Below are 115,343 nucleotides of genomic sequence, written 5' to 3'. Positions count from 1 at the left end.
CTAGGAAAGGTCGGCTGACCCAATGTATAGCACATATCTGGAGCCCAGCACTCTACCTTGCTAAGCTACGGGCCCACGGTTTAATTTAGAACTGGAAAGAAAATAAATTTAATGTATAAAAAAGGCATTAGAATTAACTTGATGTAGCTTTTCCTCTTATTTCGTTTACTCTCTTTATAACTTCATCCAATATTTCTTTAGCCTCGCCTGGCTCAATTATTGCAACAGAAGCAGCAGCTACTTGAAGACCAGCAGCTTCACCAAGTGCTTTCTTGGAGGAGACGTAAACATAAGGAACTTTCTTCTCATCACACAACGCTGGTAAATGTGCTACTATCTCCTCCGGCTGAACATCCTCAGCAATTGCAACTAATTTAGCTTGACCTCTTTCTACAGCTTTTGTAACCTCGTTAGTTCCCTTCTTTATTTTCCCCGAATCTTTAGCCTTTCTTATTAAATCTAGAACCTTATCTGCTAAATCTTGAGGTACTTCAAATTTTACATAAACTGGTTTAGACATAGCGTTCATCCTCCTCTCTTATCTTCGTCCCGCATTTGACTAAGAGTTAACTCAGCTAAAAAGTTTACTCATGCGAAAAAACCGCGTCGATTTCTTCATTATCTATCTTATCAATTCTTACAAACCCAAACCTCATAAATTGTACTATTTCGCCTTCTTTCAATTCTCGTACTATTTTTTCTCCATAACCCTCAATTTTCTCTAGCTTGTCTCCTTCAGCTTTCAGTACTTTTACTTTGACCTTATCATCATATTTAACCCAATGGATTATTCTTGCGTTAACCCTTCTAGCCTCAGATATTTCCTTACTGTGAAATATTAGTTTTTGACCTTCTATTTTAACGTTACATAACTCTAACAATCTTACTACATCTCCACCTCTTACATCGTTCTTCTCCAGTAAGATTTTATCACCAGGATTTACGATTATTTCTCTATACAAATCCTTTGATGGTATTAAGGGAATCTTTGCTGTGATCGTATATGGTAATTCGATGATAAACTCTTCCCAATCATGAACAAACATTAACCTTTTAGCTATTGGATCTAACTTTTTCCTATTTATAGCTGCAATATTATCAAAGCTTATGGTAGCATCATTCATTTTAATTCCTACATCTAAAATAATTTCTTTAACAGTTTCTGGTAATATTCCTCTCCTTCTGAGAGCTGCTAACGTAGGTAGTCTAGGATCGTCTATAGTAGAACCTTTCTCTATAATTCCTCTGATTTTAGACTTACTCATCATAAAACCTTCTAATTTTAATCTGCCGAATTGTAGAACTTTAGGTAATTCCCAACCAAAGTAATTATAAATCCATTTTTGTTTTTCAGTGTTTGTCATATGTTCTTTAGCTCTCAAAACATGAGTAATTCCAAGCTCATGATCATCTATGGCACTAGCAAAATTGTAAGTAGGCCATACAATATATTTACTTCCAACTCTAGGGTGAGGATTCTTCTCAGTATTAATTATCCTAAGCATGACCCAATCTATTTGAGAAGGATCCTCGCTACTTAGATCAGTTTTTATCCTTACTACCGCTTCACCTTCCCTAAACTTACCGCTTAACATACTATCAAACAATTCCAAATTCTTCTCTATGGGGGAGTTACGATGTAAACATTCCGGTTCTTTAATCTTACCTTTACTATCTCTAAATTTTTTAAAATCCTCATTCCTGCAAGTATCAACGTATGCATAACCTTTACTAAGTAAATGCCTAGCATAATTATAGTATATTTCTAATCTATCTGAAGCGTATATTTCCGCGTCCCACTTTATACCTAACCATCTTAAGTCTTCCTTAATCCACTCATAAGCCTCCTTTATAGGTTTTTTAACTTTGGGGTCAGTGTCATCAAACCTTAGAATAAACTTGCCATTTCTCGCATATTCATAAGATAATATGGCAGCCCTAGCATTCCCTAGATGTAAAGGACCATCTGGATTCGGAGCGAAACGTGTTACGATTTCTCCTTTACTATCCACTTTAAGGGTTTTCTTAGCCTGCTCAGTTTTTCTTTCCACTAATAATTCAGGGAACTTCTGACTTATCTCCTTCTTCTGATCTTCAAATGTCATAGAATTTACTTTCTCAACAATCTGCTTAACTAATTCAAGTATATTCTTATTTCCTCTTAGATCTGGTCTCTCTGCAAAAATCTTCCCTACTACTGCTTTTGCATCAGCTTTACCGTTGTATCTATATGCGTTCTGTAATGCGTATTTATAAATTAAGTTATATACTTCCTCCTCACTCATCTTAATCTAACCCCCTCAAGTAGTTTTGTTATAAACTCCTTTACACCTTTCCCACTTTTATCGTGTGTGATGTAATCCGCGATTTTTTTCAACTCTTCATCTGCATTGCCTACTGCTATCTTAAGTCCAACTTCATTAAATAATTCTATATCCGTAGAAGAATCACCTATAGCAGCAACCTCTTTCCTATCAACGTTATGAAATTCTATTAATTTTTTTACACCAATTCCCTTCCCTGCCGGTTCGAAAGCTATATGTACAGCGTATCCACTGCTTTTAATATATAATCCCCTATCCTTTGCCCATTTAACCATTTCCTCAGTGAGTTTAGGTGGAGTAAAGCCGAAATCGCAATATCTAAATTCATTCTGCCAAGTGTCTTTAACACCAAAAGTTATTTTAAATTGTTGTATAATATCTGCCTCTAATTTCCTACAAAGTATATGTTTTTCTCCTTTGAAGAAAACGATACAACCGTTTTCGGCCACTAGACCTCCATTTAAGCCTAAGTAGGTATAAAGTCCTCTAAGTACAGGATAAGAATTTCCGCTAACTAGACCTACTTTTATTCCTGTTTTCTGAAGTTCCCGTATAGATTCTATAGCATGTATGTCCAAATTGGTTACATTTCTATCTTCTGTAAGAGTACCGTCTAAATCTAATAATAAGAGTCTTATCATGCTAAAACCTCTCTAGCTCTCTTAACGTATTCGTAGTCAATATAGACCCTTCTTATAGTTAAAATTTCCGGTACATTAGAAATCAATGTTGATTCAAAATCCTTAATGCTCTTTTCTCTATTTTCATCTAAAATCTTTATTTTAGCTTTATCTATTATTCTAATCTTCTCCTCTAATGGGTAAATAGAATCTGGTGGTATTTGAGATTTTTCTAATAAAATTCTAATATCTTCTAGTTTATTATCTCTTTCCTCATGACCATATACTATTTTTTCGTAAACCACCTTAGGACCTTTTCTATCCAAGAAACTTTTTATCTTTAGCCTTAAGTGTTCAGGTGAGTTCGTAGAATAAAGATAGTCATAAAGTACACTAAAGGCCCAATTATCATCCCAATATGCTATACTACCACTATTAACTAATTCTTTTATAACTTTTGGATCTAATATAGAATAATCACAACATTCCGATATTAACCTAAGTATCTCTCTTAATAACAACTCATATCCTATTATAGTTTTGTGATAGTAAACGGCTTGATACATGTGCAATCTAGAAATATAAAAATTCTCTAGGCTGTAAATTCCTTTATTTTGAATAACGATTTCACCATTACTCCCATAAAAGATTGTATCTAACAGTCTATAAAGATCGATATTACCTAGTTGGACCCCTGTATGCCTAGAGTCTCTGACTAAGTAATCCATTCTATCGACGTCAGCATCACTATCAATTATCGAGGAAATTATAGATCTTCCATCTAAAATATCCAAAATTTTCTCTTTATCTATTGATTCTTCATCGAAAATCTCTTGAAAATTGGGTGACTTGAGAATTATCATTCTACGTAAATCCCTAGTGGATATACCATGCCTAATGTATAATGGCTCTAAACTATGTGTAAAGGGAAATTGCCCTATATCATGTAGTAAAGAGGCTAATTTCAAATATTTTAATTCCTCTGATGTTATTACACCCATTTGGACGAACTTCTCACCTATAATACTCGATAAATGAAAAGTACCTAATGAATGACTAAATCTAGTATGCATAGCATCAGGGTATACTAAGTAGGCTAAACTGGTTTGCTTTATTCTCCTTAGCCTTTGAAATTCTGGTAGATCTACTATTTTAACTTCCTTATCGCTTAAGTTAATATAGCCATAAATTTCATCATAAATTTTCTTCATGGACTTCAACTAGGCAATAAATATGGAAAAAGAAGAATATAAAGTCCATCCCAGCTTAGGAGGGCTGCGGACCCTCTCGGTGTCCACTGCCCTCCTAACGTGGGCGGCTTAACTTCCGGGTTCGAAACGAGTCCGGGTGTTTCCCGCCCACTATGGCCGGGTGGACATAATAAAATGGCAGATTATCGTATAAAAAGTTAACCCTCTTTTTCTGACGTAGGTACTACGGCATATATTCCAGCTATATACAAGGTTCCTCCATCTTTGGGACAAGTCCCTACTACTTTAAGTACGTAATCTCCCTCTTGAAATGTCCTCTCCACTTCGTAATCATTATTTGCACATTTTATCACAGTATATACACTAACGTTTTGTTGCTGCTGTTGAGTTGAAGACATTATTGTGCCACCCCTACAGTATTTCCAACGCCTACTACAACTACTATATCTCCGGCCTTAGTTCTTTCTAGAATAATCTTCTTTACTAATTCTAAAGCTTTTGAGGCAGATTGATATATTTCTTTTCTCATTTCTGTTATAGCTTCTTCCATACTCATCTTAACAATTACAGCATCTATCGGTATATTATACTTTACAGCAACCCTTTCTATACTTATCTTTTCTGGACCAGGATCTCCCATAGCTACTCCCGTACCTTCAGCAATCGAGCCGGTTTTTTCGCCCTCAAGCTTTAACGCTGCATCAATAGTTATTATTCTAGATACTTTCCCCTTATACTCCTCAATAACGTTGCTTACGGCCTCACCAGGTCTACCTACAGTAGCCATTGGACCCTCAGCTTTTACTACAATTATTTTTCTTCCTTCAAAATCTAATTCGCCTGCAATAGTGTCTCTACTTGGATTCCATTTCTTATCAGCCTTCATGAATAAATAGGAAGCTACTAGAGGACCTAAGGAGTCTCCTACAGGTATTCCTCTCACAAAAGTATTAACAGCTTTGGAATAAGCTTCAGATATCTTAACAAGTTGAGGGACTATAAATTGTAACTGATATAATAATATAACACTATTCAATTTCTTTGCCATTATTAAGTAATGCCTTATAACCTTATAGATAAGATTTAGAGAATTAACAACTTCCGCTGCTACCTCAATTTTACTTCTATTTACCGCATCTATATTAGGCACAGCTAAAGTTATTAAATCTCTAATTTTATCCTCTCCAGTCCTTAATAATAGTCTCATTCTACCTATTATATCGGTAGGTTCTACACTCACAGGGTCAATGATGAACATTTCGGAAATCCTATCTATTAAAGGCTTAGGATCTTGTACTCCTCTCTCTTTAAGCAATTGTTCCATCTTAGCTTTGGAATCGTTTAAATACTTTTCAATCATTCCTAGCTGCGCCTCAATACCTCTAGATAACATGGAAACTGTTAATCTTGTATTAACGCCCGGCAAGTATAGAAGGAACAGCAAGACAAAGAAGATTACAGTGTATAATATGTAATATAAGGAGTTAATCTGATTTGCACTCGTTTGGGCAATAGCAATTAAACTCATATTCTCCGATAACCTTATATGATCAGAATTAATTAAACTTTTTTTAAGCAGATTTTGTTGTGACCATAATAGAATTGTCTTTAACAATAACCGTATGCTCAAATTGGGAAACTATGCCCTTTTTTACCTCGATTAATATAGGATAAGCTCTCAAATTACCTTTTTTTACTAACGCTCTCATAATATTTCTTAGTTCATCAATATTCGAAGTAAACTCCTTAAGCCATCGCTCAGAAAATGGCAAGTAATTGAAATGATTATAAATATAGTTTAATAAATCTTTCTCCTTATCAGAAAGGTTCTTAATACTGTAATTTCTTAATGAGTATATCGTTATATCTTTTCCTTCAATAACTTCTCCTCCACCATCTGTTGCAAAGGGTTCTATGGCATAAACTGAATTAGATTGAATTACGCCTAGACCTCTTTCATAAATGTTAGGAATAAATACTCCAGCATGCAACTCATATCTCCTAATTAAGTGACCGCCTAGGTTTCTAATAGGCTTATACCCTTGAGATTTAATGTTTCTTTCAATTATCTTACCTATCTCACCTATACTTTCTCCAACTCTTAAGTTAGCTATAGCAGCCTCTAACGCTATTCTAGAAGCATCTAAAAGACGCTGAAACTTATTGTCCAAACTTACTGTCACTGCAGTATCACTTATATATCCATCAATATGAGCACCTAAATCTAATTTAACTACTCCACCTTCAGGTATTCTTTTTTCGTCATTTATAGTAGGGCTATAATGAGCTGCTTCAAAGTTTATGGATAAATTACAAGGAAATGCCGGAAACGCTTTATTTTCTATAATAATATTTTCAACTTCCTCACAAATATCTATTACTTTTGTATTGGGTTTAATATCTTTTGAGGCTTCATCTCTAGCCTTAGCTGCGATTCTTCCAGCTAATAGCAATTTTTCAACTTCATCTTCATTCATGAATGTAATCTAGTGATATGTAAGCTTTAATTTTTTCCTACTAAAATGTTGTATATGGCTCAACTAAGATGGTTAGGTCACGCGGCAACATTACTGCAAATAGGTGGAAAAAATATTATAATAGATCCGTTCATTAAAGATAATCCCTCGTGTCCTTTTAAGTTAGACTACTTCAAAAACAACTTAGACATAATAATAGTAACACATGACCACTATGACCATCTAGGGGATGCAGTACAACTGATCAAAGAAAATCCTAAAGCACTGTTATTTGCAACTTATGATCTGGAAGCATATCTAGCAGAAACCTATAAGATCCCATGGGATAACGTTATCCCTGCTAACGTAGGAGGATTAATAAAAGTAGACAACGTTAATTTAGCGTTAACTAAAGCTGTACATTCTAGTACTCACAGTGATCCTACTGGGGCCATAGTATCTGCTGATGGAATCACAATATATCATGCAGGTGATACTGGTTTATTTGAGGATATGAAAATAATAGGAGAAGTCTTCAAGCCAGATTATGTTTTATTACCAATAGGTGGAAGATTTACAATGGATCCTTATCAAGCATCTATAGCTGTCGAATACTTAAAGCCCAAGAAAGGAGCTATTCCAATTCATTTCAACACATGGGATTTAATAAAGGTTGATGAAAACGAGTTTGTGAAACTGGTGAGGAGTAAGGGATATAATCCGATATTACTGAAGCCTGGACAGTCAATCGAGTTGTGATTTAAATGTTAAGTGAAAATGAATTAAAGATACTTGAGTTTTTAAAAAGTGTTAAAAAATCTAATTCTGATGAGATAGCTAAACGAACAGGTCTGGAAACAAATTCTGTTCTTAGCCTATTAGAACTTCTAGCTAGCAAGGGTTATGTTAGGATAGAGAGAATTAACGTAGAGCAATATGAATTGACAGAAGAAGGAAAGAAAAGAAAAGAAGAGGGATTACCAGAGGATATACTCATAAATATTTTGAAAGGTAAGGAGAAAAGTCTAGATGAGATAAAAGAACTATTGCGGGACGATTATAACATAGCAATCAGTTGGGCTAGGAGAAAGGGACTCATTAAGATAGAACAAGGTAAAGTAATACCTAAATTTAATGAATATAGATCTAAGGAATTCGAAGCTTTAATTAGCTTAGAAAATGCCGATAAGGAGACATTAGCGTTGTTGGAAAGGAGGGGGCTAATTATAAGAAAGCAAAGAGCCATACTACAAGTTGAACTAATTAGAGAGCCCCAAGCGAATGATATAGGAATTACTTATCTCACACATGAATTATTAGTAACAGGTGATTGGACGAAATATAAGTTTAGGAAATACAATGTTAGAGCTTTTCCTCCATTTTATCCATTAGCTAAAAAACATTACTTCAAGGAATTTCTTGAAAAAGTAAAGGATGTAATGATTAGTTTAGGATTTAAGGAGGTTAACACAAATTATATAGAAATGGAATTTTATAATTTTGATCTTCTATTTCAGCCACAAGATCATCCCGCTAGAGAAATACATGATAGTTTTTCCGTTGAAGGCAAAGGTAAATTAACTGATAAAGAACTATTAGAAAACGTCAAGAGAATTCATGAACAGTCATGGAATTATACGTGGAGCCAAGAAATATCATTAAGATTAATGCTAAGAAGCCAAGCTACTGCAACTACTGCAAGGGTGCTCGCATCAAGGCCCAAGGCTCCTCTTAAATCCTTCACAATAGGTAAAGTATTCAGACCAGACTCAATAGATGCTACACATCTAATAGAATTTCATCAATTGGATGGTCTAATTATTGATGATAATTTTACTTTTAGAGATCTATTGGGGGTGCTAAAAGAAATCTTTTACAGATTAAATATAAAAGAAGTAAAGTTTAAGCCAGCTTATTTCCCCTTTACAGAACCAAGTGTAGAAGTTTATGGATATTTAGGAAAATTAGGTTGGGTAGAAATGTGTGGAGCTGGGCTATTAAGACCGGAAATTCTTGAAGCCGTAAACATTAAAAGTAGAGCCGGAGCTTGGGGAATGGGATTAGAAAGAATAGCCATGCATTTCTTAAATATAAATGATATTAGATTACTTTATTCGAATAATATTGAATATATAAGAGAAATGAAAGAAAGTGAGTAGTATGGTAACAATAGTACTAAATAAGTATAAATTACTAAACCCATTAAAGATATCTGAAAGTGAATTAGAAGAGTTATTATTTAATTTGAAATCAGAAATGAAACCATTAGACGAAAACAGTGTTGAAATAGAAATAAATGCGGATAGATTGGATTTATTGCATTCCGCTGGGATTATAAGAGCAATTAAAGGTCTATTAAATATAGAAGTTGGAGAATCCAAATATAAGGTAGTTAAGACAGATTATAAATTGATTGTTAATGATGTGAAATCTAGACCTTATGCACTAGGTGCTATAGTCTATGGTTTAGAAAATCTTGATTTACAAGAATTAATTCAGTTCCAAGAGAAATTACATTCGACTATTGGCAGGAAAAGAAAGAAGGTTGCGATAGGTATACATAATCTAGATAAAATTGATAGCAAAGAAATATTGTATAAATACGTAAGCTTAAATCACAAATTTGTGCCCCTAAATTACTCTGAAGAGATGAGCGTAAAAGACGTAATCATAAAAACTGAGCAGGGTAAACTCTATGGAGAAATATCAATTTTAGACGAAAGATCTCCCGCTATAATTCAAAATGATGGTCAAATATTAAGTTTACCACCTATAATAAATAGCGAGAAAACTAAACTTACTGAAAAGACTAAAAACTTATTCATTGACGTAACTGGAACATCGTTTGATGCTGTTGCTCAAACGTTAGACCTTATCGTAACTAACTTAGCTGAAGCCGGTGGAACTATAGGAATAGTTGAAACTAAGATAGGCGAAAATGTCATATCCTCGCCATTATTAATTCATAATCTGGTTCAAACAAACAAGGATTACATCAGTAATATATTGGGCTTTAATACCGAGATCTGTCCTCAAATTATGAGGATGAGAATGAATTGTGAAGATGATGGTAAGGTTATTAAGGTACTCACACCACCATACAGAATTGACGTAAAGAAGGAGATCGATCTAGTTGAGGATGTTGCAATGGGAATTGGCTATAACAATCTTGGAATACCCAAATATTCTGCAACGAGTTATGGAGAATATGATGAATTGAGCCTATTAGAGAGAAAAATTAGGGATTTAAGTATTGGTGCTAATTTCACAGAAGTGTTTAATTTTGTACTAATTAAGGATAGTAAATTATTAGAGAACGACTATGTTAAAATAGTTAATCCTATCTCAGTTGAGTACAATGCTATCAGAAACTCGCTATTGCCAGTCTTGTTAGATTTCCTCTCGAGGAATCAACACGCTAGATTCCCTGTGAGAGTCTTTGAAATAGGAGATGTTGTAATTAGGTCTAACGATACGGACGTTGGTTACACTAATGATAAGAGAATAGGATATGCAATAATGGATAGCAGAGTAAGTTTTGAAGAACTGCAATCTCCATTACATTACATACTAAAGACGTTGGGTATAGAGCCTATTTATGAAGAGGTTACTGATAATATATTTATGGAAGGAAGAGTAGCACAAATAAAACATATGAATAAAGTAATTGGAATATTAGGTGAAGTTAATCCCTTAGTATTAAATAAATTTAAGATAGAATACCCCGTAGTTCTAGGCGAAGTGTATCTTAGGAGATTAAAATACTGATTATTTTGATTTTTATTCATATAGAGTTTTTAATATATACCATTTTATTGTAAGTAAGAATTTATTCATAGAGTTGAGCTCAGAATCTTACAAGGTTTATTAAATATTTGAGTCATTATACTTCATACCCTTATAAAATATATAATACATTACTTGTTTATCTCCTATCTTAGTATAAATATATTAAAGAATTAAAAGAATAATAATGATCTTATTATCAAAAAGTAAGGAAAAATGGTATAATATAAAAATATTTAATAATAAAATTAATTATGTTTTTACTATAGTTATTGCTTTCATAAAAAGATTTATAGATTTATACCTTACTAGCTTTAGCTCAATAAGAATTAAAGTAATTAAAAATTATAATATATTCAACATCAACTACAGTATAATTGTAATCATGTTTCCTAAATCTATTCAGTTTTCTTGATAAGTACTAAAGGAAATACCTAGAGGTGATAAATCTTATTGTGTAGGTAAAAAATAAATAAAAATTAAAGGAAATATAATTAGATCTTGTATGCCTTTTAAATACGTGAATGGTAATATAGGACTTTTTTTCAATATGGCAGGTAGTGGAAAACCGATAGTATTAATTCATCATCTAGCTGGAAGTTATAAGAGTTGGAAATTTGTTTCGCCTAAATTAGCTGAGGAAAACCTAATATTAGTCTATGATCTCAGAGGTCATGGTAGATCTTCAATACCTTTTGGACCATACTATATAGAAGATCACTCTCAAGATTTACGGTCACTAATTTTACAATTGAGATTGGAAAGTCCAATTTTAGTAGGACATTCTATTGGATCTTTAGTTGCAATAGACTACGCTTTAAAGTATAATACAGAGAAACTTATTCTGATTGGAGCTTTATATAAATCGCCATCAGCACAAGCATATGAAAAGTATTTAAGGGTAGCACAAAATTTTGGCATGAGGGCACTAGCTGAATATAGAAGAATTTATAAAGAATTTTCAGAAAAATTAATAAATAATTATACAGCTTGGAATTCATTATTAGAAGTATATGAAGAAACCAATGTCTTAGGATATAAATACGCTGTGGAAGGACTTCTAATGGCAAAAGACTACTCTGAAGATCTTAAAAAGATAAGCAGTAAAACGCTATTAATTTATGGAAACAATGATGGATTGATTTCGAATTTGTCAGTATTTAAGAATAATATGAAAGATATTGAAACAAAAATCATAGATGATTGTGGACATTTTCCAAATTTTGAGGATCCAGAGACACTAGTGAAGTTCATAAAGAACTTTTTATGATGCCATTCAAACTTCTTACTATATTTTCTAGTTCAGCCTTTACGCCCTTGACTTTATTTTTAACCTCTTCCTCATTAGTTCCACTAGTGGCTATCTGTATTTCTAGAATCGGATTTGTTAATTCATAACTCTTGGGGTGTGTCTTAATGTAAACATCATATTTCTTGACTAACGTCTTTATGTAAGGGGCAATAGCTGATTCCATAACACCTTGAGTATATAAATACTCTTCGTAGTATCTTAAATTAGGTCTATTTCTCAAATATCTCGTTACAAAATTTTCTAATACGTTTTCCATTTCTCTAGGAACACCTGGAGTAGCTAGTATATCAATATTCTGATAATAAATGTATATTCCTGGGGCAATGCCCTCATAGTTTTCAACAGGATATGCCCCATTGGGTAAAAATGCCATTTTTTTCCTTTCTTCAGTTAAAGGTATATTCATCTTGTTATATTTATTAACTATCATTTCAAACGCAGAATTATTTAGTTCTAGTTCAACTCCTAATGCTTTGGCTAAACCTTCTGCAGTTCTATCATCCCATGTTGGACCTAACCCACCAGAGGAAATAATAACTTTCGGTCTACGGTTAATAGCATCCTTAAAGGCATTAGCAATCTCATTTATCTCGTCCATGACTACAGTAATTCTTCTCACTGTAAAACCTAATGAAGTGAGTCTTCTTCCTATGTGCGAAGCATTAGTATTTACGGTTTTTCCGCTTAATATCTCGTTTCCGATAGTTATTATTTCAGCAAACCAGTAATCCATAAACATATTAACTATTAACTCGAAAATAAAACTTGACCCCTTATGCTCGAAAAGTTCTTTTCGAAAGAAACTAGTTATTTGAGAACTTCTGAAATACGAGATCTATTAAAGCTTACTGAGGGTAGAGATGTAATTAGCTTAGCAGGAGGTTTGCCAGATCCTCAAACTTTTCCAGTAGAGGAGATTAAAAAGATAGTAAACGATATTTTAACTAACTATTATGATAGAGCACTTCAATATAGTACTACAGCGGGAATTTTCGAATTTAGAAAAGAACTGGTAAATCTATCGAGACTAAGAGGAATATCTAACATTAGTGAAAAAAATATATTCGTTACCGTTGGAAGCCAAGAAGCACTATTTATGCTCTTTAACATTCTAGTAGATCCCGGAGATGAAGTTATAGTAGAGGCACCTACATATTTAGCTGCACTAAATGTAATGAGAACAAGAAGACCTAATTTTAACTCAATTAATGTAAACGATAATGGACCAGATCTAGACGAGCTAGAAAAAAAGGTGAGAGAAAAAGTAAGCGATGGTAAGAAGATTAAATTAATTTATGTGATTCCCACAGCACAGAATCCCGCTGGAACTACCATGAACTTGGACAATAGGAAAAGACTCTTGGAAATTGCAAGTAAGTATGACTTCTTAGTAGTGGAAGATGATGCTTATGGTTTTCTTGTATTTGAGGGAGATAGTCCACCGGCTATAAAGGCGTTGGATAAGGAAGGAAGAGTAATATATACTGGGACATTTAGCAAAATCTTAACACCGGGACTTAGGTTAGGATGGGTAGTAGCTCATGAAGATGTAATTAGAGAACTAGAACTATATAAGCAAAACATCGATTTACATACTCCGTCATTGTCACAATTTATTGCAATGGAAGCGATAAGAAGGGGAGTGATACAGAATAATTTACCTAAAATAAGAAGAATATACAAGGAAAAGAGGAACGTAATGTTAGAGGCTATTCAAGAATACTTCCCCAAAGACGCTAGATGGAGTAAGCCGATTGGCGGAATGTTTGTATTTGCTTGGCTGCCAGAGAAAATTGATACTACGAAAATGTTAGAAAAAGCTTTACAAAAAGGTGTTGCATATGTGCCTGGTTCAAGCTTCTATGCGGATTATAGTGGTAAGAACACTATGAGACTTAATTTCAGCTATCCAAGTAAAGAACAGCTAGTAGAGGGAATAAAGAGGTTAGGTGAAACGATAAAACAAGAACTCAATGTTTAAAAAGTTTTTCAGTATTTATAATTACACCAGCTTTTGGTACTGGAAGGGAAGTTTCTATATTATCTGAGAAACTTATTAGCTCTTCAAAGAGTTTATTTGAAATTTTTGTTTTTATAAAATCTAGCACTCCATCCATTTCCTTTGGCTGTATATAATGAACCTTATGAGAAGAAATTATAGGCCATGTATTTAATATCCTAGGCATTACTATTTTTGTGTTAGATTTAGAAAAAACGTCTATAAAAGCTCTAATCCATGACCTATATGTAGCTATTATAACGTTGTCCCAATCATTCGATAATTCCTTAACCTCCTCTACTCCTATTAACTTAGGATTTATTCCATCTTCTCTATAAATACTTACTTTACTTACATAATTTTTCAGATATAGAGCGGAAATTGTTCCATAAAGTCCTCCCCCTACGATCAATGTACTTCCACTGGTTATTATAGCAGGTAATTGAAGAGCGAAGCTAACATAAGGATATAATAAAAATTTTTCATTAAATTCTGATTGCGGAATTACAACTATACTATCAAATGGAACATTCGCTTTTTCGCATAACACTCCATCTATCTCTGTGCCAATTCCTCCGTATGTTTGAGAATAAGGTAATACTAGGACAAGTTTTCCCTCTAGCGATTTATCAATATCCAAACCTACATTCGTTATTCTTCCTAGCCCTATTGAGCCCAAGATTCTCCCCGGCTCTACCCACAATAATCCTACGTATATAGCGTTCTCTATCCCATCAATTAATACTCTGAACGGGGTGAGGGCTACGAAGTCTTTATTTAATTCTCTTTCTGATAATTCAGCCTTGGTAATACCTAGATTAAATATTATTCCCTTCACGTTAAGGACATATACCTATACCTTATTAAAGTTTACAATCTTAAAGTAAATAATCGTGGTTAGATATATTCATGATTTAGGTAAAGAGTCTAGACTTAGTATCATTTACATTTTACTCCAAAACAGAAGCAAGAAGGAGCTTGCTGATGAGTTAGAAGTATCACCCGCATTAATAACCAAATACTTAAAGGGAATTACTCATCCGAGCGATGAGATCATTAAGAAATGTATCGAAATTTCAAATGAAGAAGAATATAAACAAATAATAGATATAATAATTTCAGACTTATCAAGTGCAGTTGAAGAATTAATAAATGATATAGATGCTGAATATATCTTACAAAACGAGTCATTAAAAAAGCTGTATAATTATCTTAACAAAATATATAATCAAGAATATTCAACTTCTTCTACCTTCGTATAAAGGACATACTATGCATATATCTGGGAACTTGCCTACTATTACTTTTTTATTACCATCTTGAGTCGTGCTTATAGCGTCTAATGGAATTCCAAGTTTTTCCGGATCGCTTATGTTCCAAGCTTCACAAACAAAATTAATTGAGTGCTTGCATGTCTTAGATTTCCATACTCCTTGAGATTTCGCAAGATTTATCCAACTAGTTAACTTAACTATTGTTGATAGAACTTCACCTATTTTCTTGTGCTCTTCTTCGTTATCCAACTTATATTTCTTGAACTCTTCAACAATCCCTTTTATTTCTTCCTCTAGATCTGATGTGGAGAGTACAACTATATTTGGCTTTAAGTTTTCCTCTATAGAAGTACTCATGATAAAGTACTTAATCTAGTATGTCTTAAAAAGAAATTGACACATAAACTTAAGAGGTAAGCAAGGATGGTAAAGGAAATATACAAGGAAAGGGTTAAGGTACTTACTGAAATATGGGGGCTAATCACGGCCAGCTGGGATTCTATCACTAGAGATGATCTAGTAGAAATACTGAAAAACGCATACATAAAGAGAAATATAAAGCCTTTCAGGGGATTTAACGCTAATAACTTATATGAAAAGGAATTAGTTAGCTTATACGTTATAGGAAAGCATGGTTTAGGTCTTTTTGATGAAAATAAGAATATTTTCGACAAATTGTTAGATAAGGAAGAGAAGTATGAGTATATATCTAATCTAATCCTAGATGGAAAGGTAAGAGAAGCATTTGATCTTGCTGAAAGCAGTAAGGATAATTTAGCTAAAGCTTTAAGGATGACATTTACTGAAGTAATATTCTCCTTTGAACCGGATGAAAAATTATACAGATCACTTAGAAACTTGAACGCATCTGATAATGATCAGATCAAGCACACTGCTAAAAGCTTTTCCAGATTTTACACTGCTTTTAAGCTAGCTGAGGGAATAGCCGAAGGGAGCATACGGGATAAGTTAACTTATATAGCAATGAAAAAATCGATAGCAATATCTATTGGGATAGATTATCCACTGCCTAAGCTTAGTTATGTTGATCTAATAGCGAAAGAGGTATTTAACCTAAATAAAAAAATCTTAACAAGAGTCCTAGGTTCTAAGTTATAAAAGCATAGATATTTTTAACTACTAATTTTAAATTATAATTTAGAGTATGCAGAATCTTTCACCCACCCAAAGGGAAATATTACTTGCACTTACAGATTTATATAATAAGCATAAAAGGATGATAAAAAGCAAGGAAGTAGCTGACGTTATAAATAAGGATGAAGGTACAGTAAGGAACATAATCTTAAGTTTAAAAGTGCTAGGTCTAATTGAATCTAAACCAGGTCCTAATGGTGGTTACATACCTACTTTAAAAGCTTACGAAATTATAAACAATCCAACAATAACCCCTATTCTCGACAAGTTAAGTCTATATAAAGGTATGATAGAAACAGATATCAAGATAGAGAATATAGAAATTATAGACATAACTAATCCTTCCGCTAATCGTGTTCTTCTTAAAGTAGAGGGTGACTTAAGAAAATTAAAAGTAGGAGACCCAGTCAGACTAGGACCAACGCCATATAGTAGATTAGTTATAGAAGGACTAATATTACATCTAGATGAAGCTAGTAAGGAGGTGGTTGTAGACGTGAAAAGAATGATAAGTATCCCTAAAGAAAAAGTTAGAAACTTGATATCAAAGAAACTGATTGCCCTAAAACCAGAGACTAGCCTCAGAGAAGCATCAATGATATTTTACAAAGAATCTATAAGAGGAGCTCCAGTAATAGATCATGATGAAAAAGTAATTGGGATCTTAACTACTGCTGATATTATAAAAGCTTTCTTTGAAGGAAACTATGATGCTAAAGTAACTGACTACATGAAGACAAATGTAATAACTATTAAAGAAAATGATGATATTTTGGAAGCTATAAGGAAAATGATAATATATAATGTAGGAAGACTATTAGTTATTGACTCTGACAGCAAGGCAATAGGAATTGTTACTAGAACTGACATTTTAAGATCTATTGCTGGTCTTGAAGGTCTATGGGTAACTTGAGAGAAAGATGCGGAATCATATGCAACGATAAGTTCTATGAAATTGAAAACTCTAGTAACTCGACGATGGAATTTACTTGTAATGCTGAAGCATTGTATAGGATACTAATTAAATGTGGAGGAGACGTTAAAGCAATAGTTCATACACATATGTTAGATTGTTTCCCTAGCTCTAGAGACTTAATTTCCATGGAAATATGGAACGTGACTTGGATAATTGTTTCAAATAGTTGTATAAAAGCATTTAGAAAATTAAACGGAAGTATAAGCGAGGTCGATATTAACTCCCTTTTGCCTCAAGAAGTCTATGACCTTATCGTGAAGCTTCTTCATTAATTCTCTCTTATCTTCAGCTAGAACTACATCTGAATGTCCCTTAATTATAATACTATGGGAAAACGGACTTGGAATAGTAGTAGGACCAAATATAACCAGCCTTATTTCACTACCTTCTATTTTCTTCAGTATCTCTTTAGCTCTAATTACGTCCATATGATCTTCTAATATTTCCCTTATTGTCTCTTTGAGAACTGGGAAGTCTGGAAACTCCTTTATAGAATTTAAAAGTATTTCTGAGTTAAGTTCTCTTCTCTCTAAATTGGTTTCTCTTCCCTTGTATCTTCTTAATATCATAAACGATCTCTCCGCACAATGTCTAAACCTCCTTTTTAACATTTCAGTCCTCATAATCGCTTTGCTCAATATATCATAAATATTTGATGATTTAACCTTATCGAATAGTCTCAAAACATTATAGCTATCCAAATTAGAAACCTTACTAACACTTAGAGAGAAACCATTATCTGTAACTGATATCTTCACATCTATATTTAGATCCTCACTTAAAGCATAAGCTAAAGCTCTAGATAAAGCATCGAGTGCTCTTCTGCCAAAAAGTGCATGAAATATATAGTTTCTAATGCCTTCCTCATCGTCATAAATTTCGATCATTATTAATTTATCTGATGGTATTATTCCATTTGTAAATAAATATTGTTCCAATATATAATTGTAAATTGTTGATGAAGCAGATTTCGAAATACTATACTCTTTTGAAATCCACTCTATTATTTCTTCTTTATTATTTCCTTTACTCAACATCTCTGCAACAGTTCTTCTAAACTTTCCAATTTCAAGGGCTGATTCGTAGGATAATGGCAACATCTCTGAAAACCAACTGGGCACTGTAGGTCTCTGCCCAGCTGCATCTTTTACTACTACCTTAGAACCTTTACTACTTAGGAACTCATAAGTTCTACCGCCTAATACAAAAATATCCCCGGGAGATAGGATCTCTACAAATTCTTCTTCCAAATTACCTACATATTTACCATAATCTGTAATAACCTCAATCATAGCTTCGTCTGGTATGGTACCACTATTCATAAAGAATATCATTCTACTACCTCTTTTAGGATAAATTAGTTTATCCTCTTTTAGTCTAATTTTAGAATAAACATTTTTTAATTCCAGCCCAAATAGCTCACCATTAAGGTATCTAATCACAGACTCATATTCTTCATTTGTGAGATCTTGAAAATTGTAGGAATTCCTTAAGATATTATATAATTCTTCTTTCTCAATATTCGAAATCAAGCTGGAGGCTACTATTAATTGTGAAAGGACATCTAATGGTTTTTTAGGTATATTAATATTATCAATCTTTCTATCAACCGCTAGTTTAGTTAACACAGTACACTCTACTAGATCATCCCTATCTACAACCACTATCCTACCTTTACTAATATTTCTAATGTGGTGCCCAGCCCTTCCTATCCTTTGTAAAAGCCTACTAACACTCTTAGGGCTACTTAGCAAAATTACTAGATCGATATAACCTATGTCTATACCTAATTCTAAACTTGTAGAAGAGACAACTACTTTCAAGAGCCCTCTCTTCAACTTATCCTCTACCTCAAGTCTAACATTTCTACTTAAACTACTGTGATGCGCTTCAATCTGATTAACATCTAGAACACCTTCTTTTTCGGCTATTTTCCTAAGCTTAAAAGAGACTCTTTCAGCAGCATGTCTCGTATTAGTGAAAATTAAAGTAGTTCTGTGTTTTTTAATTTCGTTTATTAAAGTTTTATATATACCTTCTTCAACTTCCTGCTCAGAAGAGTGTATAAGGTCTCTAACTGGTGTTATAACCTTAATATCGACCGGCTTTACGAATCTAGCATCTATTATTCTGCATTCTCTGTTTTTACCAACTAGATATTGTGCAACCTCTTCTAATGGAGAGACTGTTGCACTTAAACCTACTCTTATAAACTCTTTTTTGGTTATTAACGTTCTAAATAGTTCCAACATACCAGATAGATATGCTCCTCGCTTGTTATTAGCTAATTCATGTATTTCATCTACTATAACCCATTTAACGTCTGCCAGCTTTTGGCTAAATTTAGGAGATGTAATCGAAATGGCAAAAGATTCCGGAGTAGTAATTAATATATGAGGAGGTACACGTAGCATTTTCTGTTTTTCATAGGATGTTGTATCACTTGTTCTTATTCCGATTCTTATATTAGGCAAATTAGGATATAGTTGTTTTAACTCATTTAACGGTTCCAATAAGTTTCTCTGCATATCGTTATTAAGAGCTCTAAGCGGAGAAATGTAAATTGCATAAACCTTATCTTCTAGCATGTTATTCTCAGCCATCTCAAAGAGAGAATCAAGAATTCCAAGGAATGCAGCTAACGTTTTTCCGCTTCCGGTAGGACTAGATACCAAAACATTAAAGCCACTCTTTATTAGAGGAATTGACGCTCTTTGTGGGGGAGTAAACGTACCATATTTGTTCTTGAACCACTCAGCTACATAGGGTCTTAGCAATTTATATATTTCTTCATCAGCATAAAAATAGGTCGTACTCAACTTGTTATGAAATTCATTCGGACCTTTAAAAACACTTCTTTCATAATCCCTTTACAAATGCTATGAACGTATATAGATATCCTATAGAATAATAAAGTAACCAAATAGAGTTTATTATATCTCCTCTCATGAAGTATATTATGGAGGAAAATATAAATATGATTCCGAAGAATAAAATAGGTAATCCTATCTTATTATTCCTAACTCGTGTACCTTTAGGCGTAACCACGTATGTCCTGGACTTGCTAAATGCTTTAATAGTACTTACCAATAAATACGGAGATATTCCTACAGTATAAGCAGATAGTCTTCCTAATGCTTGAAGGCTTTTTACGATACTGATTCCCATTTTAACCGACGCTTTAATAAATATGTAAGCATAAGCTACTAAGGCTGAAACCCATATTGCTAAGATAGGCAAACTAAGATTTATGTTGAAATTCGTAAAAGAAGCGATAGCCAGTGCTAAACCACCAATGAATGTTAGTATTATTGGAATATATTGCGATAGATAAATTATTATTTCTATTTTTTGATATAGTTTAGCCTTGCTATTTATGATATGATAAAACCTATTTACTAGAACCTCCATAGTGCCCATAGCCCATCGTGTCTGTTGAATATAAAATGAGATTAAATTATCGGGGACTTCTACAAAAACCGGAGAGGATGAAGAACATATTTTACATCCTAATTTAATTAACCTAGCTCCTAGCTCGTAATCGTCTTGAATCATTCTATAATCCCATCCTCCTACGTCTTCTAGAATTTTTCTCTTATAAATTGTACCGCATCCAATAGGCATAACTTTTAAGCCAAGTCTATCCCTTCCTCTGAGGATAGATTTACTAGTTATAACCGTAGAAACCATTAAAGCTCTAGCTAAAGAAGAATTCTTATTCTCTGAATAACCGTGCCATTCCATCGTTATTGCGTCACAGCCAAACTTTAACATCTGATAATAGGCTTTTATTAATGAGTCCTCGCTTATCCTAGCATCAACATCTAATGTTAAAATTAGGTCGCCAGTACTTTTTCTAAATCCATATAAAAGGGCACCACTCTTATAACCAAGTCTTTCTTCCCTTCTATACAGTTTGACTTCTAGCCCTTTCGGCACGTACAACTTTGAAACTAACTCTTCAAAATATTGCTCATTATCATCGGATACAATAATAATTTCTAGTTTATTCTTATCCCAGTTCGCCTTATACAAATTGTCTATAAGACCTTGTATTATATCAATCTTCTCACCTTTCGTAGGTACTATTATTGATAATTTAGGTAGGGAGACAGAACTATTTGTATCACTATTACTAATTATATCTCCTAGATCTGGATAGCTTCTTCCAAAAATATATAGGATAATCTGATTTAATATCACTAAAAACGGTATTATAAGTACTACTACGTTAATGATAATATCAAATATCATCTATAGATAGATGAAACTGGGGTATAATAAATGCATACGTATGTCTTGATGTCTTAGGAGGAAATCTTAATCCTTTATTAGCAATATTAATTATCTCTTCTTTCTCTAATGGAGGTGGTATTAAATCACCAGATATTCCCTTTTCTGTTCTTATTCCCAAATTAAAAATGAACCTCTCTATTGATTCTAATTTCCAATACAATTTATAAGTAGAGTTATCACACACTCTGATATTATCAAATTTTGCGCAGACCTTCCCTTCAGATGCTAATGAAGAAATTATGCTTTTAGCTAATGACGGGTTTGAGAACCTTCTATACCAAATATCTACATTAATGCCGGGAGAATTATATTTCACATATATTACAGGTATTCTTCTTAATGAAATTAATAGAGACGCTTTATGCCTATGATGTCCATCTAATATTACATAAGTATTCTCATCTACGATGATTGGTTTGATCACTCTGAATTTTCGTATGCTAAGTGTTATGTTCATCACTTTCTCGACGAGAACATCCTCATGTGGTACTAGATTTTTCGGATTTTCTGGCTCTATTCGAGTAGTATTCACAGCATTCCTTAATTACGCATATCTGACATAAAGGTTTTTTCGCCTTACAAACTGTTCTACCATGAGCTATTAACAAATGATGAAGCTTTAAAAAATCATAATTGGAGAAGTAATTCATTAAGGCCTGTGATATTTCTCTATATTTTGAACTGATAGAGACTAGACCTAGCCTTTTAGTTACTCTAGAAATATGAGTATCTACAGGAAAAACTCTTTCTCCTTTACAAGTCAACAAGACAACATCTGCAGTTTTTTCCCCTATACCATTGAAGCTTAATAGAACTTCTCTAGCGTTAGGCGAAGCTAAAATGATATTGATATCTCCTTTATATTGATTTAATAATATGCTAGAGATCTCCTTTATCCTTTTAGCTTTGCTCTTGTATAAACCTGAAACCTTTATTGATTCTTCTATCGAATTCAATGGAGATTCAGCTAAATTAATTACATTAACACCTATGTTCGTTTCTAGATTCATGTAGGCTTTTAGAGCAGACTTATCAGTGGAGTTTTGTGAAAGTATAGTCGAGACAAGCACTTTGAAACAATCCTTATATTTAAGCCATACATAATACGCTATATATTCTTCCGGCTTAATTGTATATTCTCGTTCCAATTTATAATATACAAAATCGGCTTTACAAGTCATATTTATACACTAAACACTCAATGATAATAATGATATATTCTTTGATAAAACTGTCTTTAGCATACATTACTATCAAACACTTTTTATCAATACGAAGTTGTACCAATTTTAAAAATAAAAAACTTATTAGTGTATTATATCTGGTAGTAGTAATAATTATCATTAATTTGCAAAATAATAGTCGAATTAGGCTCTACATAAAAAGATGATCCCAATATTGAAGAAAACCGTACAATTTCTCCTGGATAAACAGTATATTTAACGTTATATGTTCTATTCATAATAGTTATACCAGTAATAATAGCTGGAACGTTGCCATAGTTATAAATCAATATTCCGCTAGAAGTGTAGTTCAATGGAATTACTGAAATTTTAGTCTGTATTTCATTAACTAGATTGCCATAATTCACATTTATACTTGATTTATTTATGTTATATACGTTATAAAAATACAAATATAACGGCAAAAGAAGTGATAAAGTAATAACAATGACTATAATTGTAGAAAAAATAGATGAAATAGCTTTCATTTCCAATCTACCTTGCTAAGCAATAGAGGCCAATACGTTCTGAACTATACTGTATGGTTTACCATTAGGTAAATGCCCGCTAATAACCACAGTATAATATTGACCTGCTATTATTTGTCCATCAATTAGGGTTACGTTTTGTATAGATTGACCAGGTTGCAAAAGTGTCGGGGCGAATGATGGAGAAAACTTAGTAGAGCCGTTTATAATACTTATACTTTCAATATATATTTGAGTATTTCCTACATTAGTTATATAATATTGTAAGTAAGCTTCATTATTGCTAGGATTTACTAGTATATTTAGCTGTGCTTGAAGATTTGCATTTTGTGTCAAAGAGCTAAACATCCCACTAGCATATGCATAAAGTAGACTTCCTAAAACTAGAGTTATCGCTAACACTATTACAGTTCCTAGGATAGAGGAAAGAGCTTTTTTAGTCTTAGTCCTCCTATACATTATACTGCACCTAACACTATAATTTTATATTAATTATAGTCAGTAAAGTGAAAGTATTGTCGAAGTAATCCCGATCTATAAAAAATTCATGAATAGACCACCTAAAAATATTATTATAGATAAAGATATTGCCAAGAGAAGAAATAATGGGAAATTAAATATAGTAAACCTAGATAATTTAGCATATATTATACCTAATACTATACTATATATCGCAACTATTGGATCAAGATTACCCACACTCTTTATTTTAGATAAAACGTCAAAAGCAAAATAGAGTAAAAATGGTGTAGCTATGGATAATGAATTAAACAGTTGAAGATTTCGTAATATCTTCTCTCTTAACGTTATATAATTACCTATAAGAATTGAAATCTCCTTAAAGATAAAACTATCAGCATATCCTTTCTTTTCTAAATTATCTAAGAATTCTAGCACGGCATTCAAAACCCAGCTGTTAGTGTTAAGGCGAGTTAAGGGCAGATCTCTTTTTACTAATTCCTTTACCTTCCCAATAAATTTAGTCGTTTTAGTGTCTAAGTTCTTCTCATTTAATTTAAGCAGAGAATTTCTTACACCATAGCCTAATTTGACATAATCCGCAATATCAGATAAAATATTCGGCATAGTATGAAGTATATCATCGCTACTTTTTATACGATTATACACGAAAAATGTAAATATAGTAAATAATGCATAAACTATAATAATATCATAAAGTAGATTTATACGTAAGAGTAGAAGACCTATCGCTAACGGAAGACACAAAAGTATAAGCTTCTCCTTGGTTGTTAAAGCCACGTTATATCCCACATTGGGTTGTGACAAAGTTATCATCAAATAAATACCCGGTGAAAAGAATAATGGTATTAACAACATAAATAAATTAATTGATGATGATATAAATTGAAATGCTAGTAATACCATGGGAGTAACCAAATATAACATAAATAATATTTCAACAATGTCGTTAGCTCTATTAACATAACTTTCAAGGGAGGATTTTAGATTATCTAAACTCTCCTCAATAAGATCCCTAATCCTTTCCTGCAATGATATTCCTATGTTTTCACCAGCTAAGTATGTGGAGTAAACTTTTCCTAAGGAATCGTTCTTATGAACCCTAGCCCTACTCTCGATAGCTAAAATGGACGACTTGCCTAAGACCTCTACTTCTTTGACTAATAGTGCTGCCTCCTTTTTAAGTCCTTTAAAGACCACTGAGTTACTTATTTCTTCAAAAGTCTTATACAAGCTTTTTCCTAAGAAGCTGTTTATATATGCAAATAATAGAAACACTATCAGCTCGTCTTCTATGGCCTTTTTTTGCTCATTCTTCTTTACTTCGGTAATGATTATTGGATACAGATAAATAAATATATTTATAAAATTGATCAAAATAAAATAAATACTAATTTTCATAGAAATTAAAATGGAAATTATAGTGATAAGTGGAATTAAGAATAGAAGCTTTCTATAATTTTTACTAGTCTTGTTGATATCATCACCATAATATAAAATATTCTGATTAATTTTATTATAATATAGATATATTATAGATAATTTATCAAAAATTTTACTTATATTATTTATTTTCAATTTCATTCTCGTCACCTATATAGAATTTTCTCAAATAAGAATTTAATTCTTCTAAATCAAAAACCTCTTCATTTACTAAATTATTAATGAATTGAGCTCTACGGCTTATCTCATTAATTATCTCTTTCGAGTGTATCTCATAAACTTTAGAAATATACTTTAACTTGTATGATCTTTTAAACAGCTCTTCTGCATTCATAGGAATAAATGAATTATTTATATAAGACCACTTAAAAATTTTCAAGAATTTCAATTTGTTATTATTATATTCTAACTCATAAACTGCCTTAACTATCCTCCTTATGTTATTATTTTCATCTCTTATTGAACCAAGAACTATTATATTCCACAAATTCTGAATAAAAAGTTTAGTTATGTCCTTATTAAGAAGGCTAGTCAGCCTAGTTAAGGTTTCTTGAGGACTTCCTGCATGGAAAGTAGCTAGTGAGCCATGGCCGGAAGCTGAAGCATGGACTAGAGCTTCAATTTCTTTACCTCTTACTTCACCTATAACTAGATAATCCGGTCTATATCTTAGTGAAAGCTTAGCCAAATCCATTAATGATACTTCAAATTGTGAAAATAGTGACTGTCTAGCAAAAAGTCTTATCCAGTTATCATGAAACAGATTGATTTCTGGTGTATCTTCAATAGTAATTATCTTATAAAAAGGGTTAACCATACTTAATATTGCGTTTAATAGCGTAGTTTTTCCAGATCCGGTAGATCCTGTTATTAGAATAAAAGGCTTATAGTCCAGTAAAAACCATATATATGATAATAGAAGTGGACTCATAGAATTATTTTTAACTAGTGAAATAGGACTTATAGGCTTCAACGGGAATTTTCTTATGTCTATCGTTGAGCCTGGCAAGGATATTTCCCTAGAAACGGTCACAGCAACCCTATGTCCTTCTGGTAAAGAGAATTCTAAATATGGCCTAGCAATATTGACTGAACGATCTGCTTTACTTGCTAACTTCTCTATTATCCTAATGACTTCGTCTTCAGTTTTAAAAACAATGTTTGTATAAAGCCTTGGGAACCGTGTTACCTCTCTATGAACTATAGTTATAGGATATGAGAAACCCTTACACTCAATTTCCTCGACGTAAGGGTCTGACATGGGAACCAGGAGATCCTCATAAGTTATCTTTTTTCTTATAAAGTACATTATCCTTTCTATTACGTTTTGATCATCTACCCCCTTTTCTTTGAAGAATTTTAGTAATATATCTTCTGCGCTAGAGACTGTTGGAAATGAATAAATGTAATCTATTACCTCTTGTAATAATCTAATCTCATTTTCATTTAGACTTGGCTCAATTACTTTATAATACCCAATACCGTTCTCCTCATATATAATTACCTTCGCGTTTAGGACTGAGTACTCTTGAAGAATTTTCATCAGATATATGTTATAATAAAAGTTAGACTCACTGAATGCCGAAAGTACGCAAAATTTCCTTTAAGTGATTAGAGATTCTATAACCTAAGATTAAAGAAGTATGTAAGGAGTTGAAATAGTATTCTTTTTCCCATGTAAAACCCCAATAGTAGGCTCTAATCTTTATACAATTATAGGTAGGTTCTATTGGAAACGATATCTTACTAACCCCTTCAGATACTCCCCTATAAGAATGTACTCCATATATTATTTCAAACGGGACGCCCTTTTTAATTTGAGCATGAATTAGTAGTGAATGTTTATTATAATTCAATGTTATTTCCTCAATAGGATTCTCTATACCGAATATTAAATACTCTCTGCTATAATTATTTTTTTGAACCTTATGTATTTTATAACCCTTTTCAACTGCTATTTTGCTACCATCGAGATCAATAACATTCCCCTCTTTTTCCACTATTACACCTTTATAATCAGCTGGATGCACGTATATCTCTTCCCATTCGAAAAACTGATTTCGTTTCAACAATACTCGCTTATATAGGCTATTATCAATAATTCTTACTTCTTCTACAAGTTTATTATGGTCATTATCGCTTATGACTACTATTGGTAACAAAAATTCAAAAGAGTCGATTAATTTGCGCCAAACATAGACATTTATCTTTATCGGTAATTTATCCATACTTTGATATAAATTCAATGGGATTTCAACCTTTTTCTCTCCTACCTTTTCATCCTCTAACTTAATATTATATACTACGTCTGCTACGTTTATGGAGATATTAGCTTCAACCTTAGTTGGAATTGCAAACCTTATAACACCGACTAATATTGCATTTTTATCTGGATACTTAATTAATTTGCCACCTTTGGTAGCCAAAAAAATTTTCCCATCTACAAACTCTATATGTGGTTCATCAGAAGAATAGTTAAGTATGAGGGAAGTAGAAAAGAACAAATTTCCTAGATGTAGATTTAGATTTCCTTTCCTAAATTCATATGGCTCAATATAAATTAGTTTTGAACTGCCCTCTTCATCTTTGATGTTAATTATCTGACCGTTTTCAATATGGATATCCTGCCAATATCCATTATCTATATTGATAGTTACCGGGGATTGGAAGGAGTTATGTGAGTTTATGACCCTAAATGGTTTATAATTTTCTAATAATAGGCTTGATGCAATTACTCCATTCTTTGACATCATATAAATTTTTTTATTATCAACAGTAAAACTGCTTACATTGGAGAATTCAATTAACTTACTAAAACTATTATCATATATAGCTAATTTACCGTTGCTATCCAATAGACCTATGTAGCTTTTGCTTAACGCGATAAAAAACTCTGATTCCACATAATAATTTAGTTCTCTCCAACCATAATTATAATAATACTTCAGTTTATCTCCACAAATAATTAACAAGCCACCTTGAAATTCCCCAATTAGATGGACCTCATCAACACAAATACCTAAGGTACCCTTCCTAGCTGATTTTATGATCCCTTTTTCTTCCCAAAAAATATCCCCATAAATTTCATTATATCCCAGATACTTCCCTGTGATATTTAATTTATTTATATTACTAAATTTATCTATTATGACAGTTAAATTATCTCTTACTATAGAAATATAGTTTTTTGATAAATAGAGTTTTCTCCCATTTTCTATTTCAATTCTATTACCCTTGTAATATATTTCCACTTTATCTTTATTTAGAAATATCTTTCTAGCATTATAAAAAATATATTTTTCATATTCATTGCCATTAAATATATATTTCCCATTTTTGAAATAGATTGGATAGATCTTATTATCAAAGAAAACATAATCTATTACATTATTGGAACTCTCATCTATGACTACATTCTCATTTCCCTTGTATAATGAAATTGCTTTGTTACCTCTTTTTATTATCCATTCATCATCGGACTGATTTATTTGATTATTTTCAATATTAATTGTCGGCTGTTTAATGGCATCACATAGCAGTTCTGGATTTCCCTTCGAATCATAATCGAAGTTACAGTTAACATCTCCGGGTAAATCTATTTTTTGAATTAAGGTAAATTTAGGTAATTTCATTCCTTAGTTATGCTATAAAATCTAGTCAGAGGTTTTTGAAACAAATAGTGATTATCCCACAATGAAAAATATAGTGCCATTTTGATGGTACAAAATAATTTATAAAATTTGTAAATATAGTCTAGTCATGAGTATTTAAAAATTAGGAAAATCCCATGCGTAAATAGGTTAGTTAAGATTTTTATATCCTTATAACGACACAATATACAAAATAATGAATTTGAATATTAACTATAAATAAAAAACGTTTAAATTCGTCTCATTACCCATTCCGTTTACATTCAGCATTATAAAAAGATATTGTGATTCCATATAATATACAAACTCAGGCTATGGTTGCATTATTATTTAGACGAATCCCTTCAAAAAAGAAAACTTAAGCGGTAAAAGGGACTAGAGGATATTGAATATGATTGGCATTTTCACAAGAAGGTTAAGAGTATATTAGAAGACTTAGCTAGGAAGATTGGTAAGTTAATTTTATGGTATAGCCAAATCACTTAACGTTTAAACAATCTCCTTAGAGGATTTGTACAACATGATAAGGAAGTTTTAAGAGATTATTTTTAGTGATAAATTGTACTTAACACAGTATCATCATGTGTAGTATTCGACTGAATAGAAGGATAAGAAACATAGGTTGAGAGTTGTCTATGTAGATCATAATTATTCTCATATCCATTGCTCTAAATGTGGCAAAGATATGGAAGAAATCTCTTTTAGGTATTATCGCTATCCTAGTTGTGGCTATGAGAATGAACTATAGCCATATAAGCATAACGACTATTCTATTCAAGTAAAGAATAATAATATTATTCAAACTTTAAATGAAGAATGGAAAATATTGAGGGTAAGTATATAGAGAATAGTTTTTAGCTAACTTTGTTCTAGTAGATAAGAAAAAATAAGAAAAAGGAGAGATATTGCTCATACTAAAATAGCTAAGAGTATTATTCAGACCTTTAATTGCATTATATCGTTTAATCTTGGGTAATAATGATATCACTTTTAATCGGGTAGTATTGAAGATTATTTTCAAATACATTATATTTGATAGGGATAAATATCCCTTATGAATGGCATGTATTATTTAGTATTGATAACGGTTATGATCATATTTGCTTCCATTGTAATAGTTAAGATTCAGAGCCAGATTATTGAGAGCTTTCTATTAGCTTTATCATTACCATTTCTCTTAGAGATGGTAAAAATATTGAAGATCTCCAGAAAAATTCATAAAATATAAGGTTTTATGTTCTTTTTACATAATCCTCTATTTTCGCAAATTTGAAAGAAGCATTCTATAGCCTTTCTGCCCTTTAGTCCTAGTTCCTTACTATATGACAAAATCTCCTTATTATTCTCTTGAATTGAAGCGGATTCCCTTATGATTGCCTTGATTTTTAAAAGCTCACCTTCTGAGAGTCTTGTCGATCCTATTAGGCTTATTACAATTGGTAAATCCCCACACTCTTGTCTCCATAATTCACCTAGAGAAATGTTATAACCATCATAATCTATCATCGCGTCAGCACCTTGACAATCTTCCCCCTTAACTACTTCAATATGATGTTTAAAATTTGTCAATGCCTTAAATAGATAGTACTCAGTTGAGTTTGAACCCTTCACACATATTTTGTTAATAATGTCTCTATGCAATTTTATCCCTAATTTTTCAATAACAAAGGCACCATTACTTATTAATTTTATTCCTTGGATGAAATTAAGCAAAGGAAGTGGAATAAACGCTAGGTCGAATTCATTCAATCTAAACTTTAGCTCATCTTCTTTTACATTTATAATATTTAGTATCAAATTTTTACTTAAGGATTTGTTAATAATTGGCTTTAAGGACGATAGTTCTCTCTTATCGATGTATGCTAAACTTAGATCCACGTGTTATACATTTGATTTAAGCAGATATTTTAGTTTATCTTATAAAAGGGGATAATTAATAGATCAGTGATGGAAAGAGTAATAATTGTTGGCTCCGGTTATGCTGGACTAAACGCGTTTTATGAAACTAAAGGAAATATGGACAAATTACTAATATCTGATAGTGACCATTTCATTTATTATACTTTATTTTTAAAGAATATGTTGTTCAATAAGAATATTAATTATAAGACGAGAGTGAAGATTAATCTTCTTGATAGAGTGAAGGAAATAGATACAGAAAGAATAGCAGTTAAAACTAATAATAATGAAGAGTATCAAGGCGATTATCTCGTATTAGCATTAGGATGTAATAGAAGTGAGCAGATAAGTTTTATCCAAAAGATTACTCATGAACAAAGGATAATACTTGGAGTTGAAGATCCTTTTGATGAATATCTTGCTATTCAATTAGCGTTTTACTTGAAAAAACTAGATAAAGAAATATATTACTCTGGTTCCTATCTCAGTTGGTTAGGTGACAATGTTTCAAGTAACTTAGAGAATTTAATGGAAAAGTACGGGATTAAGAGTAAGGAAAAGGCTGAACATATATTACCGACGTGTAAACCGAATCAAGTATTAGGCGAGTTTTTACAAGTTAAAAGTAATTTAGAATACAAAAGCCGCGTATTTGCAATAGGAGACATGATAAAAGGCTATCCCAAACTTGGAGAATTAGCAATGAGACAAGGTATCTACGTTGGAAAATACTTGTCTGGCAAAATTAGGAATTCTTTCAATCCAATATTTATAAATATTATAGATACTGGAATGGGTGAAGCAATTCATATAAGGTCAAATAAGCCGTGGAACGGAAGCCTGGTAAGTGTAAAACTTTCTAGATTGAGAGCATTTATGAAAGGATTCCTTGAAAAATATTATATTTTAAGAAAAGGTAAGATGGGATTCTTGTATTACATTTAGGATATCCAGGGACCTCGGGGGGAGATCAAGGGGCTCCTCTCATTTTCCTAAGGTCCCTGGATACCTCTACATTTTCTATACTTTAAGGGGATTTTAATTTTTTGCTAAAACGGAATCCCTAAAATTACATCTAAATCGACGCCTAGCCCTAGCACTACTGAGGAATATATGTTATATATGAAAGCTTTTCCAAAATCTCCTTTCCTAGCAGCTAAATAATATGCATAAGCCATTATCAAGCCATGAATTAAGGTTGCTATAATAGCCATTATTCCTAATCCATAATATATATCACCTAGAAAATCTAAAATTACTGAAAATAATTGATTTAGCCCTATAAATAACAATGCTCTATTACCTAATAATACGGCAAAACTATGTAAACCCATCTGTTTATCAAAGTTTGCATCTGGTATATGATTATATAAATCGAAACCAACTGCCCATAATATTGTTGCGACTACGAAAAACCAAGGTATTCTTAAAACTATAGAGACAATGTTATGATAGTAAATACCCAATACCGCAACAGCCCCACTAAAAACTGCTAAACCTTGAATAGACGCTAAATGATAGTTAGCGAATGCTGTATATCTCTTCATATAAGGATATGAGAGTACTATTAATGCTACAAATGGAGAAAATATCAATGCCCATATATTTATGAAATATGTTACTAAAAAGAAAAATATTATTGATAAAATTATTAACAATTTAGCTTCCCAAACTTTTATTGCACCAGTGACCAAAGGCCTATTCTTAGTCCTTGGATTTTTTGAATCTATATCCAAATCTGCTAAATTGTCGTTGGTCATACCTGCAGTTCTTAGGAAGAATAATGCCAAGAACATGAGCACCAAAAGAGATATTGACGGGACTTTCTTAATAGCTACGAAAGCTCCTAAGTATGCCATGGGCAAGCTAAATAAAACTTGTTCAATTCTTAAAAATCTCATAAATACATAAAATCTGCTCTTTGAGTTTTTATTTAAACCGCCAGGATCCCAGCTCACATATTAAACATACTATTTGATATTTTTAATTTCTTCTTCAGTTGTAAGTAGTAATCTAGTCCATCTATCAAAGCCATAATCGATGCTTCAACAACACTCTTAGATACGCCTTCAGTTCTCCAATTGTTTTTACCATCAGAAAATTCAATAGTAACTCTAACTACACTCTCAGTATTCTTTACCTCCCCCGGTAATATAACCCTATAGTCGATTAACTTTACTTCACTTATTTCCGGATAAACTTTCTGTAGAGCCATCCTTAGTGCTTTATCTATTGCATTAACTGGACCTACACCTTCAGCAACTTCTAATTGAGAGTTAACCTTAACTATACCTATTGAGAGACCATTACTCTCATTTATTACCTTCCAATAATCTAACTGAATAAATTTCTCATACATTCCTAGTTCTTTTAGTGCGATGAGAGTAGCTGATGCTGGCCCTACATCGAAACTATAACCTTTAGCCTCTAACTGTTTTATGGTATTTAGTGCCTTCTTTAACCTTTCATCTCTCTTATCTATCTCGATACCTAACTTTTGTAAATAATATAATAGATTAGCAGTACCTGATAGTTCTGATACTACAAACTTTCTCTCGTTACCTAATAATGATGGGTCTACGTGTTCATATGCTCTCGGAACTTTCATTACAGCATCCACATGAACGCCTGCCTTATGGGCGAATGCATTATCTCCAACATAGGGCTGATATGGGTTAGGGGTTAGGCCTAATATTTCGTAAATAATTCTAGAGGCGTATCTTAATTTCTTTAAACTTTCATATCCTTTCAGCACATTTAAATTCATTTTAAGCAATAACGTAGGAATTATCTGTACTAGATCAGCGTTACCGGTTCTTTCACCGATACCATTAATAGTACCTTGAACATGTCTCGCCCCTGCTTTTACAGCCATTATAGAGTTTGCCACAGCACATCCTATGTCATTATGTGCATGTATTCCTAGCTTAGTTTTGATTAGTTCCTTGACTTTTTTAGTTACCTCATATATCGCATATGGAGGAGTACCACCATTCGTATCAGCTAAAGCTATAACATCAGCGCCAGCTTCTTCCGCGGTCTTGATTACTTTTACTGCATACTCCGAATCTTCTAGAAAGCCTTGATAAAAGTGTTCAGCATCAAATATTACTTTAAGTCCATGAGACTTAAGATAACTTATACTATCATAAACTATTTCCAAGTTTTCGTCTTTTGTAGCCTTAAGAATTTCAGTAACATGTAGAGACCACGACTTTCCAAACAATACTGCCACGTCAACATCAGCTTTTATGATACTATTAAGGCTCACATCTTCATTTACCTTAATATCCTTTCTTCTTGTACTACCGAAAGCTGCTATCTTGGATTTAGTTAAGGAATATTTTTTAATCTCTTTAAAGAATTCCTCATCTTTAGGGTTAGATCCTGGCCATCCCCCTTCTATATAGTCTACACCCAACTCATCCAAGACTAATGCTATCTTGATTTTATCATTAAGAGTAAAGGATATATTTGCTCCCTGCGAACCATCTCTTAATGTAGTATCTAGTACCTCAACAGATTTCTTGAACACCGGACATAGGTGAAAAAAAGTGGTAAGGATTAAAAGTTTTAATGGAAATAAAGATAAATCATATTTCATTTTTAGTGTGATACTCTTAATAATCTTTTTAATAGTACTAGGATTGTTTTTAGAAATTCCAAACTACTATCCAGGTTATAAATACGTTAGTAACGTATATTTGAAAAACTTGAAAAGTGACGTAATTCCGGCTAACACTGGAATTAATGTTATAAACATTACAATAAATCAATATAATAATACTTTAATAGCATTTGTCAAAAATTCATCTAATATGAATATCACGATAGTGAGTAGTGATGGTAGAATAATCTCAAATCAAGAAGAGTATATAGGAGTAAAGTTAAATCCAGGATTTTATAAAGTTTTTCTAGTAAACTCAAATAATATGTCACAGTATACTAAATTTGACTATGGAATTTTCAATTATAACTTTATATCTTCATTTTACTCTGGAATAAATTTGTTAAGAGAAGTTTACGAAATAATCATGGCTATAACTCTTATTTTGGCTATATATTCAGCGATAAAAGGTTTCTTTAGAAGATAGGGCATAATTCTTACTTTTGCCAATTTAATTAAATAAGGAAAATTAAATAAATAATATTAATAATAAAAATATTAAATTAAATAAATCTTATATAATGCTATCATATATATATAGAAAAATCAAAGTTTAATGGCAATATCCAAGTTATTCAACATCTCAGAATATTCCGACTCAATCCATATCTTATAACTGCACTGCAAAATCTTAGATAACGTAAAATGGAATTTAGGTTGTTGATAGTATAACTGACTTAAGCCACTTTATGGAATCTGTCACAAAACTAGGTCCCATATGAGCCAAATAATCGCCAACAGTAAAATATATAGGCTTTTTTAATAGGCTAGATAATCCCCTACTTCTTATACTATCGTAAAACCTTGCCTTCTCGTACTCAGATAACTTTTTAGGTTCATATATTATTATGTCGGGATCTCTTTCCAATATTTCCTCTTCCTTGGGTGTGAAATAAGCCTCTGAATTATCATCAAATATATTCTTACCGCCCAATAAACTAATAGCGTCACTTATATGTGTAGGGAACCCAATAGTAATAGGTCCGCCTAAATCAAATTCTACGTAGATTTTAGGTTTCTTAAGAGAGCTATAGACAATGTTTGAAAGCATAGTGTTAAGTAAACTTATATACAGTTTCCTCGATCCTTCGTACTCCCCTAATACGTTGCCTATTTGAAGAACATTAGATAAGATACTTGATACACTAGTAGGTAAGGGTATAGGATATACGTTATATCCTAAATCTAGTAACTTCTTAGTTAATATCTTTTGAGCACCATTTGTGGAGAAAATTATATCAGGCTTAAGAGATTCTAAAAGTTCTAGATTGACATGAGTATAACTTCCTATCTTTATTTTCTTTTTTGCTTCAGCTGGCCTATAGCTAAAAGCATCAGTAGCTACTATTTTATCTCCATACCCGAGCAAAAATATCGTCTCAGTCGACGCAGGATCAATACTAACAATTCTGTTTATAGGCTTAGGGATAATAATATAGTCGTCTAGAAGAGGATTATATACCTTCATTTGCATACGACTAATATTCACATCTTAACTATTATACATATATATTTTCATCTTATCCCTAAACATGTAAGTACACCAAAAGCTCTCCTAGTTTCCTTTAATATTACTCTAACATCAATTTGTCTCAATAAATCTTGACAAGATGTTTCGATATTCTCTTGCAGATATATTATATTAGACAAGTAGTATCTGGATAAATCTTTTATGTTATCATCATATTTTGATGGAACTACTATATATAGTCTATTCTATTACTCATCAAATATAATGACTTAAGAGTCATCTTAACAGAGTACACTAGCACCTCAAAAGGGATAGATGGAATATACTTTATACCTACATAAATTTTAAATGGTTTTAGAATTAACTTCTGAGAATCATTTAAATTATTATTAGATATTATAACATCTGCCTCTTCCTTAGTTTTCACAGCTGTATAGCCGTCATAAAGAACATATTTTAAGCTTGATATTTCAGAATATATATTAATAACACCATTTTTTATTAGTTTGTGGTTAATATAATTTAATAGCTTATTATATTTTTTTATAATATTAAATCCATTTAACCAACTAAATTCTTGTATACTATACAAGCCTCTTATAGAAGTTGAGGACGTTAAGGTCAGATTTGCCCCCAAAGAATCCGCTACTATACCTCCTATAAAAGATCCTCCGCTTAATTCTCTTGAAATTGGGATCACGTTATTGCCATCCTCCGTTACATTTATTATAATAATGTCCTTATATTTTGTGTAATACTTATTTAAAGTTCTATAAATGGAACCAACTGAAATTATTACATCCGGCTCTTTTTCTACAATAAAATATCCTAGTTCATTAAATAGTTCTTTAAGTTGTCTAACTAATTCTTTGTTTGACCCCTCCACTAATATTCTTGATACATACAAAGCAATATACTATTTCAAATATGTCTTTTATAGTTTTATTTAAATAGGAAAGCCTACAGTTATTGATAGAAAATAGCCTAAAAGAACAAATGGAATTACGGGTATTCCCCAGGCTACCCATATATAATCGTCCTCTGAAACCTTACCCTCTTCTACTAATTTTCTATATTTATCTCTCCAGTACTTATCGTCTTCCTCTATGGAGAAATAATCCCTTATTGTAACTTCACCTTTTTCGTTTATAGTAGTTAATGGAAATAAAAATTTGGAATTAATAAAATCTCTTACCTTTATTCTTCTAGCAGATAGTGCGAAGATTATCCTCTTTAAAAACGGTAAGTTTCTAGTAAATTTGTATTGCTTAATAAAATTGAAAACGCTAGCTAAGAGGATAAGAACTGAAGCGTAAAGCACTATCAGCAGAGGTTCTAATCCTATTACTGAAAGAGGAGATCTTACTAAAGGAAAAACTGTTGAATTTGATAAACCTAGGATGACATTAAGGAAAACATCAGCCCCACCTATTAAGGAAAATCTATATAGTAAGTAGAAAAGTACATTTACAATAGCGAAAGAGTATAGATATAATGGAAGAAATAAATAATGATAATCAAATACGATAAACACACAAAGCGGAACATAATATAACCATATTTTTGGATCTACTTCCCTATACTTTAAATCTAGAATTGATGTATGAATTAGCATTATCAAAGTTAGGGAAACTTGTATATAATAATAGATTCCTATCACGGCAGGACGTCCCTCTCATACGAACCCGACTTCGGGGCAGTCAAGGGACTAGATACCCCTTCATTATTTCATTATCCACGCTAATACTTAAATTCTTCGCTAAACCTTATATTGCTTACAGTCCAAGAACACTGTAGGCCTTTTAATGATTATATAAATCTATTAAAAAATATCAAAAACAAATAAATAATTATAGCATTAGGTATGAGAATTGGAATCGTATATTTCATAAATTCGATAAAATTAAAACCTTTTCCACCTCTGCTTTCTGATGCTTCAGAAATTATTACATTGCTAGCCGCACCCAAAAGTGTAAAATTACCAGCTATAGTGCTTCCTGCAGCTAGTGCTATCCAATCAATTACCGAATTTGCACCATGTGAAACCATTAGCGGTATATATATTGCTACAAGAGGCACGTTACTTAAAACTTGACTTAACACTATGCTAACTATCATTATATTCCCTATATTAGTAGGTGATGGAAGAATATTATAAAGGTAATTTATTACTCCAGACTTTACTATTCCTTCAGTAAACATAAATAAACCTATAAAAAATAATATAGTTGACCAATCCATTCGTCTTACTATTTCTCGCCTTTTGGCTGAGATTAAAATTAAGATTGATGATGTCAATAAAGAACCTAAGATGATGTCAATTTTAAATAAGCTTAGTGTAAAAAATAGAATAACAGTAATACCAAGTAATGATAAGGAGAGGTATCCTAGCTTTTTATCAAAATTTATATCACTATCTTTTATAATCGTTATATTTATTCCATTATCTTTTAGGAAATTTTTGAAAAGACGATTAAGTATTAAATAAGCGATAAAAATGCTAATAATAGTAGGGATTAGTAGGAATTTGGCAAATGTTGTGAAGGGATTTTTAATTCCAGATTCTAATGCAATCAATAGATTTTGAGGATTCCCGGTTGGCATTATGACACTTCCGATCGTCACTCCTACTGCTAATGCGTATAAAAAAGGTATTTCATTAATTCCTGTCATGTTACTTACTTCTAAGATTACTGGAGTCCAGCTTGCCGATATTCCATCATTCGTTACCAGATTTGACAATATGCCAGAGTATAGTAAAATATAGAAAAGGATTTTATTTGGTTCCTTATATCTTTCAATAATTTTATATGCTAAAAATTTTAAAAAACCAGAAACCTCTAATGCAGATGCAAAAGTAAACAGTGTTATTAAAAATAATATTACGTCCATATTTATTGCTTCTAATGCTTCGATTGGAGTTATAACGTTAAATACTATCATTAATATACCTCCAAAAAACATGGACGCCCACGGCGGAATTTTCGTAATTCCTCTTGCTATTATAAGCCCATATGTGACTATCATTATAATTAATGCAAAAACTTGTGATAGCAAGTTCAACACCCTACCTTAATACATTAGAATACAAGCTAATTTATGACTTCTTCATCCCACAAAAAGTGAAGAAAAATTAATTAACCAACTCTCACTACTACTTTTCAGCTGGGCCCGTAGCTCAGCCAGGTAGAGCGGCGGGCTTTTAACCGCGAGGGTTGCGGAAAGCAACCCGTAGGTCCCGGGTTCGAATCCCGGCGGGCCCGCGCAATTTTGTTAAATTGATCTTTTAATCAAATCATATCTAAAGTAGGGCAAATAAAATACTGTAACGAAAATTATTAGCTGATGTTTATAAACTACACATGTATTGAATACTTACCATTTTTAGAGTTTTATAAATATTAATAAGCATTGTTTTAGAAATATCTTTGTAATTATTCCTTATATTAGCCAGTGATTTTCATTGACATAACAAGATCATCATGGATTGAAGAGAGAAGCAGAGAAACGCTAAGGTGAGCCTATCTATACGGTATTATCTACCAAAGTTTGAGTTATACAGCAATTTGACGGTGTTTATTCATCATAATGATAAAGAGGACAGATTGAAATTGATTACAGACTTTTCGACTTTCATCAAATTAAAAAATAGAAATGGGTCTTAGGAGGTACCCATAACACCACATGGGCCCGCGGGGATTTGAACCCCGGATCTCTACCGTGTGAGGGTAGCGTCCTAACCAGGCTAGACGACGGGCCCTTATTAAACATAAGTCGGATTACATTTTTAACTTTAATGCATAATGTTAAGTGACTTAGTAAGCTCTGTAGTTTTATCTAACAATTCGTGTTAAAGAATTTTTGTATTACCACAAATTATAAGAACAAATTGAGATAGTTTTAGTAATACAAGTATACAAGAATTGTAATTTCTCACAATTTGAGGATATTAGAGAAAGATAAAGAATCAGCATCATATTGTGGACTTTTATTATTATTAATCTACATTATCCAACTCATGAACTAGTTTATGATAAAGATTTTGTTCTCAATAGATTTATAATTTTAATATTTTATGTAAAATTAAAAATTAGAAATGACGTAGATATAAAATTGAGACTTATTCTCACTAATTTATACTGGCATATCTGGTACCTTTACTACTACTGCATATCCACTTTTCTCTGATGCCATATCCGGATCAATTTCCACTATTTCTAACCGTTCTTCAGTGTTTGCTAAGTTAAGGATTTTCACTTTTAAGCCTTTATATAAAATACTAGCTTCTTGAAGCGCTACTTTAGCTTCATCAAGATCATTAGTAAAAAAGTACACTCCTGCTTCTTGTAAAGCTGTTAACGTACCTAGATAAGATTTCATACGTGAGTAATACTAATTCTAAAGGATTTTATATTATTCTGAGCCCTAAGTCATATTTTAGAGATCATAAAATGAACGTCAAAGTGATATTTGGTCCAAATGGCGATATGGGAGTTTTAAAGACAATATATGATTTTCAAAAAATGTATAAGTTTAGCGTTGATATGGAGTTTGATATACTATATGGTTCGTATTATCCACTTATACAAATAGAGGATAAGTATATACAGCTTGAGGGATACTCGGATGAGCAAATACAAGACATCTTGAAAAATATATTTAATAATAAGAACGTTATTGAAGGTAAAGATAATCAAGTAGAACTTTTTCAATTCTATCACAGGGATACTCCTCCAAATGCCGGACTGTCAGAAGTTTTAATTTGAGCATTTGATACTTTTCATATATAAAAATGAGGATAGTAATAGGAAGTGGTCTAACGGGTTTATTAATCAGTGAAAGGATTAAACCAGATGTTATACTTGAAGAACAACCAATAATTGGGGGAACTCATTCTTTTGAAGATGTATTTGGAGTTAAAATTCATTTAGTTCCACCATTAGTTGATGAGACTATTAGTCTGAATAATTTTAATTTAATGTTTAAAGAATACGATTTAGATATATACTACAGAAAATATGAACATTATAAGGATAAAATCTGTGAGAAATGTAATGAATTACCACATTGGATTATGATGTTTGAGAAAACTAGAAAAATATATCTTATAGAAAATTTATGGGAAATATTTGAGAATATTTCAAAGAAATTTAAGATAATTAAGGAGTATCCCATAAGGATAAATAATTCAAAAGTTATAACTAATAAAGGCAATACACTAAAATATGATATATTATATAATACAACATCATTAAGGAGATTGCTAAAAGCATTGAATCATAACATAACTTCTCTAAGATTTATATCTGCGTTAGTTATTTTAGCTGTCACTCCTAGGAAATCTAGCGATAGTAAATGGAACATATATTTATCGGGAGATTACGCTGATTCGTTCTCGATGATAATCAAGTTTAATGACATTATAAATAACTATGATGCATACTATATTTATTCGTTTTTTGATGAAAACAAGATCAAGCAGATAGATATTGAGAGGGTATTATTAGATGTAAAGAGGAGGCAAATAATACATCCTAATGATATAGTGATAATTAGATCTAAATTAATTTCAGAAGCTATATTACTCGGCGAATTCCCTGATAATATAGAAAATAATATTATAAATTGTGGAAGATTAGGGGAATGGAAAAATTATAGCATTATTGAAACGATAAAGAGAATTCAGAGCTGCTGAATTCCTCTGTTAATTTACCCGCAATTTCGGTAGCTTGACTAATATTTAATCCACTTAACCTTAATGTAAAGTAAGATCCTAAAAGAAAATCTCCATTTCCTACATTATTATTACCTATTTTACTAGGTTTGAAGGTATGGCTTTCTCCAGTGTTAGTATAAACTACAAAACCATTATAACCATCTGAAATGATTACCTCCTTAAAACCAGTTTTGAATAGAGAATCTAACGTCAATTTGCTTGAGGTAAACTCCTCATAATTTAGATGTATTATCATATAATTTTTATTATAAGGTATTTTTACATCACTCTCGTACTTGATATATTCGTTCTCTATACAATTCCTTATTAGACCTTGTATATCTAGTGCAACAGGTAAACTCGTATTTAGATTATTTAGATCGACTTCCTTACAAACCGGATTTACTATCACACCGTCTGCATTAATATTACCAAGATTACTTATTTGCACTTTAGGCTTCCTTAATAATACTAAACTTTTGTTACTATTTGGCATAAGCAGGATTCTAAATTTTATTGTGTAATCATCTATAAGAAAATATTTTTCAAAATCAGATATAAAATTCAATTGCTTCAAATCCAAATCCTTACCTATTAAACCGTACAAGCTAGGAACTCCACCGGCTCTTAACACACCTAACGAAGAATATATAAGTGACCCACCTGGTTTATTATTACCATTAATCTCGTCTATTGTGAGACCTCCAACTATAAGCACTTTAATTTTACTCTTCCTCACTTTCCTCCTCACCAACTGATATTTTACCTTCCTCTTCTTCCTCTTCTAAGACTCTTTTCTTCTTTAGCCAGAAAGCCTCCTTGTGAGAAATAATATGCCGTTTTAAATCATCTAAATTAAAAAAGTACGTGCTATAGTCTTGTAACCCTCCCTTTAAACAAGACGGAGAGCATAGAGGACAAGCATAAAGTTTGGTAATCTCATCAAAACACACGTCAATCTTCTTGCTATTGACTTCTATGTCTAATTTTTTCCATTTAGGCAACCATCTTGACGACATTATTATAATGTTATATATTGTTATAAAATATATATTATTGGGCCTCGTGAGTAATAGGACTTATATATAATGCTTTACTTAGGAGAAATCGCACGAGCGTATAATAAGTTACTTTATCCTTCGATTATATAATACCATTGTTAATTATTTATACAAGTTTAATAGTATCATATATTTTCCGAATGGTGATAAGATTTGTATCAACATATCTCTCATCAGATAGAAATGTTTAAATAATCTTAAGAAAGAAGATTATCTTGGCGGTATAATATTGTCATCATCACTTGATGACTATCCTCTTTCTCTTAAAACCATGTACGATATTGCAGAATTTATTATTAGGGCTACTAGAGCCATAAGGGCAGAGCAAGTCAATAAAATGATATCTGAGCTTGAAAATTTCTATAAAAATAATCGCGCAGGTAAAGTTTTAGTGATGGGAGCTGGGCGAAGCGGATTAGTTGGTAGAGCATTTGCAATGAGGCTTCTACACTTAGGATATAATTCTTATGTATTAGGTGAGACAATTGTACCAGCTATAGGTAAAAACGATATAGTTATCGCGATTTCTGGTTCAGGGAGAACTAAATTAATATTAACGGCTGCCGAAGCTGCTAAGGAAGCTGGAGCAAAGCTAATCGCAATAACAAGTTATAACGATAGTCCACTTTCTAAGATAGCTGATATAGTAGTTGAGGTCCCTGGAAGAACTAAATACTCTCAAAACGAAGATTATTTTGCGAGACAAATTTTAGGGATAACAGAGCCACTTGCTCCTTTGGGCACACTTTTTGAAGATACTGTTCAAATATTTCTTGATGGGGTAGTAGCGGAATTAATGATAAGGTTGAAGAAAACAGAGGAAGATTTGAGAGTAGTTCACGCTAATATCGAATTATAGATAAATTACACATTTTTACTAATACTTTTTAAGGTAAAAGTTAGTCTTTTATTTTTATTATTTTCTGTCACCTCACTCTAATTAATAGTTTTACAACATCTCATGAGACTTGACGTTACAAAATTGTCTATATTATTAGTAATAATATTTCTAGTAGGTCTTATTATCATCTACAGAGCCTTATATTTAATCGTGGTTTTACTAATGATATTACTAATAATACAATTTCATGATAGAATTTTCTACGTTTTCAAAGGTTATGTCTCTCAAACTTCTTCATATTATGTGATAGATAATGGAGTTTTTTATGACGATAAAAAGGCTAATGCTGTACTCATAATAGATGATATTTTAACTAACTATAGAGACTATAATGATGTATACCTTAAGTCACAAATAGTATCTTTTTACAAAATATTAGATATAGCTAAAGATGTAACTATTTTATTGAGAAAGGAGCATATAGACAAAAATAACTATTTAGAAAGCTTGTCTCAAAGAGCTCAATCGTTGAGAATAGTGATAGAGAATGACCCTTCAAATGAAAAAGCTAAAAGAAAATTGGAACTAATACAGAATATAATCTCTAGAGTAGAAAAAGAGGAAATCCCGTTTAAATATGAATTATATGTTATAATCAACGCCAAAAATAAATCGGAAGCATTAGCACTTGCCAATACTATCAAACAAGGTTTAGAAGGTCTAGGTATAAAAAGTAGATTTGCCAGCATAAATGAGATAAAGGGACTCACGAAGAATTTTTTCGACAAAAAGATCCTATCTACTAAAGTAGCTTTACCTTTACAATTACCATATATCACTCCTTTCTCTATAGAGAAACAGCCTAAACACGTTTTGATGAATCATGGAGTTCTATTGGGAAAGGATTTGGATAATAATAGTTTAATTTTATGGAATTTAACAGAGAGTGAAAATACTCATATTTTAGTTACTGGGCCAACTGGCTCAGGTAAAACTGAGTTCTTAATACGCCTTTCCACTCTTTTAAACATAATTTATGATAGAACAATAATACTATTTGATATTAAAGGCGATATTAAGTATAGGCTTTTAAAATATAGAGTACCAATTAATATTATAAATCCTTTGATGTATAAATTGGGATTATTATATGAAGGTGTAATTCCTATTACAGCAAGATTATTACAAATAGAGAGAATTTTGTACAATTCGTTCAGATTAACTAAATTACAATCATCCGTAATTTATACATATCTGAATAGATTATTAGAAAACAGACTATTAAGATATAGATTAAGATGGAAAGATTTGGAAAAGTATTTTAATGAAATAGATGACATTCAATTAAGATATTATATTAGTAAAATTGTAAACATTCTTTCAGCTCTCGATGATCTAGATCTTATACCACTAGTTAATAGCATTAACGAGAAGGAGATTAATGTAGTTGATTTAACAACCATAAAAAACGAAGAAATTAGAAGGCTCATAATTTATACTTTCTTATATGAAATATATAATAAAATTTCGTTAGATAACGTATTTGATATACCTAAGGTGTTTATTGTACTTGATGAAGCATGGACTATACTTAAGGCAGAGAACGAAGATTACCCAATAGTAGCAGATCTGATAAAGAGAGGAAGAGGTCATGGCATATCAATAATTATGGCGACCCAAAACATAGAGGATTTAGGAGAGTTAGCTAATATTTATTTAGACAACGTAGGTCTAGCATTATTCATGAATAATGGAGATAGAAAATTCTGGGAAGAAGTTAAAAGGTTCACCTCGATAGATGATGAGCTAATAGGAAATAGATTAATGTACTTGAATAAAGGTGAAGCTTTGATAAGGTTCTTAGGAGATCCTAGACCAATTTTAATGAAACTTGATTTATTATAATTGAGAAGCCCTTTCTAGAATAGTTTGGACGCCAGTTTTTATTTTATTATAGACTATTTCACTTGTAACATTTTTTATAACTATTTCTTTTATATCATTTTTATCCATTTCAATTGTATAATCAATCTTACTTAAATCTTTCTCGGATTCAAGTATTTTACTTAAAGCAGATAGATAGGATTTGTTAAGTGTAATTCTAGTCTTTATAACAAATTTTGCCATTGGAGGGGTATAGTATACTTCTGCTATCACCTCACCTCTTTTATTCTTAATATATTCAATACTACCTTTATTACCTTTGATAGATGTAACATAGCCAGACTCTAATATACTTAACAAGTACTCATAGAATTCAAGCTCTTTTCGTAGAGCAGATATTTTACTTTCTAAAAATTTCTTTAGCTCATCAATGTTTACACTCATCACAAATATCTATATGCATTAAACTATTTATAACCTAAACTATTAATCATAAAGTAATGAAAGACAAAGTTAGAGTTGCAGTAGTAGGCGGTTCAGGATATACGGGAGGAGAGTTACTAAGAATACTAGTAACTCATCCGAAAACTGAAATAAGTTTAGTGACTTCTAGGGAATATGCCGGTAAACCAATATCATTAGTTCACCCAAACCTAAGAGGTTTAATCTCAAAAAATTTCTCTAACTTCGATATAGATCAAATTTCTCAGAAAGCAGATGTAGTATTTCTAGCCCTACCCCATGGAGTATCTATGAATTATGTACCGAAACTCTTAGAATTAGGGCTAACTGTTGTGGACTTAAGTGCCGACTTTAGGCTGAAGGATCCTCAAGCTTATAAAATGTGGTATGGAATCGAACATCCTTATCCAGATCTGTTAGATAAAGCTGTATATGGCTTACCTGAATTACATTACGAGGAACTAAAGAACACCAAGCTAATCGCTTCTCCGGGTTGTAATGCTACTGCTACGATATTAGCATTAGCACCTATAGTAGCCTCTAAATTAACTGAAAGTAAAAGGTTTATAAGCGATGTAAAAGTAAGTAGCAGTGAGGGTGGAGCTAAGCCCTCTGAAGGAAGTCATCATCCTGAGAGACAGAATGCAATAAGACCTTATGAAGCAGAAGGACACAGACACTCAGCTGAAGCAGAACAAGAGCTATCTAGGTTGGCTAAAGACAGTATTATGATTAGTATTGTTCCTCACGCTGTTAGTAGTGTTAGAGGTGCTTTGGCTTCTGCTCACAGTTGGCTCTCTAGTGATATTAGTGATCTTGAAATATGGAAAAAAGTAGCCGAGTTCTATAGAGGGAAGAAATTCATAAGAGTAGTTAAAGGAAACATACACCCTTATCCTGACCCTAAATATGTAATTGGCAGTAACTTTGCTGACGTGGGATTTGCAGTGGAAAAAAGAGTATTAAGACTGACTATGTTTTCAGCAATTGATAACCTAATGAAAGGAGCTGCAGGACAAGCTGTACAAGCATTTAATATTAATATGGGATTTGAAGAGGATGAAGGTTTAAAAATAGCACCCTTGAGGCCTGGTTAAGATGATTGTAATAAAGATAGGTGGTAGAGTAGTTAAAAATTCCCTAGACAAAGTAGTAGATGATATTGTAAACATTAAGGAGAAGCTTATACTAATACACGGAGGGGGAGACATAGTAACAGAATACTCTAAGAAAATGGGGATAGAACCAACATTTGTAACTTCTCCAGAGGGTATCAAGAGTAGGTATACGAGTAGGGAAGAACTTGATATTTATGTTATGACAATGAGCCTTATAAATAAACAGATAGTATCGAAATTGTTAAGCTTAGGAAAGAACACTATAGGTATATCTGGTGTTGATGGTGGACTACTAATTGCTGAAAGAAAAAAGAAAATAGTTATAATTGATGAGAGGGGCAAAAAACGATTAATTGATGGTGGCTATACAGGTAAAGTTAAGGAGATTAGAGGAGATGTTATAAATAATTTACTTATGTTATTTGATGCAATAATATTGTCACCTTTTGCTTTAGATATTGAGGAAAAGTTACCTCTAAATATTGATGCTGATCAAGCTGCTTTTGCTATAAGTAAAGCCGTTAAACCTGAGACTCTCGTAATGCTATCAGATGTAGAAGGTGTATTAGTTGATAATAAGGTGATCAATAAATTAACGGCAGAGGAGGCTAGAGAACTAGCATCTAAGATAGGACCTGGCATGAATAGAAAACTCTTAATGAGTGCTGAAGCAATTGAAAATGGAATTGGAAAAGTAATAATAGCTTCAGGAATGAAAGATAATCCTATTAGTAATGCTTTACAACTAAAAGGGACGGTGATTACAAATGCCTAGCCCTAGTATAGATGATAGCGATTTAAAGATATTAGAAATCTTAAAGAAGAATGCTAGAACGCCATATACATTAATAGCAAAGGAGCTGAAAGTTAGTGAAGCAGCAGTTAGGAAAAGAATTGAAAAATTAGTAAGGCAGGGGATTATAAAAAGATTTACCATTGAGTACGAATTGGAAAATGAAATAAGGGCAGTGGTTATGGTTCAGTCTACCCCACAAATTCCTACTTCTGAAATATCTAAGAAAATAGCCAAAATACCTGGAGTAGAAGTAGTATACGAAACTACTGGAGACTATGACATCTTAGTAATAGTTAGAGGAACTAACATCACATCTATCAATAGAACAATAGATGAGATTAGAAGTATCCAAGGTGTAGTAGGAACTAATAGTACTATAATTCTTAGAACATGGTTCTAAAAACGTACCATTTATTACTAAAAAGTTTTTCAACACAAAACCATATACTCTCTAACTGATCTTGATATGGTAATCCTAAAATGTCCAGTATGTGGTGGAGATGTAAGTGTAGAAGATGATGCGTTACCTGGAGAGCTTGTAGAGCATGAGTGTGGCGCTCAATTAGAAATAATCAAGCAAAATAATAGATTAAATCTTAGATTAGCGGAAGAAGTTGGCGAGGACTGGGGAGAGTGAGAATAGGATTATTGTATGATATTTTGCGATGGGAGGAAAAAAACTTAGTCGAGGAGAGTAAAAAGTTAGGTTTTAAGCTATATCCATTGTATACTAAGGATACAGTGTTTTTTTCTAATGAGCTAAAATTAAATGAAGATATAGATATTTTTTTGCAAAGAAACGTCTCTCATAATAGAGCCCTCGTAACTTCTTTTATAATAGAGCAGATGGGCTACCATGTGATTAATGATTATAATAATCTTATTTTATGTGAAAATAAAATATTTACAACCTATTTATTATCAAAACATAATATTAACGTTCCTAAAACTTATGTAGCGTTTAATAGAATATCTGCGTTAGAATATGCTAAGAAACTTGGATTTCCAGTTGTTGTAAAACCAGTTGAAGGAAGTTGGGGAAGGATGGTAGCTAAGGCTGATAATGCTGATACTTTATATAGTTATTTAGAATATCAAGAATTTACAAACCAAAAGTATAAAGATATATTTTATGTACAAGAATTCATAAATAAACCTAATAGAGATATTAGAGTTTTTGTAATAGGAGACGAAGTTCCTGTCGGAATATATAGAGTAAATGAGGGGAACTGGAGAACTAACACTGCTCTAGGTGCTAAAGCACTTCCTCTCAAAATAGATGAAGAGATTAGGGAAATTGCATTAAAAGTACAAAAAATAGTAGGAGGATTTTTCCTAGGGATCGACGTATTTGAAGATAAGGAAAGAGGATACATTGTCGATGAAGTGAATGGGGTTCCGGAGTATAAAAATACTGTAAGAGTAAATAACTTTAATTTGTCAGAATTTTTATTAAAGAAAATTGCTGAATGGGTGAAAAGGTGAATGAAGCTTCTCAAGTTTTATCAAGATAGAGGTCTAAAAATAGTTAAAGGAGAAGGTCAATATGTATGGGATATTAATGGAACAAAATATTTAGATATGCATGCAGGACATGGTGTAGCTTTTCTTGGACATAGAAACAAGACCGTCATAGAATATTTAACCAAGCAGCTTAATCAAATAGTAACATTATCACCAGCATTTGATACTCCGATAAGAGAGGAAATGATAAAAGAACTTGATCGTGTAAAGCCAGATAATCTAGATAACGCATTTTTACTAAATAGCGGATCTGAAGCAGTAGAGTTAGCTTTAAAAATAGTGAGAAAGGTGACAAAAAGAAAGAAAATAATTGCGTTTAAAAACTCTTTTCACGGAAGAACAGTAGGAGCACTATCCGTTACTTGGAATAAGAAGTATAGAGAACCTTTTGAACCTCTCTTAACGCCAGTCGAATTCTTGGAATATAACAATTTAGACTTATTAAAACAAATAAATGAAGAGGTAGCTGGGGTTATCGTAGAGCCAATACAAGGAGAGGGAGGAGTAATACCAGCTAAACAAGAGTTTATGAAAAGTTTACGTGAAATAACACAAAAGACCGGTTCACTACTTATAATTGATGAAGTGCAAACAGGTTTTGGGAGAACCGGTAAAATATGGGCATATCAACACTTTGGCATCCAACCGGATATTTTAACGGCAGGAAAGGCAATAGGTGGAGGATTTCCAGTGAGTGTTGTATTTTTACCAGAATGGATAAGTGAAGCACTAGAAGAAGGCGACCATGGTTCGACTTATGGTGGAAATCCATTGGCAGCAGCTGCTGTTACAGCATCTTGTAAAGTGCTCGTAAACGAAAACGTGCCATATCAAGCAGAAGAAAAAGGTAGATTATTCATGAAATTACTCGAAGAAAAATTACGTGACTTTAAATCAGTTAGAGAAATAAGAGGGTTAGGATTAATGATCGGAATTGATCTCAGATTTAATCCCTCTCAAGCAATAAAGGTAATCCAAGACGAAAAGGTCTTATCCTTAAAGGCAGGAATTTCTACTATAAGATTTTTACCACCTTATTTAATAACACAAGCAGATATGGAGTGGGCTTCAGATGCTGCAAGAAAAGGAATTAGTGAAACAGAAAGCAAAAGAGTTACTTCTTGATATTTTATCTATTTACACGCCCTCTAAAAATGAAAGGACTTCAACAGCATTTTTTGAGAAGATTTCAAATCAACTTAATTTAAAACTAAAAATACTACCTAAATCAAATTCTTTTATACTTGGCGAAGGAGATGTACTATTAGCCTCTCATGTTGATACAGTACCTGGCTTCATACCTCCTAAGGAAGAAGGTGAGACAATCTATGGAAGAGGAGCAGTTGATGCGAAGGGACCACTAGTAGGGATGATTTTAGCTGCATGGTTACTTAATGAAAGAGGAATAAAAGTTACAGTAGCTGCACTCACGGATGAAGAAAGCACTAGCATAGGTGCCAGAGAGTTAGTTTCCCTTAGCTCGAACTATAGACATTGTATAGTAGGGGAACCAACAAATACTACTGACATAGTAATAGAGTATAGAGGATCCATTCAACTTGATATTCAATGCTATGGTAACTCAGAACACTCATCTTCAGCAAGAAATAATTTAATAGTAGATATTTCTAAAAAAATATTAGAAATATACAAACCACCCGAAAAATTCGATAAAGTTTCAATTGTCCCAACAGTTATAAATGCAGGTGATACATTTAACGTGACCCCCTCTAAAGTGTATCTACACTTAGATATTAGATATGCTATTAATGATAATAGAGATAGAATACTTGACGAAGTTCAGAATATTTTTAAGGAGTGTGAAATTAAAGTAATCGATGAAACACCACCAGTAAAAGTAAGCACAAATAACGATGTAGTAAAATCTTTAATGAGAGCTTTATTAAAACAACAACTTAAGCCTAGATTAGTTAGAAAGGCAGGAACTAGTGACATGAACATTTTAAATAAGATCTGCTATAATATAGCAGGATATGGACCTGGCAATTCTTCTTTAGAACATACAGATCAAGAAAAAATCAGTTTGGATGAAATATATATAGGTGTAAAGACGTATATGCTAGCAATAGAAGAGTTATGGCAAAAGAGAAGCTAAAAAGATTAGTCTTAAGGCCGATATATAAAATTTATGAAATGACATTATGGAGAGAAATAAAAGATGGGCCCCTACCTAAGCATGTGGGGATCATACCAGACGGAAACAGAAGATGGGCTAGATTAAATAATCTTTCTCTTGGCGATGCATACTTTTATGGATATAGGAAATTGAAAGAAGTTTTAATTTGGTTACTTAATCTAGGGATTCAAAACATAACTGTATTCGCGCTTTCAACTGAAAACTGTGAGAAGAGAAGCACTGAGGAACTGTCTATAGTATTAAGTTATATAAGGAGAGGACTAGAGGAGTTATTAAGTGATCCTATAATCGATAGATATGAAATAAGAGTTAATGCTATAGGTAAGCTTGATAAACTACCACTGGAGTTGCAGCAATACATTCATAAAATAATAGAGAAAACCTCTAGGTATTATAAAAGGAAATTAACTTTGGCAATATGTTATGGTGGACGACAAGAAATTATAGATGCAGTAACAAAAATTATTAAAGACTACAAAGATGGAAAAATAAAGAAAGAAGATGTAAATGAAGAGTTATTTAGAAAGTATTTTTATGATAGTGAACTAGGAGACATTGATCTGGTTATTAGAACTTCAGGGGAAGTTAGAATAAGTAATTTCTTATTGTGGCATATAGCATACTCAGAACTCTTCTTCTGCGAAGCTTATTGGCCAGAGTTTAGAAAAATAGATTTATGGAGAGCCATTAGATCATATCAAAAAAGAAAACGTAACTTTGGGGCTTAAGTTTTTATTCTTGTGATCTAGATTTTAAACTCGGCGTTAATTATGGGATTTTATCAAGGCCCAGACAATAGAAAAATATCTGGCGGGTTAAAGGGAAAAAATAGAGATAAGAGAAAATATGAAATTGGCAGCCCTCCTACATTTACTACCATCTCATCTGAAGATACGAGAGTTAAAGAAAGAATATTAGGTGGTAATTTTAAAGTGAGGTTAAAGTATGCAAGCTTTGCCAACCTAATAGATCCTGCTAATAATACTGCTAAGAAAGTTAAGATATTAGAAGTGATTGAAACTCCTGCCAATAAGGAGCTGGCTAGAAGAGGAATTATTATAAGAGGGGCTAAGATAAGAACTGAAGCAGGCATTGCAATAGTTAAGTCTAGACCAGGTCAAGATGGAGTTATTAATGCAGTGTTGGTTAGAGATGAGTCTAAGGGATCTTAAAGATGAAAACAGAATAGTTATTTGGCCTTCATATTTCTTATCAAACAGCAGATCTAAAGGTAGAAGAGTTAGAAAAATCCAGTATAAAATTACCATAGAAGATATTTTAACTGAATCAAAAAATCTGGGATTAGACCCAATAATAATAAAAGATAAAAAGTATCCTAGGGACAAGAAGGTAAATCTTATAATTTCAGTAAAGAAAATAAAAAGTAAGAATTATACAATTAAGTTAATTTTTAATAATATCGTAGCTAAGGTAGAGAAAAATAGGAATAACTGATTGGAAAGTTACAACTTTCACGTCCTTTACTTTAATAAATAATTATGCTAATAATCATCTGTGATCTAACTTTGTATGTTATTCTCGGAGGAGCAGGATACATAGGAGGACATTTAACAGACCATCTAATAAAAAAAGGTTCAGAAGTCGTAGTAATAGATGACTTTTCCCTAGGAAATTATATAAATAGAGATGCTAAAACTATGAAATATGATCTTAGGATACCTATAACGAATGAATTTAACGAAATAGAAAAGGGTGCAATTTTTTATCATCTTGCTGCACACCCTGATGTCAAGTCGTCAATGACAAATATTTTAGAACATTTTGAGAGAGATGTAAGAGTTACGTTGAATGTTATGGAACTGGCTAGGAAAAAAGATGCGCTAAAAGTAATCTTTACTTCTTCGTCTACAGTATATGGAGAGTCAAATATAATACCAACTCCAGAAACAGCAGAATTAAAACCCATCTCAAACTATGGTTTATTTAAATTACTGTGCGAAAATATAGTGGATTATTATGCTAGGCAATATGGTATTAAAAGTATTATAACTAGATTAGCTAATATAATAGGTGGCAGAGTTACGCATGGAGTAATTATTGATTTCGTAAATAAGTTAAAGAGTAACCCTAACGTATTGAAAATCTTAGGGAATGGAAAGCAAAGAAAAAGTTACCTTTACATAGATGATCTAATTGAAGCATTCTTCGTACTAGAAACTAGGGATAATAATACTTTTAATGTATATAATGTGGGAAATGAAGATTGGATTACTGTGGACGAAATAGCAAATATTGTTATGAGTGAGATGAACGTCAATCCTAAAATTATATATGAGGACGCAGGAGAAGGTAGAGGATGGCCCGGTGATGTGAGGTTTATGCTATTAGATATAACTAAGATAAAAAAGTTGGGTTGGAAACCAAAACTTACCTCTAAAGATGCAGTAAGAAAAGCGGTTAAAGATGTTTTAAATAAAAATTAAATACAAGAAAATATCCAATTTTTCAGCGTAACTCTGATTCTTCACATCTCAGAATTGCCGAGTATCATCATTTAAAAATTATTAAGTCACACAAACTAATTAGTATTATGCAGTTTAAAGTTATCGCAGATTATTTTGACAAATTGGAAAAAATTTCCTCAAGATTGCAATTAACGGCCTTACTCTCTGATCTGTTAAGCAAGGCTGACAAGGAAAACGTAGACAAAGTAATTTATATTATCCAAGGAAAATTATGGCCAGACTTCTTGGGTTATCCAGAATTAGGTATTGGAGAGAAATTCCTTATTAAGGCAATCAGTATAGCTACTAATGTTAAAGAGAGTGAAGTAGAAGGTTTAAACAAAAAGTTAGGAGATCTTGGAGAAGTAGCTAGAATGTTAAAGAGTAAACAACAATCCTCTTCAATTTTAAGTTTTCTGAATACTGGTAAAACTGATGAAGGATTGAGTCTAGAAGAAACTTACTCTACGCTAAGTAAGATAGCATTAACAACTGGCGAAGGCAGTAGAGATTTAAAAATTAGGTTACTGGCTGGATTGCTAAAAAAGGCAGATCCACTAGAAGCTAAATTCTTAGTAAGATTCGTTGAAGGCAGACTAAGAGTTGGAATAGGTGATGCAACAATTATAGATGCTTTAGCTATTGCATTTGGAGGTGGGCAAAATAATTCAGAAATAATAGAAAGAGCATATAACGTTAGAGCTGACCTAGGTAACATTGCAAAAATTCTAATGGAAAACGGCATTGAAGCATTAAAAACTGTCAAGCCTGAGGCAGGAATTCCTATTAGACCAATGTTAGCAGAAAGGCTCTCAGATCCAGAGGAAATATTGAAAAAAGTTGGTGGTTTAGCCTTAGTTGACTATAAATATGATGGGGAAAGAGCTCAAATACACAAGGATGGGAATAAAATCTATATCTTTTCCAGAAGATTAGAAAACATAACCTCACAGTACCCAGATGTCGTAGATTACATTAGTGAGTTTATAGATGGAGACAAGTTCATAATTGAGGGTGAGATTGTAGCTATAGATCCAGAGAGTGGAGAAATTAGACCATTTCAAGAGCTAATGCATAGAAAGAGAAAATCTGATATTCATGAAGCTATTAAGAGTTACCCGGTTAACGTGTTTTTATTTGACCTAATGCTATATAACGACGAAGATTATACTAATAGACCTTTGCAAGATCGAAGGAAAATTTTAGAAGCTATTGTAAAAAATAATGATAAAGTAAAAATAGCTAACCATATCATGACGGATAATGTAAATGTATTGAAACAATTCTTTTATCAAGCAATATCTGATGGAACAGAAGGGGTGATGGTTAAATCCTTAAGTAAAGATTCGATTTATCAAGCTGGAGCTAGAGGATGGCTATGGATAAAGTTAAAGCGTGACTACCAGAGTGAAATGGCTGACACGGTAGATTTAGTAGTAATAGGAGGTTTCTACGGAAAAGGCAAAAGAGGTGGAAAATTAAGTTCATTATTGATGGCAGCTTACAATCCATCCACTGATACTTTTGATTCAGTATGCAAGGTAGCTAGTGGATTCTCTGATGAACAACTAGATGATTTACAAAAGAAATTGAATGAGATAAAGAGGCAAACCAAACATCCTAGAGTAAATTCTAAAATGGAGCCTGACGTGTGGGTAGAGCCATTATATGTAGCGGAAATAATAGGTGCCGAGATAACACTCTCTCCCTTACATTCATGTTGCCAAGATATGATAGCTAAAGATTCTGGATTATCAATCAGATTTCCTAGATTCATAAGATGGAGAGAAGATAAAGGTCCAGAGGATGCTACTACAACTGAAGAGATCTTAGAGATGTATAAGAGACAGTTAAAGAAAAAGGTAGATACTAGCCAGTCAGAAGAAAACGCTAATATTTAATAATGAATAATAGTCTGAATGTGTATATTCGAGATCTTGTAAAGATTCTTCCCAATGGAGCCATACTGGTCGGAAATAATTTTACGATAGATGGGCATCACGATAGACCATTCAGAGTAGCTACACATTTTCACGCAGATCACATAAAAGATCTTGAGAAAAGTATAAGAATTTGTCAAGGGATTATTGCGACTTCAGTAACTCTTGAAATTTTGAATTTAGATTATTCGATACCACCAAGAAAAACCTTTGGAGTAAACTATGATATTAAACTCAACATTGAGGATGAAAATATAACATTAAAAAGAGCTGAACACGTTATAGGATCCGCTCAAGTGTTAATAGAGCTAAAAAATGGTCTTCAAATAGGATATACCGGCGATTTTAAGAACCCAGGTAAAGGGACGCCAATACTGAATCCAGACATATTAATAATTGAGGCTACGTACGGAAGACCTGAATTCAAAAGGCCCTTTAAGGAAGACATAGAAATACTATTTGCTGATTATATAAGGGATGCTTTAATGCATGGTCCAGTTGAGATATTTGGTTATCATGGAAAAATACAAGAGATAATGATAAAATTGAGAGAGTTAGGTATTGACGCTCCTTTTATAACTAATGGAAAGATATATAAGATCACAAATATAGTTAAAAAATACGGGTTTAAAATTACAGATGTATTTGAAGAGAATAATCGTGAAACTAAAGAAATATTACGAGACAATTGGTATATAAAGTTCTCTCACTTTAATGAGTTTAAGAGACGAAGAAAAACCCATTTTAACTTTCTATTAAGTGGATGGGAATTTAATACCTTAATTAAAAAAATAGATGAAAAGTCATTTTTGGTACCTTACAGCGATCACGCTGATTTTGATGATTTACTATATTATGTGGAAAATACTTCTGCCAAATACATAATTACAGATGGAGGCAGAAAAGGACATTCTAAAGAATTAGCCGACTATATTTCTAAAAATTTAGGTAAAATTGCTATAGATATGCCGTAAAAATAAGGGACTTTAAAGTTAAATTACTAGATTCTCGTTTATCAATCTATGTAAATTGAACCTTTCTGGGGAGAAAATATCCAAATATTTATTTTTAACATTATCAGCTAAAAACTCAGCCATAATTTTTCCGGAGAAAGGAGCAAACATCATACCGTGTCCACTATACCCAGCATCTATGTAAAGTCCCTCGGGCCAATGATTTGAGAAACCCATAATATGAGAACTATCTGGCGTCATCTCATAATATCCAGACCATCCTCTAAGTATTCCAATTCCTTCTATTCCGTAAACGATCTCCTTCAATGATCTAAGATATTTTATTGTATTTTTAAGCGAAACTGTAAATTCATGAAAGCCATATTCACGCTTATCTTCTAATCCACCAATTATTTCCCCTTTCAAAGTCTGAGAGAAGTATATCTGATTTTCAGGATCTATTACTAGAGGCTCTATCAAGTATCTTAAGGGTTCTGTTATATATATTTCTTTTAGCTCAGGATATATAGGTAAACTAATACCTACAGTTGAAAGTAGCTCGCTTGACCAAGCGCCTGCAGTAATTATTACGTTATCGACATGAATCTCCTTTCCATTACTAAGCCTAACTCCCTTTACCTTTCCGTTATTTATTTGTATTAAGCTTATCTTATCATAAATAAAATTAACACTATTCTTAATACTATAATAATAGCTATATAGGATATAATCATGATGAAATGAACCATCTTGAGGAGCTAAGTAGCATATTCCGTCAAATTTTATAAATCTGTATTTTTCACATTCTATGAATTTACCTCCAATATGGTAGCCTTTCCATATAGCATCTAATTTCTTAAATTGTTCATATAAACTCTCATTCTTTATTAGCCATAAATAGCCAGTTCTAACTAATAATGGATTATATACTAATTCTTTAGAATGTCTCTTTAGATAATTTATTGCATCTATAGCATATTCAACGTTCTCCTTGCTGTAAAAATGATACCTATATCTACTAGCGTTCCTACTACTTGAACCGTAGCCTATACGTTTCCATTCTACGATATAAATGTCATTTTTATTAAATCCTTTCTTTACTAAATGGTATGCTAGACTTAAACCATGAGAACCTGCTCCTACTATTAAGAACGTCATATTATATCACCAATCTATACAACGGGGATCTAAAAGTTATCAGATTTTCAGACTTAGTAATACTACCCACTATATAAGTACAAATTTTGCCTTGACATTCTCCTGTACCTAAACCGGTGACCCTTTTTATTTCCTCTACACTATTAAATCCATCTTTTATCTTCCTATTTACTTGATCATATGTTACATCTTCACATTCACAAACATATCCGCTATCTCCGTATAAGTATGGAGACGAATTAACAATAAAGCTATTATCATAATAATTGAAGATATAGTTATATGTTTTCATATTATCTATAAATTCGTCTAGATACTTTGAATTCACACTAGCTTTCCCGCTTAGAAAGGAGGTATATTCATCGGATATTCCCCTCATTCCTCCAATAATGTAAACATTTTCATTTGCTTTACCCTCAATTGAGTGATTAGGCATATAGATATGCAAATATTTATCAAAACTGTATGACAGACCGATATTATAAGCATGGTCAACTTTAGGCTGCTTAATCACTGCATAAACTAGAGCATCAGAATAAAACTGTTTTTCATCAGTAAAAATCTGTAATCCATCACTTGTTCTATGTACTCTTAAGGTTTTTGTTTTTAGAATTTCTATACCAATACTCTCAATTAACTCTCTATAATACTTGGATAGAAATAATATACCATTATTTATTAATATTTTTTTAGAGTCATTAACACTCAATAATACTCTTACCGCATCATCACTATTGCCAACTACTTCTATTCTATTAATCTTCTCTCTTAAACGGAAGTACAAGTTCTTAGATATTACCCCCGGCGTGTCATTACCAGAGAAGATCGGAGGAATATATCTACCACCAGTAGCTAAGAAAACTCTGTTTGAATTAACTATAAGTATCCTGCCATTTGTCCTAAAAGCTATTCCTTCGTCAAACTTGCCCAGAAGAATTCCTTCAATTATTTTATCTTTATTATCCTTAATAATACTATTTAATATTTTAATGAAATCTTCTCTATTTGTTTGGGGTAATGGCATATTCTCGTTTCTTAAGTTACCCAGTACCTCTGCAGTTATCATTAACACTCTTTCCTTACCTGATAATTCGGATAGCGCTCCTAAGGCTGACGTTCCACCACCAATTATTAACGAATCAACACGAATTTCCTCAACTTTAGAGACCTCATTTTCATTAAGAATAAATTTAGTTGGTAAATTAATTATATGTTTTGAGTAAATTTTTACTAATTCCGGAAACATCCTTAGCAGTTTACTATGAATTACATCATTATTTATGGGTAACGAAGGAATTCTTGAACTGTCTTGGGTATACTCGAGCGATTTACACAAGTTGATCCTTTGTCCTTCATTTGATATAATTTCAGTATATGGAAGTCCAGGTTCACAATCCTTTATACTTCTTATTCTTCTATGTCTTTTACTTAAAACCAATGGCAAATTCAATGTATAATACCCTCTATCTTTATACTTTACTAGGTATGATTAAAACTATTTTTGAAAACCTCGTTTAAAATTCTGCCGTCAGCTTTAATATTAATTCCAAAGATTTTTAAAATTGTTGGCATAACATCGATTATTTTTGCATTAGTTAATTTACCTTTTCTAAATAACTTACCATAAAATATGACTATACCTTCCATATCTTCGTCCTTATAATATCCATGATCTGCCGTAATAGTAAAATATGGTATTACATCTTCCAATATTTCTTCCTTCTCTATAGCTGTAGATATTGAGTAACGCGGGTTAACCCCAGCTATTATTATATCTCCTTCTCTATCCCCAGCCGGAGATTCATTAGAATATATTACAGTTAGGATTTTCTCTCTTGTTATTTGATCTTCTAATCTCTCTAGATTGTAAGTTATATATTTAACCAATTTACTAAATTCGTTTTTATTTACTATTCCATATTTTTCTCTATTTCTAAGATTTATCCTTACAATTCCGCCTCCTCCATAATAAGCCTTTGTCCTTTTCCAATCTATTTTATCGCCATTAACCTTCAAAACATTAAGTTTTTCAAGCACCTTATTTAAGTACACTCTCTTCTTTACTTTTCTGATACCATGATCAGAGCATATAATAATGTTATCAGCCACTGATATATGAGCAGTAATAAAATTACTTGCTAACTTATACACTTCGAAAATATGATCCAATGATCTAGAATCGTCCACACCATATAAAAGATGCTGAATGTTATCTACTATAGGTAAATAAGTTATAGCGAAATCCCAATCATATTTACCAAGTAAATAAAGAGAATAATTGTAAAAGAATTCATAAGCGAACCTCAATGTTTCAAAGTACTCCTTAAATGTAATGACTTTAGACTTTAACGAGAGATAATCTCCATCCAAAAGCATACCATACTGTGAAACTACATTATTCCAAACTTCTTCAGCTAAATTGTAATTATTTGACCACAATGTAGTAAGAAATGAAGGAGGCGCCATGTATATATAATTATCTAAACCTTTTAATCTAAAATTACCTTTAACTCTCTTATCCTTACATAACATTGTTATCTCTATAGGCTTTGTCCATTCGTTCTTTTCCAAGGTAAACTCAAGAGTGTTATTATCGACATCAGTAAGTCTTATAATATACTTACCTTCGATCTTTACACTAATCTTAACGCCTAATACATCATTCTCCCCAGGATTTATAATATAGCCTTTACTGCATTCCTTGATTTTTGCTTTATAAGGATCAAATAATATTAAATTATTCATATTCCACTTATCGGGAAGAGCTTGAGGTGCAGTAAGCACTATTACTTTATAGCCGTTCTTTGCTAGTAAGTACCAAACTGGGTCAGCTTTTAACGAATAACTACTGTAGGCTGATAAAGGCTTACTAAGGCTACTTCCCTTAACAAAAATCTTCGGAGACGTAACACCATGATTTTTGGGTAACTTGCCAGTAAATAATGAGGCTAAAGCTACGGGCGTTATTGCTGGGAAAACACTCTCTAATTTGCCATAACTGCCATCTTCTACTAATTTATTTATATCAGATAAATTATATCTGAATTGTTCAAAAATATGATAACTCATTCCATCAACTATCGCTAATAATATCTTCAATAGTAAGCACCTATTTTTTATAAATCTTCTTCTCTAAATCACTCCTCAAATTTTTAGGACTTATCATATTTATATGTTTTCTCTTTAGATTACCCTTTTTATCGAAGCTTATAGCAAATTCAAAGAGCCCTATTTTATTTTGGAATTCACCGAATACATCAAATCTATCTTTAAAACTTTGATAATACTTAATTTGAAGTGTATCTTCGATTATATCTGGATCAATACTACGAAGAACCTTAAGTGTTAAGCTCCTAACGTCATCCATTGTTACCCATCACCTTAACAATAGTTTCTAAAATACCAGATATAGAATGCGTTTTACTCTCTATTATTTTTGCCTCGCCTACAATCTCTATCAAAACTCGTGAAGTAACCGGTCCAATACTAAATATTTTTGTCATACATTCTTTATTTATATATTTAGCAATAACTCTTGCGATAGATGAACTAGTTATAGCAATCCCATCTACTTCACAATTACTAATCAACTTCCCAGCCAATTCTATATTATTATATATTGTAGATAAATCGTAATCATAAACTTCTATATACCTAATCTTATTCTCTAGAGTCTTTCTCATATCGTTATTAGCTAATTTACTCCTTACAGCTATAAGAGTCCTAACTCCATCCCTAAGTATTTTTTCAGCCAATTCCATACTGGTAAATTTTTTAGGAACTATTGGACATATACCAAATCTCTCTTTAATAGAAATAGCCGTCTCATCTCCTATAGCGTAAACTTTTAGATCTTTAATTAGGTTGACATCTTTAAAACATCGTACAGCATTCCTACTTGTAAACGCTAAGGCATCGAACATTTCAACGTCTTCTGGTAAGTTATATTGTATACATTCTACTTTAAACAATGGAATATTAATTATTTCTATACCATTTATTGTAGTATTAAAATTATAAGTATCTTCTCCATCACTTTCGGGCCTAAAAAACAATACCTTCATTCTTCATCTCTCTCCTCAAGGCGTTACCTAATTCTTTCCCAACTAATTTTGGATCGTTCGATTTACTTATACTTACGGTGATTTTCCTTTTTCCATCACTATAACTGGCTATGCCAAATAGCTCTTTCCCATATTTTCTGAAAAGTACACCAACTGGTGAATGGCACCCTCCTCCTACGATATTAATAGCTTCTCTCTCAGCTAAGGCCTCGTCTAAAGTATCGTAGTCAGAGATCTCATCAAACATTTTCTTTAGCTCAATATCTTTTTTCCTACCTATTATAGCGACTATCCCTTGGTTAGGTTCTGGTGTAAAATCAAATACGTTAAGTCTATGGTATGTTACATCTATTTTTAAACGTAATAAGGAAGCTTCAGCCAAGATTATGCCATTATATTCTCCCATAAGGTATTTTTTAATCCTAGTATCTACATTACCCCTAAGATCTTTAACAATAATATCGCCCCTCAAGAAAGTAATGAAATTCTTTCGTCTCAAACTACTAGTGCCTATTATTGCACCGCTTTGCAGCTCTCTTATGCCCTTCTTTGAAATAAGAACATCATATGGAGAGTCTCTCTTTAATACACCAAATATTTCAAGATCCGGATGCAGCTCTGAAGGCAAATCTTTCATACTGTGAACCGCAACATTAGCCTCTCCTTTAACAACCGCTTCATTTACTTCTCTTTCAAAAACACCTTTACCTAATTTATATAATGGCTCATTCATGAACAGATCCGCTTTGGTTTTCACCTTGATTATATCATACTCAATACCTAACTTATTTAAAGCTTGACCTACCATATCAACTTGAATTAAACTAAGTCTAGATCCTCTAGTAGCTATTTTTATTTTTTTCAAATTAACTCACTTATAATTTTTTTCAATTTATATATAGTTTGATTTATAATATCATCATCATGTGATGCAGACGTAAATATTGTCTCAAATTGACTAGGTGGTATAAATACTCCCTCCTTCAGTAGGAGATTATGGAGTTTTATATAAGTTTCCTTATTAGCCATTCTCGCCTCAGAATAATTCCTCACATTTTCAACGCCTATGAAGATTTGAAACATACTTGCGATATAATTTATCTTATGTTTAACTTTTATCATAGTCTCTAATTCCTCTACAATAGCTTTAACTGCCTTATTGGCTATATTATAAGGATACCCTTTCTCTAACTCCTCTATAGTTGCGATACCTGCAACCATAGAAAGAGGATTAGCGTTAAATGTACCAGCATTAAAGACCTTTCCAGCTGGAGTGAAGTTATCTATTATATCCTCTCTCCCTGCGATACAACCAATTGGAAGCCCACCACCAATTATCTTACCTAGAGTAGTAATATCTGGATAAACTTGAAATAATTTTTGAGCACCCCCTATATCTACTCTGAACCCAGTTATTACCTCGTCAAAAATAAGAAGAGAGCCATAGGCTTTAGTTAACTCTCTTATCCCTTTAAGGAATTCAATGTCTGGCAATATTACACCAGCATTTCCCATGATAGGTTCTAATATTACAGCTGCAATATCTTCTTTCCTTATTTTCTTATCTACACATTCTATGTCATTATACTCACATATTTCAACCATTTCCGCAATATTTTTTGGAATACCGTCGGATAAAATAATATTATACTCGCTTGCTGCACTTCCAGCCTCAACTAATACATAGTCATGTGCTCCATGATAGTTTCCGCTAAATTTTAGAATTTTATCTCTCTTTGTGTAACCTCTAGCTAATCTAATTGCGGCCATCGTGGCTTCTGTTCCACTATTGACAAATCTTACTTTTTGTGCTGAAGCTATATGTTTTATTATTTTTTTAGCCAATTCAATCTCTGCTTTAGAAGGGGTACCAAATAACCAACCTTTTTCTACTTGCTCTATTATTTTTTGTTTAATTGTATCTGGAGAATGACCTAAAATTAGTGGACCATAACCTAATACATAGTCAATTAATTTATTTCCATCCACAGTGTAAAGAAATGCACCTTTGCCTCTATCTACAAAGAAAGGATAAGGTTTTACTGAAGCTCTAACTGGGCTATTAACTCCTCCAGCAAAAAGATGATTTGCCTCATCCCATAATTCCTCACTAGTCGTCAAAATGGTACACCTTCCTTTATCCAATTAGCTATATCATTCGCGTAATAGGTGATTATGAAATCAGCACCGGCTCTCTTAATAGCTGTAGTTATTTCAAGAACTACCATCTTCTCATCGATCCAACCGTTAATTGCTGCAGCTTTTATCATACTATATTCTCCGCTTACATGATAGGCGGCAAGGGGATATTCAGGGAAAGTAGATTTTACTATTCTGATGACATCTAAATAGGTATGGGCTGGTTTTACCATCAGAATATCAGCTCCCTCTTCAATATCTAGTCTAGCTTCCTTAAGACCCTCATATGCATTTCTTGGATCCATTTGATATCCTCTCCTATCTCCAAATGCTGGTTTAGAGTAAGCTGCGTCCCTAAAGGGACTATATAATACTGAAGCATACTTTACGCTATACGACATGATTAGAGTATCATAAAAACCAGCTTCATCTAGAGCCCTTCTTATTGCCCCAACTACACCATCCATCATACTTGAAGGGGCTATTATATCTGCTCCAGCTTCCGCTTGACTTATTGCTATCTTAGCGTGAACCTTTAAACTTTCATCATTGTCAATAATATAAGACGAATTACATTGCTTTACTATACCACAATGTCCATGCGTAGTATACTCGTCTGTGCATTCATCTGTTATTAAAATTAAATTATCTTTGAACGTCTCCTTGATCATCCTTAATGCCATCTGTATTATGCCATTTTTATCATACGCAGAAGATGCTATATGATCTTTATAAGATGGAATCCCAAATAAGATGATACTTCTAATACCATTTTCATAACTCTGCTCTATAAAATTTATAAGCTTATCATTAAGGGGGTATCTTCTTACTCCTGGCATGGATGAGATTTCTTCAGGTTCATTAATTCCCTCTTTAACAAAAATAGGTAATATTAGATCAGTGTTACTAAGCTGAGTTTCCGCTACTAGATCCCTTATTAACTTGTTTTTCCTCAATCTTCTTGGTCTTATTACCGGAAAAGTTGCCATCTTTAAATATATCAATTAAGAAGTTAATGTAGTTAATCGATTCTTCATCATTAAAAATTATCATTCTCACGTTATCAAATAGAGGTTGAAAAACCTTCTTTAACATTGAATTCGTCATTAAATTCAAAATTTCCAACACTTCGTCGTTATTAATACCAATATTCTGAAGTTCTTTATAAGCTCTACTGACCTCTGTTCTTCTAATTTCTTCCACTCTTCTCATTATTTTTGAGATAAATTCACTATATATCTCTTTCTTGTAATCATATATAAACTGATTCACCTTCTCATCAATAATCTCATTAATCTTATTTATTTCTTCTTCCCTTATTTTCAAATTTTCATGAGAGGCTTTTTCAAGATCTTCTATAGTTATAACGTTATTTCCATAAAATATAGGAGGCACTGAAATATCTACAATTAGTGTGTTAGAATAGTTCTGCATTATTTTGTTACCAAAGTTATTTTCAATTGCAACAAACACAACATCAAAATTAAATACCTTATCCAAGTCAAAATTATCATATTTATAACCGTATTTAGACGCAAGAATTTTAGCTTTTTCTAACGTTCTATTTAATATTGTAACATCGGTTACTCTCTCATTATATAATATTCTAACTATCTTGTTACCCATCTCACCAGCTCCTATCACACCAACCTTCTTATCATTTAAATTTCCAATTCGCTTTTTCGCTTCTTCTACAGCTAGAGAATATATCCCTACCTTACCCCTTGAAATTTTTGTTTTCTCCCTAACTTCTCGACCAACCTTAATAGCCCTTTCAAAAAGTATTCTTAAATATTTACCACTAATTCCTAACTTCTCAAACATTTCTATAGTTGACTTCAACTGAGAGAGAATTTCGTATTCTCCAATTGAAATTGAATCAATCCCACTTGCCACTTGAAATAGATGCTTAATAACTTCTCTACCACATAACACTAATCCTTCGTTTCCAATTGGTTTATTATGAATCTTATTTAAGTATTCAACTAAATTATTCACTAAATCTTTAGCTTTCTCGCCATATAGATAAATTTCTACTCTATTACAAGTTTGCAATATTGTTAACTCTGAACTTATCATTTTCGATAAAGTCTTTATCTCGGACTCTCTGAAATAATAGAAATGAAGGTTGCTCATACCGACGGTCTTATATGAGAAAATAATACCACAGTATTTTTCTGTAAAATCACTATTGTTTGTAAGCATTTATTATCTCCTCAGCTCTTTTTAAAGCATACTCTAAATTACCTTTAGATGCATAAGATCTAAAAATACTATCGTTATAAATAACATGATATAAGGAAAATCTGACTGATGAGTCTTTTATGTTATCTTTTAACATTAACTTAACATTATACATAGCGTCTAGTAAATTCTTTATTTCCATATTTTCTCTCAATTGTTTTGTAATTTGTGATAAGATCTCTTTCGCTAAAATACTAGATTTACCCCTTGTCGTGATGGCTATTTCATAATTCTCGTCAGAATAAAATATAGGAACTATAAAATTAGAGTCTTCCACATTTGTAGGGTTATTACAGAGTTTCCCTAAGCTCTTAGCTAAGTCACAAAGTTCTTTATTTAAATTAAAATCGCTTGTACACGTTATAATTATATCATATTTTTGTAAGTCATTAGAGTTTACATTCCTTGCGTCGCTATTGATTAAATTTATACCAGAGTTATACAATTCATCGGAAAAGGATAAACTTAAAACGTCAACTTTTGCACCATATTTTCTAAACTCTAACGCTCTTTTACTGCCAATTTTACCGCCACCCACTACTAGAACTCTAAAGTTTGAAAGATCAACAAAAATAGGAAAATAGTGCTTCAGTTGCACAAGTTTAAAGACTAGATTTAATAGCTTTAAGCTTATCTTCAAATATTCTTAAAACCACTGATCTAAGCCTTTTTGCCTTGATAACCCTTTCAGCTCCTTTATTGCTTTAGTTAATCTTTGAATACCATTTTTTACTCTATCCTCACTAAAGTTATGATCTTTCACGAGAATTTTTATAATCTTTTCTTCATCGGGTTCGGCTAGTTCTAACTCTCTATCTGGCTTAATTACTTGAGGATTCATAAAAAGTTTTCTAATCTCGTTTATATCGAAAGTTATAAGCGATTTTGGAATTTCCCCATACTCTATTGCTTTTTCTATCTTCCCATATTTCTTGATTATCTTATAAGCTTTCTCTGGCCCAATTCCTTTTATACCATCTGGATTATAATCCGTTCCAATTAAAATAGCTACATCTATCAACTGCTCCCTAGTTATTCCCAATTTCTTAAGTAAATTTTCAGTCTCTATTATTTCTGGTTCTATTTCAACATAAACGTCCTTATTCGGTAACTTTCTTTTACCGCTGATAGTTAGATTCCTAATCAGCCTATTAGCTCCGAAAAGTATCGAATCGTAATCTTGACTTACTGAGGCCCAAGTAAAGCCAGATGAATTTAGGTAAGCGGCTTCAGCTTCTCCTTCGGATGGAGCTTGAATTGTAGGTATTCCCATAGCTTGTAACAATAGCTTACTTTCCTCAACCATTTCATTAGAAAGCTTAATAATGGCTTGTGAATACTTTCTAATTTCCTCAATCCTTCCCTCTGTTCTTGCCCTCTCTAATTTCTTCTCAGCCTCCTCCTTCAGTTTTCTTCTCCTCTCTATTTCTTCTCTCTTTTGTTCAGGTGGCTTACCATCAAATACATAGATTGGAATTATACCTTCTTCTAGAATATTAATCGTCCTATAAAATAGACCACTTAAATGGCTCGTTACTCTTCCCAAAGAATCCATAAGAGGCGTGCCATCAGGCTGTCTTATCGCTGCTAAAAACTGATATAACGCATTATACCCATCTATACTTACCTTTTTACCTTTTACCTCATACAACACTAGCTTCCTCTTTACATCTTTGACTAGATCGGCTAAATCTACTCCGATTCCTTATCACCTAGGTATGTTATCATTCTTGTATTTTCCTTAATTAAGGAAACAGATATATAACCCTTCATCTCAAGAGACATTAGTACTTTTAAAAATTCATCAAAAGATATATCATAATTTATTGAATTTTTTACCTCCTTATATAAATCCTCATCCTTGACAGTGTTATGTTTCTTCAACTTTTCTAAAACTACATGATTTAAAGGAATACTTCTCCACATTTTTTCACACATATGTACTTGGTCTTATTACAGTCTTAGGTAATTGTTGCCTTGCTTTATCTAGCCAATTCTGATAGAATTGAATCATATCTTGAGTTATCGATGGTTTAATTTTCCTCATTGCTTCATCAAAATGTTTTAGAGATACTTTAACTCCGTTACTCTTCATACACTCTCTCATAGCTTTATCCCTACATTCCGCATCATTAGATTTACAAACTTCATTAGTCTTATCTATACATAACCTCATGCTTTCTCTAATCGCCCTCATGGCTGCTTCTCTGACTAAAGCAGCTAGATCAGCACCAGTGTAACCGTCTGTTCTTTCTGCAATTTCCTCGAGGCTAACATCTTCACCTATAACTATATTTCTAGTATGAACTTTTAGTATTTCTATTCTGGCTTTCTTATCAGGGGGTGGAACATATATTAACTTTTCAAACCTTCCAGGTCTCAATAATGCGGGATCTAAGATGTCTGGTCTATTCGTCGCAGCGATTACTACTACATTTTCTAACTTTTCAATACCATCCATTTCAGCTAATAACTGATTCACTATTCTTTCTGTTACTCCTGAATCATAAGAAACTCCTCTTATAGGAGCTATAGCGTCTATCTCATCGAAGAATATTACAGCCGGAGCATACATTCTAGCCTTTCTGAAGATCTCTCTTACTGCCTTTTCACTCTCACCTACCCATTTAGATAGTATTTCTGGTCCTCTAACTGCTATGAAGTTAGCCCCACTTTCTGTGGCAACTGCCTTAGCTAACATAGTCTTACCAGTCCCCGGAGGTCCAAATAGTAAAATACCCTTAGGAGGTTCAATCCCAGAGTTCTGATAAACCTCAGAATACTTTAATGGATACTCTACAACTTCTTTAAGTTCCTCCTTTATATCATCAAGCCCACCAATGTCTGTCCATTTAACTTCCGGTACCTCTATATATATTTCCCTTAATCCACTAGGAACTATCTCTTTAAATGCCTCTATGAAATCTTCCATTTTCACTTCCATCGATTCTAAAATCTCTGGCGGAATTTTATCTTGATTTAGATCTATTCTAGGCAAATACCTTCTTAAAGCATTCATAGCTGCTTCTCTAACTAGAGCTGATAGATCAGCTCCAGTATAACCATGGGTCATATCAGCTAACTTCTCTAGATCTGCACTTTTAGATAATGGCATATTCCTAGTATGTATCTGCAAAATCTCTAGCCTTCCTTGCTTATCTGGCAATGGTATTTCTATCTCCCTATCAAACCTTCCAGGTCTTCTTAAAGCTGGGTCAACAGCACTAGGTCTGTTAGTTGCAGCTATAACTATCACATTCCCTCTACTCTCTAACCCATCCATCAAAGTTAATAATTGCGCAACTACTCTTCTCTCTACCTCTCCAATTACCTCATCTCTTTTTGGCGCTATAGCATCAATCTCGTCGATGAAAATTATAGCTGGAGCATGTTTCTTGGCATCTTCGAATATCTCTCTTAGTCTCTGTTCACTTTCTCCATAGAATTTGCTCATTATCTCTGGTCCATTTATGGACGTGAAATAAGCATCAGTTTCATTCGCTATTGCTTTAGCTAATAACGTTTTTCCCACACCAGGTGGACCATAAAGCAGTATCCCTTTAGGTGGCTCAATACCTAGTCTCTTGAATAGCTCTGGATGTCTTAATGGTAATTCTACTAATTCTCTAACTTTTTCTATAATGTTTTTCATGCCTCCTATATCCTCATAGGTGACCCTTGGGTATCTTGAAGGTTCTATAGGCTTGTCAGATATGTTTATTATGGTTTCATCATTAACTATTACTATACCTGCTGGTTTTACTTGAACAACCGTAAATGGAATAGCTTGACCTAAAACTGGTATCAATACTGTGTCGCCTTCAACTAATGGAAACTCCTTCAATCTCTTCTTCACATAACTTATGAAGCCAGGGTCAACAGTAATTGAGAAATTAGAAGGGGCTAATTTAACCATGTTAGCTGCTTTAACTATGGCTTTCCTTACGACAACTTTATCTCCTATGGAAACGCCTGCATTTTTTCTAGTTATACCATCCATTCTTATGATGTCTTTCTCACCCGCTGCGTCCTCTGGTGATAATGGCCACGCTATAGCTGCAGTCTTTCTTGTTCCCTCTATTTCCACAACATCGCCTGGACTAACATCTATCTGAGAAAGTAAATCAATATCAATCCTAACCTTACCTCTTCCAACGTCTTTTTGTCTAGCCTCCATTACTTTGAGTATAAGCTCTTTTCTCTGTGGCTTCTGTTCCTCACCAGAACTAGTGCTCAACTTTTATCTCCATAATATTTTAACATAAAAAGGATATATAAGAGCTAACGTACCAAAGAGTTTATTAGAATCCTAAACGCGTGATACCTACAACTTCGGCATGACTTACTCCTTGAATATTATTTACTAATTCTTCTAAATAGTCAGTTCCGCCTTCAGTCTGCTCCGGCATTTGAACATATAATACTAATGCATTAAGTCCAAAAGCTATTGGTTCAGTTTCTTTCCTAATTATCTTATACTCTTTAGGTAACTTACCTCCTATACTTTCATATAGATTATCTAAGTTAATTTCATCACTGTCTGGGAACACTTTTAACACAACTAAAACATCTGCCATGGTTTATTCACCATTAAGGGCCGGTAAAGCCACAGTTAGGACATGTGTATTCCACACCTTGCTTCCTACACATGAAATCTCTCCATATCAACACTTTTCCGCAATTAGGACAGTAAAATTCTACGCCCTTTTCCCTAGGATGTATTATCTTTCCACAGCTTGAACATACTGGAGGTTCTACTTCTTCCCTTATACTAAGCTTAACTGACATGTTTAACCTTACCCCATTATTAACCTTCAACAAAAATTTAAAAGTGTTTGGTATTGACGCCATATTGAATGGCTAAAATGGTTATCGTAGTTAGAAATGATATCAAAATGGGAAAGGGAAAAATTGCTGCTCAAGTTGCACATGCAGCAGTAACTTTGGTACTTAATATACTAAATTCAAATAATGAGAGATGGAAGGATTGGTTAAATTCGTGGTTAGACCAAGGGCAGCCTAAAATAGTTGTCAAAGTTGAAAGTTTAAATGATCTGATGGAAAAATTCAAAAAAGCTAAGGAATATATGTTACCTGCCACCGTAATTCAAGACGCCGGTAAAACACAGTTAGAACCCGGCACAATAACTTGTTTAGGAATAGGTCCAGCCCCTGATGATATTATAGATTTGATCACTGGTGACCTAAAATTACTATAATTCCCCATGAAATAGATATAGCAATTGGAATGGAAAGATATTATTATGATAATTGGACTGAACTTGATGGTAACATTACTAGGCCTGATGGTTTCTCCGTAACGGAAGAGATAGATTATAAACCTGCTACGGAATGGAAGGGAGAAAATACTGGTAAATATGCCGTATATTTACTTAATAAAAAATCAGTTGATCATTTCTTGGTGATAAATGAGCTCCAAAAAATTCTGAAAAATAAAATTAAGTATCTGGGGATTAAAGACGCAAATGCGATAACAAGTCAACTAATTTATATCGAAATTTACAATAAAAAAGTTAATATAGAACTCATCAGAGAATATAATACTGGGAATTTTTCAATAAAATTCTTAGGATTCGCATCTCAAAAACTTAATCATACAGGAAATATATTTAAAATAACCATAAATACAAATAATATAAACGAAATAAAAGAGAGAATTCAAGAAATTTCTAAAGACCCATTTCTTCCAGCTTTTATAGGTTACCAAAGATTCGGATCTAGAAGGCCTATATCTCATGTAGTTGGAAAGTTTCTTTTAAAAAGGGATTGGAAAAACGCTTTCTATTCGATTGTATCTTATCCTTTTCTCTCGGAGTCAGAAGAAATGAGGCAATTTAGAAGATTAATTTTAGAAGATAGATTTGACGAAGCATTGAATAGGTTATCAGTAAAATTTAAACAAGAGCAAAAATTAATAAAGAGTTATATTAGATTTAGAAATTATTACTTAGCATTAAAAAATAGCCTCATACCGATATCATTATATCTTGACGCATATCAGAGCTATCTCTTTAACATTTATCTTTCGAGAAAATTGGATGAACTTAAAAAATATAATGATAAGGAAAAATTATATATAAGATTACCAATATATTATAATGATTGTGACGAAATATGCAAGGAAATTTATTTAACTGAGGGGATAGAAAAAGATTTTTTTAAATTAAAAGAATTCAAAATTTCGTTAAAAGATCTTGTTAGAAAAGCATTCATGAAGATAAGAAATATTAAGATTGAAAAAGTGTCTGATAATTCAATAACAATTTCTTTCTCAATAGACAGAGGAATGTATGCCACAGTATTACTAAGAGAAATAATAAGAGGAGACCCAAGAAAATTTACATGACTTTTTAAATTTAAAAAATTATGGCGTTAATCTTTTCTTATCCCTTGGGAATGGCACTACTTCCTTCACTGATTGTAGACCAGTTAGCATTAACATTACTCTTGCTAATCCCATACCGAATCCAGCGTGTGGTGGCATACCGTAGTCGAACCACTTCAAGAAAAATTCAAAGCTAGTTGGATTAAGTCCTCTAACTTTAAGTGAGTTCTCTAACACTTCTCTAATATAATTTCTTGAGCTACCTGACGCGATCTCAAGCCATTTATAAATTAGATCAAAGCTCTCGCTTAGTTGCGGATTATCGCTCTTCTGCTTGGTATAGAATGGCCTACTAAGCCATGGCCAATCAATAATAAAGTATAAGTTCTCCTTAATCTCTTCATTTAATAACCTTAACTCCGGAGTACCTATATCATCTCCGAATTTTATATTTAAGCCTTTATTCTGCAAAATTTCTATAGCCTCAGAATAAGTTATCCTACGCAATGGTAATGCTACGTCTGGTAATGTATGATTCAATACCTTCAACTCCTTTTCGCACTCTCGTTTAACATCGTTTATCATATTATACATAATCTGTTCTATTAATTGCATTACTTGATTGTAATCAGCAAATGCCATCTCGACATCCATACTAATGAACTCTGAAAGATGATAAGGAGTATCTGACTCTTCAGCCCTCCAAGCTGGAGCTATCTCAAATACTCTTTCAATCGCGCCAGCCAATAATTCCTTGTAAAGCTGTGGACTTTGAGCTAAAAACGCATCTTTTCCAAAATACATAACTGGAAATAATTGGGCTCCTCCTTCAGTAGCACTTGCAATTATTTTAGGTGTAAAGACTTCAATAAAACCATTTTTATATAAAGTTTCCCTAAATGATTTCACTGCTACAGATTGAATCTTCAATACAGCTTGCATCTCAGGCCTCCTTAAATCTAATAACCTCTCTCTTAACCTTGTATCTATATCGGCCTTAACTTTTCCGCTAACATCTAAAGGTAACGGTGACTTAGAAACGGAAATAATACTGATCTCTTTCGCATGAACTTCTATTCCATTAGGTGCACGCTCATCCTTTTTAACGCTACCTGTTATTGAGATTGCCGATTCTAATGATAACTGATTGAGAACTTCGTATGCTTTACTACTTTTTTCTACCACAACTTGTACAGTGCCACTTTTATCCCTTAGTATCAGAAACACTTTTCCGCCTAAATTTCTGATATTATGTACCCATCCCGCTAGCTTTACTTCTTTTCCATCTAAATTATCGTTTAATTCCGAAATGAAGTGTGTCCTAAACAATTTCACTCTACCCTTATTCTAACTGGTGTAGAGTGGATTTTAGTTAAAGCTGACTCCAATAATTGTGCCTCGGCCGGCAATAATTTACGCTCAGACTTTGAGACTCTGATTACATACTGAACAGAACCATCAGGCATCCACACAGTGTTTACCCCTAATACTCTCGCTGGAGAAAGTAACTGAATTGCACTATTCTTTATGCTATTAGTTTTCTCTAACACTCTTACCTTTATATTTAGTTTATCTTGTAATATTTTAGCTATTTTAATCCATTTTTGTTGAGTCATCTCTGGACTACTAGTGACTAATAATATTAATAAATTATCAACTTTGTATGCTTTATGATAAACACATTCTCTCAATTCCTTAAACTGCGTCTCTTCAAGTTCCAGCAACATTTTCATTATTTCTATCTCATAGTCTAGCACCTCTCCTTCATCAACTAACCCTTGACATCTGTTGCAAAGAAGTCCACTTCTAACGCAAACCTGATCCAGCGGAATCTTCATCTCCATTCACTCTGTTTACCGCAATACTTATGAATATGAGCTAATATAGTTATAGTCGGGTTAAATAAATGCCGCTTAATGATCCTGCAAAACTCCAGATAGTTCAACAAAGAGTTTTTGTGAAAAAAGTATGCAGAAAATGCGGTGCATTAAACTCTATAAGAGCCACTAAATGTAGAAGGTGTCATAGTACAAATCTAAGACTTAAAAAGAAAGAATTACCAACAAAGAAAGGGTAATATTTTTTGAATTTCAAATTTTTATTCCTATGTAAGATAATCTCTCCTTTATACTTTCACTGTTTTCTTCAAATAATTTTATATGTTCTCTTATATAATTTTTATCTACACTTAATTTCCCTTCCCCTATAAGATATACTATAGTTTTTAATTCATCCTCGTCTTCTTCCCTAAACGCATTAGCTTTAAGAAGAATATAATCTTCCAATCTTACAGTTTTAAACTGATAATTTCCTAATTTTATATCAATTGCGTTTTCTATAATTTCTTTAGGTACAAAAAAATCTTGTATATTCTCATATAAATCTATTTGAAGCTGATCATCATCTACAGGTACGAATAACCTTGGAGTGTCTATAGGTGTTCTACCGTAATCCCAGCCTCTTTGATATGCGAAATCTCGTATAGCATCATCGTCAACCAAAACACTTATACCTAAAACAAATATATCAATATCACTGTCAGTTCCTTTTCTTTTAAGCTGTAAATCTAATATCGTGTCACCTATTATTACAAAATCTGTCAAAGATTGTAATTCATGAAGTATTTCCCCTATTTTAGAAAACTGTATCATGGTATAGCACTCACATAGTTTTAAAATAAGGTTTTATTAAAAATATATTTAGTAACGCCGGGGTGGCCGAGCGGTCTAAGGCGGCACTACCAGCCCATCGGTAGCGCTAGGGGCCGCAGTGGTTTAAAAGTAGAAACCCGTTATTTCGCGGGTTCGAATCCCGCCCCCGGCTTTTAAAAATTTAAAAATAAGATCATCCTAAATTATCGTTATGAGTCAAGTTAAAAGGAAAGAGGAAACTGTTGGCGTAGAGATGAAAGGAGAAGAAGCAATAGCTTATGTGCTTAACGATATAGGAATAAAAAAAGTATTCACAACTTATTCTTTACCAAATACTGTAAAAGAGATGCTACAAAAGTATAATATAAATATAGATATTTCACTTAACACTAGAGATGCATCACTTTTAGCTTATTCATATGCCCAAGAAAATAATACAGCGGGAGTCATTATTCAAATACCAGGCTCAAAACTAACAGAAGCGGTTAACGTAGTGGCACAAGCATACATGGAATCAGTGCCTCTTTTACTAATATCAAGTATTAGATCTCACAAAGATGTGGGGAGAGCCAGAGTAGGCGAATTCAGAACTAATGATGACTTATCTAATATCTTCTCCCCAATAACCAAAGTGAGAGAGAGAGTAATTAGCATCGAAGAAATTACAATTACTATAGAGAAAGCTTACAAGGACGCACTGAGCAATAGACCAAGACCAACATACGTTGAAATTTCAGAAGACCTATTTAAAGCTAAGGCTTATCCATTATCCACTTCCGGCCAGAAACCGGAGAAGAAGTCTCCTGACAAAAATACCGTATCAAAGGTAGTTGAATTACTACTTAATTCAAAAACACCAGTAATAATTGCTGGCTATGGAGTAGTATTAAGTGAGTCTGAAAGTACTTTGATTGAGTTAGCTGAATTATTGGATATACCCGTTATCACCACATTTAAAGCTAAGGGAGTAATTCCAGCTGACCATAAATTATTTGCAGGTGAAGGTTTAGGATCTTTTGGTACAGAAGCATCTAATTATATCTTAGAGAATGCTGATGTGATTTTAGCAATAGGAACCAGATTTACACAACTTTCAACCGCAGGGTGGTCTCTAAAATATAAGGGAATATTAGTGCACAATAATGTTGATGGAGAGGATATAGGTAAGGTGTATATGCCTCATGTGCCTGTTGTTGCCGATACTGGATTGTTTCTTAAAGAACTGTTAACCCAACTAAAGACCAAAATTAAAGATAAGATAAATAGAGGTACAGCAGAAGCCCTAAGTAAAATGAATAAAGGTATTTCTAACATAAGAAAGCACGATAGTCTATGGCCTATAGACATAGTTGATATAGTAGGAAAAACAAGTAATTTTGAAAAATACTTTATAGATCTTAGTGCAACTACCTTTGACTTTGTAAGGTTACCTATCAAATCCAAAAAGAGCTGGTATACTAACGAATCATTACTTGAAAGAGGTATAGCAATAGGTGGAGTTATTGGCTCTGAAAGCAAGGCCTTAGGTGTAACTGATTTGGAAGGATTTATCAATTCAATCTCACTATTACATTATAAGCTAAACAATATTAAAGGGAAAATTATAATAATTAATGATAACGGCAGAAATTATTTAGACACTTCTAAATCTGACGTTCCTACATTATCAAAATCACAAGTTGAAATAAATATTGATATTGATAAACTAATGAAGGAAACTGATGGCATAACAGTAAGTAGTGTTCAAGAATTAGAAAAAGCTCTAGTGAGTGATAAAAAAGTTATTAATGTAAAAATTGATCCAGACTTTGAATCTGTTATTTTACCTAGAATTTAATATAAATCTTTTTTAGGCTTAATCAGTTATTTAGCGATCAAGAAAATTACTAAACAACCATTAACTTTATTTCGTATCATATATATTATTAATAATATGAATGGAAAACATGAAAGTACCATGTCAATAAAGAAAGCTTCTGTTTACGCTGCAATATTTTCAGTAGCGTCTTATGCTGTAGCTGCTGCGATTGCTTTAAGTAGTGGACTATACGCTGTAAATATTTTTGCTGATCCTATATTAAATCTAACAGTCCCACTGCTAATAATTTCAGTGGGAATTCAAATCATTAATAGAACATATGGTCCCCTGCTTATAGGGTTGATTAGCGCGGTACTTTACACAATTAGCTTCTTACCGTTCATAGCAATACCACTATTACTTATAGCAATAATTGTTGAAGTCATAACTAGATTTATGGGATATAGATCATTAAAGTCAGTTATAATTTACACTACAATAGCAGGAGGTCTTGAAGGGATACTAAGTACTCTACTAGCCTTATATATGATTAAAGTCCCTGCACCAGTAGTAACTGCATTATATATTTGGGTGGGAGTCTCAATTGGAATGTTCGCTGAAAGCGCTCTAATGGGATTCATAGCATATCAGATATCGTCTTATTTAATAAAGTCAGGGATAGTTAAATGAAATCAAAATTTCTTTATATTATTTTATTTTCAATTTTCATATATTTATCAAGTATACTGTATAATTTTGTTATACCATTCATATTAACCATAGCTGTATTATATAAAAGGAGATCGGTAATTTTTGTAGAAATAGCAGTAGCGATACTATCCTTCGTAATATTGACGACATTTCACAAAGTTTTTATCTATAGCTACACGTTAAGAGCTTTCACACTAATTAACCTCTTCCTAATTGCAAGTGATCATACTGATAAATCCTCTATCTTGGATCTACTAGGTTCAAAAGGAGTTTTAGTAGTAATAGCTTTATCATATTATCCATTATTTTACGAAATTACACAAAAAATTATGTTCTATTCAAGAATAAGAAAAATAAGTCCCTTTAATATAAAAAGGATATTACTACCGATCATAGTAGAAATTATAAAGATTGCAGAAAATTTGTATTATGCATATACTTTAAAGTTGTTTGGTAAGTATTCTTACAAGAGTAATATAAAGCCAAATAAATATGACGTTATATTTTTAGGCTTAGGTGTAATTTCTCTATGCTTTTCATACATCCTACATATTTAAGTGGAAGAATAGAAATTGATAAGGATGAAATAGTAGGATTAGTTGGAAAAAACGGAAGTGGAAAAACCACACTAATTCTATCTGCATTATGCTTAAGCGACAAACAATCACTGACAATAGTAGATGGGGAAGAATTCTGTAAAATGAGGGATTACTCTAAGTTTTCAGCAGTGTTTCAAGACCCTAACTCGCAAAGATTAGCTAATAATTGTAAAGAGGAGATTGAGCTCATGAAAAGGTTTCATATAGTAAATGAGAATATAGTAAAGAAAATAATGGATAAATACTACGAGAAGGACTTTAACACTTTATCAGACGGTTATAAAAGGCGTTACGTAATATCCACTATATTAGCATCAAACCCTAAGTACATACTATTAGACGAACCTTTTGCAAATTTAGACGAAGAGGGTATAGGAATCGTTAAAGAAATACTACCAAAAAATAGTTTAATTGCAGAGCACAGAATTGAGGAGATCAGAAATATTGTTAATAGGGTATACTTGATTAAAGAAAATAGAGAAGTTAGAGAAATAGATAAGAGTAAACTATTCGATGAAAATTTCCTTAAGAATGAAGGTTTAAGAGGATTTAAACTACCTAAAATAAGCAATAAACTAGGAGATAAGGTTCTATTAGATATAGAAGTCAATGGATATAAAATTAGGGTAAGAGAAAGTGAAATAGTTTGTCTTCTCGGAAAAAATGGTGCAGGGAAAACAACTTTATTAAAGAAATTATCCAGTAAAATATTTGTCATTTTTCAAGATTTGGATTTGCAATTTTTTTACTTCACAGTAAGAGAACTTTTAAATAATAACAAACTAGTTTCTAATATTTTTAAATTAGAACCATTAATGGATAAGAGCCCATTTATTCTTAGCTTTGGACAGAAAATGAAGGTGTTAATAGCCTCTGCTTTTTCATCTAATTACAACGTTATAGGTTTAGATGAGCCTAGTGTTGGAATGGATGGAGAAACACTACTATCATTTTATGAAATGATGGAACTAGTTAAAGAGGATAAGAGAGGGGTAATCATAGCAACACATGATAAAGACATTATCAGTTTATGTGATACAAAAGTCTTTATTAATAATGAAGCGCGGGCCCGCCGGGATTCGAACCCGGGACCTACGGGTATCTCTACCTCGCATTAGGTTAAGAGCCCGTCGCTCTACCTGGCTAAGCTACGGGCCCTTAAGTAAGATGATTAGTATAATTTTTGGTATATAAAGTAAACGCTCCGTTTTAGATAGTACTATAGGGCAAAATAGCAAATGAATACGATTTCTATTCTGATTATCGCCTTTTATTTTTAGTTTTTCTCCCTAACAAAATGATTGTTACTATGCCTTTCAGCTTATAAAAATACTCAAAAATAATTTAGCTATATGATACTAGGAGATAGAGATCTAAAATATTATTTAGAAAAAGGGTGGATTATTATCGATCCGTTAAGGCAAGATAGCATTAGAGAGAACGGTGTTGATCTAAGAGTTGGAAATGAAATTGCTAGATTTAAAAAAATGGATAAACCTTTTAACATAGACGATGATAATATATCGCAACTTTTTGTGAAAGAAACTGGAGAAGAATTTATCATTAACCCTCATGAACATGTTTTACTAGTTACAGAAGAGTATGTAAAGCTTCCAAATGACATAATGGCATTTGTTAATTTAAGATCTAGTTTTGCTAGACTAGGGTTATTTATTCCTCCAACTATTGTCGATGCCGGCTTTGAGGGACAGTTAACTATAGAAGTAGTTGGTTCAGAAATTCCAATAAAGATGAAAAAGAGTGTAAGATTTCTACACCTAATTTTTGCGAGAACTTTAACGCCTGTTGAAAATCCTTATCAAGGTAAATATCAAAAACAAAGAGGAGTGACACTACCGAGATTTAACTCACTAGAAGCTTCCAAGATTTAGTGGTAGCATCGAAATACATCAAACTATTTTGCTTTAACTTTTGAAATAATTTATATTCTTGCTTAGTTAAATATTTTTGAGCCTCTAATTCATCTGAAGTATGAATTTCGCTTATTTTTTTCTTAAACTCTTCCATGAAATTCTGATCAACAGCTATTCTCTCTGAATCGGTAGCTATTATTATAGCACCATGTTTCTCCAACTTATCAAAAAAGGCATCAGGATTATTTAACTTCAATTCTGACTCAAATATTGCTCCTTGTTCCCTTAATACGTCCATAGCAGTTTTCTTAGTGCCCTCCCTATTGCTAGCAGTCAAAGACTTGCTGATATTACCAAGATCTTTTTTAACTTTTTTAGGCTCTGAATCTTTTGGAGACTCTCTTGCACCTATTTTATCTTCTAAAGTTTCGACTCTCTCAGTTAAATTAGCAATTTTACCTTTAATATCTTCTATTTGAGAGGTAAATGGATTAATCATATCTTGTATCTTTTTTTCTAATCTAGATACTATCTGATTAGATAAATCAAATTGATTGATTTGAGAATTTTGAGGAGACGAAAAAATCAATGATCTAATAAAATCATTAATTAATACATAACCTTCTCTTCGTGCTCTTTCCTCCAGCTCTTTGTATTCTTCATCTGTAAGTTTAAACATTATGATTTTCATTACTCCCTAATAAATAGATAGAACCAAAGAATAATAAAAGAGTTTAGCTTGCTTTTTGTTTTTCAATAATTGAGTTAATAAAATTCTCCTCATAAGGTACTCCAATGAATTCAACTGATTCATTTATGGCAATAGTAGGGACAGACATCACTTGATATTTTTCAGCGATATCTTGGTTCTCATAAGCTTCAACTACATTAGAGATAACGTTACACTTACCTGCTTTGCATGATTCAAAAGCTACCATGTGTGCCATTAATGCTGCATATGGACAGTATGGACAAGAAGGTGTAACTATAGTCTCTATTACTACTTTATTATTTATCTTATTCTTAATAGCTTCTATAGTTTCAGCACCTAAACCACTTTCCCCTTGTGAAAGCCTAACTATCGTTTCTACAAGTGCTCTTATTTCTTCGCCTAATGGTGCACCAGTCCACCTGATATAACCATCGTAGAACGCTACTGTCGGAACACGTTCTATACTGAATTTCTCGAAAAGGGACTTGTTGTCACCATCAGCCCTATCTATAATATGGACTTTCAATAATGACTGACCATCACTATCTTTCGGAGCTGAATCAGCTACAAACTGCATAAATTTCTTTGTTACGTTGCAATACTGACAATTTTCGTTGCTACTATCGATAAAAACATATACATCTACACTATTTTTCATATCCTTTAGAGCATCTTGTAAAGCATTTTTTACTTCGTCACTAAATAACTCTGCATATTCTTCTTCCATTTCTTTAACACCGTATATATAACCTTAATGTGGCAGAATAAAAAGGTATTTCTACTTTTACTACGATTTTCTATCCATTATATAACTTGTAAATTAGTCTAAGAGATAAGATTTTATTTTACATTCAACATTTTGTGGGTTAATTACTAAAATATTATCAGAATTTGGGCTAGCTTCCCTGAATATTATCCCATTAAATTTCTTTATTCTAACGGATTTATCAAGCCAGCAATCTGGTTCTAGAGAGGCTTTAATACATGTTTCTGCTAGAAACGTTTCTGAGTCCCAACAATATTCTTTGGCTACTTGAGGCAGAAGAAGCCCGCTATGTAATATACCTTTTTCAACTATTAAACCGTCTTTACCAACTGTGATTTCTTTAGGTAAGAGCCATCTATCATTAACTATAATTTCTTCTGGCTTAGTCAGAACAGTTACCTCAATTATTATCTTATCTAACTCATTTTTACTTAATGGTTTAAACCTAGGATCAGAGAAAGCAGCAGCTTTAGCTGCTAAAGCCACTATCTCCTTTAACGGAGCTACAGCTTCAACGTAGCCTATGCAACCCCTTAATTCAGTTCTATTATCATATATTTCTTCTAAAGTAACAAAAGCTAATCCTTTTTTATCTAATATTGGGTTATTATAATCATCTAATTTTAATTTATCTAAACTAAACTTCTCGTAGATTGACCTTCTTGCTATCTGTATTAGAGTTCGACCTATTTCTAAGTTCAGTTCTTGTATTGTTACTAGCCCTTCTGATATCATGTTTTTCTTCCAATTTTAATAATTCGCTATTAGCTTTAATTATTATCTCTTCTATAGTTCTCCAATGCCTTCCTTTCCAATAATTTTTCTTACATCTAGGACATATCCACTTATTTTCACCAATTTTTTCTAGTACTGAGTTACATTCAGTACATCTAGTATAATTTACGTTAACCGATAGATCTATCCTAGTTTTATAAGCAATATAAGCAAGATCTTTCACGATATCAGAATCTGGACTCAACAATATACACTTTAAGTGTCTTCTTAACGATTTAGTGTAAATACTTCTATCTCTGGTTATTATTATTCTATTCTGATTTTGAGCTATTTCTAAAATTTTCCAGTCTTCATATTTATTACTATATATAGCGTCATATCCCATAATTCTTAACCATCTCGCGACCCTCCCTAACATAGCATCAACAATAAACTTCTGAGCTTGCATTTATCTTACCACCAGACCTTCAGACTAAGTTTATTATTATCTTACCAAAAGATTATATATCACTATTAAGCTAATGAACCAACCAGCAATAAATATGCCCGTTCCTTTTCCAAGTATATTCCAAATTTTCTTCTGCTTAAATATAAATATTGCTATAATATCTGATATCAAATAAGCTAATAATAAGCAATATAAAACATAAAGAGGTGTTGTGAGGAAAGTTGATATTATACCAGACGCTATACCTATTATAGTCCTCATAACTAATATTTTATCTCCAACTTCCATATGTGTAGTTGTATGATGGGAGAAAATATAAAATTGCAGAAAAAGACTTCAATGACCTACTTTGATCTACTAGCTTGGTTACGTGAAAATAAAAACGAGTTAGAGAACTGCATAATAGATAATATCTACGAAGTTCAAAATGCCGAGAACTCGTTTATTATAAAATTATATTGCAATGGAAAAGATAAAGAGTTATTAATAGAGCCCGGCAGAAGAATTAACTTTACGAGATACAACTATCCTAAATCTTCTTCCGGTAAGGCAATACTGTTAAGAGAGTTAATAAGAGGTAATGTAATTTCTGAGGTAAACATAGTAGATAGTGAAAGAATATTAGTAATGACACTAAAGAAAAATGGTATTAAACTTATTGTGGAACTTTTACCAAAGGGATTGCTAGTAATAACAGATAACGAGAACAAGATACTATTCTCGACAGAATACAAAGAATTCAGAGATAGGAAAATATTTCTAGGCGAACAATACATTACTCCGCCTAAACCTCAGATATCCGATGAGGAGATGGAAAAACTATTAAAGAAGGGGAACTTAACTAAATTGCTTGGGATTTCTCAGGAAGTATTAATTTACTTAGATGTAAAAGAAGTAAATAAAAACAATTTAGAAGATATAAAGGAAAAGATAAGAAAATTGGAAGAAGAGATCAAAAACGGAAACATAAAACCTTGTATACTAGATAACTTAACTGTAATTCCTTTCTTGATTAATAATTGTAAAAGTTATGAAAAGTTTAATGACGCGTTAGATGATTTCTTTTATACTATAGCCCAAGAGGAACTAGAACAAAAGAAGTCAAGAGAAATATTAGAAAAGAAATCAAAAATCCTGAACTCAATAGAACAATTAAAGAAAAGTATTAGTGAATATGAGCAAAAGGAAGCGATGTTTAAGAGGATAGGAGAATTATTACTTCACAGATCATATGAAATAGAGCAAATGATACCTAAAAACGAGAAAAAGAGAAATATTAAGATCAACGTGGATAATATAGAGATAGAAGTAGACCCGACAATATCAGTTGCTAAGAATGCATCGAAGTATTTTGAGATGATGAAAGAATATAGAAGAAAAGTTGAGAGAGCAATAGAAACGTTAAAGGAGCTGGAAGAAAGACTAAAGATACTGGAAAATGAAGAAATAGAAAGAAAGAAAGAGTTAAAAATTAGTTTAAGAAAAAAAGAATGGTACGAGAAATATAGATGGACTATAACGAGAAATGGACTTCTGGTAATAGGAGGTAAGGATGCCAGCCAAAATGAGAGTATTGTTAAGAAGTATATGAAAGAAAAAGATATCTTTCTTCACGCAGATATAGTAGGTGCTCCAGCTACAATAATTAAGGTACTAGATGAAAGTAAACAAGTTAGTGATGAGGACTTATATGACGCCGCGATTATAGCCGCTTGCTATTCAAAGGCATGGAAAGTTGGACTAGGTGCTGTTGATGTCTTTTGGGTATTTGGAAATCAGGTCTCATTGACTCCTCCCACTGGAGAATATCTTAGCAAAGGATCATTTATGATATATGGTAAAAAGAACTTCATAAATAAGGTTAGGTTAGAATTAGCGTTAGGAATTATATTAAATAATAGCGATCAAATATCGGTTATAGTAGGTAGCGAGGAAGCCGTCAAGACTAGAACCAATTATTACGTAATTGTCTCGCCTGGAGATGATGAAAAAGATAAAATTAGTGAGAAGATCATTAAAATCTTTCAAAGACTTCTTCCAAATACTAAAGGATTGTATGCACTAAAGGAAGAAATAATGGATAAACTGCCTGGAAAGAGCAAAATTATCAAAGTGAGCAATTTACATAACAACGATAAAATTCAAATGACAACTTAACTTTTAAAAGCTAGCTGATTAACAAGAATAGTAATAAGCATAATAAATAATAATCCAATTCTGTATATTATTATTTGAGAATGAGACTTTCGATAGCAGAACGTGCCGCATTAGTGGGTCCTTTTGACTATACTATACTAAAAATTATTTATAGTTTAAAAGATGAAAATGAATTTATACCATATTCTAAGCTACAGAGCATGTTAGGTAGGAGGAGTGAAAATGAATTAAGACTTGCTCTAACAAAATTACTTAATTTAAAATTAATATATAAGAATAATACAAAGTACGAATTCAAATTAACATATTCTGGATTAGATATATTAGCCATAAAAATACTTTATATCAATAAAATACTAAATAAACTCGGTACTGTAATTGGAGAGGGAAAAGAAAGTATAGTTTATCGTGGATATGATTTCGATAACAATTTAATTGCAATAAAATTTCATAGAATAGGTAAAAACAGTTATAAAAAGATAAAAGGAAGAAAAGAAGCAAGAGAAAAGAGTTGGTTATCGTTAACTGTAGAAAACGCAAAAAGAGAATATGTAGCACTAAAATGTGTGAGTGATAATGGCGGGTATGTTCCAAAACCTTTAGGACTTGCATATAATGCTATTGCGATAGAGTACATAAACGGTTTAGAATTGCGTGAAGTTAATAATCTAGATGAGAATATCGCTAAGGAAATTTATGACAAGATCTTATATACTATGAGAATCGCATTTTCAGAATGTAAGGTTATTCACGGTGATCTAAGTCCTTATAACATACTAATTAATGACCAAAATGAAATAAGAATAATTGACTGGCCACAAGCGATAGATTCTGACTCAGAAGATATGCTTAGAAATGATATATATAATATTGTATCGTTTTTTAGAAAATTTGGAATTAATGACTCAGTAGAAAGTGTTATGAAATATGTAAGAGGGATAACATGAAAGTATTAGGAATTGACATTGAGCCTATGAGCAGTCCATCTAAAGGCTCTCCTTCATATTCAATAGTTATATTAGATGAAAATGAAAAAATCTTGGAAAAATCCGATAATGTAACATTAAGTAGACTAATAAGGCTATGCTGGGAATACAGACCAGATAAAATAGCAGTTGACAATATATATGAAATAGGAGAAAATGACAAAGCGATAATAAGTGTATTGAAACTTCTGCCGCCTAATACTAATATAGTTCAAGTTACTTATAACAATGGAGAATTTAAAGAAGTCAAGGAACTAGCGAGAGAAATAGGATATGAAATACAAGGTAAGTTAAGCCCACAAAAGACGGCTTATCTTAACGCTGTATTAGCCTTGAGGGGTTTTGGAACTAGCATAAAACTTGAGGAAAAAAGAACTAAAATAATAATCTCCAGAGGTAGGGCTTTAGGTCCAGGTGGAATGAGCCAAAATAGGTATAAAAGGCATATAAGGGGCTTGCTATTAAGAGTTATGAGAGATATTAAAGAAAAACTAAATTCTAAAGGATTCGATTATGATTTAATAGTTAAAAGATCTAAAGCCGGTATCGAAGGGGCTGTGTTTATAGTATACGCACCTAGGGAAAGTTTATACGGAGTAGTGAGGAAAATAAAAAGCCATAACGTGGTAGTAGATATAAGACCAATATATAAAAACAAAATAGAGTTTAAAGATAAAAAATCTGAAAAAAGACTAATAGTAGGGATAGATCCTGGGACTGAGGTTGGAGTATCCATACTCGATATATATTCGAATCCCGTCCTTTTGATTTCAAAAAGAAATATTGATAGGGACGAAATAGTATCGATTATATCTAAAGAAGGGAAGGCAATTATAGTAGCTACTGACGTGAATCCTATCCCAGATGCAGTCAAAAAGATCGCTAGCAAGTTTAACGCTATTCTCTATATTCCTGAACGTAATCTAACATTAGAGGAAAAGCAAAAAATTGTCGAGGAGTACTCTATTTTTCACAATATAAAAGTTGATAATCCTCACATTAGAGATTCGTTAGCTGCTGCAATAAAAGCATATAATAACATTGAAAATAAATTAAGGCAAATAGATAGCTTCTTAAGAAGATTAGATATTGACATAGTGGATGAAAATCGCCTTTATGATTGTGTAATATATGGCAATACTGTATCTGAGTGCATAGAAAGTGAAATAAATAATATATTAAAGAAAGAAGGAGAAGAGCAGATAAATACTAATAACAATATTAAGAATGTTCATAATAAGATAATTGAATTTAATGACAATCAAATAAGGAAGCTTAAAGAAGAAAATTTATATCTTAAAAATCAAGTGTCCAGTTATAAGAAGATAATATATAATCTACTCAGAGAGAAGGAAGATTTAACTAAAAAGATTGATGAAATAAAGTTACAAGTGAATAAAGATCTAGAGAGGGATAGAAAGGTGTATGAGTTAACTCTTCAACTTAGTAATGCAAATAATACTATCAATAAACTAGAGAACAAAATTAAGGAATATGAAAATAAAATGGAAAAACTACAAGAGGTCATACGAAAAATAGTTAATGACGAGGTAGTGATAATAATATCTCATAAAGAGCCTTATGAGTATATTAAGTATGATGGAAATAACTTATACATTATGGAGGAAAAGATATCAATTGAGATAGCGGAATATTTTGATAAAAACATAGTTATAATGGATAAACAAGTTCTACATGATATTCAGAAACTATTTAAGGAGTATCAGCTGGAAAAATCAAAAACTATAGATCTTAAGAGGATAGTAGATGAGTATAGAAACAACAGGCTTAAAAGAGTGTAACTTTATCTTCTAGAATCAATGTAGTTAATTTATTAAAGGAACTTAGCATCTCATCTACAATTCCTTTTATCTCATTTTCTGTTTCGCTTGTAATATTTCCGCTATGAGTAACTATATCCACATTTGCTATTAATGGATCATTTATCGGTCTGCCTATTTGTCCCAGTATCTGAATTTGAACTATCCTTACATCTTTAACTTGCTCAGATACTTTCTTTGCTATCAAATTAGCTAGAACATTATACAACTTGCCTACATGATTTACTGGATTCTTACCAGCTGTAGCCTCTAAAGACATTGGTCTCATAGGAGTTATTAGACCTATAGCTCTATTTCCCCTTCCTGTCATTCCATCATCTCCATGTTCTGCCGATGTTCCAGTTACGGTTAAATAAACAATCCCCTTATCTATTTTGTCTCCAGTATTAACATGAACTCTAATATTATATTCTGGCGCTATTTTAGAGGCTAAATCTAGTATTTCGCTCTTCACTTGCTCTTTAATACTTATATAATGATTCATATCTTCGATTAATTGGCTGATGGTTGCCATAGCTATTGTAATATCTATTTCATTATCTTTTCTTAGACCCATCACCTTAATGTCCTCACCAACTTCTGGCAATTTCATCTTAAATTGTTTAGAATTAAGATATCTTTCTGTCTCATATACCATTCTTTCTAACTTTGTAAAAGGAGCAAATCCTACACCAAAACTAGTATCATTAGACAATGGAACCGTCTTGCCAGTGTTAAATAATCCAACTAAATCTGCTGATCCTTTACCTACCTTATAATCTACTATGATATGTTTTTCAGGTTCTAGATATCTGAAGTTCTCTTTTATCCATTCCTTGGCACTCTCAACAATAATCGTACCAACTGGGATTTCATCAGTTCCATCATCTGTCTTTACTTGTGTTGTAGCCCTTCCTGAGACTATTACGTATATAGGTTGGATAACTTCCCCACCCTTGAAACGTGGAGATGCTTGGCCACCTACTACTAAGGTTTTATCTAAATTATGATGTAGAATTATACCATACCTCTTCAGGTAATATAGTGATAATTTCCTGCTAGCCTCTTCTGATATGGCATCAGCAATAAAATCTGGATGACCTACCCCTTTTCTCTCTACTAACTCTACTCTCAATTTCTCTATATCCGCTAAGGGATTTAATTGAACAGTTATATTCTTCATTATGAATCTACCATAAACTGTGTTGAATATAAATTTACTTTCCACTAGCTAAGATAGTTTCATAATCTACACTAATGAATAGCACATTACTCCCTCTTATTAGAACTCTACCATATTTAGCAACTGGCTCAGAAGTACCTTCTCTAATTTCGGTACAATCTCTTAGAACTAAATTCATTGTACCATCTGTTTGTTCAAGTTTTCCGATATATTCACTGCCATCTTTCAATTTTACTAAAACTATCTTATTTACTGCTGTTCTTAAACTCTTCAACGGATTTTCTATTTTTGCTTGCACAATAACACCCCTTATTTTTTAAATTTAAATTTTGCCCTTGCTTATTAAGCTTATATAGTATAGCGTGTAATTCCTTATTAAAGCTTCTATTGTTAAGATAATATACATGGATCTAGTAATTGAAGACCCACAACAAATATACGAAATAACTAAAGCGTTATCAGTACCTACTAGAATACAGATATTAAAGATAATTTCAACACAACCTGCTAGCGTATTAGAACTTACAAACATACTTAAGATGAGCAAGGGAAATGTTAGCTCTCACGTGTCTCAACTTGAAAGTTTAGGATTAATAGAAGTAGAGTATAAAAATGGTATTAAAGGTATTAAAAAGATAATTAAACCTAAATATAACAGAATTATAATAATTTTTAAAGACCCGCAGCAGCTTTAACAAAGCCCAGATATATTGGTGAGGGTTTAGTAGGTCTACTTCTAAACTCTGGGTGAGCTTGAGTAGCTAAAAAGAATTTATGGTTTGACAGTTCTATAATTTCTATTAAACCGTTTTCACTAACACCAGATATTATTAACCCATTCTTTTCGAGTATATCTACATAGTTAGGATTAACTTCATATCTGTGCCTATGCCTCTCATATGTAACATTTGATGAATACAACTTGTGAGCAAGAGTGCCTTCCTTTATTATTATTTTCTGTGATCCTAATCTCATAGTCCCACCTAGCTGGGTTACATTTTTTTGATTATCCAGTAAAGTAATTACTGGATGAGGAGTAGAAGGATCAACTTCTGTGGAATTTGCTCCTTTTAGTCCTATGGACCTTGCAAATTCAACTACGGCTAATTGAAAACCAAAACATATTCCTAAAAATGGTATATTATGCTCTCTAGCAAATTTAATTGCCCTTATCTTCCCCTCAGCTCCTCTACTTCCAAATCCCGGCAGTACTATAATACCGTTGACTTTCCCTAGAATCTCGTCTATGTTATCAGCCTTTTCTAGATCAGTCGATTCTAACCATATTAAGTTTGGTTTTACCTTAAGTTGAGCTGCTGCGTGATAAATGGCTTCCCTTATACTAATATAACTATCTTTTAGTTTAGTGTATTTCCCTATTAATGCTATATTTACTACTTTATTACTGTTTACTCCCTTAACATTATTTACAAAATCCAGCCAACTTGATAAATCGACACCTTTATCTTCTAATTTAAGTTTACTCAAAATTTTTGATATTAAACCTTGTTCTTCCAGAATTAAAGGTACCTCGTAAGGTGTTTGAACATCATAACTAGAAACGATGTTTTCCATTTTAACATTTGTAAATAGTGCTATTTTTCGTTTAGTTTCATTATCAAGGGGTAACATAGCTCTAGCTACAATAAAATCTGGTTGTATACCTATCCTCCTAAGTTCTTGAACACTGTGTTGCAGCGGTTTAGTTTTAAGTTCACCAGTTACAGATAAATATTCAACAAGAGCTATATGAACAAAAACTACGTTGTCCTCCTCTTCTAACCTTAGCTGCCTAACTGCTTCAAGGAACGGAAGACTTTCAATGTCACCTACTGTTCCACCTATCTCGACCAATGTTATTTCCGCATTGTTAATATTTGCCGCATATCTTATCATATTTTTAATTTCATCAGTAACATGCGGAATTATTTGAACAGTTTGACCTAAATACTTTCCTTCTCTTTCCTTTTTTATTACTTCAAAGTAAACTTTACCTGCGGTTATATTATTAAATTTAGTTACATTAATATCCATAAATCTTTCATAATGTCCAAGATCTAGATCAGTTTCTGCTCCATCATCTGTCACAAAAACTTCACCGTGCATATATGGATTCATAGTTCCAGCGTCAACGTTAATGTAAGGATCTATCTTCACTGCAGTTACGTTATATCCTCTTCTCTTAAGTAATAGTCCCATTGACGCTACTAATGTTCCTTTTCCTACACTAGATAGTACTCCGCCTGTGACAATTATGAACTTATTAGCCACTAATGTTCACAGTAATTTGCATTCGCCTAGATGAAATAAAAATTCTTTGTCAATTACTTTAAGTACTTCCTACTATAAAATCTACCTTGAATGAGGAACATAATATTAGAAAAACTTCAAAAACAGAGATATTTGCAAATAGCTCTTGACTTCATAAAAATTGATGATGCATTAAACATAGTTGAAAAAGTAAAAAATATTGAAAATATTATCATTGAGGCTGGTACGCCGTTAATAAAGTCTGCTGGAATAGAAGGATTAAGGAAGTTAAGGGAACTGGCTCCTGATAAGATAATATTGGCAGATACTAAGACTGCTGATGCTGGAGATGTGGAAGTTGAGATAGCTAAAATAGGAAAAGCTGATATAATGACAGTTTTAGGTATTATGCATAACTCTACTATTGAATTAACTGTTAAGAAGGCTAGGGAACTTGATATGGTTGTGCAAGCTGATCTAATAAACGTGAGAAATCTTTATGATAGAGCTAAAGAAATTAAGAGTTTAGGAGTTGACATTATAGGATTTCATATAGGTCTAGATGTTCAAAGAACATTAAATATATCTGCAATAGATCTTAAAAATGAAATTGAAAAAGTATCTAAATTAGGCACAATAATATCGGTAGCCGGTGGATTAAACAAGGAGAAAATAGCTGATCTAATAGACCTTCCAATAAACATATTTGTTGTAGGTACCGCAATTACCAAAAGTAGTGATCCAAAGAGGGTAGTTGAAGAGATAGTTAACATATTAAAGTGAGTAAAGGATTATGATATTTAGGGAATAATTATGTCACAGCCTGGTCAACAAAAGTCAAAAGAACTTAAAACAGTATCTAAACAAGTTATTACTCCCAGTGTGCTAAATGAGGATAAAAGAAAATTACAACTATTATATATTATAAAGCAAGTGAGTAAATTAACTGAGAAATCGATTATAACTCTTCTTTATGAATTAAAACAAAAGGGGATAGATTTGGGATATCAGTTCAACATTATAGGTAATAACGTATTCAGCCCTATGATTAAAGAAGATTTAACATCACTATTGTATTTAGGACTAATTGAAATTGATAGTATTAACAAAAAAATATCAGTTTCCAATAATGGATTGGAAGTACTAGAAAAGAATCAATTAGATGAGGAATTTAAAAATAAACTGAATCAAGCAATCAATGAGATAAAAACAAAAATAATTGCAATCGATGAGGAATATAACTTAAAGTTAAAAAGTGATATGAAACTAAGAAGAAGATGACAAAATATTTTTAATATTTTTATTTAAATTGTAGATAATGGTCCTCTTCTTTCTCTCTCTTGATATTCTTCACCAGCTGGTCTAGTCCATATTAATGGATCTAATTTTCCTTCTTTACTCATCTTTGCTATCATTTCTCTAAACTGACTAGTATGCCTAATATCTAATTCTAGTAATCTTTGTAATAACTCCCAACTCGTATTTTTAACATCTTCAAGCATCTCTCTAGGCATATGCTTTATTACCATAGGATCTTGTAGCCATTGATCAAAGGCCTTTAAAGTTCTCATCATGTGTTGGAAGGCAGTTCTCGAAGCTAATATTAAATCTAATCTATCCATATTTTCTGTTGGTTCCTTTTTCTCCATATCTTTCAGTGTCGCTAGTAGGTTCTTTTGCAATTTTATCCACTCATCTAAATTCCCTATAAATGAATTTTCCACCATTGACACCATATTATATACTCTTCAAACTTATTAATAAGCTCATTTTAAACGAAACGGTAATCCATTATTTAATATTTCCTTTGGTATCTTGTCCTTATATTGCTTAAGAAAATTAAGCTCTTCTTCCTCTTTTCTTAGTTTGTCTGGCAACATTCTAGGAATCTCATCAATTATTGGATACCACCTCTTACATGACTCACAATAAAGTAATCCATTATCTATCTCGTGTTTAATACATTCATCACAAGGTGGTATTTCTTTTAACTCCTTTACATAAGAGACTTTGAATGCACAGTACAGCTCACATAGAGGCTTCTTATCCTCAATGGTTCTCTCTACGTTCTTCTCAGAAAATACATATAGCCTTAGCGGGAAATGCTTACAAATAGGGCATGCTAATAAATCCATTAACCTATATTTCATACTAGAGACCCTACTATTTTCTCCAATTCTTTTGCTAATTCTTTTGCATAATTCTCATCTTTAGCCTCTACTAATATCCTTATTATTGGTTCAGTTCCACTCTTTCTAACCAAGAACCAAAAGTCCTTATCAATCACTTTTACACCATCAATAGTTATTACGTTTCTTGATTTCCCATATTTTTCTATTAGTTCATGATATATATTTTGAGCATCAGTTTTATCAGTAATTTTTACCTTGGTTTTGATTAAATGATATGTAGGTAACCTATCAAACAGCGAAGATGAAGATTCATTCTCAGATGCCATCATATCTAACATTAATGCGAAAGCCATCCCTCCATCTCTCACCCCTTGATGGGGCGGAAACATAAAACCCCCATTTTCTTCAAACCCAGCTACTCCACCTTCCCTAAATAAGGCGTATGCAATATCCACACTTCCTACCTTTATCCACTTAACTTGTATGTTAAACTTACTTAAATATTCCTCAACTAAGCTAGAGCTTGAAACGGCAGTAAAAACCCTTTTAGGCAAATTTGGAGCTTTCACAGAAGCCCAATATGACAATAGTGTACCACTTCTATCGCCCCACTGTATCCTCCCTTTTGAATCTATAAATATCGCCCTATCTGCGTCTCCATCATGAGCAACAGTTAAATCAACGTTTAACTCTTTAGAAATTCTAGCTGTTTCAGCTAAACTCTCAAAAGTGGGTTCTGGCATCCTAGCAGAGAATAAAGGATCTAAATTACCGTTAACCGTGAATACTTTACAGCCTAATTCTCTAGCCAATATGGGAGTTGTTATACCTCCTACACTATTAGCAGGGTCGATAAGAATTCTATATCTCTTTTCTCTTATCTTATTAACATCTACATGAGACAATATACCCTTTATGTACACATCAATTACTTTTTCTTCTCTCCTAACATCATTAATTAATTGATTCCATTCTACAGAATTAAATGTATCATTAAAATATATATCTTCAATTTTATTTTCTTCCTCCCTAGATATTTCTATACCATGAGGAGAAACAACTTTTATACCATTATATTCAGGTGGATTATGGCTAGCAGTAACTACAACACCCCCATCGTATCCCAAAGTCTTCACAGCGTATTGAAGAGTAGGTGTGGGAGCCATACCTCCATCATAAACCACTACACCGGTACTCAGCAGCCCTCCTTCTACTACCTTCATTATCATATCTCCACCAGCTCTTACATCTCTTCCGACCAAAATTCTGGAACCCTTACCAAAGTATGTTCCAATTGCCTTACTAAGTCTTAAAGCTTGTTCTAATGTTAATTCTCTATTCGTAACTCCTCTTACTCCATCTGTACCGAATAGCTTCCCCATAATATAACTTTTAAAAAACAGAGTATTAAAGATAAACAACTAACGTGCAAGCACAAACTACAAGCATTTTGCAGAACATTTTTAACAGTTAACTTTTATTTTAATCATATCTTTCGATATTCTGAACAAAATCACTTTTCTAACAGATTTAAACAAGAATTAGTATTATGATTTTTTATAAAAATGGCGGACCCGCCGGGACTTGAACCCGGGACCTAAGGCTCCGGAGGCCTTCGCTCTATCCTAGCTGAGCTACGGGTCCTACTATAAATAATGCAGATCTGAGACTACTAAAGTTTCTACTTAATAATATATCATCTTGAAGAATAAAGATATAAGGGAGGCTAATTATACTTTAGACTTGCATAGGTTTTATTCACTTTTTAAAAACTTTTGGTGATTATAGATGAGAGTTGCTGTAATAAACTATGACTACTGCAAACCAGATAAATGCAATTTAGAGTGTATCAATTTCTGCCCAATAGATAGATCGGGTGGAAAGGCAATAGAATTAGCAGAAATAGTTAAGGGTAAACCAGTAATTTATGAGGAAACGTGTATTGGTTGCGGAATTTGTGTAAAAAAATGTCCATACGAAGCTATAACTATTGTTAACTTACCAGATGAATTAGAGGGCGAAGTAGTCCATAGATATAAAATCAATGGATTTAAACTATTTGGTATACCTACTCCAAAGAATGATACTATTATCGGAATATTAGGTAAGAATGGGACTGGAAAGACTACTATCTTAAAGATACTTGCAGGGGAGCTTATGCCTAATTTTGGTGATCCTAATTTAAAATTAGGTAAAGATGAAGTATTAGCAAAATTCAAAGGAAAAGAGATATATAATTACCTTAACAAAGTTTATAATAATAACTTTAAAGTTGTACATAAAATTCAATATGTCGAATATGTTGCTAAATTTCTAAAGGGAATTGTAAGAGAAGTGTTAGATAAGGTAGATGAAAGAGGGAAAAAAGATGAAGTAAAGGAACTATTAAATATGAGTGGGTTTTGGGAAAGAGACGTAAAGTTCCTTTCCGGTGGTGAATTACAAAAGTTATTAGTAGCAGCTTCAATATTGAGAGAAGCTGATGTCTACATTTTCGACGAACCTTCGTCATATCTAGATGTTAAAGAGAGAACTAACATGGCTAAAACAATAAAAGAACTACTTAAGAATAAATATGTTATAGTTGTAGACCACGATTTAATAGTTCTAGACTATTTAACAGATATAATTCACATAATCTATGGAGAAAGCGGAGTTTATGGCAGAGTTTCGAAGGCTTATTCGGCAAGGGTAGGAATTAATAATTTCTTAAAAGGTTTCTTACCAGCAGAAAACATGAGAATAAGAAAGGATGAAATCAAATTTATGTTGAAAGAACTTTCGGACTTAGATATCTCAAAGGATGTTAAAATAAAAATTAGTTGGACCGATATGAGTAAAGCCTTAGATGGATTTAAACTGTCAATAGAGAAAGGTGATGCAAAAGAGGGTGAAATAATTGGGATCTTAGGACCTAATGGCATCGGCAAAACAACTTTTGCAAGAATATTAGTTGGAGAACTAAAGACTGATAACGGAAGTGTAACACCAGAGAAAATGGTGTTATCCTATAAACCTCAAAGGATATTGCCAAACTACGATGGCACGGTTCAGCAGTATCTTGAATCAGTCAGTAAAGATGCTTTATCAACTTCTTCATGGTACTTTGAGGAGGTTATTAAGAGGCTTAGATTGCATACTTTATTCGAGTCTAACGTAAATGACTTAAGTGGAGGTGAACTTCAGAAGCTATATGTGGCTAGTACTTTAGCTAAGGAGGCAGATCTATATGTCCTTGATGAACCGTCGTCTTACCTTGACGTAGAGGAAAGATACATTGTAGCTAAGGCAATAAAGAGAGTAACAAGGGAAAGAAAAGCTGTCACATTCATAATAGACCATGACTTATCCATACATGACTATATAGCCGACAGATTAATAGTTTTTAAAGGTGAGCCTCAAAAATTTGGTATAGCGACATCTCCATCTACATTAAGATTTGGAATGAATGAGTTTCTTAAGGAATTAGACATAACATTTAGAAGAGATCCTGACACTGGAAGACCTAGAATAAACAAGCTCGGAAGTTATCTTGATAGGTTGCAGAAGGAGAAAGGAGAATACTATTCTATGGCAACCGCGTCTAATTAGCTTATTTCCATTTACGTCCTTATTAGTACTCAACAAAATTTTTAGTTGTGACTATCTTAATATAAACTATGAAAACCACATTAAGTGTAATTAAGGCAGACATAGGTAGTCTTGCAGGACACCATGTAGTACACCCAGATACAATAGCTGTAGCTAATAAGGTGTTAGCTGAGGCAAAACGTAATGGATTGATCATTGACTATTATATCACCTATGTAGGAGATGATTTACAACTAATAATGACACATAGTAGAGGAGAATTGGACTCTAAAGTTCATGAAACAGCATGGAATGCCTTTAAGGAGGCTGCTAAGACTGCAAAAGAATTGGGACTTTATGCTGCCGGGCAAGATTTGCTCTCTGATTCCTTTTCTGGAAATCTTAAAGGAATGGGACCTGGTATAGCTGAGATTGAGTTTGACGAAAGACCTTCAGAACCCTTGGCAATATTTATGGCAGATAAAACTGAACCTGGAGCTTATAACCTACCTTTATATAAAATGTTTGCCGATCCATTCAATACAGCGGGGCTAGTGATAGACCCTACTATGCATGATGGGTTCAAATTTGAGGTACTTGACGTATATGAAGGTGAGTCAATTATTCTTAATACGCCAGAGGAAACTTATGATTTATTAGCATTAATAGGTACTCCCAGTAGATATATTGTTAGAAGAGTTTACAGAAAAAGTGATAATCTGCAAGCCTCTGTGGTATCTGTGGAAAGACTTAACTTAATAGCAGGTAAGTATGTAGGTAAAGATGATCCAGTAATGATTGTAAGAGTTCAGCACGGTTTACCTGCGTTAGGCGAGGTTCTGGAAGCATTTACAGTTCCTTACTTAGTTCCCGGATGGATGAGGGGTAGCCATTATGGACCTATTATGCCAGTCTCTCAAAGAGACGCTAGAGCTACGAGATTTGATGGTCCCCCAAGGCTAATAGGACTAGGTTTTAATGTTAAAAACGGCAAATTAGTTGGACCTACTGATCTATTTGATGATCCTGCATTTGACGAAGTCAGAAGAACAGCCTTATTAATAACCGATTATATGAGGAGACATGGACCCTTCATGCCTCATCGACTTGAACCTCAAGAGATGGAGTATACTACCCTACCTTTAGTTATTGAAAAACTAAAGAATAGATTTAAGAAGGAGAGCGATATGTACAAAGTGAAACCGAGCGTTTATTCAAAAGAAGACTCCCAAGATTAGGGTGACCTAAATGGGGAATATATATACTAAAGATATAAAAAGAATAGTAAGAGAATTGTATAATAAATATAAAGATGAGATAAAGGATGATTTCAGTTCTAATAAGCAATTGGTAATTAGGTATGTTGACGTAAAATCAAAAAAAGTAAGAAATAGATTAGCTGGTTACTTGACTAGATATTATAAAATAATGAAAGAAAAAGAAACCTTGCCTATGGCTGAAGAAAAGCTAGAAGAAACTGAAGAGGTTTGATATGATAAAAATAGTTCTTAAAGGACCTTTAGTATCTCAAATCGGTAAGAGAGAGATCGAAATAAATGCAACTTCGATTTTTGAAGCGTTATCTTCAATAGACAATGGTAAAAGTATATTAATTGATAGAAATAACAAAATAAGAGCAGGATATATAATTTTAGTTAACGGAAAAGACTGGAGAATGTTAGAATCAAACTACCTTCAACCAAACGATATCATAGAAATAATACCCGTTAATCATGGTGGATAAATTGGTAAGAGTAAGAGTAATAGAACTATCATCGTCTCGTAGAGAAGATTATAAAGATCTGATTAAAATTACTGACAATTGTATAACACAAGTCTTACCAGAAACACCTTCAAATAATATATTAAATCAAGCTTGCTATATATTATTTAACTCTTCTAATCATAGAGTTAAAAATCCTTCAATATATTTTTTACTCCTACTAACGGATAAAGTCCAAATTAAGGATGTAATAATGTATATTAACTCCATGCCTAAAGACAAAGTTTATCTAATTGAATGCTGCAAGTATCCTTATGAGCCATTACCCAGTAATTTAATAGCTAGCAATGTAGAAAGATTAATCCTTACTAAGAATTCTTTACTTTCTATAGACTCACTATAGCTTATATTTGTTAACAGATCGATGAGAAATAACATTCTTGGACCTTTGTTAGTTATAATATTAGGATTTATAATATTATTTCATAATTATGTTTTAAATGAAAATATTCTTCTGTTAATTATACCTATACTAGCTTTTTTTATAATTTTATTAATATTTAGAAGAAGAATAGGATTGAAATTTAACAATTATATGGTAAGAAATAATTTATTCGTAATTGACCATAAGGATGGAAAGGTGATATACGGGGTAGCTATGAAGATAGTAGGGAAAATCGAAGCTAGCACCAGCAAAATTGACATTGATTCGGAGTTCAAAAACTTTATTACTGCAATAGCGAGAAGAGAATCAGACTTTAGGTATGCAGTAATAACATCTATAAATAAGAATAAATTAGGCTCTTCAATCATAATTTATAATATATGTAATAAAAGCGAATTAGAGATAAATACTCAAAGACTTCTACATGAGATAAATAACCTACAGACATTAGCTAGTGCTGTGACTCCTCATATAATTTTTAAAATTGTTCAGCCATCAGATATGGCTTTGCCTATACCTCTTTTAAGCACTAATTATCCATTTTTAACTATATCAGAGATAGAATACGAGAGTCCAATTAACATAAACGTAATTCCTTCAGACTATGACGTTGAATTAGGTGAAGCTGATTATAAAATAACAAAATCAAAAGTAGGAATAAGATTAGATGACATTGTAAGACATATAGGAATTTTCGGTAGTACTGGATCTGGCAAAACTAACACTTCTATGGTCTTAGCTACCCAGTTAAGTTCAAAAGGAGTAAGAGTTCTGATACTTGATTGGCATGGAGAATACGCCGAGAAATTAAGAGATAATTTTATGGTTTATGATGCAAGTCACCTATTACGAATTAATCCATTATCCCTTATAGATCTCAATGTAGAAGATATGATAGATATAATTGGAGATGTACTACAATTAACTGATCCCCAAAGATTCTTATTATATACAATATTATTAGCGCTAAGAAAAAGTGGTAAGTTTACGTTAGAAGGAATCTTAGAAATATTAAACAGTATAGAGGATACCTCCTATTGGATCAGAGATGTAAAATATGCTTTACTAAGAAAGATATTCATTCTATTTTCAGAAAGTGCATCAAAATTATTTAGCACAGAAGATACTTCAATATCTAAATTTCTAGAGAATTTTTCTAGATCTACTATAATAAATCTGAGTTTTTTGACTAACGTCAAGTTAAGGAAATTATATGCTCTATTTCTAGTAAAGATGATTACTGAAGTTTATATTAGGGCTAAGCCTAAACAAAAAATGTTCATAATATTAGATGAGGCGCAAAACTACTTCAACAAAGATGGCAATGAATTTATAGATAGATTAGTATCAGAAATTAGAAAATATAATATAGGTTTATGTTTTGTAACACAATCTCCCTCACTAATATCGCAGAATGTTATAAAAAACACTAATATAAAGATAATCCACACCATAAAATCTGACGTCGATAAAAGGGTAATCAAAGATTCACTTTCGCTTGATGATAGACTTAGCCAGAGTCTCGATAAGCTAGATGTGGGTGAAGCTATATTAAGTGCGCCAAGCTTAAAAATACCGATTATTGTAAAGATAAAAAAAATTTATTAATCTTCTGATGACTCCTTAGATTCCTCTTTAGCTCCGCCTTCTTTTCCAGCTCCCTTAGATTCGCCGCCCTTCTTGCTTGCAGCTACTATATCATCTATTCTCAAGATTAACGTTACTGCCTCACTGGCAGCCTTTATAGCATTCATTTTAACTACTGCTGGCTCAATTACACCTAATTTCCACATATCTTCAGGATTGCCTGTGAATAGATTTAATCCATACCATTTATTACTTTCGTTCTCATGTAAACTTCTTAACTGTACTAACTTATCAATAGGATCTAGACCAGCATTCTCTGCTAATATCATGACTAGAGACTCAATTGCATTAGCATAAGCTTCAATAGCTAATTGTTCTTTTCCTCCAACTTGCGGTGCTAATTTCCTTAATCCCTTAGCTATTTCTATTTCTACCGCTCCACCGCCCGCTACGGCTCTCCCGTCTCTAATTACATCAGCGACAGTACCTAACGCATCTCTCAACGCTCTTTCTGTCTCATCAACAACCCTTTCAAGGCCTCCCCTTATTAATATGCTTACTGATTTAGGATTCTTGGCGCCTTCTATAAATACCATCTTGTCCTCTCCTACTTTTCTTTCTTCAACTAATGATGCATATCCTAAATCTTGTGGTGTTAGTTCATCAATATTAGATACTACTCTGCCTCCTGTAGCTCTAGCTAGCTTTTCTAAGTCACTCTTCTTTGCTCTTCTCACTGCTAGTATTCCTTTCTTAGCTAGATAGTGTTGAGCTACCTCATCTATACCCTTCTGACAAATTACAACATTAGCTCCAGTTTGAACTATTTTATCAACTTTCTCTTTTAATATGTTCTCCTCTTCTTCAAGGAATTTATGCATTTGCGTTGGATCATTAATCCTTATCTCTGCATCTAACTCTGGCTTCTCAACTTCCAACGGAGCATCTAGAAGGGCTATTTTAGCATTTTCTACTCTCTTAGGCATACCAGGATGAACTACTTCCTTATCTACTATAATACCATAAACTAATTGAGAATCATTAATACTTCCACCATGTTTCTTTACTATTTGAATATTGTCAAGATCAACATACCATTTATCACCTCTTAGCTCAGCTACTTGCGTTACAGCCTTAACTACTAAATCAGCTAAATACTCCCTAGCTCCTGCAACTGCTTTACTACCTAATGATGTTAATGCTACCTTTCTTAATGTATCGGTGTCATTTATTGATACTGGCTGAGCAATCTGCTCAATGGTCTTTAAAGCAAAGTCTGACGCTTTTTTATATCCGCTAACAATTATTGTAGGATGAATTTCTCTATATAAAAGATCCTCTGCTTTTTTAGCTAATTCACCAGCTAAAATTACTGCCGTCTTAGTGCCATCCGCGGTTTCCTCGTCTTGACCTTTAGCTATTTGAACTAATAGCTTCCCAGTAGGGTGTTGTAGATCCATCTTATCAAGAATTGTAGCTCCGTCATTTGTTATTGTAATATCTCCTAAACTATCAACTAACATCTTATCCATTCCACGGGGACCATAAGTACTTTTCAAAGCTTCTTCAATCGCTTTAACTGCTGCAATGTTTATTCTTAATGCTTCTTTTCCATATGTTCTACTAGAACCTTCCTTTAAAATTATAACCGGTATACCTTCCGGTGTAGTTGCAACTGTAGCCGTGGTTGCCATTTTACGCACCTTCCACTCTCTCTTAAAAAGAGCTTATATAAAAATTTAACTTACATTATTATCGATCGGATATCTGGCTAATTTTATCGATTAAATGAGTCATCTTTTGATATCCAATTTTCCTTTTATATTTGGAAATTAATTCCTTCTTAATATTAAACTTCTGTAATATATGCAAATATTGTGAATCACGATAATATCTAAAGTATATTAAAAGTGCAACTTTTGTCTTAGCCTTTAACCCACCTAAAAGACCTTCCTCCGATAGTATATTATAGATTTCTCTATATTTCTTGTCAATTAACATATTATTCAATATAATTTCAAATTCGGATATTTTCCTATTAAATGATTCTTTCATGAATTTTTCGACTCTACTTTCTTTATCCTTTATTTCGCTTCTCATAAAACCTTCATATATTATAGTTTCTTTATCGAAAAATTCTTGGTTAAAATAGTAAATTTTATCTAATACGGTGCCACAAGAACTACATACTACTTCACCTTGATTTTCATTCCAGATTAACTCAATAGATCCACATATAGGGCAAGCTACCATGACTATTCATTTATAGTAGTAACTTTTTTTGATGAATATATCTAACTTAGATAAAGTGATCATAATGAGTGAGGATAATGAAAGTGAACTAACTAAAATATACAATTTCATTATTAATTATTCAACTAAAACGCTAAGTGAACTTCCACTAAATTCAATAAGTTGGGATAAATTAGATGTTTACATTGATTTAAGACAAAGAGGAAAAATTGTTGAAGAAAGTGATGATAAAACATTAATAATCAAAGAAAAGAATAAGAAATCAACATTGGTATTGGTTATTAATGAAAATGAGAAAATAAATTTTAAATATATTTTAGAGAAATTACAACAAGCAAGAAACATGAACATAGAATTGGTCATTTCTATTGTAGATAAATATGGAGATGTAACGTATTATAATTTGTCTGAAATTAAAATGACTAAGTGATCCATATGCCCAAGTTTGAAACGGTAAGAGGGATGAAAGACTATATTGATAGTGAGGCTAGAAAAATCAGATATATAGAGACAATTTTCAGAAATTTAGTAGAGAAATATGGGTACAGCGAGATAATATCCCCAGTGCTTGAGGATTTCAAATTATTTGCTCTAAAAGGAGGAGAAGAACTGAGGGAAACAATGTATGTATTTAAGGATAAAGCAGGGAGAGAAGTAGCTCTAAGACCTGAATTTACACCTAGTGTAGCAAGAGCTTATGTTGAAAGTTTACAATCAATGCCTAAACCGGTAAGAGTTTATTATTTCGGTACAGTTTATAGATATGATGAACCACAGTATGGAAGATATAGGGAATTTAGGCAAGCTGGAGTTGAATTAATAGGTGATAATTCGATATTATCAGATATAGAAATAATAGACCTATTATATAATTTTTATGATAAAATTAATATTTCTCAGAATATAAATATGAAATTGAATAATATAGCTATATTTAGAAGATTAATGAGCTACTATGGCTTAGAAGATAACATTCAAGAACATCTTCTCCACTTAATCGATAAGGGCAAAAAGGATGAAGCCATAGATTTACTTACTCATTATATAAAGGAGGGAGATAACACAATAAATCTAATAAACAACCTATTGAACATAAAGGGAATTGATAGTAATGAATTAAGGGATGTTATTGAGGGATTAAGAAGGGATTTTAGAGAATTCAAGATTATAGAGGAGGATGTTAAATATTTACAGAGGATCGCAGATCTTTTATCAGCACTCAATTTCAATTTCAAAATAGATTTAGGATTTGTAAGGGGATTGGCATACTATACAGGGATTATCTTTGAGGTTACGCATCCTTCTGTTACATTTAGTATAGCCGGAGGCGGAAGATACGATAAACTAATTGAATTATATGGAGGAATACCTACTCCCGCGATTGGATTTGCTATAGGAGTTGAAAGAACTTTATTGGTTATTAACCTAACTAATCTTCAAGAGTCAAATAAAATCGTTATAATTAACCTTACAGATTCAGATAAATTGCTTGCATATTCAGTAAAAGTAGCTAGCCTGCTAAGAAGTGAGGGGTACACAGTAGTGCTTAATATGAAGAATCAGCCTCTTTCTAAGTTGATTCCCTATTATGCTTCTCAGAATTTTAAAATTGCAATCATTATAGGAGAGAACGAATTTGAAAAAAGGACGGTGACATTAAGAAACTTAATAACCAAAACGCAAGTCACAACATCAATTGATAGATTATTAGAGTCATTAAAACAAATGTTATAAGTCACATTTATGATTTTTATAACGGGTAGTCGTATGGAAGAATTACCTGCAACAGCTGTAGGATTAAAAGTTAACGACGGGGTAGTTTTAGGATCAGAGAGAAGATTAAGTTATGGTGGTTATGTATTAAGTAAGCAAGCAAAAAAAGTTAATAAGATTGGAAAGTTTGTGATAGCAGGCACAGGGATCTATGGTGATTTACAAACCTTAACTAGGATAATGAATGTTGAAATTAAATATTATGAAATAACGAATGGAAGACCAATTTCAGTAAAGGCTGCTGCGAAGTTATTATCGGTAATACTATACCAATATAAAGTAATGCCTTTTATCTCAGAAATATTATTTGGAGGCGTAGATCAAGTAGGTCCACAATTATACGTATTAGATCCTATAGGCTCATTGATTGAAGATTCCTACGCAGCAGTAGGTTCCGGAGCGAGAATAGCGATAGGTGTTTTAGAAAGTGAATATAGAAACGATATGTCATTAGAACAGGCATCTGAATTAGTAGTTAAGTCAATTAAAGCTTCAATAGAGCGTGATGTCACATCAGGCGATGGAATAGATATAGCTATCATAGATAAAAATGGTAATTATAAAGATAGTTTTATACCATATTAAGTTAACTGATATTTGCCTTTCTTACACAAAAATAGATATGATCCATCACGTTTAGGCCATATGTTTTCAAGAAGCTCTCCTTGCCCATTATTTTAACTAGTAAGCCAAACAATGATATGATTGCACTGAATTTTTGCTGCTCGGATGAACCTTCTTTCAGCTCTGTTACTACATATCCATGAGCACAAAAATCATCCTTCGTATAAGGTGGTCTGGTATTAGAGATAAATACTTTCACCTTCTCTTTTTCCTTAAATATATTTATACTTTCTAATATATCAAAATTTATATTAAAGTCTTTACATACTAACTTAACAACCAATAGATTTTTCAAACTTCCTTTATCTATTCCATTTATTTCACATTCTAGATTTATTTCTTGTGACCTTATCTCCATCATATTACTATTTAAGTTTCGATTTATTAACGTTATTGGAGGTATAAGTATATGAGTAGTGGGAGACGAGTAGTTAATGAATTAAATAGTTTACTTGATAAGACAATTATTGTAAAAACAACTAATAATAAGACATATATTGGGCAACTATCAGCATTTGAAACGTCTCCATTTATAATTAGTCTTACTAATGCAAAAGATGAAAGCAATAATATTGTCTATAAATTAATTATTAATGGAAATTTAATATCAGAAATAATAGTTAAGAGTCCTCCCCTATTTGAACCTAGGGAATTTGCAGAAATTGTAGAAAAATCCTTGAACTTACGTCCAGGTGATATAAAAGTATATGAGGAAACTGGTGTAGTAACAATATTAGACAAGATAAAGGTAACACAGAATGGCGTAGAAGGAAGTGGACCAATGGCTCAGAGAATATATGACATATACAATGATTATATAAATAAAAAGAAAAAGGAATTAGGGCTATGACTATATTTGAAGTAAGATATCAAGATCTTGCTGCCAGAATAGGTATCATACAAACCCCACATGGCAACTTAGAGACACCCGCATTTTTTCCCGTAATAAACATATTAAAAGATGAGATAAAAATCGAGGATATAAAGAAGGTTGGGTTTAGCAATTTTATTACTAATGCCTTTATACTCTATAAAAACAAACTTTTACAAAATAATATCCATAGAGAACTTAATGCAGAAGACATGATAATAATGACGGATTCTGGTGCATATCAAATATTGGAATACGGAGATATTAATATAAATAACGAAGAGATAATTAATTACGAACTAAAAATAAAGCCAGATATAGCAGTAATCCTAGATCTTCCTACTGGAAACACTGAAAACTATGAAAATGCGAAAACTACTGTGATTGAGACTATAGAGAGAGCCAAAGAAGCTGAAAAATTTATTAAAGATAGTGATATCATTTGGGTTTATCCTATACAAGGTGGAAGATTCTTAGATCTGGTACATTATTCTGCGTCACAACTAAATAATTTCGAAAACATATATAAAGTTACGGCGTTAGGCAGCCCTACAGTCTTATTAGAAAAATATAGATACGATATAATAATTGATATGATTTATATTGCTAAATCAGCAATAAGTAGAAATGTTCCATTCCATTTATTTGGAGGAGGTTTACCTCATATTATTCCGTTAGCTGTAGCTTTAGGTGTTGACATGTTTGATTCTGCCTCGTATATAATTTATGCAAGAGATGGAAGGTATATGACAAGATCTAGAGTACATAGACTAGAAGAATTAGATTATTTTCCCTGCTCATGTCCAATATGCTCAAGATATACACCTAGAGAGCTAATGAGTATGGACAAGAAGGAGAGAATTAGATTATTGGCATTACACAACTTATACGTGATAAAGGAAGAAATAAACGCGACTAAACAAGCTATAAAGGAGGGCAGATTATTCGAATACTTACAAGAAAAAGCATTTTCTCACACTGCGACTTATAACGCGTTCAAAAGATTACTTAAATATAAGGAATATTTAGAAAAATATGATCCTAGAATTAGGGGAGATACTAAAGGTATATTTTTATTTAACGAAGACTCTCTATCAAGACCAGAAATCTTAAGACATAAGAGGTATTTAACTAGATATAAGAAAAAATTTGAAAAAATAACCATAATCTGTTATGATGGTAATGATACTTTTTATGATTTTAAGGAGAAAATACTAAAAGAATATTATAATAATATTATATCACAAGATATCTTTATTGCAGTTCCATTTTTTGGATTAATACCATTAAGAATTTCTGATACATTCCCGTTTTCCCAGTCTGAAATACCAATAGAGGTTAATGAGGAAGTAATAAGAGATATGAAAAACCAAATCATAAACTTTCTAGTTAATCATAAATATTCTAATGTTGAATTTATTAATTGCAAGAAACTTAATTTACATATAAACCCTATCAGCACTTCCCCTACTTAGTTCCTTTTGTAATAACTCCATTTGTCTTTGCAAGTCCTCTTCTATTTTTTTAGCCTCTTCATAAAGTTCATTCACACCAACATTTATACCAAGAATAGTATTAATCACTTCAATAGCAGTTGCAGCACCAGCGGGATCCGTTCTCTCACGTTCAGCATATGGTAATATGACTAAAGCTGGCAGCTCCTCAATCTCTGAATGTAATGTGAATAAAGCTAGAGGACCTACCATCAATAATTGCTTGTCTAATTGTGGATAATTCAGAGAAATATTACATTTGGAAGTGCTTAGCCACTTTAGATTCTCACTACCCATCCTATATCTTTTATCTAAAGCGCCAACTAAGAGGACGTTACTAACTGATAGCTTTTTAACCCATTTAATAACGTTTAATGCAAATTCGTTCCACTCTCGTTGAAATGGCAATATATGATTTAGTAAGACAATAACATGTTTCTCTTGATCATAAAATATATCAAAAGGAGTAGCAATACCATATTCGTCTAAAAAAGTTACATCCCTATAATATTTTGTGATTACATACCCTATCCTTTGCATTTTTCTCTTTAAAACAAGATGTCTCGTAGCTAAATATCCAACTTCACCAATAGTCCTAAAACCAGTTATGAATGTAGCTCCCTTTAATTCATTTATATCTTTTTTAACAATTATTTTAACATTATTCATTACTCATAACACCTCTTTTTACGTGAACAGCCACTCCTCTTTTGTATTCCATCATTTCTTCTCCGGATATTTTAGCTTTACCTATTCCTACTAGTATATTATTTTGATTGACAACTACGACTTCATCACCTCCCCTTATATTAGGATCAGCAATTTTAACGTGTTTAGCAAATACATTTCTACCCTCCCTTATAAAACTCTCAATAGAACTATCAATAACTACCCTATGCCGTGGAAAATCGGAGCTATTAATGATGACCTTAGCACTTAATGGAGTAAGTGAGAAAAGCATGTCTTGAGCTCTCAAAACTAAATAGAGATTTGATTCATTATTTACAAAAATATTCCTTATTTTTCCAGTATTTTTTGATCTCTGAATTAAAAACGTACTATCACTTGAAAATAATGCGTTAGCAACATCATAATCAAACTGATATTCCGCTATCTCCTTAAGATACAAGATTTCCTCTTCCTTAGCCTTAGCCGCAATTGTAAAAAAATCTTTATATTTAGCTATATTTTTCACGCCTCTCTTGTATATTTTGTACTTTAACCTTTTTATTATTAATCTTATTTATGGCTTCTACTAGATCATTCATTAATATCATATTCCTATCATTCCTAATTGCGTTATATCCAGCCTCTATACATACGTTCTTTATGTCTGCACCACTAAATCCTTCCGTCAGTTTGGCAAGTATTTCGATATTAATATCTTCACTTACTTTCATCTTCTTCAAATATATATTAAATATTTCAATTCTTCCCCTTAAATCTGGTAAAGGCACTTCTATAATTCTATCGAATCTACCTGGTCTTAATAATGCTGGATCAAGGATGTCTATTCTATTAGTTGCAGCAATTACTTTAACGTTATCTAGTGGATTAAATCCATCAATCTCAGCTAATAATTGCATTAGAGTTCTTTGAATTTCTCTTTCACCGCTAGTTCCAATATCTAACCTTTTAGCACCTATAGCATCAATTTCGTCTATGAAAATTATTGCAGGAGCTTTCTTTCTCGCCATCTCAAAAACCTCTCTCACAATCCTAGCTCCTTCTCCTACAAACTTTTGAGCAAATTCGGATGCGACAACATGTATAAATGATGCATTACTCTCTGAAGCTACAGCTTTAGCTAGCAATGTTTTTCCCGTACCTGGAGGTCCATATAATAGAACTCCTTTAGGAGGCTCTATACCCAATTCCCTAAATAATTCCGGTTTTTTAATTGGTAACTCAACTATTTCCCTTAATTCCTTTATTTGCTCGCCCAAGCCTCCAATATCAGCATAAGATACCTTAGGCTTTTCTATAACTTCCATAGACTTTACTATGGGGTCTTCTCTTTCTGGTAAAAGATCTAGAATTGTTGAACCTCTTTGATTTAATGCTACTGACCTACCAGGTTTTATCTTACTTAAGTCTATATGCCTAGCCACATTTACTATTAAATTTGGTCCAGAAGAGCTTCTAACTAAAACCCTACCATCTGGGAGTATATCTAGCACTACTGCTTCTACCAATGGAGGACTTAACATTTTTTCCATTTCACTTTTATAATAATTTAATTCTTTTCTCAAATTCTCTATTTCTATCTGAAGCGACCTTATTTTTTCTTCTAATAATCTTACTAATTGTTCATCTTCAGATGAAGTTGAATCCCTTAATGCATCGAAATCTCCAGACAATTTATCCCATATATATAATTAATCGACTAGACTAAAAACGTTTAATAGTAGTATTCACAATAAGTAATCATATGCAAAACAGTGCTGGAGAATACTGCGAATTATGCGGATCGAGGATTAGCGGTAAAGGTATAACCGTGCTGTATGAAGGCTCTGTTATTACGATTTGTAATTCTTGCTACAATAAAGTTAAAAAACATGCTACGATAATAAACGAGGAAAAGAAAAAAGCTCAAAATACTAGAAAATCATTGAAAATTAAAACGGAATTGGAGAATATAGAATTAGAAATAGTAAATGATTATTACAAATTAATTAAAAGCTCTAGAGAGAAATTAGGCATGACTCAACAACAACTTGCGCAAAAATTAAAAGTGTCGGAAAATATAATAAAAAGATTTGAAAGTGGAAAACTAAAACCAACAATATCACAAGCTAGACAATTAGAGAAAATATTAGGCATAAAACTAGTAGTTCCAGTTGAAGGAGAAGGAAGCGAAAAAAGTTCAGAAAACTTTGAACTAACTCTAGGTGATGTCGTGAATATAAAAGAGGGAAAGAAGTGAAAAAAGCTATACTTTTCGTTTCAGACCACTTTAAGGAAGAAGCAATTGCTTTAGCAGAAGGTGCAGAATATAAAGTATTAGAAATTTATCCACTTCCAAAATCTCCTAACCCTAAGTTTTATATACAAATGAATAAATTGAGAAAAATTGAAGAGAATGATCTGATAGATGCGATAATAATATTCGATATTTTAAAACCAAGACACTTCATAAATCTAAGAAGAGAACTCAAACAAAAAGAGATAATAGATAAAGTATTATTATTATTAGAAATTTTTGCCCTTCACGCTGGCTCTAAGGAGGCTAAGATGCAGATTGAATTAGCTAGGTTAAAATACGAATTGCCTATAATAAAGGAGGCATATACTAAATTGAAGTTAGGTGAACAACAAGGACTTCTAGGCTCTGGCGGATATGGATTTGAGTCACTCATAAAACTCTATAGAAGAAAAATTAACAAATTAAGTAAAGAATTAGAAAATATTAAAAAATTCAAGGAAAAGAGTATTGAAGCTAATAAGAGAGCAGAGTATACGCCCACAATTGCAATTGTAGGGTACACTAATTCGGGCAAAACATCATTATTTAATACCCTTACAAGCTTATCGCAGAAAGTCGATAGTAAATTGTTTACAACAATGGCTCCGAAAAGGTACTCAATATCTTTAAAGGATAAGAAAATAATGTTAGTTGACACTGTAGGCTTTATCAGAGGAATTCCTCCACAAGTAATAGACTCCTTCTTCGTAACTCTCTCTGAGGCAAAGTATTCTGATGCATTATTACTATTATTAGACTCTACACTTAATAAAGAGTTAATAATCGAAACTTTGACCTCCTCTTTTCAAATATTAAGAGAAATAGGAGTGTCAGGTAAACCTATCATAGTTGTGTTAAATAAAATCGATAAGCTTGATGGAGATCTAGATCAAAAGATAGAATTAGTAAAGAATAAAGCAAATGAACTTTACTCTCCAATCTACGACACTATACCAGTATCAGCTTTAAAGAGAGTAAACATTGATTTACTAAGGGATAGAGTATATCAGTTAATAACGGAATTGACTTAAAAGAAATTTATATCCTTAGGTTAAGACATAGACCAGAGAGAGATAAGAGGATAACTACACATGTCGCTTTAGTTGCAAGAGCATTTGGAGCTAAAGGTATTTTTATTGAAGGGAACGATAAAAAATTAATAGATTCGATTCAAAAGGTTCTAGATACTTGGGGTGGAAGTTCTTACTTCATAATAAAAGAAGTAAATAGTGGAAAAGAAGTAGTTAAAGACTGGAAAAGTAAGGGGTATGGAAGCGTAGTTCACCTAACTATGTATGGAATTAATCTAATAAATTTTGATATTAATGAGTTAAAATTCCCGCTATTGATAGTTGTAGGATCAGAAAAAGTAGAAGGTTGGTATTATCATAACTCACACTATAACATAGCGGTAGGAAACCAGCCACATTCCGAAGTTTCAGCGTTAGCTATTTTTCTAGATAGAATTTATAAGGGACGAGAACTATATATGGAATTTAGAGACGCTAAATTAAAGATATTACCACAGAGGGCAGGTAAAAAGGTGACAAAAATTGGTTAATGTTGAGGAATTATTTACAAATTTAGCCAAAAGTTTACTCGGTGATGATATAGTAGACGTTCTTGAGGTATTATTACGTAAGGGAACTGAAATGACTGATGAAGAAATAGCTAATACGTTAAATATTAAAGTAAATGATGTTAGGAAGAAGTTAAATCTCTTAGAGGAACAAGGGTTTGTAAGCTATAGAAAAACCAGAGATAAAGATAGTGGATGGTATATATATTACTGGAAACCGAATATAGAACAAATAAATGAAATTTTGCTTAGTAGGAAGAGATTAATACTAGATAAATTAAGGATAAGATTAGAGTACGAACGAAACAACACATTCTTTATTTGTCCACAAGACAATGCAAGATATTCCTTTGAAGAAGCTTTTGAAAATGAGTTCAAATGCCCAAAGTGTGGATCACAATTATCCTATTATGATTCAGATAAAATAAAAACATTTTTAGAGCAGAAAATAAGGCAGATAGAGGAAGAGATAGAAAAGGAGACTAAACTTGGAGCAAATAAGAGTAGTTGATTTATTTGCTGGTGCAGGAGGTTTTTCCTTAGGATTCAAAAACATAGGATTGAAAATAAGCTTAGCTATAGACGTAAATCATAATGCTTCCAAGACATATGCTACCAATTTCCCAGAAACAATAGTCATGGAAGATGATATAAGGGGATTGAGTGGAAGAGAAATCTTGAAAATAATAGAAAAAAATGATATCGATATTGTGATTGGGAGTCCTCCTTGTGAAGCGTTTACCTCAGCTAATCCGTTAAGGATGAAAGATCCTTTAGATAGACTTTACTTAGATGATAGAGGTAGTTTAACACTCGAATATATTAGAATAATTGATGAGATAAGACCCAAAATTTTTGTAATGGAAAACGTGCCCTCAATAATAGAAACATCAACACTTAGAGAAGCTTTAATCCATGAATTTAAAAAAGCTGGATATGAAAACGTTTACTTTAACATACTTCATGCCGAAGATTATGGTAATCCGTCTAGACGAACTAGGGTGTTTATATCAAATATACCAATAAAACCTAAAAAATTAAGCAAGAGAGTTACCGTATATGAGGCGATTTCTGATCTCGATGAGAGAAATGATATACCAAATAATGAAAAATATGAGTTAAATGAAAAGAAACTATTACGAGTATCTAAGCTAAGTTATGGAGATTATCTAACCATGTATAGATCAGCTGATAGAAACATACCATTATATACTAGACTTAACCCATACGATCTAGCTCCAACAGTACTAGGTAACTCAAGATTTGTACATCCTTTCCACGATAGATTTTTAACAGTTAGAGAACAAGCTAGATTAATGAGTTTCCCTGATCATCACATATTCTTAGGGAGCAGAGACGAACAGTATAACCAAATAGGTGAAGCTGTTCCAGTAGTCTTATCTAGTGTCATAGCAAAAGAAGTATTAGGTGTAATAAATGAAAGAACTATATTTAGGCCTTCATAATATAACTAGTACTCAGCGTTTAATAGATTTTTCTAGATTGGCATTTAGTATACCTCATATTAAATATTTAATAATAACCAAAGTAGGCGGAACAGCGGCTCAATCTGGAATTCCGGAAGTAAGTAAAATTGCTTTTAGACAAAACAAGGCAGTTATAGTTTTACCGGATTTAAAAGATGCTATAGATCTACTACAACCTGATACCACATTACTGATTTCTCAGAATGCTGAAAAAACTCTCGATTTTACTGAAATCTATAATTATGACAAAATATTTGTAGTTTTCCCAGGAATAGATAATAATGGATTTAGCAAAATAGACCAATCATTAGGAAATTATGTAAAAATGCTGGATAATGCATCTGATCTTGGCCCAGTAAGCCTAGCATCTTTTTTCCTTTGCAAATACCTAAACCTAGTTAAGTCATAAAACTTTAAAAAGAACCCTTAACCTATATATTATGAGGGCCCGTCGTCTAGCCTGGTTAGGACGCCGCCCTGACGCGGCGGAAATCCTGGGTTCAAATCCCAGCGGGCCCATACTTTTATGAATTCTAAAACACTTTTTCATGTAAGAGATAAACTTGAGAAGATTTATAATAAAAATCTTTTAGCCTAATAACATAAAACCAAATCTAAATAAGATTATTGATATATTCTCTAAAGCAATAACTAATAAAACAACTATAATTCTTCACATTTTACAAAAATCTCCTCATATTTTTATTATTATTTATTATCTATGCAATTTTGCAAATTACCTAAATTTTGTTATATAAATGAATTGACTTTTACGCTGTTCATCAACATCAAAACATGAATAGAATGGTATATTAGTCTATCCTTAAAAACATTATATAGTGATAAATGATTATAAGACAAAAATTCAATTAAAAGCTAGAAGGGCAGCTAAGGAGAAAAGATATGTTAGGCTAATGACTAAGGAGTACACTCTAGGTTTATTCGTCTTTATGGGGAGAAGTCATGACTATGTCCTTGATAATGAAACATGTACTTGCAGTTCTTATTTATTCAATTGTATTTATAGAAAAACCAATGAGTACTGCTATCATATTATAGGTTTAAATTACGCCTTAGAATCAGACCAAATTTTAACGATAGCTCTGCCATTAAATGAGATTAAAGATGTTTTATCTGAAATCTACTCCTATGGAAAATCTTTAAAACTGAGGAAAATACTTAACGATATGATAAAGAATGAATGACGTACAACTTGTTTACGTAGGAGCAATCTTAATGGTCATATTTATAGTAATATACCTTATCTTTGTCGAATTTCCAATATATTCACCAAGTACAAAGACTATTTATTCTCAAAAGAAGAAAAGTAAAAAGACAAGTGAGCAACATGGGAGGAAGAAGACGTAGAAAAACTAAAATAGTAAGAGTAAAACCTAAAGTTCCCAATACCTTTGAATGTCCTAGATGTGGAAAAGTTTCAATAAATGTAAAAATAAAAGACGGTAATGCTATAATAACTTGTGGTAGTTGCGGATTACAAACTGAATTTGAAGTTCCGCCCATCTTCGATGCAGCTAATGCTTACGGCAAG

125 protein-coding genes, 7 tRNA genes, 1 rRNA gene and 1 pseudogene (2 of these 134 cut by a window edge) are annotated in these 115,343 nt (G+C 32.3%); 64 read left to right on the top strand and 70 right to left on the bottom strand.

The window, feature by feature from the left end; genetic code table 11:
• From BFU36_RS05405 to map, 9 genes are all read right to left on the bottom strand, one after another.
• A tRNA-Trp gene (locus BFU36_RS05405) sits at positions 1-75 on the bottom strand; it reaches 62 nt to the left of the window's first position.
• A 58-nt stretch (positions 76-133) separates the two neighbouring features.
• Entirely contained in the window at positions 134-520 is a 387-nt protein-coding gene (gene rpl7ae, locus BFU36_RS05400; protein WP_069284613.1) for a 50S ribosomal protein L7Ae, read from the bottom strand.
• A 64-nt stretch (positions 521-584) separates the two neighbouring features.
• Positions 585-2,285: a glutamate--tRNA ligase gene (locus tag BFU36_RS05395; RefSeq protein ID WP_069282603.1), complete on the bottom strand. Its 1,701-nt coding sequence runs from the start codon at positions 2,283-2,285 to the stop codon at positions 585-587.
• Entirely contained in the window at positions 2,282-2,965 is a 684-nt protein-coding gene (locus tag BFU36_RS05390) for a phosphoglycolate phosphatase (protein ID WP_069282602.1), read from the bottom strand. The genes BFU36_RS05395 and BFU36_RS05390 overlap by 4 nt, the downstream gene beginning before the upstream one ends.
• A complete protein-coding gene (locus tag BFU36_RS05385; protein WP_069282601.1) occupies positions 2,962-4,155 on the bottom strand; it encodes an HD domain-containing protein in 1,194 nt (397 codons plus the stop codon). The genes BFU36_RS05390 and BFU36_RS05385 overlap by 4 nt, the downstream gene beginning before the upstream one ends.
• 45 nt (positions 4,156-4,200) lie before the next feature.
• Positions 4,201-4,319, bottom strand: a 5S ribosomal RNA gene (rrf, locus tag BFU36_RS05380).
• Positions 4,320-4,352: 33 nt separating this feature from the next.
• Positions 4,353-4,553, bottom strand: a complete 201-nt coding sequence (locus tag BFU36_RS05375) for a hypothetical protein (protein ID WP_069282600.1) — start codon at positions 4,551-4,553, stop codon at positions 4,353-4,355.
• Complete coding sequence (locus BFU36_RS05370; protein ID WP_069284612.1) at positions 4,553-5,683, bottom strand: DUF1512 domain-containing protein; 1,131 nt, start codon at positions 5,681-5,683, stop codon at positions 4,553-4,555. Before BFU36_RS05370 ends, BFU36_RS05375 begins: the two co-directional genes overlap by 1 nt.
• Before the next feature lie 43 nt (positions 5,684-5,726).
• Positions 5,727-6,632, bottom strand: a complete 906-nt coding sequence (map, locus tag BFU36_RS05365) for a type II methionyl aminopeptidase (protein ID WP_069282599.1) — start codon at positions 6,630-6,632, stop codon at positions 5,727-5,729.
• A 54-nt stretch (positions 6,633-6,686) separates the two neighbouring features.
• On the opposite strand from map, the gene BFU36_RS05360 reads away from it, so the two are divergent.
• The 4 genes from BFU36_RS05360 (at position 6,687) to BFU36_RS05340 (ending at position 11,667) form a co-directional block, all read left to right on the top strand.
• The gene (locus BFU36_RS05360) at positions 6,687-7,370 is read left to right on the top strand and encodes a metal-dependent hydrolase (protein ID WP_069282598.1); all 684 of its coding nucleotides are present in this window, start codon (positions 6,687-6,689) and stop codon (positions 7,368-7,370) included.
• A gap of 5 nt (positions 7,371-7,375) precedes the next feature.
• On the top strand, positions 7,376-8,770 hold the full coding sequence (locus tag BFU36_RS05355) for a phenylalanine--tRNA ligase subunit alpha (protein ID WP_069282597.1): 1,395 nt from the start codon (positions 7,376-7,378) through the stop codon (positions 8,768-8,770).
• A gap of 1 nt (position 8,771) precedes the next feature.
• Complete coding sequence (gene pheT / locus BFU36_RS05350) at positions 8,772-10,379, top strand: phenylalanine--tRNA ligase subunit beta (RefSeq protein WP_069282596.1); 1,608 nt, start codon at positions 8,772-8,774, stop codon at positions 10,377-10,379.
• 523 nt (positions 10,380-10,902) lie between these two features.
• Complete coding sequence (locus BFU36_RS05340; protein WP_083216353.1) at positions 10,903-11,667, top strand: alpha/beta fold hydrolase; 765 nt, start codon at positions 10,903-10,905, stop codon at positions 11,665-11,667.
• Here BFU36_RS05340 and BFU36_RS05335 read toward each other — a convergent pair.
• Positions 11,648-12,442: a nicotinamide mononucleotide deamidase-related protein gene (locus BFU36_RS05335; RefSeq protein ID WP_069284611.1), complete on the bottom strand. Its 795-nt coding sequence runs from the start codon at positions 12,440-12,442 to the stop codon at positions 11,648-11,650. The genes BFU36_RS05340 and BFU36_RS05335 overlap by 20 nt on opposite strands.
• 42 nt (positions 12,443-12,484) lie before the next feature.
• Between BFU36_RS05335 and BFU36_RS05330 the strand changes: the two genes are divergently transcribed.
• Positions 12,485-13,690, top strand: a complete 1,206-nt coding sequence (locus BFU36_RS05330; RefSeq protein ID WP_069282594.1) for a PLP-dependent aminotransferase family protein — start codon at positions 12,485-12,487, stop codon at positions 13,688-13,690.
• Here BFU36_RS05330 and BFU36_RS05325 read toward each other — a convergent pair.
• Entirely contained in the window at positions 13,680-14,546 is an 867-nt protein-coding gene (locus BFU36_RS05325) for an alcohol dehydrogenase (protein WP_069282593.1), read from the bottom strand. The genes BFU36_RS05330 and BFU36_RS05325 overlap by 11 nt on opposite strands.
• A 55-nt stretch (positions 14,547-14,601) precedes the next feature.
• Between BFU36_RS05325 and BFU36_RS05320 the strand changes: the two genes are divergently transcribed.
• A complete protein-coding gene (locus BFU36_RS05320) occupies positions 14,602-14,970 on the top strand; it encodes a helix-turn-helix transcriptional regulator (RefSeq protein ID WP_069282592.1) in 369 nt (122 codons plus the stop codon).
• Here the strand turns inward: BFU36_RS05320 and BFU36_RS05315 are convergent.
• Positions 14,947-15,339, bottom strand: coding sequence for a hypothetical protein (locus tag BFU36_RS05315; protein ID WP_069282591.1), 393 nt, complete (start codon positions 15,337-15,339; stop codon positions 14,947-14,949). The two genes, BFU36_RS05320 and BFU36_RS05315, sit on opposite strands and share 24 nt — an antisense overlap.
• A 66-nt stretch (positions 15,340-15,405) precedes the next feature.
• On the opposite strand from BFU36_RS05315, the gene BFU36_RS05310 reads away from it, so the two are divergent.
• Complete coding sequence (locus tag BFU36_RS05310; protein ID WP_069282590.1) at positions 15,406-16,101, top strand: DUF2192 domain-containing protein; 696 nt, start codon at positions 15,406-15,408, stop codon at positions 16,099-16,101.
• Between the two features lie 46 nt (positions 16,102-16,147).
• Positions 16,148-17,050, top strand: a complete 903-nt coding sequence (locus BFU36_RS05305) for a CBS domain-containing protein (protein WP_069282589.1) — start codon at positions 16,148-16,150, stop codon at positions 17,048-17,050.
• Positions 17,051-17,301: 251 nt separating this feature from the next.
• Here BFU36_RS05305 and BFU36_RS05300 read toward each other — a convergent pair whose 3' ends face one another.
• The 9 genes from BFU36_RS05300 to upsX form a co-directional block, all read right to left on the bottom strand.
• Entirely contained in the window at positions 17,302-19,932 is a 2,631-nt protein-coding gene (locus tag BFU36_RS05300; RefSeq protein ID WP_069282588.1) for an ATP-dependent helicase, read from the bottom strand.
• Between the two features lie 40 nt (positions 19,933-19,972).
• Entirely contained in the window at positions 19,973-21,364 is a 1,392-nt protein-coding gene (locus BFU36_RS05295; RefSeq protein ID WP_197490551.1) for a glycosyltransferase family 2 protein, read from the bottom strand.
• On the bottom strand, positions 21,357-21,941 hold the full coding sequence (locus BFU36_RS05290; RefSeq protein ID WP_069282586.1) for a ParB N-terminal domain-containing protein: 585 nt from the start codon (positions 21,939-21,941) through the stop codon (positions 21,357-21,359). The genes BFU36_RS05295 and BFU36_RS05290 overlap by 8 nt, the downstream gene beginning before the upstream one ends.
• The gene (nth, locus tag BFU36_RS05285; protein ID WP_069282585.1) at positions 21,889-22,590 is read right to left on the bottom strand and encodes an endonuclease III; all 702 of its coding nucleotides are present in this window, start codon (positions 22,588-22,590) and stop codon (positions 21,889-21,891) included. The genes BFU36_RS05290 and nth overlap by 53 nt, the downstream gene beginning before the upstream one ends.
• A 134-nt stretch (positions 22,591-22,724) precedes the next feature.
• Positions 22,725-23,120 carry a pilin subunit UpsB gene (gene upsB, locus BFU36_RS05280; protein WP_069282584.1) on the bottom strand — a complete coding sequence of 132 codons (396 nt, stop codon included), beginning with the start codon at positions 23,118-23,120 and terminating at the stop codon, positions 22,725-22,727.
• A 15-nt stretch (positions 23,121-23,135) separates the two neighbouring features.
• On the bottom strand, positions 23,136-23,579 hold the full coding sequence (gene upsA, locus BFU36_RS05275) for a pilin subunit UpsA (protein WP_069282583.1): 444 nt from the start codon (positions 23,577-23,579) through the stop codon (positions 23,136-23,138).
• A 75-nt stretch (positions 23,580-23,654) separates the two neighbouring features.
• Entirely contained in the window at positions 23,655-25,184 is a 1,530-nt protein-coding gene (upsF, locus tag BFU36_RS05270; protein ID WP_069282582.1) for a membrane pilin protein UpsF, read from the bottom strand.
• The gene (locus tag BFU36_RS05265) at positions 25,165-26,586 is read right to left on the bottom strand and encodes a type II/IV secretion system ATPase subunit (protein WP_069282581.1); all 1,422 of its coding nucleotides are present in this window, start codon (positions 26,584-26,586) and stop codon (positions 25,165-25,167) included. The genes upsF and BFU36_RS05265 overlap by 20 nt, the downstream gene beginning before the upstream one ends.
• 28 nt (positions 26,587-26,614) lie before the next feature.
• Positions 26,615-28,675 (bottom strand): protein UpsX, encoded by a 2,061-nt coding sequence (gene upsX, locus BFU36_RS05260; RefSeq protein ID WP_069282580.1) that lies wholly within the window; start codon positions 28,673-28,675, stop codon positions 26,615-26,617.
• A gap of 1,072 nt (positions 28,676-29,747) precedes the next feature.
• Between upsX and BFU36_RS13800 the strand changes: the two genes are divergently transcribed.
• Complete coding sequence (locus BFU36_RS13800; protein WP_156770057.1) at positions 29,748-29,921, top strand: hypothetical protein; 174 nt, start codon at positions 29,748-29,750, stop codon at positions 29,919-29,921.
• Here the strand turns inward: BFU36_RS13800 and BFU36_RS05255 are convergent.
• Positions 29,909-30,571, bottom strand: coding sequence for a hypothetical protein (locus BFU36_RS05255; protein ID WP_069282579.1), 663 nt, complete (start codon positions 30,569-30,571; stop codon positions 29,909-29,911). The genes BFU36_RS13800 and BFU36_RS05255 overlap by 13 nt on opposite strands.
• Positions 30,572-30,640: 69 nt before the next feature.
• Between BFU36_RS05255 and BFU36_RS05250 the strand changes: the two genes are divergently transcribed.
• A complete protein-coding gene (locus BFU36_RS05250) occupies positions 30,641-31,537 on the top strand; it encodes an FAD-dependent oxidoreductase (protein WP_069282578.1) in 897 nt (298 codons plus the stop codon).
• Positions 31,538-31,641: 104 nt separating this feature from the next.
• Here the strand turns inward: BFU36_RS05250 and BFU36_RS05245 are convergent, their stop codons facing one another.
• Together BFU36_RS05245 and cimA are read right to left on the bottom strand one after the other, a co-directional pair.
• Positions 31,642-32,550: a 4-hydroxybenzoate octaprenyltransferase gene (locus BFU36_RS05245; protein ID WP_069282577.1), complete on the bottom strand. Its 909-nt coding sequence runs from the start codon at positions 32,548-32,550 to the stop codon at positions 31,642-31,644.
• The gene (gene cimA / locus BFU36_RS05240) at positions 32,547-34,196 is read right to left on the bottom strand and encodes a citramalate synthase (RefSeq protein WP_069282576.1); all 1,650 of its coding nucleotides are present in this window, start codon (positions 34,194-34,196) and stop codon (positions 32,547-32,549) included. The genes BFU36_RS05245 and cimA overlap by 4 nt, the downstream gene beginning before the upstream one ends.
• Here cimA and BFU36_RS05235 point away from each other — a divergent pair.
• Complete coding sequence (locus tag BFU36_RS05235) at positions 34,147-34,686, top strand: hypothetical protein (RefSeq protein WP_069282575.1); 540 nt, start codon at positions 34,147-34,149, stop codon at positions 34,684-34,686. The genes cimA and BFU36_RS05235 overlap by 50 nt on opposite strands.
• A 225-nt stretch (positions 34,687-34,911) precedes the next feature.
• Here the strand turns inward: BFU36_RS05235 and BFU36_RS05230 are convergent, their stop codons facing one another.
• The 4 genes from BFU36_RS05230 to BFU36_RS05215 all read right to left on the bottom strand — a co-directional run bounded on the left by BFU36_RS05230 (position 34,912) and on the right by BFU36_RS05215 (position 38,757).
• Complete coding sequence (locus BFU36_RS05230; RefSeq protein WP_069282574.1) at positions 34,912-35,733, bottom strand: ABC transporter substrate-binding protein; 822 nt, start codon at positions 35,731-35,733, stop codon at positions 34,912-34,914.
• 226 nt (positions 35,734-35,959) lie between these two features.
• Positions 35,960-36,637: a cobalamin biosynthesis protein CbiG gene (locus BFU36_RS05225; protein WP_231961248.1), complete on the bottom strand. Its 678-nt coding sequence runs from the start codon at positions 36,635-36,637 to the stop codon at positions 35,960-35,962.
• Positions 36,638-36,676: 39 nt separating this feature from the next.
• Entirely contained in the window at positions 36,677-37,345 is a 669-nt protein-coding gene (locus tag BFU36_RS05220; RefSeq protein WP_185957819.1) for an A24 family peptidase C-terminal domain-containing protein, read from the bottom strand.
• A gap of 194 nt (positions 37,346-37,539) precedes the next feature.
• Entirely contained in the window at positions 37,540-38,757 is a 1,218-nt protein-coding gene (locus tag BFU36_RS05215) for an anion transporter (RefSeq protein ID WP_069284608.1), read from the bottom strand.
• Between the two features lie 140 nt (positions 38,758-38,897).
• Between BFU36_RS05215 and BFU36_RS05210 the strand changes: the two genes are divergently transcribed.
• A tRNA-Lys gene (locus tag BFU36_RS05210) sits at positions 38,898-38,993 on the top strand.
• Between the two features lie 422 nt (positions 38,994-39,415).
• Here BFU36_RS05210 and BFU36_RS05205 read toward each other — a convergent pair.
• Positions 39,416-39,490, bottom strand: a tRNA-Val gene (locus tag BFU36_RS05205).
• A 374-nt stretch (positions 39,491-39,864) separates the two neighbouring features.
• Positions 39,865-40,110, bottom strand: a complete 246-nt coding sequence (locus BFU36_RS05200; protein WP_069282573.1) for a hypothetical protein — start codon at positions 40,108-40,110, stop codon at positions 39,865-39,867.
• A 2-nt stretch (positions 40,111-40,112) separates the two neighbouring features.
• On the opposite strand from BFU36_RS05200, the gene BFU36_RS05195 reads away from it, so the two are divergent.
• Positions 40,113-40,496 carry a hypothetical protein gene (locus BFU36_RS05195; RefSeq protein ID WP_069282572.1) on the top strand — a complete coding sequence of 128 codons (384 nt, stop codon included), beginning with the start codon at positions 40,113-40,115 and terminating at the stop codon, positions 40,494-40,496.
• 26 nt (positions 40,497-40,522) lie between these two features.
• Positions 40,523-41,425: a hypothetical protein gene (locus BFU36_RS05190; RefSeq protein WP_069282571.1), complete on the top strand. Its 903-nt coding sequence runs from the start codon at positions 40,523-40,525 to the stop codon at positions 41,423-41,425.
• Here BFU36_RS05190 and BFU36_RS05185 read toward each other — a convergent pair.
• Together BFU36_RS05185 and BFU36_RS05180 are read right to left on the bottom strand one after the other, a co-directional pair.
• Positions 41,391-42,185, bottom strand: a complete 795-nt coding sequence (locus tag BFU36_RS05185; RefSeq protein ID WP_231961247.1) for a hypothetical protein — start codon at positions 42,183-42,185, stop codon at positions 41,391-41,393. The two genes, BFU36_RS05190 and BFU36_RS05185, sit on opposite strands and share 35 nt — an antisense overlap.
• Positions 42,172-42,465, bottom strand: coding sequence for a hypothetical protein (locus BFU36_RS05180; protein ID WP_069282569.1), 294 nt, complete (start codon positions 42,463-42,465; stop codon positions 42,172-42,174). Before BFU36_RS05180 ends, BFU36_RS05185 begins: the two co-directional genes overlap by 14 nt.
• A gap of 271 nt (positions 42,466-42,736) precedes the next feature.
• Between BFU36_RS05180 and hxlB the strand changes: the two genes are divergently transcribed.
• Both hxlB and cedB read left to right on the top strand, forming a co-directional pair.
• On the top strand, positions 42,737-43,366 hold the full coding sequence (gene hxlB, locus BFU36_RS05175) for a 6-phospho-3-hexuloisomerase (protein WP_069282568.1): 630 nt from the start codon (positions 42,737-42,739) through the stop codon (positions 43,364-43,366).
• Between the two features lie 102 nt (positions 43,367-43,468).
• Positions 43,469-45,253 carry a DNA import protein CedB gene (gene cedB / locus BFU36_RS05170; protein WP_069282567.1) on the top strand — a complete coding sequence of 595 codons (1,785 nt, stop codon included), beginning with the start codon at positions 43,469-43,471 and terminating at the stop codon, positions 45,251-45,253.
• On the opposite strand, the gene BFU36_RS05165 is transcribed toward cedB, so the two are convergent.
• Positions 45,248-45,676, bottom strand: coding sequence for a hypothetical protein (locus BFU36_RS05165; RefSeq protein ID WP_069284607.1), 429 nt, complete (start codon positions 45,674-45,676; stop codon positions 45,248-45,250). The two genes, cedB and BFU36_RS05165, sit on opposite strands and share 6 nt — an antisense overlap.
• Positions 45,677-45,732: 56 nt before the next feature.
• On the opposite strand from BFU36_RS05165, the gene argC reads away from it, so the two are divergent.
• The 13 genes from argC to BFU36_RS05100 all read left to right on the top strand — a co-directional run bounded on the left by argC (position 45,733) and on the right by BFU36_RS05100 (position 56,669).
• Positions 45,733-46,791, top strand: a complete 1,059-nt coding sequence (gene argC, locus BFU36_RS05160; RefSeq protein ID WP_069282566.1) for an N-acetyl-gamma-glutamyl-phosphate reductase — start codon at positions 45,733-45,735, stop codon at positions 46,789-46,791.
• 1 nt (position 46,792) lies between these two features.
• Positions 46,793-47,587 carry a [LysW]-aminoadipate/[LysW]-glutamate kinase gene (locus tag BFU36_RS05155; protein ID WP_069282565.1) on the top strand — a complete coding sequence of 265 codons (795 nt, stop codon included), beginning with the start codon at positions 46,793-46,795 and terminating at the stop codon, positions 47,585-47,587.
• A complete protein-coding gene (gene lysM / locus BFU36_RS05150; protein ID WP_069282564.1) occupies positions 47,580-48,008 on the top strand; it encodes an HTH-type transcriptional regulator LysM in 429 nt (142 codons plus the stop codon). Before BFU36_RS05155 ends, lysM begins: the two co-directional genes overlap by 8 nt.
• 66 nt (positions 48,009-48,074) lie before the next feature.
• The gene (gene lysW/argW, locus BFU36_RS05145) at positions 48,075-48,245 is read left to right on the top strand and encodes an alpha-aminoadipate/glutamate carrier protein LysW (RefSeq protein WP_069282563.1); all 171 of its coding nucleotides are present in this window, start codon (positions 48,075-48,077) and stop codon (positions 48,243-48,245) included.
• Positions 48,242-49,093, top strand: a complete 852-nt coding sequence (gene lysX / locus BFU36_RS05140; protein WP_069282562.1) for a lysine biosynthesis protein LysX — start codon at positions 48,242-48,244, stop codon at positions 49,091-49,093. The genes lysW/argW and lysX overlap by 4 nt, the downstream gene beginning before the upstream one ends.
• Complete coding sequence (lysJ, locus tag BFU36_RS05135; RefSeq protein ID WP_069282561.1) at positions 49,094-50,257, top strand: [LysW]-aminoadipate semialdehyde/glutamate semialdehyde transaminase; 1,164 nt, start codon at positions 49,094-49,096, stop codon at positions 50,255-50,257.
• Complete coding sequence (locus BFU36_RS05130; RefSeq protein WP_069282560.1) at positions 50,205-51,248, top strand: N-acetyl-lysine deacetylase; 1,044 nt, start codon at positions 50,205-50,207, stop codon at positions 51,246-51,248. Before lysJ ends, BFU36_RS05130 begins: the two co-directional genes overlap by 53 nt.
• Complete coding sequence (gene uppS / locus BFU36_RS05125) at positions 51,230-52,018, top strand: polyprenyl diphosphate synthase (RefSeq protein WP_069282559.1); 789 nt, start codon at positions 51,230-51,232, stop codon at positions 52,016-52,018. Before BFU36_RS05130 ends, uppS begins: the two co-directional genes overlap by 19 nt.
• Before the next feature lie 42 nt (positions 52,019-52,060).
• Positions 52,061-52,462, top strand: a complete 402-nt coding sequence (locus BFU36_RS05120) for a 30S ribosomal protein S8e (protein WP_069282558.1) — start codon at positions 52,061-52,063, stop codon at positions 52,460-52,462.
• Positions 52,443-52,745, top strand: coding sequence for a signal recognition particle subunit SRP19/SEC65 family protein (locus BFU36_RS05115; protein ID WP_069282557.1), 303 nt, complete (start codon positions 52,443-52,445; stop codon positions 52,743-52,745). The genes BFU36_RS05120 and BFU36_RS05115 overlap by 20 nt, the downstream gene beginning before the upstream one ends.
• 71 nt (positions 52,746-52,816) lie before the next feature.
• Positions 52,817-53,734 carry an NAD-dependent epimerase/dehydratase family protein gene (locus tag BFU36_RS05110; protein ID WP_069282556.1) on the top strand — a complete coding sequence of 306 codons (918 nt, stop codon included), beginning with the start codon at positions 52,817-52,819 and terminating at the stop codon, positions 53,732-53,734.
• Positions 53,735-53,841: 107 nt separating this feature from the next.
• Entirely contained in the window at positions 53,842-55,656 is a 1,815-nt protein-coding gene (locus tag BFU36_RS05105) for an ATP-dependent DNA ligase (protein WP_069282555.1), read from the top strand.
• A 26-nt stretch (positions 55,657-55,682) separates the two neighbouring features.
• Positions 55,683-56,669 carry an MBL fold metallo-hydrolase gene (locus BFU36_RS05100; RefSeq protein ID WP_069284606.1) on the top strand — a complete coding sequence of 329 codons (987 nt, stop codon included), beginning with the start codon at positions 55,683-55,685 and terminating at the stop codon, positions 56,667-56,669.
• Positions 56,670-56,687: 18 nt separating this feature from the next.
• On the opposite strand, the gene BFU36_RS05095 is transcribed toward BFU36_RS05100, so the two are convergent.
• From BFU36_RS05095 to BFU36_RS05025, 15 genes are all read right to left on the bottom strand, one after another.
• Positions 56,688-57,806 carry an FAD-binding oxidoreductase gene (locus tag BFU36_RS05095; RefSeq protein WP_069282554.1) on the bottom strand — a complete coding sequence of 373 codons (1,119 nt, stop codon included), beginning with the start codon at positions 57,804-57,806 and terminating at the stop codon, positions 56,688-56,690.
• A gap of 1 nt (position 57,807) precedes the next feature.
• Positions 57,808-59,256, bottom strand: coding sequence for a (2Fe-2S)-binding protein (locus tag BFU36_RS05090; RefSeq protein ID WP_069282553.1), 1,449 nt, complete (start codon positions 59,254-59,256; stop codon positions 57,808-57,810).
• 29 nt (positions 59,257-59,285) lie between these two features.
• The gene (locus BFU36_RS05085; protein WP_069284605.1) at positions 59,286-60,875 is read right to left on the bottom strand and encodes an alkaline phosphatase family protein; all 1,590 of its coding nucleotides are present in this window, start codon (positions 60,873-60,875) and stop codon (positions 59,286-59,288) included.
• 40 nt (positions 60,876-60,915) lie between these two features.
• Positions 60,916-61,173, bottom strand: a complete 258-nt coding sequence (locus BFU36_RS05080) for a hypothetical protein (protein ID WP_069282552.1) — start codon at positions 61,171-61,173, stop codon at positions 60,916-60,918.
• Positions 61,166-61,870, bottom strand: a complete 705-nt coding sequence (locus BFU36_RS05075; protein ID WP_069282551.1) for a uroporphyrinogen-III synthase — start codon at positions 61,868-61,870, stop codon at positions 61,166-61,168. The genes BFU36_RS05080 and BFU36_RS05075 overlap by 8 nt, the downstream gene beginning before the upstream one ends.
• Positions 61,851-62,735: a hydroxymethylbilane synthase gene (hemC, locus tag BFU36_RS05070; protein ID WP_083216351.1), complete on the bottom strand. Its 885-nt coding sequence runs from the start codon at positions 62,733-62,735 to the stop codon at positions 61,851-61,853. The genes BFU36_RS05075 and hemC overlap by 20 nt, the downstream gene beginning before the upstream one ends.
• The gene (gene hemL / locus BFU36_RS05065) at positions 62,732-64,015 is read right to left on the bottom strand and encodes a glutamate-1-semialdehyde 2,1-aminomutase (protein ID WP_069282550.1); all 1,284 of its coding nucleotides are present in this window, start codon (positions 64,013-64,015) and stop codon (positions 62,732-62,734) included. Before hemL ends, hemC begins: the two co-directional genes overlap by 4 nt.
• Positions 63,988-64,998, bottom strand: coding sequence for a porphobilinogen synthase (gene hemB, locus BFU36_RS05060; protein ID WP_069282549.1), 1,011 nt, complete (start codon positions 64,996-64,998; stop codon positions 63,988-63,990). Before hemB ends, hemL begins: the two co-directional genes overlap by 28 nt.
• A complete protein-coding gene (locus BFU36_RS05055; RefSeq protein ID WP_069282548.1) occupies positions 64,916-66,214 on the bottom strand; it encodes a glutamyl-tRNA reductase in 1,299 nt (432 codons plus the stop codon). Before BFU36_RS05055 ends, hemB begins: the two co-directional genes overlap by 83 nt.
• Positions 66,198-66,851: a bifunctional precorrin-2 dehydrogenase/sirohydrochlorin ferrochelatase gene (locus BFU36_RS05050; RefSeq protein WP_069284603.1), complete on the bottom strand. Its 654-nt coding sequence runs from the start codon at positions 66,849-66,851 to the stop codon at positions 66,198-66,200. The genes BFU36_RS05055 and BFU36_RS05050 overlap by 17 nt, the downstream gene beginning before the upstream one ends.
• Positions 66,852-66,899: 48 nt before the next feature.
• Entirely contained in the window at positions 66,900-67,955 is a 1,056-nt protein-coding gene (gene fen, locus BFU36_RS05045; protein WP_083216350.1) for a flap endonuclease-1, read from the bottom strand.
• Positions 67,946-68,179 carry a hypothetical protein gene (locus BFU36_RS05040; RefSeq protein ID WP_069284602.1) on the bottom strand — a complete coding sequence of 78 codons (234 nt, stop codon included), beginning with the start codon at positions 68,177-68,179 and terminating at the stop codon, positions 67,946-67,948. The genes fen and BFU36_RS05040 overlap by 10 nt, the downstream gene beginning before the upstream one ends.
• Positions 68,180-68,183: 4 nt before the next feature.
• A complete protein-coding gene (locus BFU36_RS05035; RefSeq protein ID WP_069282547.1) occupies positions 68,184-70,490 on the bottom strand; it encodes a CDC48 family AAA ATPase in 2,307 nt (768 codons plus the stop codon).
• Positions 70,491-70,554: 64 nt separating this feature from the next.
• Positions 70,555-70,830 carry an elongation factor 1-beta gene (locus tag BFU36_RS05030; RefSeq protein ID WP_069282546.1) on the bottom strand — a complete coding sequence of 92 codons (276 nt, stop codon included), beginning with the start codon at positions 70,828-70,830 and terminating at the stop codon, positions 70,555-70,557.
• A 13-nt stretch (positions 70,831-70,843) separates the two neighbouring features.
• Positions 70,844-71,041: a zinc finger domain-containing protein gene (locus BFU36_RS05025; RefSeq protein ID WP_069284600.1), complete on the bottom strand. Its 198-nt coding sequence runs from the start codon at positions 71,039-71,041 to the stop codon at positions 70,844-70,846.
• A gap of 68 nt (positions 71,042-71,109) precedes the next feature.
• Here BFU36_RS05025 and pth2 point away from each other — a divergent pair, with 68 nt between their 5' ends.
• Together pth2 and truD are read left to right on the top strand one after the other, a co-directional pair.
• Positions 71,110-71,472 (top strand): peptidyl-tRNA hydrolase Pth2, encoded by a 363-nt coding sequence (gene pth2, locus BFU36_RS05020; RefSeq protein WP_069282545.1) that lies wholly within the window; start codon positions 71,110-71,112, stop codon positions 71,470-71,472.
• Positions 71,469-72,620 (top strand): tRNA pseudouridine(13) synthase TruD, encoded by a 1,152-nt coding sequence (gene truD / locus BFU36_RS05015; protein ID WP_069282544.1) that lies wholly within the window; start codon positions 71,469-71,471, stop codon positions 72,618-72,620. Before pth2 ends, truD begins: the two co-directional genes overlap by 4 nt.
• A gap of 18 nt (positions 72,621-72,638) precedes the next feature.
• On the opposite strand, the gene aspS is transcribed toward truD, so the two are convergent.
• Positions 72,639-73,928, bottom strand: coding sequence for an aspartate--tRNA(Asn) ligase (gene aspS, locus BFU36_RS05010; protein WP_069284599.1), 1,290 nt, complete (start codon positions 73,926-73,928; stop codon positions 72,639-72,641).
• 2 nt (positions 73,929-73,930) lie between these two features.
• Entirely contained in the window at positions 73,931-74,443 is a 513-nt protein-coding gene (locus BFU36_RS05005; RefSeq protein WP_083216349.1) for a transcription elongation factor NusA, read from the bottom strand.
• Between the two features lie 62 nt (positions 74,444-74,505).
• On the opposite strand from BFU36_RS05005, the gene BFU36_RS05000 reads away from it, so the two are divergent.
• Complete coding sequence (locus tag BFU36_RS05000) at positions 74,506-74,676, top strand: 50S ribosomal protein L40e (protein ID WP_069282543.1); 171 nt, start codon at positions 74,506-74,508, stop codon at positions 74,674-74,676.
• 13 nt (positions 74,677-74,689) lie between these two features.
• Here BFU36_RS05000 and BFU36_RS04995 read toward each other — a convergent pair whose 3' ends face one another.
• Positions 74,690-75,250, bottom strand: a complete 561-nt coding sequence (locus BFU36_RS04995; protein ID WP_069282542.1) for a nucleotidyltransferase — start codon at positions 75,248-75,250, stop codon at positions 74,690-74,692.
• Between the two features lie 56 nt (positions 75,251-75,306).
• Here BFU36_RS04995 and BFU36_RS13795 point away from each other — a divergent pair.
• The 5 genes and pseudogenes from BFU36_RS13795 to BFU36_RS13540 form a co-directional block, all read left to right on the top strand.
• A tRNA-Cys gene (locus BFU36_RS13795) sits at positions 75,307-75,422 on the top strand.
• A 39-nt stretch (positions 75,423-75,461) separates the two neighbouring features.
• Positions 75,462-77,087, top strand: coding sequence for a thiamine pyrophosphate-binding protein (locus BFU36_RS04990; RefSeq protein ID WP_069282541.1), 1,626 nt, complete (start codon positions 75,462-75,464; stop codon positions 77,085-77,087).
• A 96-nt stretch (positions 77,088-77,183) separates the two neighbouring features.
• A complete protein-coding gene (locus tag BFU36_RS04985; protein ID WP_069282540.1) occupies positions 77,184-77,738 on the top strand; it encodes a hypothetical protein in 555 nt (184 codons plus the stop codon).
• Positions 77,735-78,316, top strand: a complete 582-nt coding sequence (locus tag BFU36_RS04980) for a hypothetical protein (protein ID WP_069282539.1) — start codon at positions 77,735-77,737, stop codon at positions 78,314-78,316. The genes BFU36_RS04985 and BFU36_RS04980 overlap by 4 nt, the downstream gene beginning before the upstream one ends.
• Positions 78,289-79,413, top strand: a pseudogene (locus BFU36_RS13540) (ATP-binding cassette domain-containing protein); the annotation flags it as partial. The gene BFU36_RS04980 and the pseudogene BFU36_RS13540, both read left to right, overlap by 28 nt.
• Positions 79,414-79,422: 9 nt before the next feature.
• Here the strand turns inward: BFU36_RS13540 and BFU36_RS04970 are convergent.
• Positions 79,423-79,516 (bottom strand) — tRNA-Lys (locus tag BFU36_RS04970).
• Between the two features lie 194 nt (positions 79,517-79,710).
• On the opposite strand from BFU36_RS04970, the gene dcd reads away from it, so the two are divergent.
• On the top strand, positions 79,711-80,250 hold the full coding sequence (gene dcd / locus BFU36_RS04965) for a dCTP deaminase (protein ID WP_069282537.1): 540 nt from the start codon (positions 79,711-79,713) through the stop codon (positions 80,248-80,250).
• On the opposite strand, the gene BFU36_RS04960 is transcribed toward dcd, so the two are convergent.
• From BFU36_RS04960 to BFU36_RS04940, 5 genes are all read right to left on the bottom strand, one after another.
• Positions 80,222-80,923 (bottom strand): CopG family transcriptional regulator, encoded by a 702-nt coding sequence (locus tag BFU36_RS04960; protein WP_069282536.1) that lies wholly within the window; start codon positions 80,921-80,923, stop codon positions 80,222-80,224. The genes dcd and BFU36_RS04960 overlap by 29 nt on opposite strands.
• Before the next feature lie 43 nt (positions 80,924-80,966).
• Positions 80,967-81,671, bottom strand: a complete 705-nt coding sequence (gene pdo, locus BFU36_RS04955) for a protein disulfide oxidoreductase (RefSeq protein ID WP_069282535.1) — start codon at positions 81,669-81,671, stop codon at positions 80,967-80,969.
• Positions 81,672-81,764: 93 nt separating this feature from the next.
• Positions 81,765-82,445, bottom strand: coding sequence for an AmmeMemoRadiSam system protein A (amrA, locus tag BFU36_RS04950; RefSeq protein ID WP_069282534.1), 681 nt, complete (start codon positions 82,443-82,445; stop codon positions 81,765-81,767).
• Positions 82,348-82,893 (bottom strand): Mut7-C RNAse domain-containing protein, encoded by a 546-nt coding sequence (locus BFU36_RS04945; protein ID WP_069282533.1) that lies wholly within the window; start codon positions 82,891-82,893, stop codon positions 82,348-82,350. The genes amrA and BFU36_RS04945 overlap by 98 nt, the downstream gene beginning before the upstream one ends.
• A gap of 36 nt (positions 82,894-82,929) precedes the next feature.
• The gene (locus BFU36_RS04940) at positions 82,930-83,181 is read right to left on the bottom strand and encodes a hypothetical protein (RefSeq protein ID WP_069282532.1); all 252 of its coding nucleotides are present in this window, start codon (positions 83,179-83,181) and stop codon (positions 82,930-82,932) included.
• Between the two features lie 12 nt (positions 83,182-83,193).
• Between BFU36_RS04940 and BFU36_RS04935 the strand changes: the two genes are divergently transcribed.
• The 3 genes from BFU36_RS04935 to BFU36_RS04925 all read left to right on the top strand — a co-directional run bounded on the left by BFU36_RS04935 (position 83,194) and on the right by BFU36_RS04925 (position 87,838).
• A complete protein-coding gene (locus BFU36_RS04935) occupies positions 83,194-85,050 on the top strand; it encodes an NFACT family protein (RefSeq protein WP_069282531.1) in 1,857 nt (618 codons plus the stop codon).
• A gap of 80 nt (positions 85,051-85,130) precedes the next feature.
• Positions 85,131-85,997: a lipopolysaccharide core heptose(II) kinase RfaY gene (locus BFU36_RS04930; RefSeq protein WP_069282530.1), complete on the top strand. Its 867-nt coding sequence runs from the start codon at positions 85,131-85,133 to the stop codon at positions 85,995-85,997.
• Entirely contained in the window at positions 85,994-87,838 is a 1,845-nt protein-coding gene (locus BFU36_RS04925; RefSeq protein ID WP_069282529.1) for a DUF460 domain-containing protein, read from the top strand. Before BFU36_RS04930 ends, BFU36_RS04925 begins: the two co-directional genes overlap by 4 nt.
• Here the strand turns inward: BFU36_RS04925 and BFU36_RS04920 are convergent.
• Complete coding sequence (locus BFU36_RS04920; protein WP_197490550.1) at positions 87,825-89,042, bottom strand: methionine adenosyltransferase; 1,218 nt, start codon at positions 89,040-89,042, stop codon at positions 87,825-87,827. The genes BFU36_RS04925 and BFU36_RS04920 overlap by 14 nt on opposite strands.
• 31 nt (positions 89,043-89,073) lie before the next feature.
• A complete protein-coding gene (locus BFU36_RS04915; RefSeq protein ID WP_069282528.1) occupies positions 89,074-89,337 on the bottom strand; it encodes a U6 snRNA-associated Sm-like protein LSm6 in 264 nt (87 codons plus the stop codon).
• A 106-nt stretch (positions 89,338-89,443) separates the two neighbouring features.
• Here BFU36_RS04915 and BFU36_RS04910 point away from each other — a divergent pair, with 106 nt between their 5' ends.
• Positions 89,444-89,734 carry a transcriptional regulator gene (locus BFU36_RS04910; protein WP_069282527.1) on the top strand — a complete coding sequence of 97 codons (291 nt, stop codon included), beginning with the start codon at positions 89,444-89,446 and terminating at the stop codon, positions 89,732-89,734.
• On the opposite strand, the gene BFU36_RS04905 is transcribed toward BFU36_RS04910, so the two are convergent.
• Positions 89,712-91,310, bottom strand: a complete 1,599-nt coding sequence (locus tag BFU36_RS04905; RefSeq protein ID WP_069282526.1) for a CTP synthase — start codon at positions 91,308-91,310, stop codon at positions 89,712-89,714. The genes BFU36_RS04910 and BFU36_RS04905 overlap by 23 nt on opposite strands.
• Positions 91,311-91,400: 90 nt before the next feature.
• On the opposite strand from BFU36_RS04905, the gene BFU36_RS04900 reads away from it, so the two are divergent.
• On the top strand, positions 91,401-92,072 hold the full coding sequence (locus BFU36_RS04900) for an orotidine 5'-phosphate decarboxylase / HUMPS family protein (protein WP_069282525.1): 672 nt from the start codon (positions 91,401-91,403) through the stop codon (positions 92,070-92,072).
• A gap of 30 nt (positions 92,073-92,102) precedes the next feature.
• A complete protein-coding gene (locus BFU36_RS04895; RefSeq protein ID WP_069282524.1) occupies positions 92,103-92,570 on the top strand; it encodes a hypothetical protein in 468 nt (155 codons plus the stop codon).
• A gap of 23 nt (positions 92,571-92,593) precedes the next feature.
• On the opposite strand, the gene BFU36_RS04890 is transcribed toward BFU36_RS04895, so the two are convergent.
• The 4 genes from BFU36_RS04890 to BFU36_RS04875 all read right to left on the bottom strand — a co-directional run bounded on the left by BFU36_RS04890 (position 92,594) and on the right by BFU36_RS04875 (position 95,065).
• Entirely contained in the window at positions 92,594-93,013 is a 420-nt protein-coding gene (locus tag BFU36_RS04890; RefSeq protein WP_069284596.1) for a DUF2153 domain-containing protein, read from the bottom strand.
• Positions 93,014-93,055: 42 nt separating this feature from the next.
• Positions 93,056-93,439, bottom strand: coding sequence for a Trm112 family protein (locus BFU36_RS04885; protein ID WP_069282523.1), 384 nt, complete (start codon positions 93,437-93,439; stop codon positions 93,056-93,058).
• Complete coding sequence (gene glmM, locus BFU36_RS04880; RefSeq protein ID WP_069282522.1) at positions 93,436-94,803, bottom strand: phosphoglucosamine mutase; 1,368 nt, start codon at positions 94,801-94,803, stop codon at positions 93,436-93,438. Before glmM ends, BFU36_RS04885 begins: the two co-directional genes overlap by 4 nt.
• A 184-nt stretch (positions 94,804-94,987) precedes the next feature.
• Positions 94,988-95,065: transfer RNA gene (locus BFU36_RS04875), tRNA-Arg, on the bottom strand.
• A 144-nt stretch (positions 95,066-95,209) separates the two neighbouring features.
• Between BFU36_RS04875 and BFU36_RS04870 the strand changes: the two genes are divergently transcribed.
• The 6 genes from BFU36_RS04870 to BFU36_RS04845 all read left to right on the top strand — a co-directional run bounded on the left by BFU36_RS04870 (position 95,210) and on the right by BFU36_RS04845 (position 100,767).
• Positions 95,210-97,012: a ribosome biogenesis/translation initiation ATPase RLI gene (locus BFU36_RS04870; RefSeq protein ID WP_069282521.1), complete on the top strand. Its 1,803-nt coding sequence runs from the start codon at positions 95,210-95,212 to the stop codon at positions 97,010-97,012.
• Between the two features lie 68 nt (positions 97,013-97,080).
• Entirely contained in the window at positions 97,081-98,229 is a 1,149-nt protein-coding gene (gene fbp / locus BFU36_RS04865; protein ID WP_069282520.1) for a fructose-1,6-bisphosphate aldolase/phosphatase, read from the top strand.
• Between the two features lie 10 nt (positions 98,230-98,239).
• Positions 98,240-98,482, top strand: a complete 243-nt coding sequence (locus tag BFU36_RS04860) for a 30S ribosomal protein S17e (RefSeq protein ID WP_069282519.1) — start codon at positions 98,240-98,242, stop codon at positions 98,480-98,482.
• A gap of 1 nt (position 98,483) precedes the next feature.
• Positions 98,484-98,735 carry a hypothetical protein gene (locus BFU36_RS04855; protein ID WP_069282518.1) on the top strand — a complete coding sequence of 84 codons (252 nt, stop codon included), beginning with the start codon at positions 98,484-98,486 and terminating at the stop codon, positions 98,733-98,735.
• A gap of 1 nt (position 98,736) precedes the next feature.
• The gene (locus BFU36_RS04850; RefSeq protein WP_231961241.1) at positions 98,737-99,117 is read left to right on the top strand and encodes a hypothetical protein; all 381 of its coding nucleotides are present in this window, start codon (positions 98,737-98,739) and stop codon (positions 99,115-99,117) included.
• Between the two features lie 21 nt (positions 99,118-99,138).
• Positions 99,139-100,767 (top strand): ATP-binding protein, encoded by a 1,629-nt coding sequence (locus BFU36_RS04845; protein ID WP_069282517.1) that lies wholly within the window; start codon positions 99,139-99,141, stop codon positions 100,765-100,767.
• Here the strand turns inward: BFU36_RS04845 and thsB are convergent.
• Together thsB and BFU36_RS04835 are read right to left on the bottom strand one after the other, a co-directional pair.
• Positions 100,764-102,440 carry a thermosome subunit beta gene (thsB, locus tag BFU36_RS04840; RefSeq protein ID WP_069282516.1) on the bottom strand — a complete coding sequence of 559 codons (1,677 nt, stop codon included), beginning with the start codon at positions 102,438-102,440 and terminating at the stop codon, positions 100,764-100,766. The two genes, BFU36_RS04845 and thsB, sit on opposite strands and share 4 nt — an antisense overlap.
• 58 nt (positions 102,441-102,498) lie before the next feature.
• Positions 102,499-102,999 (bottom strand): TFIIB-type zinc ribbon-containing protein, encoded by a 501-nt coding sequence (locus BFU36_RS04835; RefSeq protein ID WP_069282515.1) that lies wholly within the window; start codon positions 102,997-102,999, stop codon positions 102,499-102,501.
• 64 nt (positions 103,000-103,063) lie between these two features.
• Between BFU36_RS04835 and BFU36_RS04830 the strand changes: the two genes are divergently transcribed.
• From BFU36_RS04830 to psmB, 3 genes are read left to right on the top strand one after another with little or no spacing between them, the layout of a single operon-like run.
• On the top strand, positions 103,064-103,429 hold the full coding sequence (locus tag BFU36_RS04830; RefSeq protein WP_231961240.1) for a hypothetical protein: 366 nt from the start codon (positions 103,064-103,066) through the stop codon (positions 103,427-103,429).
• Positions 103,430-103,434: 5 nt separating this feature from the next.
• Positions 103,435-104,733 carry a histidine--tRNA ligase gene (hisS, locus tag BFU36_RS04825; protein WP_069282513.1) on the top strand — a complete coding sequence of 433 codons (1,299 nt, stop codon included), beginning with the start codon at positions 103,435-103,437 and terminating at the stop codon, positions 104,731-104,733.
• Positions 104,734-104,766: 33 nt separating this feature from the next.
• Positions 104,767-105,357 carry an archaeal proteasome endopeptidase complex subunit beta gene (psmB, locus tag BFU36_RS04820; RefSeq protein WP_069282512.1) on the top strand — a complete coding sequence of 197 codons (591 nt, stop codon included), beginning with the start codon at positions 104,767-104,769 and terminating at the stop codon, positions 105,355-105,357.
• A 1-nt stretch (position 105,358) separates the two neighbouring features.
• Here the strand turns inward: psmB and BFU36_RS04815 are convergent, their stop codons facing one another.
• Positions 105,359-105,757 (bottom strand): DNA-directed RNA polymerase subunit G, encoded by a 399-nt coding sequence (locus tag BFU36_RS04815; RefSeq protein WP_069282511.1) that lies wholly within the window; start codon positions 105,755-105,757, stop codon positions 105,359-105,361.
• A 48-nt stretch (positions 105,758-105,805) separates the two neighbouring features.
• Here BFU36_RS04815 and BFU36_RS04810 point away from each other — a divergent pair, with 48 nt between their 5' ends.
• A complete protein-coding gene (locus BFU36_RS04810) occupies positions 105,806-106,246 on the top strand; it encodes an Lsm family RNA-binding protein (protein ID WP_069282510.1) in 441 nt (146 codons plus the stop codon).
• Entirely contained in the window at positions 106,243-107,742 is a 1,500-nt protein-coding gene (gene tgtA, locus BFU36_RS04805; RefSeq protein WP_069282509.1) for a tRNA guanosine(15) transglycosylase TgtA, read from the top strand. The genes BFU36_RS04810 and tgtA overlap by 4 nt, the downstream gene beginning before the upstream one ends.
• Here tgtA and BFU36_RS04800 read toward each other — a convergent pair.
• From BFU36_RS04800 to BFU36_RS04790, 3 genes are read right to left on the bottom strand one after another with little or no spacing between them, the layout of a single operon-like run.
• On the bottom strand, positions 107,707-108,429 hold the full coding sequence (locus BFU36_RS04800) for a proteasome assembly chaperone family protein (RefSeq protein ID WP_069282508.1): 723 nt from the start codon (positions 108,427-108,429) through the stop codon (positions 107,707-107,709). The two genes, tgtA and BFU36_RS04800, sit on opposite strands and share 36 nt — an antisense overlap.
• Positions 108,422-108,955 (bottom strand): PUA domain-containing protein, encoded by a 534-nt coding sequence (locus BFU36_RS04795; protein ID WP_231961238.1) that lies wholly within the window; start codon positions 108,953-108,955, stop codon positions 108,422-108,424. The genes BFU36_RS04800 and BFU36_RS04795 overlap by 8 nt, the downstream gene beginning before the upstream one ends.
• Positions 108,939-110,120: a proteasome-activating nucleotidase gene (locus BFU36_RS04790; RefSeq protein WP_069282507.1), complete on the bottom strand. Its 1,182-nt coding sequence runs from the start codon at positions 110,118-110,120 to the stop codon at positions 108,939-108,941. The genes BFU36_RS04795 and BFU36_RS04790 overlap by 17 nt, the downstream gene beginning before the upstream one ends.
• A gap of 71 nt (positions 110,121-110,191) precedes the next feature.
• Between BFU36_RS04790 and BFU36_RS04785 the strand changes: the two genes are divergently transcribed.
• The 9 genes from BFU36_RS04785 to BFU36_RS04745 form a co-directional block, all read left to right on the top strand.
• Positions 110,192-110,686, top strand: coding sequence for a multiprotein bridging factor aMBF1 (locus tag BFU36_RS04785; RefSeq protein ID WP_069282506.1), 495 nt, complete (start codon positions 110,192-110,194; stop codon positions 110,684-110,686).
• Complete coding sequence (gene hflX / locus BFU36_RS04780; RefSeq protein WP_069282505.1) at positions 110,683-111,756, top strand: GTPase HflX; 1,074 nt, start codon at positions 110,683-110,685, stop codon at positions 111,754-111,756. Before BFU36_RS04785 ends, hflX begins: the two co-directional genes overlap by 4 nt.
• A gap of 50 nt (positions 111,757-111,806) precedes the next feature.
• A complete protein-coding gene (locus tag BFU36_RS04775) occupies positions 111,807-112,286 on the top strand; it encodes a tRNA methyltransferase (protein ID WP_069282504.1) in 480 nt (159 codons plus the stop codon).
• Positions 112,279-112,815 (top strand): transcription factor, encoded by a 537-nt coding sequence (locus tag BFU36_RS04770; protein WP_069282503.1) that lies wholly within the window; start codon positions 112,279-112,281, stop codon positions 112,813-112,815. Before BFU36_RS04775 ends, BFU36_RS04770 begins: the two co-directional genes overlap by 8 nt.
• Positions 112,793-113,770 (top strand): DNA cytosine methyltransferase, encoded by a 978-nt coding sequence (locus tag BFU36_RS04765; RefSeq protein ID WP_069282502.1) that lies wholly within the window; start codon positions 112,793-112,795, stop codon positions 113,768-113,770. The genes BFU36_RS04770 and BFU36_RS04765 overlap by 23 nt, the downstream gene beginning before the upstream one ends.
• Positions 113,742-114,200 carry a RecB-family nuclease gene (locus BFU36_RS04760; protein WP_069282501.1) on the top strand — a complete coding sequence of 153 codons (459 nt, stop codon included), beginning with the start codon at positions 113,742-113,744 and terminating at the stop codon, positions 114,198-114,200. Before BFU36_RS04765 ends, BFU36_RS04760 begins: the two co-directional genes overlap by 29 nt.
• A 35-nt stretch (positions 114,201-114,235) precedes the next feature.
• Positions 114,236-114,310, top strand: a tRNA-Val gene (locus BFU36_RS04755).
• A gap of 320 nt (positions 114,311-114,630) precedes the next feature.
• A complete protein-coding gene (locus tag BFU36_RS04750) occupies positions 114,631-114,996 on the top strand; it encodes a hypothetical protein (RefSeq protein WP_069282500.1) in 366 nt (121 codons plus the stop codon).
• Between the two features lie 143 nt (positions 114,997-115,139).
• Positions 115,140-115,343, top strand: the 5' portion of a protein-coding gene (locus BFU36_RS04745) for a transcription elongation factor (protein ID WP_069282499.1). Its footprint extends 117 nt past the window's final position; only the first 204 of its 321 coding nucleotides appear in the window; its start codon is at positions 115,140-115,142; its stop codon lies off the right edge, out of view.

Source organism: Sulfolobus sp. A20 (genome assembly GCF_001719125.1).
GTDB lineage: Archaea > Thermoproteota > Thermoprotei_A > Sulfolobales > Sulfolobaceae > Saccharolobus.
This window is presented reverse-complemented; position numbering and strand designations above follow the sequence as displayed.

Bases quoted from the DNA above. Each gene is read 5' to 3' on its own strand.
- rpl7ae (WP_069284613.1), bottom strand. From the start codon at position 520: ATGTCTAAACCAGTTTATGTAAAATTTGAAGTACCTCAAGATTTAGCA.
- BFU36_RS05395 (WP_069282603.1), bottom strand. From the start codon at position 2,285: ATGAGTGAGGAGGAAGTATATAACTTAATTTATAAATACGCATTACAG.
- BFU36_RS05390 (WP_069282602.1), bottom strand. From the start codon at position 2,965: ATGATAAGACTCTTATTATTAGATTTAGACGGTACTCTTACAGAAGAT.
- BFU36_RS05385 (WP_069282601.1), bottom strand. From the start codon at position 4,155: ATGAAGAAAATTTATGATGAAATTTATGGCTATATTAACTTAAGCGAT.
- BFU36_RS05375 (WP_069282600.1), bottom strand. From the start codon at position 4,553: ATGTCTTCAACTCAACAGCAGCAACAAAACGTTAGTGTATATACTGTG.
- BFU36_RS05370 (WP_069284612.1), bottom strand. From the start codon at position 5,683: ATGAGTTTAATTGCTATTGCCCAAACGAGTGCAAATCAGATTAACTCC.
- map (WP_069282599.1), bottom strand. From the start codon at position 6,632: ATGAATGAAGATGAAGTTGAAAAATTGCTATTAGCTGGAAGAATCGCA.
- BFU36_RS05360 (WP_069282598.1), top strand. From the start codon at position 6,687: ATGGCTCAACTAAGATGGTTAGGTCACGCGGCAACATTACTGCAAATA.
- BFU36_RS05355 (WP_069282597.1), top strand. From the start codon at position 7,376: ATGTTAAGTGAAAATGAATTAAAGATACTTGAGTTTTTAAAAAGTGTT.
- pheT (WP_069282596.1), top strand. From the start codon at position 8,772: ATGGTAACAATAGTACTAAATAAGTATAAATTACTAAACCCATTAAAG.
- BFU36_RS05340 (WP_083216353.1), top strand. From the start codon at position 10,903: ATGCCTTTTAAATACGTGAATGGTAATATAGGACTTTTTTTCAATATG.
- BFU36_RS05335 (WP_069284611.1), bottom strand. From the start codon at position 12,442: ATGGATTACTGGTTTGCTGAAATAATAACTATCGGAAACGAGATATTA.
- BFU36_RS05330 (WP_069282594.1), top strand. From the start codon at position 12,485: ATGCTCGAAAAGTTCTTTTCGAAAGAAACTAGTTATTTGAGAACTTCT.
- BFU36_RS05315 (WP_069282591.1), bottom strand. From the start codon at position 15,339: ATGAGTACTTCTATAGAGGAAAACTTAAAGCCAAATATAGTTGTACTC.
- BFU36_RS05310 (WP_069282590.1), top strand. From the start codon at position 15,406: ATGGTAAAGGAAATATACAAGGAAAGGGTTAAGGTACTTACTGAAATA.
- BFU36_RS05305 (WP_069282589.1), top strand. From the start codon at position 16,148: ATGCAGAATCTTTCACCCACCCAAAGGGAAATATTACTTGCACTTACA.
- nth (WP_069282585.1), bottom strand. From the start codon at position 22,590: ATGACTTGTAAAGCCGATTTTGTATATTATAAATTGGAACGAGAATAT.
- upsB (WP_069282584.1), bottom strand. From the start codon at position 23,120: ATGAAAGCTATTTCATCTATTTTTTCTACAATTATAGTCATTGTTATT.
- upsA (WP_069282583.1), bottom strand. From the start codon at position 23,579: ATGTATAGGAGGACTAAGACTAAAAAAGCTCTTTCCTCTATCCTAGGA.
- upsF (WP_069282582.1), bottom strand. From the start codon at position 25,184: ATGAAATTGAAAATAAATAATATAAGTAAAATTTTTGATAAATTATCT.
- BFU36_RS05265 (WP_069282581.1), bottom strand. From the start codon at position 26,586: ATGAAAATTCTTCAAGAGTACTCAGTCCTAAACGCGAAGGTAATTATA.
- upsX (WP_069282580.1), bottom strand. From the start codon at position 28,675: ATGAAATTACCTAAATTTACCTTAATTCAAAAAATAGATTTACCCGGA.
- BFU36_RS13800 (WP_156770057.1), top strand. From the start codon at position 29,748: ATGAATGGCATGTATTATTTAGTATTGATAACGGTTATGATCATATTT.
- BFU36_RS05250 (WP_069282578.1), top strand. From the start codon at position 30,641: ATGGAAAGAGTAATAATTGTTGGCTCCGGTTATGCTGGACTAAACGCG.
- cimA (WP_069282576.1), bottom strand. From the start codon at position 34,196: ATGAAATATGATTTATCTTTATTTCCATTAAAACTTTTAATCCTTACC.
- BFU36_RS05230 (WP_069282574.1), bottom strand. From the start codon at position 35,733: ATGCAAATGAAGGTATATAATCCTCTTCTAGACGACTATATTATTATC.
- BFU36_RS05220 (WP_185957819.1), bottom strand. From the start codon at position 37,345: ATGCTAATTCATACATCAATTCTAGATTTAAAGTATAGGGAAGTAGAT.
- BFU36_RS05215 (WP_069284608.1), bottom strand. From the start codon at position 38,757: ATGATAGTCACATATGGGCTTATAATAGCAAGAGGAATTACGAAAATT.
- BFU36_RS05200 (WP_069282573.1), bottom strand. From the start codon at position 40,110: ATGAAATCTTATCTAGGTACGTTAACAGCTTTACAAGAAGCAGGAGTG.
- BFU36_RS05190 (WP_069282571.1), top strand. From the start codon at position 40,523: ATGAGGATAGTAATAGGAAGTGGTCTAACGGGTTTATTAATCAGTGAA.
- BFU36_RS05180 (WP_069282569.1), bottom strand. From the start codon at position 42,465: ATGTCGTCAAGATGGTTGCCTAAATGGAAAAAATTAGACATAGAAGTC.
- cedB (WP_069282567.1), top strand. From the start codon at position 43,469: ATGAGACTTGACGTTACAAAATTGTCTATATTATTAGTAATAATATTT.
- BFU36_RS05165 (WP_069284607.1), bottom strand. From the start codon at position 45,676: ATGAGTGTAAACATTGATGAGCTAAAGAAATTTTTAGAAAGTAAAATA.
- argC (WP_069282566.1), top strand. From the start codon at position 45,733: ATGAAAGACAAAGTTAGAGTTGCAGTAGTAGGCGGTTCAGGATATACG.
- BFU36_RS05155 (WP_069282565.1), top strand. From the start codon at position 46,793: ATGATTGTAATAAAGATAGGTGGTAGAGTAGTTAAAAATTCCCTAGAC.
- lysM (WP_069282564.1), top strand. From the start codon at position 47,580: ATGCCTAGCCCTAGTATAGATGATAGCGATTTAAAGATATTAGAAATC.
- lysW/argW (WP_069282563.1), top strand. From the start codon at position 48,075: ATGGTAATCCTAAAATGTCCAGTATGTGGTGGAGATGTAAGTGTAGAA.
- lysJ (WP_069282561.1), top strand. From the start codon at position 49,094: ATGAAGCTTCTCAAGTTTTATCAAGATAGAGGTCTAAAAATAGTTAAA.
- BFU36_RS05130 (WP_069282560.1), top strand. From the start codon at position 50,205: ATGCTGCAAGAAAAGGAATTAGTGAAACAGAAAGCAAAAGAGTTACTT.
- uppS (WP_069282559.1), top strand. From the start codon at position 51,230: ATGGCAAAAGAGAAGCTAAAAAGATTAGTCTTAAGGCCGATATATAAA.
- BFU36_RS05120 (WP_069282558.1), top strand. From the start codon at position 52,061: ATGGGATTTTATCAAGGCCCAGACAATAGAAAAATATCTGGCGGGTTA.
- BFU36_RS05115 (WP_069282557.1), top strand. From the start codon at position 52,443: ATGAGTCTAAGGGATCTTAAAGATGAAAACAGAATAGTTATTTGGCCT.
- BFU36_RS05105 (WP_069282555.1), top strand. From the start codon at position 53,842: ATGCAGTTTAAAGTTATCGCAGATTATTTTGACAAATTGGAAAAAATT.
- BFU36_RS05095 (WP_069282554.1), bottom strand. From the start codon at position 57,806: ATGACGTTCTTAATAGTAGGAGCAGGTTCTCATGGTTTAAGTCTAGCA.
- BFU36_RS05085 (WP_069284605.1), bottom strand. From the start codon at position 60,875: ATGAGTTATCATATTTTTGAACAATTCAGATATAATTTATCTGATATA.
- BFU36_RS05080 (WP_069282552.1), bottom strand. From the start codon at position 61,173: ATGGATGACGTTAGGAGCTTAACACTTAAGGTTCTTCGTAGTATTGAT.
- BFU36_RS05075 (WP_069282551.1), bottom strand. From the start codon at position 61,870: ATGAAGGTATTGTTTTTTAGGCCCGAAAGTGATGGAGAAGATACTTAT.
- hemB (WP_069282549.1), bottom strand. From the start codon at position 64,998: ATGGCAACTTTTCCGGTAATAAGACCAAGAAGATTGAGGAAAAACAAG.
- BFU36_RS05055 (WP_069282548.1), bottom strand. From the start codon at position 66,214: ATGCTTACAAACAATAGTGATTTTACAGAAAAATACTGTGGTATTATT.
- BFU36_RS05040 (WP_069284602.1), bottom strand. From the start codon at position 68,179: ATGTGGAGAAGTATTCCTTTAAATCATGTAGTTTTAGAAAAGTTGAAG.
- BFU36_RS05030 (WP_069282546.1), bottom strand. From the start codon at position 70,830: ATGGCAGATGTTTTAGTTGTGTTAAAAGTGTTCCCAGACAGTGATGAA.
- BFU36_RS05025 (WP_069284600.1), bottom strand. From the start codon at position 71,041: ATGTCAGTTAAGCTTAGTATAAGGGAAGAAGTAGAACCTCCAGTATGT.
- pth2 (WP_069282545.1), top strand. From the start codon at position 71,110: ATGGCTAAAATGGTTATCGTAGTTAGAAATGATATCAAAATGGGAAAG.
- BFU36_RS05005 (WP_083216349.1), bottom strand. From the start codon at position 74,443: ATGGAGATGAAGATTCCGCTGGATCAGGTTTGCGTTAGAAGTGGACTT.
- BFU36_RS05000 (WP_069282543.1), top strand. From the start codon at position 74,506: ATGCCGCTTAATGATCCTGCAAAACTCCAGATAGTTCAACAAAGAGTT.
- BFU36_RS04995 (WP_069282542.1), bottom strand. From the start codon at position 75,250: ATGATACAGTTTTCTAAAATAGGGGAAATACTTCATGAATTACAATCT.
- BFU36_RS04990 (WP_069282541.1), top strand. From the start codon at position 75,462: ATGAGTCAAGTTAAAAGGAAAGAGGAAACTGTTGGCGTAGAGATGAAA.
- BFU36_RS04985 (WP_069282540.1), top strand. From the start codon at position 77,184: ATGAATGGAAAACATGAAAGTACCATGTCAATAAAGAAAGCTTCTGTT.
- BFU36_RS04980 (WP_069282539.1), top strand. From the start codon at position 77,735: ATGAAATCAAAATTTCTTTATATTATTTTATTTTCAATTTTCATATAT.
- dcd (WP_069282537.1), top strand. From the start codon at position 79,711: ATGATACTAGGAGATAGAGATCTAAAATATTATTTAGAAAAAGGGTGG.
- BFU36_RS04960 (WP_069282536.1), bottom strand. From the start codon at position 80,923: ATGAAAATCATAATGTTTAAACTTACAGATGAAGAATACAAAGAGCTG.
- pdo (WP_069282535.1), bottom strand. From the start codon at position 81,671: ATGGAAGAAGAATATGCAGAGTTATTTAGTGACGAAGTAAAAAATGCT.
- amrA (WP_069282534.1), bottom strand. From the start codon at position 82,445: ATGATATCAGAAGGGCTAGTAACAATACAAGAACTGAACTTAGAAATA.
- BFU36_RS04945 (WP_069282533.1), bottom strand. From the start codon at position 82,893: ATGCAAGCTCAGAAGTTTATTGTTGATGCTATGTTAGGGAGGGTCGCG.
- BFU36_RS04940 (WP_069282532.1), bottom strand. From the start codon at position 83,181: ATGGAAGTTGGAGATAAAATATTAGTTATGAGGACTATAATAGGTATA.
- BFU36_RS04935 (WP_069282531.1), top strand. From the start codon at position 83,194: ATGATGGGAGAAAATATAAAATTGCAGAAAAAGACTTCAATGACCTAC.
- BFU36_RS04930 (WP_069282530.1), top strand. From the start codon at position 85,131: ATGAGACTTTCGATAGCAGAACGTGCCGCATTAGTGGGTCCTTTTGAC.
- BFU36_RS04925 (WP_069282529.1), top strand. From the start codon at position 85,994: ATGAAAGTATTAGGAATTGACATTGAGCCTATGAGCAGTCCATCTAAA.
- BFU36_RS04910 (WP_069282527.1), top strand. From the start codon at position 89,444: ATGGATCTAGTAATTGAAGACCCACAACAAATATACGAAATAACTAAA.
- BFU36_RS04900 (WP_069282525.1), top strand. From the start codon at position 91,401: ATGAGGAACATAATATTAGAAAAACTTCAAAAACAGAGATATTTGCAA.
- BFU36_RS04895 (WP_069282524.1), top strand. From the start codon at position 92,103: ATGTCACAGCCTGGTCAACAAAAGTCAAAAGAACTTAAAACAGTATCT.
- BFU36_RS04885 (WP_069282523.1), bottom strand. From the start codon at position 93,439: ATGAAATATAGGTTAATGGATTTATTAGCATGCCCTATTTGTAAGCAT.
- glmM (WP_069282522.1), bottom strand. From the start codon at position 94,803: ATGGGGAAGCTATTCGGTACAGATGGAGTAAGAGGAGTTACGAATAGA.
- BFU36_RS04870 (WP_069282521.1), top strand. From the start codon at position 95,210: ATGAGAGTTGCTGTAATAAACTATGACTACTGCAAACCAGATAAATGC.
- fbp (WP_069282520.1), top strand. From the start codon at position 97,081: ATGAAAACCACATTAAGTGTAATTAAGGCAGACATAGGTAGTCTTGCA.
- BFU36_RS04860 (WP_069282519.1), top strand. From the start codon at position 98,240: ATGGGGAATATATATACTAAAGATATAAAAAGAATAGTAAGAGAATTG.
- BFU36_RS04855 (WP_069282518.1), top strand. From the start codon at position 98,484: ATGATAAAAATAGTTCTTAAAGGACCTTTAGTATCTCAAATCGGTAAG.
- BFU36_RS04845 (WP_069282517.1), top strand. From the start codon at position 99,139: ATGAGAAATAACATTCTTGGACCTTTGTTAGTTATAATATTAGGATTT.
- thsB (WP_069282516.1), bottom strand. From the start codon at position 102,440: ATGGCAACCACGGCTACAGTTGCAACTACACCGGAAGGTATACCGGTT.
- BFU36_RS04835 (WP_069282515.1), bottom strand. From the start codon at position 102,999: ATGGTAGCTTGCCCTATATGTGGATCTATTGAGTTAATCTGGAATGAA.
- BFU36_RS04830 (WP_231961240.1), top strand. From the start codon at position 103,064: ATGAGTGAGGATAATGAAAGTGAACTAACTAAAATATACAATTTCATT.
- hisS (WP_069282513.1), top strand. From the start codon at position 103,435: ATGCCCAAGTTTGAAACGGTAAGAGGGATGAAAGACTATATTGATAGT.
- psmB (WP_069282512.1), top strand. From the start codon at position 104,767: ATGGAAGAATTACCTGCAACAGCTGTAGGATTAAAAGTTAACGACGGG.
- BFU36_RS04815 (WP_069282511.1), bottom strand. From the start codon at position 105,757: ATGATGGAGATAAGGTCACAAGAAATAAATCTAGAATGTGAAATAAAT.
- BFU36_RS04810 (WP_069282510.1), top strand. From the start codon at position 105,806: ATGAGTAGTGGGAGACGAGTAGTTAATGAATTAAATAGTTTACTTGAT.
- tgtA (WP_069282509.1), top strand. From the start codon at position 106,243: ATGACTATATTTGAAGTAAGATATCAAGATCTTGCTGCCAGAATAGGT.
- BFU36_RS04800 (WP_069282508.1), bottom strand. From the start codon at position 108,429: ATGAATAATGTTAAAATAATTGTTAAAAAAGATATAAATGAATTAAAG.
- BFU36_RS04785 (WP_069282506.1), top strand. From the start codon at position 110,192: ATGCAAAACAGTGCTGGAGAATACTGCGAATTATGCGGATCGAGGATT.
- BFU36_RS04760 (WP_069282501.1), top strand. From the start codon at position 113,742: ATGAAAGAACTATATTTAGGCCTTCATAATATAACTAGTACTCAGCGT.